Raw genomic sequence first — 113,549 nt, forward strand, 5'->3', positions numbered from 1 at the left:
GTCTCCGCCGTAAAACGATCACCCGTGAGCTGCATCCCGTCACCCGAGTCCCCCGCAAAACGGATCACGACCCGGTCCAGACGGCGAACATCCTTCGCTCCCACCGGTTTGCGCTGTTCTCCCACGACGGCTTCGTCGGCCTGCTCCGCCTGGCTACTGACCTGGCTCGTCACTGAACTGGACCTCCTTTGAGGCGGCTAGTCCGGGAGAGGTCTTCGCGCGGACCCTTCCCTTTCCAACCCTACGTCCGTAAGGGTCGCCTTCCTTCGGCCATTCGCATGATGGACCTCCATCCGAAACGGCCCGACGCCCTGACGTGCCATGATTTCCCCGCTCCGGTCCTCGTTCCGGACGACGCGCCCGGTTCGCCTCCCGGTTCCGCGTGGAAACTGACACGCGGTCGGACGGTCAGGAGTTCAGATAGGTCAGAACGGCCAGAACACGTCGGTGGTCGCCGTCGCTCGGGGAGAGGCCGAGCTTCAGGAAGATATTGCTGACGTGCTTCTCCACGGCCCCGTCGCTGACCACCAACGCGCGGGCGATGGCGGAATTCGTGCGGCCCTCGGCCATCAGCCCCAGCACCTCCCGCTCCCGCGGGGTCAGCCCGGCCAGCACGTCCTGCTTGCGGCTGCGGCCGAGCAACTGGGCCACGACCTCCGGGTCGAGGGCCGTACCGCCGCGGGCCACCCGCACCACGGCGTCCACGAACTCGCGCACCTCGGCGACCCGGTCCTTGAGCAGGTAGCCGACGCCCCGGCTGGAGCCGGCCAGCAGTTCGGTCGCGTACCGCTCCTCCACGTACTGCGACAGCACGAGCACCCCGAGCCCCGGGTGCGCCTTGCGCAGCTGCACGGCCGCCCGGACCCCCTCGTCGGTGTGGGTCGGCGGCATCCTGACGTCGGCGACCACCACGTCCGGCAGCGCGTCCTGCGCGGCGAACTCCGTCATGGTCTTGATGAGCGCCTCGCCGTCCCCGACCCCCGCCACCACCTCGTGCCCCCGGTCGGTCAGCAACCGGGTCAGGCCCTCCCGCAGCAGCACCGAATCCTCGGCGATGACCACGCGCACTCTGTCCTCCACGATTCCTCGGCCCCCCAGAGCCCGCCGCGGGCCGCCCCGGACCCGCCGGGTGCGTACCCGCTCGCACGGCAGCGGCCGTACGACGACCCCAGCATTCCAGCATTCGGATCAGGGCGCGCCCGGCTGTGCGAAGAGGCGCGGGGCCCGGGGGAGCGGGCCCGGCAACGGCGCTCCACCGGGCCGGTCGGGCCAAGCCGTTCGCTCCCGACCGGGTGCTCGGGCCGCCGTGCGGCAGCCGAGCACCCGGCTCCGTGCGGGCCGCGCCGGGCGGCCCGATCGAGCGGTTCGGCGGTTCCGTCCCGCTTCCGGCGGCGAGCCCGGCCGTCCGGGGCCGCCGCCGGGCTCAGCCGCGCCAGGGCAGCTCGGCGGTGATCCGGGTGGGGCCCGCCGCCGGGGAGTCCACCACGAGGATGCCGTCCACCGCGTCCAGCCGCTCCGCGAGGCCCGTGAGGCCCGTACCGCGGGAGGCGTCGGCGCCGCCGACCCCGTTGTCCGCCACCTGGAGCATCAGGCGGTTCTCGACCCGCCACACGTCCACGCTCGCCCGGGTCGCCCCGGAGTGCTTGCCGATGTTCTGGAGCAGCTCGGAGACGGTGAAGTAGGCGATGCCCTCGATGGCGGGCGCCGGCCGCGCCGGCAGGTCGACCTCCACCCGCACCGGCACCGTGCACCGCGACGCCACCGCCGACAGGGCCGCGTCGAGCCCCCGGTCGGTCAGCACCGCGGGGTGGATGCCCCGGGCCAGGTCCCGCAGCTCCTGGAGCGCCGTCTTCACCTCGCCGTGCGCCTCGTCCACCATCCGGGCGGCCGCCCGCGGGTCCTCGGTCAGCTTCTCCTTCGCGAGCCCCAGGTCCATCGCCAGCGCCACGAGCCGGGCCTGCGCCCCGTCGTGCAGATCGCGCTCGATGCGCCGCAGGTCCGCCGCCGCCGCGTCCACGACCGTCCCGCGGTCGGACTCCAGCTCCACCACGCGGGTCGCCAGCCGCGAGGGGCCGAGCAGCCCGCGCACCATCACCCGGTCCACCCCGGTCAGCGCCCGCACGATCCACGGGGTGGCCATCGTGAACAGCAGCCCGAGCAGCGCGGTCACCGTGATCTCGAACGGGTTGTCCAGGTACACGGAGTGCGTCCCGTCGCCGTACAGCTGGAGGCCCCCCTGGCCCGCGTAGACCGGGAAGACCCAGAACCACAGCGGATAGGTCAGCAGCGCCCACCCGTACGCCCAGAAGCTCAGGGCCACGCTGAAGGAGAAGACCGCCCACGGGAACTGGAGCACCGCGTACAGCAGGTGCCGCCACGAGACGCCGCTGCCGAGCACCGCGCCCATCCACCCCAGCGGGCCGCTCCTGCGGACCCGCAGCGGCTCCGGATCGGCCACCTCGACACCGAGCAGCCCGCGGGCCCGCGCCCGCTCCAGCGCACCGAACCCGCGGCAGCCGGCCAGCGCCGCGGCGAGCACCGGGACGCCCAGGAAGGTGATCAGCAGGCCCGCGCCCAGCGAGACCATGGTGACGGCGAACGTGAACATGAGGATGCCGAGCGGAAGGCCCATCAGCACGTAGCCGAGCTCCTGCCAGCTGCGGGCCTCCACCGGCGCCCGCAGCGGGGCCGGCAGACGGTGGCGCCACCCGGAACCCGCCCCGTCGAATCCGGGCCCGCCCCGGTGCCCGTACCCGTGTCCGTAGTCCGTGGCCATCGGTCCGTCCGTTCTCTCGTCTCGTGCGGCTCGTACCCCCACTCTGCTGGCCGGGCCGCCCGCCGACCATGGAGCGGGTCGGCGTCTCGGCCCGGGGGTTTTCCCCACCCGGCGGCCACCCGCCGGCCACCCGCCGCGGGCCGCCGGGCCGGTCGGACGGGCCGGGACGAACCGGTCGCGCCGACCGGTCGGACGGGCCCGTCCGACCGGCCCGGCGGACGCGACGAGGCGGCGCGGTGGACCACCGCGCCGCCTCGACCCCTCCCCACGCCGACGGTGCCGGCGCCCGCCCGCCGGTCAGCGGCCCCGTGCGTCCTGGCGCTCCCGCCAGGGCAGTTCGGCCGTGACGACGGTCGGGCCGCCCTCCGGCGAGTCGACGACGAACAGGCCGTCCACCGCGCCCAGCCGGTCGGCGAGCCCCGCCATCCCCGTGCCCCGGTCGAGCCCGGCCCCGCCGCGGCCGTCGTCGCGGACCTGGATGAGCAGCCGGTCCTCCGCGCGCCAGACGTCGACGGACGCGGACCGCGCGCCGCTGTGCTTGCTGACGTTCTGGAGCAGCTCGGAGACCGTGAAGTAGGCGATGCCCTCGATCGCGGCGGCCGGGCGCGTCGCCAGGTCGGCCGTCACCTTCACGGGGACCGTGCAGCGCGACGCCACCGACGACAGCGCCGCGTCCAGGCCCCGGTCCGTGAGGACCGCCGGATGGATACCGCGGGCCAGGTCGCGCAGCTCCTGAAGCGCCAGCTTCACCTCGCCGTGCGCCTCGTCCACCATCGCCGCCGCCGCGTCCGGATCCTCCAGCAGTTTCTCCTTCGCCAGACCGAGTCCCATCGCCAGCGCGACGAGCCGGGCCTGCGCCCCGTCGTGCAGATCCCGCTCGATCCGCCGCAGATCGGCCGCGGCCGTGTCGACCACCACCCCGCGGTCGGACTCCAGTTCGGCGATCCGCCGCTCCAGCGCGTCGTCGGGCGACAGCAGTCCGCGCACCAGCGCCCGGTCCACCGTCGTCAGCCCCCGCGCCAGGAACGGCAGCACCGGCCACAGCACGAACAGCGACACGAGGGTGACGGTGAAGGTGGCGATCCCCCAGGGCAGCCGCACGAGGTCGTAGAGGGCGGCCCGCCAGGCCACCGGGTCCTTCAGGCTCGACCACAGCCAGCCGAAGAAGCCGGTCCGCCGCACCGGCAGCGGGCTCGGCTCGTCGATCCGCAGCCCCAGCAAGCCGCGCGCCCGCGCCCGCTCCAGCCGGCCCAGCTGCCGCGCACCGCGCAGCCCGCCCGCCAGCAGCGGCAGCCCGACGACCGTGACCGCCAGCCCGGCCCCGACGGACAGCATCGTCACCACGTAGACGAAACCGATCAGCGAGGCCGGCAGGTTCAGCAGGAGATGCGCGATCTCCTTCCAGGTCTGCCCGTCGAAGGCGAAGCGCGGCGGAGGGAGCCGGTCGCCGTCGGACGGTCCGTCCGACGGACCGGTGGGCGTGATGCGTTCGGTCATGGCCGCCACCCTGCCCGGCGGCGCGCCGCAGCGCCATGAGGCGGACCGCCGCGGCCCGCTGGGGATAACCCCACCCTCCGGAGTGACGGCCGGACGGGACGCGACGGCGTCCGCGGCGGAGGGCGCCGGGAGCGGTCGGGCCCGTGCGGAGCCGTTCACACCGTGAGACGCGGGCGGGTGCCCGGTGCTCCGGGGACGGCCGAGGCGTGACGGGCTGCTTACGCTCGCTTTAGCAGGCCCTAGACTCCCGTCCGTACAGATCGTCGAACACGGCGCATCACCGGTGCGCGACGGCGTGCGACGGGGTGCAACGAGGTCAGGGAGCGAGGGGCTGACGTGCCGGAACCGACCGTGATCGCGGCGACCGGGACCGTCGTCGCGGCGGACTACTTCCCGTCGTACGCGGTCGTCGGGCTGCTCGCCGTCGTCGGCGTGCTGTTCGTCGCCGTCGCCTTCGGCGCCGGACGTCTGCTGCGGCCGGTGGTCCCCACGCCCGAGAAACTCCTCACCTACGAGTGCGGCGTCGACCCCGTCGGCGAGGGCTGGGCCCACACCCAGGTCCGCTACTACGTCTACGCGTTCCTCTACGTGATCTTCGCCGTCGACTCGGTCTTCCTCTTCCCCTGGGCCACGGTCTTCGCCGCTCCCGGTTACGGCGCCGCCACACTCGTCGAGATGTTCGTCTTCCTCGGCTTCCTCGCCGTGGGCCTGCTCTACGCATACAAGAAGGGCGTCCTCACATGGACGTGACCCCCTCCACCCCGGAGCCGGTGCCGCTGCCCGAGCCCCAGCGGCTCGGCGCACTCGCCCGGCTCGCCCCCGAGCCGATGAAGGTGGTCCTCAACTGGGGCCGCCGCTACTCGCTCTGGGTCTTCAACTTCGGCCTCGCCTGCTGCGCGATCGAGTTCATCGCCGCGTCGATGGCCCGCCACGACTTCATCCGGCTCGGCGTCATCCCCTTCGCGCCGGGCCCCCGCCAGGCCGACCTGATGGTGGTGTCCGGCACGGTCACCGACAAGATGGCGCCCGCCGTCAAGCGCCTGTACGAGCAGATGCCCGAGCCGAAGTACGTCATCTCCTTCGGCGCCTGCTCGAACTGCGGCGGCCCCTACTGGGACTCCTACGCGGTCACCAAGGGCGTCGACCAGATCATCCCCGTCGACGTCTACGTCCCCGGGTGCCCGCCCCGCCCGGAGGCCCTGCTCCAGGGCATCCTCAAGCTCCAGGAGAAGATCGCCCGGGAGTCGCTGGGGGAGCGGTACGGCGCCGGTGCCCACCGGCCGTCCGCCGCGGAGCTCCGCAGCGGCCTGGTGAAGCCGCCGCTTCCCGCGGCGCCCGCGCAGCCCCCGGCGACGGGCGGCGAGGCCCGGCCCGACGCCGGCGCGGCACCCGTCACCGCCGACGAGACCGCCCGCCGGGAGGACGACCGATGACCGTCGGCTGGCTCCCCGCCCCCGCCGAGGAACTCTTCGGCCCCGACGCCACGGCCGAGGAGTCCTACGAGGTCCTCACGGTCGACGTACCGCCCGCGTCCTGGATCGCGGCCCTCGAGACCGCCCGCGACACCCTCGGCTGCACCTACTTCGACTGGCTGAGCGCCGTCGACGAACCCGGCACCGGCTTCCGGGTCGCCGCTCACGTGGTCGCCCTCGCTCCGGTGCGCCGCCTCCTCGTCCGCACGACGGTCCCGCACGCGGCGCCCGTCCTCCCGTCGGCCGTCTCCGTCTACGCGGGCGCCGGCTGGCACGAGCGCGAGACCCACGAGATGTTCGGGGTGGCCTTCGAGGGCCACCCCGGCCTCGACCCGCTGCTGCTGCCGGACGGCTTCGAGGGCCACCCGCTCCGCAAGGACTTCGTCCTGGCCGCCCGCGTGGCCAAGGCGTGGCCCGGCGCCAAGGAGCCCGGCGAGTCCGAGCACGGCGGACCGAAACGCCGCCAGATGCTCCCGCCCGGCGTCCCCGACCCCAACGAGTGGGGCCCGCTCAAGGGCCAGCTGCCCCCCGCTCCGGCCCGTCCCGCCCGGGGCGCGGCCCGCGCGGCGGGCGACCGTCCGGCCCGCCGGACCCGCACGGCCGCCGAGGGCTCGGCCGGGCAGACGCCGCCGGGTGCCGGCGGGGACGCGGCCGGTACGGCTCCCCGGACCGGGGCCGCCGACGGCACCGCGGCGCCGTCCACGGAGGCCGGCGCCGACGCCGGTTCCGGAACCGGCCGTCCGGTCCGCCGCAGCCGGAGCGCGAGCCAGGGTTCGGCGAGTCAGCGTCCGGCGCCTGCGAGTCCGCCGTCGGGCCCGGAGCCGGACGCCACGGGTACGGCCGCGCCCCAGGACGCCGGTCCCGCGGACGCCACGGCACCGTCCTCCGCGCCGGGCACGCGACCCGGCCCGGAGGCCGGGGACGCCCCGGCCGGGGTCTCCGCCCCGGCCGGCCCGGACACGCCGATCGGCGGGGGAACCGATCGCTCGGCGGACACCTCCGACCCGGGGAGGACCAAGGACGCCGCCCCGGAGACCCCGGACACGTCGGACACGGCGAGCGGTTCGGGTGGCACGTCGGACGACGCTTCGGGGCCGTCGGCCACCTCGGCCGGCGGGCCGGCCGCCCCGGCGGGTGACGCGCCCTGGCACCGCCCGAGGCCCGCTTTCGACGACGCGGCCGATACGGGCTCCGGCGCGGGTGGTCACGGCGCCGACGCGGACGCGGAGGACGGCCGCTCCGGCGCGGACCCCGAAGACGGCCGCTCCGACGAGGCCGGTCACGGCGCCGACGCGGACGCCGAACACGGCGACCGCACCCGCGACGACGATCCCGACCCCACCCGCGACGGCAACCCCGACCCCGCGCGCGACGACGACCCCGCAGGAGGAACGCAGTGAACGACGCTCTCGACGTCGCCCTCCGCCTGATCGTCGTCTTCGTCGTGTTCCTGACGTTTCCGCTGATCGTCGGTCAGACCGAGCACAAGGTGATGGCCCACATGCAGGGCCGGCTCGGCCCGATGTACGCGGGCGGCTTCCACGGCTGGGCCCAACTCGTCGCGGACGGGGTGAAGTTCGCCCAGAAGGAGGACATCGTCCCGACGGGGGCGGATCGGCGGATCTTCCAGCTCGCGCCCGCCGTGGCCCTCCTCCCGTACCTCCTGGTCCTCCTGGCGATCCCCGTCGGCCCCGGGGAGGGCGCGGTGGGCGAGGTCGTCGACGCGGGCATCTTCTTCGTCCTCGCCGTCATGGGGGTGGGCGTCCTCGGCTCGCTGATGGCCGGATGGGCCTCGGCCAACAAGTTCTCCCTGCTCGGCGGTCTGCGCACCGCCGCCCAGCTCCTCGCCTACGAACTCCCCATGCTCCTGACCGCGGCCTCCGTCGCCATGGCCGCGGGCACGGTGTCGCTGCCCGGGATCGTGGACGCGTTCCACTGGTGGTGGCTGCCCTGGCAGATCGTCGGCGCGGTCGTGTTCTTCGTCGCCGGACTCGCCGAACTCCAGCGGCCCCCCTTCGACATGCCCGTCGCCGACTCCGAGATCATCTTCGGCGCGTACACCGAGTACACCGGCCTGCGCTTCGCCCTGTTCCTGCTCGCCGAGTACGCCGGGATCGTCGTCCTGTGCGGGCTGACCACCGTCCTCTTCCTGGGCGGCTGGCACGGCCCCTGGGGCGCCGACGGGCTCGGCTGGGTGTGGACCCTGCTGAAGGCGGCGGTCCTCGCCTTCCTGGTGATCTGGCTCCGCGTCACCTACCCCCGCCTGCGCGAGGACCAGCTCCAGAAGCTCTCCTGGACCCTCCTCGTCCCCCTGTCCCTCGCCCAGATCGCCCTCACCGGCATCGTCAAGGTGGTGATCGCGTAACCATGGCCGAGTCGCACCCGCCCACCCGCTCCCGCATCCCCGGCTCCGGCCTCGCCAAGGGCCTGGCCGTCACCCTCCGCACGATGACGCGGAAGACCGTCACCGCGCAGTACCCCGACACCCAGCCCGAACTGCCGCCCCGCACCCGCGGCGTCATCGGCCTCTTCGAGGAGAACTGCACGGTCTGCATGCTGTGCGCCCGCGAGTGCCCGGACTGGTGCATCTACATCGACTCCCACAAGGAGACGGTGCCGCCCGCCGCCCCCGGTGGCCGCGAGCGCAGCCGCAACGTCCTCGACCGCTTCGCCATCGACTTCTCCCTGTGCATGTACTGCGGTATCTGCATCGAGGTCTGCCCCTTCGACGCGCTCTTCTGGTCGCCGGAGTTCGAGTACGCCGAGACCGACATCCACGAACTCACCCACGAGCGCGACAAGCTCCGCGAGTGGATGTGGACCGTCCCGGCCCCGCCCGCCCTCGACCCCGGCGCCGAGGAGCCCAAGGAGATCGCCGCCGCCCGCAAGACGGCCGACAAGCTCGCCGCCGAACAGAACGCGCGGGCCGGGGACACACCTCCCTCCGGTCCCCGGGAGGACCCGTCGTGACCCTCGCAGCAGCCACCGTCGCCGGGGCCCGCGCGACCGCCGGCCTCGCCGCCGGGCAGCACGGCTTCCTCTCCCCGACCGGTGTGGAGATCGCCTTCGTCCTCGTCGGCCTGGCCACCTTCGGCGCCGCCGTCGTGACCGTCACCACCCGGCAGCTGGTGCACGCCGCCCTGTGGCTGGTCGTGGCGCTCGGCGGCCTCGCCGTCGAATACCTGCTGCTCACGGCCGAGTTCATCGCCTGGGTACAGGTCCTCATCTACGTCGGTTCCGTCGTCGTCCTCCTCCTGTTCGGCCTGATGCTGACCAAGGCCCCCATCGGGCGCTCCCCGGACGCCGACTCCGGCAACCGGTGGGCCGCCCTCACCGTGGCCGGCGCCTCGGCCGCCGCCCTGGTCTGGGTCGTCGTCGACGCCTTCCGCACGACCTGGGTCGACCTGTCCGGCGCCGCCGCCGGATCCACCGAGGTCACCGGGGCGAGCCTCTTCCAGAACTGGGTCCTCCCCTTCGAAGCGCTCTCGGTCCTCCTGCTCGCCGCCCTGGTCGGCGCGATCGTCCTCTCCCGCAAGGCGGACACGGACACCGCCGCGCCGGCCGCCCCGCGCGTCCCAGCCGGCCGCACCGGCACGGACCACGACGCCAAGCGGGAGGCCCGCTGATGCACCTCGCCTATCCCGCCGTGCTGGCGGCCCTGCTGTTCTGCACCGGGCTGTACGGAGTCCTCGCGCGCCGCAACGCGATCCTGGTCCTGATGTCCGTCGAGCTGATGCTCAACGCCGTCAACCTGAACCTCGTCGCCTTCGACGTCTGGCTCTCCAAGGCCGCCCGCGACACCCTGCACTCCGGCCAGGCACTGACCCTGTTCACCATCGCCGTCGCCGCCGCCGAGATCGGCATCGGCCTCGCCATCGTCCTCGCCGTGTACCGCAACAGCGGCACCTCGGACATCGACAGGCTCCGCGACACCGCCGAGGGCCACGGCACCGACAGCGACGGCCCCGGGAGCGACGGCACCGACAGCAACGACCCCGACGCCCCCGCGGCCGAGAAGACTGAGGCCACCGCGTGACCACGACCACCCTCGCCGTCCTCGTCCCCCTCCTGCCGTTCCTGGGCGCCGCCGCCGGGCTCCTGCTGGGCGGTACGTCCCCGGGGCTCGCCCGCCCGCTCGCCGTCCTGCCCCCGCTCGCGTCGCTCCTCCTCGCCGTGACCGTCGCGGTCCGCCAAGGCGGCGGACAGGCCGTCGACGCCCACACCGAACTCACCCCGACCGGCTCGGTCCCCATCGAACTGGCCCTGCACATCGACGGCTTCGCCGCCCTCGTCGCCGTCCTCGTCGGCGTCGTCGCCACCTGTGTGCAGATCTACTCGACGGGCTATCTGCGCGACGACGTGCGCTACCCCTCGTACGCCGCCCTCGTCTCCCTGTTCACCTCCGCGATGCTGCTGGTCGTCTACTCCGGCGACCTGATGGTGCTCCTGGTCGGCTGGGAGATCATGGGCATCTGCTCGTACTTCCTGGTCGGCCACTACTGGGAGACCCCGGAGGCCCGCGCCGCCTCCCTCAAGGCGTTCCTCGTCACCAAGCTCGGCGACGTCCCCTTCCTCATCGGCCTGTTCGCCCTGGCCACCGACGCCGGCTCCTTCCGCATCACCTCGGTCCTCGGCACCGTCGCGAGCGGCGGGCTGCACCACCCGACGCTCGTCGCCCTGCTCCTGCTCGCCGGGGTGGCGGGCAAGTCGGCCCTCTTCCCGCTGCACACCTGGCTGCCCGACGCCATGGCGGGCCCCACACCCGTCTCCGCGCTGATCCACGCCGCCACGATGGTCGCCGCCGGCATCTACTTCGTCGCCCGGCTCCTTCCCGTCTTCCAGGCGTCCTCCGCCGCGATGGTCACCCTCGCCGTCATGGCGGGCGTCACCATGGCCGGGTCCGGCCTCGCCGCGCTCGCCCAGGACGACATCAAGCGGGTCCTCGCCTACTCGACGATCGGCCAGCTCGGCTACATGGCCGGCGCCCTCGCCGTCGGCGACCGCGGTGCCGCCGTCTTCCACCTCCTCGCCCACGGCGCCTTCAAGGCGCTGCTGTTCCTCGCCGCCGGCGTCGTCATCCACGCCTCCGGCACCAACTCCCTCGCCGTCATGTCCCGGATGAAGGGACTGCGCGACCGCGTGCCCGACGCCTACTGGACGATGACCGTGGCCCTCCTCGCGCTCGCCGCGATCCCGCCGTTCAGCGGCTTCTTCTCCAAGGAAGCCGTCCTCGGAGCAGCCGAACACGTCGCCACCGGACACACCGAGCACGCGCCCGGCGCGGCCGGCTGGATCGTCCTCGTCACCGGACTGATCACCGCCGTCCTCACCGCCGCGTACGCGACCCGGCTGTGGCTGCTGGCCTTCCACGGCCGGGGTGCCGAGGCTCCCGACCACGGCAGGCAGCCGAACACCATGACCGCCGTCCTGTGGGTGCTCGCCGTGCCCTCGCTCGCCTTCGGCCTCGCCTACGGACCGCTCCCCGACTGGTTCGACGGACGCGACCTCACACCCGTCCTCACCACGTCGGTGCTCGGCACCGGTCTCGCCCTGGTCGGCGGGATCGTCACCTACGGCGCCTGGCGGCACACCACCGCGCTGGCGCGCGTACCGCTGGGCGCGGTCGCGGCCCACCCCGACGCCGACGCCGGACAGGTGGAGGCCGAGGCCATCGCCAGCCACGAACCCGCCTTCGGGGACATCGCCTACGCCCCCGACCCGGCGGACCCGGGCCGGCTGCTGCTCGGCCCGCTGCACCGCCACGCGGCCGTCGGCTTCCACCTCGACGCCGTCTACCACGCGCTGTTCGTCCGCCCGGTCCAGGCCGGCGCCCGCCTCGTGCGCTTCCTCGACCGCGAGGTCGTCGACACCTACGTACGCGGCGCCGGAGCCCTACCCCGCTGGCTCGGCACCGTCGTACGGCGGGCGCAGACCGGCAACGTGCAGACCTATGTGAGCGCGCTGCTCGCCGGCACCGTCGTCCTGGTGGTCGCCGCCGTCCTCGTCGCCACGGGAGCGTGAGCAGGCGTGATCGATATCAGTGAGTCCGTGATGCAGCTTCTTCTCGCGTTGATCGTCGTCGGCCCGCTCGTCGGGGCCGCCGCCGCGCTCCTGCCGGCACCACCCGGGCTGAAGGGCACGTCACCGGAGCAGGCGGTGCTGCGCCACGGTGTCGTCGTCACCGGCGGCATCCTCATCGCGGCGATCGTCCTCGCGCTGGGCTTCGACCACGACCATCCGTCGAGGATGCAGGCCACGACCGACATCAGCTGGATCCCCGCACTCGACGTGCGCATCCACCTCGGCATCGACGGCATCTCCCTCCCCCTTCTGGTCCTGACCGCGCTACTGACCTTCCTCTGCGCGCTCTACTCCTACTTCAAGCCGCCCGCGGGTCCGGCCCCGAAGGCGTTCGTCGCCCTGCTGCTCCTCCTCGAGACCGGCACCCTCGCGACCTTCGCCGTCCTCGATCTGCTGCTGTTCTTCCTCGCGTTCGAGACCGTGCTCATCCCGATGTACTTCCTCATCGCACGGTGGGGAGGCGCCCGACGCCAGGCCGCGGCCTGGAAGTTCATCCTCTACACCCTGCTCGGATCGGTCGTCATGCTGCTCGGCCTGCTCCTGATCGGAATCAGGGCGGGCACGTTCGACATGGTGGCACTCGCCACTGACAACGGCCGCTCGCTCAGTACATCCGTGCAGGTTGTCGCCGTGCTGGCCATCGGGATCGGGCTCGCGGTCAAGACCCCGATGTGGCCGCTGCACAGCTGGCTGCCGGACGCCCACACCGCCGCGCCCACCGTCGGCTCGGTCCTGCTCGCCGGCGTCATGCTGAAGATGGGCACGTACGGGTTCGTGCGCATCCTGCTGCCCGTCGCCCCCGACGGCTTCCGCACCTTCGCCCCCTACCTCGCCGCCCTCGCCGTGGTCGGCATCATCTACGGTTCGCTGGCCTGCCTGGCGCTCGCCGGGCGAGGAGCCAAGGGCGACCTCAAGCGGCTCATCGCCTACTCCTCCGTCGGCCACATGGGCTTCGTCCTCCTCGGCATCGCCACCATGACGCCCACCGGTGTGAACGGCGCGCTGTTCGCCAACATCGCCCACGGCCTCATCACCGGCCTGCTCTTCTTCCTCGTCGGAGCCCTGAAGGACCGCACGGGCACCACCGACCTCGACACCCTCGCCGACCGGACCGGTGCCGCGCTGTACGGCAAGGCCCCCCGGCTCGGCGGCCTGCTCGCCTTCGCCGCCGTCGCCTCGCTCGGCCTGCCCGGCCTCGCCGGATTCTGGGGCGAGATGCTCGCGCTGTTCGGCGCGTTCGACCCCGCCGAGGGCCTCAGCCGGCCCGCCTACCTGACGTTCCTGGCGATCGCCGCGTTCGGCACGCTGCTCACCGCCGCATACATGCTCGTCGTGGTCCGCCGCGTCTGCATGGGCACGACCACCCCCGAGACGCCGAAACTCGCCGACGTGCAGAGCTACGAGTTCGCCGCCTGGACGCCGCTCGTCGCCCTCACCGTCGTCGCCGGCCTGTGGCCGCGGGCCCTCCTCGGTCTCACCGACCCGGCCGTCCAGCAGCTCCTCGCAGGAGGCACCCGATGAGTTCCCTGGTCCAGTCCGTCGACTGGCTCGCCATCGCGCCGCCCACCCTCGCCGCGGTCGCCGGCCTCGTCGTGCTCGTCGCCGACCTCTTCCTCGGCGAGGAACGCAAGGCCGTCCTGGGCTGGGTCGCCGTCGCCGGCCTCGCCGCGTCGGCACTGATGCTGCTGCCCCTGCTCGACGGCGACCGGGCCACGTTCTGCCTGACGGGCCAGGCGCACGCGTGCAGCTACGTCGCCGACCGCTTCACCCTGGTCGTCCAGCTCCTGGCCCTCGGCGGCGCGCTGCTGGCCGCCCTCCTGTCGGTCACCGCCCTGAAGGACGCCGACAAACGGCTGCCCGAGGGGGAGTACTGGTTCCTGCTGCTCTCCTCCGCCGCGGGCGCCGCCCTGCTCCCCGCCGCCCGCGACCTCGCCACCCTCGTCGTCGCCCTGGAAGTCGCCTCGCTGCCCGCCTTCGCCCTCGTCGGCATCCGGCGCGGCGACCGGAAGTCCTCCGAGGCGGCCCTGAAGTTCTTCCTGTCCTCCGTCACCGCGACCGCGGTGAGCCTCATGGGCGTCAGCTTCGTGTACGCGACGACGGGCACCCTCCACCTCACCCGGATCGCGAGCCGCGTCCAGCACGTCGACGGACAGTTCCACACCCTCGCCCAGACGGGTGTCGTCCTCACCCTGGTCGGCTTCGCCTTCAAGACGGCCGCCGTGCCCTTCCACTTCTGGGTGCCCGACACCTACGTGGGCGCGCCGCTGCCGGTCGCCGCCTACCTGTCGGTCGTCGGCAAGGCGGTCGGCTTCTGCGGGCTGATCCTCGTCACCGTCATCGCCTTCCCGTCGTACGCGGACGTCTGGGGCCCGGCGCTGGCCGCGCTGGCCGCGCTCACCATGACGGTCGGCAACGTCGGAGCGCTCCGGCAACGGGCCACGCGCGCGTACAGCGCGGTGCGCCTGCTCGCCTGGTCCTCCGTCGGACAGGCCGGCTACCTCCTCGTCCCGATCGCCTCCGCCGGCTACTCCCGGGACCCCCGGCAGGCCATCGGCTCCACGGTGGCCTACGCCCTCATGTACGCCGCCGTGAACCTCGGCGCCTTCGCCGTGGCCGCCCTGGTCGCCCGCACCAGCCCCCTCAACCGGGTCGGCGACTACCGGGGCCTGTACGCGAGGAACCCGCTCTGCGCGCTGGTCCTCGCCTTCTTCCTGCTCTGCCTCGCGGGCCTGCCGCCGGGCGTCATCGGCCTCTTCGCCAAGGTCACGGTGTTCTCCGCCGCCGTCGACGCCGGACTCGGCTGGCTGGCCGTCGTCATGGCCGTCAACGTGGTGATCGCGCTGTTCTACTACCTCCAGTGGACGGCCCTCCTCTTCCGCGCCCCCGAGGACCGGCCGGCCACCCGCCGCGTGCCCGCCCCGCTGACGGCCGCGATCGCCCTGACGGCCGTACTGGGCGTCGTCCTCTCCGGGGCGCCGCAGCTGGTGCTGCGCTTCACGCAGACCGGCCTGTTCTGAGCCCGACGCTCCTGCCCGGCCCCGCCGCCCGCGGCCCCGCACGGACCGTGCCGGGCCCCGGGCGGCGGGGCCGGAACGGAAGCTCACCCGAGTGGACCCGCACCGACCCGGTGGCCCCGCGACCGCCACCCGGCCGGCGCAGCGGGCCGCGCTGGGAACGGGGCTCCACGCGCGCGTGAGGCGGCGTACCGATGGCGTACCGATCACCCGGACGGCTCACCCGCGGGCTCGCGGGCACCAGGGAACCCGAGGCTCCCGTCTGGCGTTGACCAGTGCGGGAGGTTCCACTGAAGAGTGGAAGCAGAGCATCAGCAGGCACAGGGTTCCCCTGCCGCACCGCTTGGAGGGCGTACCGTGCACCGCCGGCACAACGGGCTCAGGACCGCCGTACTCCTCGGCGGACTGTCCGCACTCATCATCGTCATCGGCAGCTTCTTCGGGCGCACCGGCCTGATCGTCGCCCTGGTCATCGCACTCGGGACGAACGCCTACGCCTACTGGAACAGCGACAAGCTGGCGCTGCGCGCGATGCGCGCCCGCCCGGTGAGCGAGTTCGAGGCCCCCGCCCTGTACCGCATGGTCCGCGACCTCTCCACGCAGGCCCGGCAGCCCATGCCGCGCCTGTACATCTCGCCGACCGAGGCGCCGAACGCGTTCGCGACGGGCCGCAACCCGCGCAACGCCGCCGTGTGCTGCACCGAGGGCATCCTGCGCATCCTGGACGAGCGAGAGCTGCGCGGTGTCATCGGCCACGAGCTCAGCCACGTCTACAACCGCGACATCCTGATCTCGTCCGTGGCCGGAGCGCTCGCCTCCGTGATCATGTTCCTGGTCAACTTCGCCTGGCTGATCCCGATCGGCCGATCCAACGACGACGACGGCCCCGGCATCCTCGGCCTGCTGCTGATCATGATCCTGGGCCCGCTCGCCGCCTCCCTCATCCAACTCGCGATCAGCCGCTCCAGGGAGTACGAGGCGGACGCGTCCGGTGCCCAGCTCACCGGTGACCCGCTCGCCCTCGCGAGCGCGCTGCGCAAGCTCGACGCGGGCACCAAGCAGCTGCCGCTGCCCCCCGAGCCGCGCATCGAGACGGCGAGCCACATGATGATCGCGAACCCATTCCGTCCGGGACAGGGAATGTCCAAGATGTTCTCCACGCATCCGCCGATGGCGGAGCGCATCGCCCGGCTCGAGCAGATGGCAGGTCGGCACCAGTGAAGACAATTCTGAACGTCATTTGGCTCATTCTGAGCGGCTTCTGGCTGTTCCTCGGATACCTGGCCGCGGGGCTCATCCTCTGCATCACCATTATCGGCATCCCGTTCGGCATCGCCGCGTTCCGGATCGGCGTCTACGCCCTGTGGCCCTTCGGCTACACCACGGTGGAGCGCCACGACGCGGGGACGCCGTCCTGCGTGGGCAACGTCCTGTGGCTGGTCCTCGCGGGCTGGTGGCTCGCCCTGACCCACATCGTGACGGGCATCGCCATGTGCCTCACGATCATCGGCATCCCGTTCGGCATCGCCAACTTCAAGCTGATCCCGGTCTCCCTGTTCCCGCTGGGTCGGGAAATCGTGCGCACGGACGAGCCCTTCGCGACGCGCTGACGGCCCGGCCGGGCGGGGGCGCCGCGTCCGGGCCGAGGGTTTTCCACAGGCCGCCCGATGGTCGGTGGCGCGCTGCATGATGAACCCATGACCGAGACCGAGCAGTTGCTGGAACGGGTCGCCACGCGGGCGCGCGCCTCCCGCCCCTGGGGGTGGCCCGCGCTCCCCGCCCCCGTGGACGCGAGCGAGATCGCCCGCGCCGAAGCCGTTCTGGGCTTTCCGCTGCCCGCACTGCTCGCCTCGCTCTATCTGCGCATAGGGGACGGCGGGTTCGGCCCGGAGTACGGCCTGCTGCCGCTCCTGGAGGGCGCGCCCTCGGGCGAGCCGGCGGTCGTCCCGCACTATCTGGCCGGTCGGGAGAGCGGTCGCAGGGACCCGGAGTGGCCGTGGCCCGAGGGCGTCCTGCCGATATCCCACTGGGGCTGCGGGATGTACGCGTGCGTGGACTGCCGGGACCCGGACGGCAGGGTTCTGCTCTACGAGCCGAACGCCGACACGGCCGAACACGCCTGGTACGTGGACGCACCCGACCTCGCGACCTGGCTGAAGACCTGGCTCGACGGAGCGGGCTGGTACGAGGAGTCCAACGACGACGCGGACCTGCCGCCCTGGCCGGACTTCGCCCGCCGTACGGAGGACCCCGGGACGCCCTGACCCGGCCGCGCCTCGCCGGACCACCGCCCCGCCCCTCGCGCGCTCCGCGGGCGGGTCAGCGTGCGGCCCTCCACCGGCGTACGCCGTAGGCGGCCGCCCCGACCGCCAGGACCCCGGCGCCCACGCCCACCGACACCGCGGGAAGGGTGAACGCCAGCGTCAGGCAGCCGAGCAGACCCAGCACCGGCACCGCTCGCGCAAGGGGAGCCGAACCGAGCGTCCACGCCGACGCGTTGGCGATCGCGTAGTAGACCAGGACGCCGAAGGAGGAGAAGCCGATCGCACCCCGGACGTCGACCGTCGCGGCGAGGGTGGCGACGACCGCCCCCACGGCCAGCTCCGCGCGGTGCGGGACCTGGAAGCGCGGGTGCACGGCGGCCAGGGCGCCGGGCAGGTGACGGTCGCGTGCCATGGCCAGGGTCGTCCGCGAGACGCCCAGGATCAGGGCCAGGAGAGAACCGAGGGCGGCCGTCGCGGCCCCGGTCCGCACGACCGGCACGAGGCCGGGCAGGCCCGCCGCCTCGACGGCGTCGACGAGCGGCGCGGACGCACGCGCGAGCCCCTCCGGCCCGAGCACGGAAAGGACGGCCACCGAGACCGCCGCGTACACCAGGAGGGTGATGCCGAGAGCCAGCGGGATCGCGCGTGGAATGGTGCGCTCCGGGGCGCGCACCTCCTCGCCGAGCGTCGCGATCCGGGCGTATCCGGCGAACGCGAAGAACAGCAGGCCGGCCGCTTGGAGGACCCCTGCCGCGCCGGACGGGGCCCCGACGCCCAGCCGTTCGGTGTCGGACGCGTCCGAGAGCAGGCAGCCGACCACCACGGAAGCGAGGACCGCCAGGACGACCGCCACGATCGCCCGGGTCAGCCAGGCGGACTTCTGCAGGCCGCCGTAGTTCAGCGCGGTCAGTGCCACCACGGCCGCGACCCCCACCGCGTGCGCCTGCGCCGGCCAGACGTAGGCACCCACCGTCAGCGCCATGGCGGCGCAGGAGGCCGTCTTGCCGACGACGAACGCCCAGCCCGCCAGATGGCCCCAGAAGGCGCCCAGCCGCTCACGGCCGTAGACGTAGGTGCCGCCCGAGGCCGGATAGCGGGCGGCGAGCCGGGCCGAGGACATGGCGTTGCAGTAGGCGACGACGGCGGCGAGCGCCAGTGCGGTCAGCAGCGCGGGGCCGGCCGCTCGTGCCGCCGGGGCGAGCGCGGCGAAGACGCCCGCGCCGATCATCGAACCGAGTCCGACGACCACGGCGTCCGGCGTGCCGAGGGTCCGGCGCAGCGCGGCTGTCGACTGAGGCATGCGCCGCACCCTACTGATCGGTGCAACCGTCCGGAGCCACGGCCACGTCTTGTTCATCGACACGGCATCGACACGGCGCCGGGCCGGTCGGGACGGCAGGCGTCCCGACGGCGCGGACGCACAGGACGGCGCGTCACGCCGGGCCGGATTCACAGGTCCGGGACAGCGTGGCCGCGGCAGGGAAGGGCAGGTTCAGAGCATGGGCATCATCAGCTGGATCATTCTGGGGCTGCTGGCAGGCGCCATCGCCAAGCTTCTGCTTCCGGGGCGGGACCCCGGAGGCTTCGTCGGCACGACCCTCATCGGGGTCGCGGGCGCGTTCATCGGAGGCTGGATATCGGCCCGCTGGCTGGACCACCCCATCAGCAAGCACTTCTACGACGGCGCCACCTGGGCCGCCGCCATCGGCGGTTCGCTCGTGCTGCTGATCATCTATCGCGTCCTGTTCGGCGACTCACGCGACTGAGCACGCGTCGCGGATCGGCGCGGGCCGCGGACCGGCATGCGAGGAGGGGGGGGCCCCCCGGGGGCCCCCCCCTCCTCGTTGTCACCTCGGCACCGACGGCCGACGCGCCCCGGTCCACCGGGCGCGTCCACCTGCCGCGCGACCGCAGGGCCCTCACGAGCCCGGCCGGTCACCGGGCCGGGGGCGGCCTTCGTCGGTCCGCCTGCCGCCCGACCGCTGGCCCTCACGGGCCCGATGGCGGTGCAACCGCAGGCCCTCTCGAGCCGTCCGGCCGTCCGACCGCCGGCCTTCGCCGGTCTGCCGGCCGGTCATCCGACCGGGGTCTTCGCCGGTCGACCGGCCGCCCGACCGCAGGTCCTCGCCGGTCTGCCGGGCGACCGGGTGGGGCCCGCCGGAGTGCGCGGGGCGGGGCCGCCGCCCCGTCCGTCCTACCGGTAGTTCACGAACTGCAGCGCGAAGTCGAAGTCCTTGCCCTTGAGGAGCGCCTGGACGGCCTGCAGGTCGTCACGGGACTTCGAGCTGACCCGCAGCTCGTCCCCCTGAACCTGGGCCTTCACGCCCTTGGGGCCCTCGTCGCGAATGATCTTCGCCACCTTCTTCGCGTTGTCCTGGGAGATGCCCTCCTCGATGGACGCGAAGATCTTGTACTCCTTGCCGGAGAGCTGCGGCTCACCGGCGTCCAGCGACTTCAGGGAGATACCGCGCTTGATCAGCTTGGTCTCGAACACGTCGAGGATCGCCTTCACGCGCTCCTCGGAGTTCGCCTCCATGAGGATCTTCTCGCCGGACCAGGAGATGGAGGCGCCGACGTTCTTGAAGTCGTAGCGCTGCGAGATCTCCTTGGCGGCCTGGTTGAGGGCGTTGTCGACCTCCTGCCGCTCGACCTTCGAGACGATGTCGAAACTGGAGTCGGCCATGTCCTGTGGCTCCTTGTATCGGGGTGCGTGGGGGCGGCCGTCGAGCCCGGCACAGGCCCCGGCCGCATCCGCATAAGCCTAGCCATCCCCCTCCCTCCCCGGCTCGATCAATCGGGTGGCGGAGCACCCCCGGGCATCAGGTATCGTTTACGTCGTTGCCACGGAGCGCCGCCGGAAGGCGGAGTTCAGGCAGCAACCCCGGCGGTGTGCCCGAGCGGCCAAAGGGAGCAGACTGTAAATCTGCCGGCTCAGCCTTCCCAGGTTCGAATCCTGGCGCCGCCACATGAAGGTGAACCCCCTCCGATCTGCGGAAACGTAGAGCGGAGGGGGTTTCTTCGTTGAGGTGGTCCGGAGTGCGCAGGCCGCGGGCGGGGGATCGCTTCGCCATCCGCGTCTGCCACCGGGGCCGGGTCGGGCCGGTCGGCGCGGCGGGTCAGAAGAGGGAGAGCTGGCCCGGGAAATCCGGGACCGCGTAGCCGTCCAGGGTCGGCTGGGCCGCGCCCAGTTGGGCGGGGCGACGCGAGCCGGGACACGAGATCATCTCCCCGCTCTCCCGGACGCCCGGAGGATCGTGCCGAGCGAAGCGGCCCGCGACGACGGCGATCTCCCGGCGGCACTCGGGGCAGTGTCTGCGACGCGATGACATGGCATCAGTGTGCCCCGACGCCGTCCGACCGTGTCGGCCCCTCGGCGTCCGACCGTGTCGACCGCGCACCGCGCCGCCGCCTCGACCGTGTACCGCCCTGCTGCGCCGGTCCCCTGCGCCCGACCCGGTGGCCGTGTCGGGCTGTCGCGCGTTGCGGCACTCCGTGGCGGTGTGGTGCCGGCCGCTTTGGGATTGCGGGGGTGCCGCCGCAGGCGCCGACGGTGCCGCCCGACCCCGGCCGGACCGCGCAGGCACGGACCGTCCGCGGCCGAGCCGCGGCGTGACCGTCTGTGGCCGGGCCAGGGCCCGACCGTGCGCGGCCGGCCCGTCCACGGCCGGCCCGCCCGGCCCGCGGACGGGCGACGGATCAGTTGCCGGCCACCGACTTCACCGCGACCGAGATCGGGGTCGAGCCGCCGATCGCCTCCAGGGTCAGACCCGACGTCGCCGTTGATTCCACCAGCTCCGCGAGGATCGCGGCCACGTCGTCGCGGGGGATCATGCCGCGCCCGGTGGACGCCTCCAGCCGCACGAGTCCGGTGCCGGCGTCGTCGATGAGGCTGCCGGGGCGCAGGATCGTCCAGTCCAAGCCCGTGAGGCCGCGGATATACGCGTCGGCCTCGCCCTTGGCGCGCAGATACGCGTCGAAGATCTCGTCGCCCGCGTGGTCCGGGTCCGCGCCCATCGACGAGACGACCACGTGACGTCGTACGCCCGCCTGCCGTGCCGCGTCGGCGAACAGGATCGCCGCGCCCTTGTCCACGGTCACCTTGCGGTCCGCGCCGCTGCCCGGGCCCGCGCCCGCGGCGAAGACCGCCGCGTCCGCCCCGCTCAGCAGGGCCGCCACTTCCTCCACCGACGCCGACTCCAGATCGCACACGGCCGGCTCGGCTCCGGCCGCGCGCAGGTCGTCGCCCTGCTCCGCGCGGCGGATGAGCCCCACGACCTGCTCTCCGCGCGCGGAGAGCAGCCGCTCCAGGCGCAGCGCGATCTGACCATGACCTCCAGCGATGACAATGCGCATGCCTTCGACCGTACGCCCGGAGGGACCCGTTCGCCGCACAACCCTGTGGACGACTCGTGCGTCACATGGGTGATCACGGTGGATGCGCTGTGCGCAGGGCGTGGGCGGGGGAGCGCCGGTGGCCGCGGCGCCCTGGGGTGCCAGGCGGCGCCCAAGGCTCCCGCGCGGCTCCGGAAGCCGCCGCGGCCGAGGCCGGACGGCCGTCGTCGGCCCGGTGCCGTCGTCGGGCCGGTTCCGTCCGCGTCGGCTCCGCCGTGGTCCGAGAACGAGTGACATGCGAGACAAGGGACGCCGGGCGGCAGCCGCGGCGTCGCGGAGGAGACCGTCATCACCGCCCTACGCACGACCCTCACCGCGGCCGGGTGCACCGTCGCCGTGCTCGCCGCGGCGTCCGCCTGTGGCACCGTCGAGAACCTCACGGCAGGTCAGAAGGTGGACCGTGCCGTCGAACGGATCGGCGAACAGAAGTCCCTCGCCTTCCGGTTGGACCTGGACGCGGACGCCCGGACGATCCGCGACCTGAGTGGCGGCGGCGATCCGGCTGAAGCCGTTCCGCCGTCGATGGCCCGGGCGTTGAGCACCCTGCACGTCGACGTGTCGATCCGCTCGCGCAAGCCGCTCGCGGATTCGCAGGAGAAGGACTTCCTCGGCTCGCGGCTCAAGATATCGGTGGCCGACGGCGTGCTGGCCGAGTACCGCGTCGTCGGCGACTTCACGTACTACCGTACGGACCCCGCGGCCCTCGGCAGCGCGATGGGTTTCCCCGTGCCCTCGCCGGACGACATCCCGCCGGGCCGGGAGGCGATGAAGGAGGTCGCCGAGGGCCACTGGGTGAAGATGAACACCAAGGCCCTGGGGAAGGCGCGGAAGTCCGCGGGAGGCGCCCCGGGGGCCGGCGGACCCGACGCCCGGACGCAGCGGAAGATCCTGGACGCGGTCGGCGCGGTCGTCGGTCGCCGGGTCACCTTCCGTACCGGGGACGGCTCCGAGGGCGTCGAGCACGTCGTGGCGACGGGCAACGTCCGTGACCTGGTCACCGGCATCGTCACTCGGCTCCGGCCGTTTCAGGACGACCTGCCGGGCGGGATGGAACTGCCCACCGCCAGGGACCTCCGCGACGCCCCGGACAAGAAGATCTCCGTCGACTTCACCCTGCGCGACGGCGATCTCCGGCGGCTGCGCGTCGACCTCGCCCCCCTCACCGGGAAGCCCGCGGCCGGTGAACTCCCGCTCGTCGTCGCGTTCACCGAGGCCCGTGACGTCCGCGCGCCGAAGGGAGCGACGGAACTCCCGCCGGGCGCGATGCTCGGCGCCGGCCCGGGAGCGCTGGGCGGCAGCCTGCTCCCCGACCGCGGTCCCACGGGCGGCATCGGGGACGACGGCGACTTCTGAGGGGCCGTACGCGAGGCACGCCCCGCGCAGCCCTCCTGACAGGCCCCTCCTGCCGGACGGCGCCTCCCACCGCGGCGCCCGCTCCGAAGACAGCTCTCCGAGGACGGCTCGTGGGAGACCCCGCCGACTCCGCCCCTCCTCGCCTCCCGGCGGCCGCTCCTTGCCGGAACCGCCCGTCGCCGAGGGCCGGTTCCGCCGAGGCCGGTCCGGCGAGGACCGCGGCGGGTCCGCGCCCTCTCGGCGACGGCTCGTCGCTACGAGGGCTCGCCCCGCCCTTGTCTCGGCAGGTCCAGGCCGGACGCGGTGGCCGAGTTGCAGTACTCGCGCACCGCGCTGGTCCGCGCCACCACACGCCCCCGGTGCACCACGATCCGGCTGTACGCGAGGGACAGCACCCCGTCGAGCCGGTCCCCGCGCACGGCCAGCAACTCGGCCGGGAATCCCGCCTCCACGCGCACCTCGGGCAGACCGAGGGCGGCTCGCGCCGCACGGCTCACCGCCGCGTAGGCGTCCTCGGGGCGCAGGCCGTAGCGGGAGGCGAGCAGGTAGGCGGCCTCCAGGGGGTCGCCGCGGCCCACCGGGTTGGACACGTCCCGCAGGGCGCCGCTGCCCGCCGCGACGCGTACTCCGGCCGACCGCAGCAGCCGCACCGGAGCGGTGTCGCGGCGGTCCGCCGAGCCGCAGCCGCCCTGCGGCAGGCACACCACCGTCACGTCGGCCGCGGCGAGTTGGTCGGCGGCGCGGGCGGCCACCTCGGCCGGCAGCCCGCCGAGCCCACCGCAGGGCCCGAGCGTCACGCCCGGCCGCAGCCCGGCCGCCATCGCCGCGAGCCGGGCGAGGCGGGCGGGGTCGGCGGCGTCCGTGTGCAGGTCGACCGGGCAGCCGTGTTCGGAGGCCAGTTCCAGGGCCGCCTCCACGAAGCCCGCGGGGTCGGGGTCGGCGTCCGGGCAGCCTCCCACCACGGAGGCGCCCATCTTCAGGGCGTCCCGCAGCATGGCCAGGCCGTCGGCCCCGGCCGCGCCGGTCAGCACCCGCGGCATCGCCACCGTCGCCAGTTCGGCCAGCCCGCGCAGCGACCGCCGTACCTGGAGCACGGCGGCCAGCGCGTCGAGTCCCTGGGCGTCTCCGACGCGCACGTGGGAGCGCAACGCCGTCGCCCCGTGGCCGAGTTGCAGCAGAGCCGCCTCGGTCGCCCGGCGCTGGATCTCCCGGTCGTCGTAGGCGAGCGGCCCGCCCCCGTCGGCGGTCAGCGCGGTGTCGCTGTGCGCGTGGGCCTCCGCGGGCGCGGGCAGCAGGAGGTAGCCCTCCAGATCCACCCTCGCCGCGCGGCCCCTGGAGGCACCCGCGAGGCTTCCGGCGGTCCCCACCGCCTCGATGCGCCCGCCGCCGAGCCGTACGTCCACGGACCGGCCGTCGGTGAGGTGCGCCCCGCACAGCAGGAGCGCGGCCGTGTCGGTCTGTCCCGACGAGGAGGGGGGCGGCTGCTGCTGTCGGTCGGGCATCGCACTCCTGGGCTCGGGGGCGGCTGCTGGAGGGACGGCTGCGGAAAGCCGGGACACAAGATCACGCAGCGTGAGTCGAGCCTAGGGCGGCGACCCGGCAACGGCCGGGAGGAGCGCAATAGTCGTACCGGTGTGGTCCGTCGGGGCAGCGTGGTGACCGGGCAGGTGAGCGGTGACCGGGCAGGTCTGCCGGACAGCGGGTGAGCAGAGCACGGCCGCGTGGTGACGCGGCGCGAGGCGACCGTTCGTCCCTGGTCGCCCGCGGCCCGCGGAGTCCCGTGCGGTGCCGTGCTGGGCGGAGTTCGCCCGCGTACCGGCCGGACGCGGGCGCTACGGCAGGGCACCGCACGGCACCGCACGGCAGGGCAGGGCACCGCACCGCACGGCACCGCACCGCACCGCGGCGAGCGTCGGGAGCCTGTGGACCGCTCCGGTCCCCGCGGACTGCTCAGGCCGCGGCGCCGGGGGCGGCCGTGCCGGACCCGGACGGAGCCGCTCTCTCCGGCGCTGTACCGGCGCGGGAGACGGGACCGGCCGGGAGGCCGGGGCGGGGCGTGACGGCGGTGGCGGGGCGTGACAGTGGGCCGCGTACCCGGCCGCCGGGCCCGGTGGGGGAGCCCCTGCGGGGCGGGCGGGTGCTGTTCACCGCCTGTGACGGAGGTGCTGTGCGGGGTGTCCGGGAAGTGGCGTGAACCACCGGGCGGGCGGGGCGGACGAGCCGGATCGGCGGCGCGGGACGGAACGGGACGGGAGGGGGGAACAGGCCGGGGCGGGTGCCGCGAAACGGATTTGGGCGATCGGCGGGCGACCGTGTAATGTCTTCATCGCTCGCCCCAATAGCTCAGTCGGCAGAGCGTCTCCATGGTAAGGAGAAGGTCAACGGTTCGATTCCGTTTTGGGGCTCTGGTGTGTGAGGTTCCCGCCGTGAGGCGGGGCCCGATCGCATCAAAGCGGTGTAGCTCAGTCGGTAGAGCAAGCGGCTCATAATCGCTGTGTCACCGGTTCAAGTCCGGTCACCGCTACTGACAGTAGCCGATTGTGGGGTCGGTCCTTCGATCGGCTACTCTTCTGTGCATTAATGTCCCATCCGTTCGTCAAGGAGCACTCCTGTGGCTGCCACCGACGTCCGCCCGAAGATCACGCTGGCCTGCGTGGAGTGCAAGGAGCGGAACTACATCACCAAGAAGAACCGGCGTAACAACCCGGACCGACTGGAGATGAAGAAGCACTGCCCGCGTTGCAACGCGCACACCGCGCACCGCGAAACGCGATAACTCAGGCTCGTACACGAGGCCGTCCCCTTCGCGGGGGGCGGCCTCGCGTCGTTGTTGCAGCCGTGTCCGGCACGGACCCGGGCGTCCGGGTCCGCGGCGGCCGGGCTTCCCGGCGTCCGCGGTGGACACCGGTGTCAGAGAGCGAAGACAACCAGGAGGTGCCGAGCCGATGGCGCTCGACCAGTCCTTCGTGGGGCGGTCCTACCCGCCCACCGACCCCTACGAGGTCGGCCGGGAGAAGATCCGCGAGTTCGCGGAGGCCGTGGGGGACGACAACCCCGCGTACACGGACCCCGAGGCCGCGCGGGCGCTCGGGCACCCCGACGTGATCGCGCCGCCGACCTTCGTGTTCGCCATCACGTTCAAGGCCGCCGGCCAGGTCGTCCAGGACCCGCAACTGGGCCTCGACTACAGCAGGGTGGTGCACGGCGACCAGAAGTTCGCCTACACCCGTCCCGTGCGCGCCGGCGACCGGCTCACGGTCACCTCGACGATCGAGTCGATCAAGTCCCTCGCGGGCAACGACATTCTGGACATTCGTGGCGAGGTTCACGACGAGGCGGGCGAGCACGTCGTGACGGCGGTCACGAAGCTCGTGGCGCGTGCGGTGGAGGAGGGCTGACATGGCGGCGAAGGTCTCTTACGCGGACGTCGAGGTCGGCACCGAGCTGCCGGCCCGCACGTTCTCCGTGACGCGTGCCACGCTCGTCCGGTACGCGGGCGCCTCCGGGGACTTCAACCCGATCCACTGGAACGAGAAGTTCGCGGTCGAGGTGGGTCTGCCCGACGTCATCGCGCACGGCATGTTCACCATGGCCGAGGCGGTCCGCGTCGTCACCGACTGGGTCGGCGACCCGGGCGCGGTCCTGGAGTACGGGGTCCGCTTCACCAAGCCGGTCGTCGTCCCGAACGACGACAAGGGCGCGACCATCGAGGTCGGCGCCAAGGTCGGCGCCAAGCTCGACGACAACACCGTGCGCGTCGACCTCACGGCGACGAGCGCGGGGCAGAAGGTGCTCGGCATGTCGCGGGCGGTCGTCCGACTCGCCTGAGCCGCGTCCGGCCCCGGGTGCCCGTCGAACCGGCGTCACGGACCCGTCCGTCGCCCCGGCCGGCCCGGGTGCCAGGGAAGGCGAGCGCGGCCGGAAGGCGGTGTGTAAGGGGCGACCGCAGTTGGCGGTCGCCCCTTACGCTTCGCCTCACCTCCGCTCTGCCGCCGCACCCCGTCGCCCGTCCCTGCTCGCGTCCCTTTCCTCGCCTCTCCCCGCCTTTCCTCGCCCTTCCGCGCCCCGCACGCGCCGCCGTCCCTCCGCCGCTCTCCCCACGCTGCGCGACGCCCGTCGCCCCTGGGGCCCCGCCGGGGCGAGGTGGGGCGGGTAGAGCGGGGCAGGGTGAGGCGCGACGCCCCTCACCCCGGGCGCCCCGCCAGGGCGAGGGGTCGGGTGGGGCGAGGCGGGACGACCAACACAGCCCCGTGCGCCCCTTGACGTAGTTAGTGATTGAGCACTAACTTACTTCCATGGTCAGGATGAGCGCAGAGGAGAGGCGCGAGAGCGTCGTCCGCGCGGCGATGAGCGAGTTCGCCCGCGGCGGCTACTTCGGGACGTCCACCGAGGCGATCGCCAAGCGGGTGGGCGTCTCGCAGCCGTATCTCTTCCGGCTCTTCCCCGGCAAGAAGGCGATCTTCCTCGCGGCCTCCGCGCACTGCATGGACCTCACGCGCAGGACCTTCGAGGAGGCGTCCGAGGGGCTGGAGGGCGAGGAGGTCCTGCACTCCATGGCGAACGCCTACGTGAAGCTCATCGCGGAGCATCCGGAACTGCTGCTCATGCAGATGCAGATGTACGTCGCCGTGGCGGCGGCCGAGGAGGCCGGCGACCCCGAGTTCGGCGAAGCGGTGCGGGCCGGCTGGATGCGGCTCTGGGACACGGTCCACGTGCCGCTCGGCGGGCAGGTCGACGGCACGGCGAACTTCATGGCGTACGGGATGCTCATCAACTGCCTGGTGTCGATGGGCTTCCCGCCCGAGCACCGGGTCTGGGAAGGGCTGTACCCCTCGGCGCGGACCACGGGCCGGCTGGAGAAGTAGGGCGGCGGAAGGGGAGTTCCGTGCTTTTCTCTGCCCTCAAAAGTTAGTCAGCAATAACTAACCATTGATCACGGCACCCTCTGGGGGAGCGATGTCACAGCGGACGGCACGGACACACCACAACGGCCCCGGCGAACCGGCCGGACCGTCGGCGCCCGGCGCGGACCAGGCACCCGGAACGCGGCCGGCCGACGCGCCGGCCGGCCGGCGCGGGGGCGCCGGCTGGGCCCTCGTCATCACCAGCGTCGCCGGATTCATGGCGGCCCTGGACAACCTCGTCGTCACCACCGCCCTGCCCTCCATCCGCGAGGACCTCGGGGGAGCGCTGGACGACCTCGAATGGACCGTGAGCGCCTACACGCTCACCTTCGCCGTCCTGCTGATGTTCGGCGCGGCCCTCGGCGACCGCTTCGGCCGCCGCCGGCTCTTCCTCGTGGGCCTGAGCGTCTTCACCGGCGCCTCCGCCGCCGCGGCCATGGCGCCGGGCATCGGCTCGCTCATCGCGGCCCGCGCCGTCCAGGGCGTCGGAGCGGCGATCATGATGCCGTTGACGCTGACCCTGCTGACCGCCGCCGTCCCGGTCGCCCGGCGCGGCATGGCGTACGGCATCTGGGGTGCCGTCAACGGCCTCGCCGTCGCCTCCGGACCCCTCATCGGCGGAAGCCTCACCGAGCACGTCTCCTGGCACTGGATCTTCTGGCTGAACGTCCCGCTGGGACTCGCCGTCCTGCCGCTCGCCCGGCTGCGCCTGGCCGAGTCGTTCGGCAACGGCAACCCGCTGGACGTCCCCGGCACCCTGCTGGCCAGCGGCGGCCTCTTCGGCATCGTCTACGGTCTGGTCCGCGGACCCGCCGAGGGTTGGACCACCCCTGTCGTGCTGACCTCGCTGTTCGCGGGCGGCGCGCTGCTCGCCGGGTTCGTGCTGCACGGGAGCCGGGCCAGGAACGCGATGCTGCCCATGCGGCTCTTCCGGTCCCGCGCCTTCGCCGGGATCAACGCGGCCAGCCTGCTGATGTTCCTCGGCATGTTCGGCTCGATCTTCCTGCTCAGCCAGTACATGCAGGGCGTGCTCGGCTACTCGCCGACCGAGGCGGGCCTGCGGATGCTGCCCTGGACCGGCATGCCGATGCTCGTCGCGCCGATCGCCGGCTACCTCTCCGACCGGATCGGCGGACGCCCCGTCGTGGCGACGGGGCTGTTCCTCCAGGCCGCCGGACTCGCCTACTACGCCGTCGTGGTCGCCGCCGACGCCTCGTACGGCACGCAGCTGCCCGCACTGATCATCAGCGGTGTCGGGATGTCCCTCTACTTCGCTCCCGCGTCCAACCTGGTCATGTCCAGCGTGCGGCCGCAGGAGCAGGGCATCGCCTCCGGCGCGAACAACGCGCTGCGCGAGGTGGGCGGAGCGCTCGGCATCGCGGTCATGTCCTCGATCTTCTCGGCGCAGGGCGGCTACGCGACGGCGCAGAGCTTCATCGACGGACTGCGGCCCGCCCTGGTGGTCGGCGCCGCGACGGTCGCTCTCGCCGGGCTCGCCACGCTGGCCATTCCGCGGGCACCGCGCGCCGAGCGCGTCGCGCCGGCCGTGGCCGGCGGGACCGACGCCGCGACCGGCCCGGTCGGGGAGACGGAAACCGGCCGCCGGGAGACCGGCCCCCTGGAGGCGGCCTCCCGCTGACCGGCCACCGCGACCGCCGGGAACCCCGGCCCGTGTCCGGGACCGCCCCGCCCGACCGGCGGGGCGGTCCCGCGCCGGTCGGGCGGGGTGCGCCCGGCACACGGCGCGGACCGGTGGCCGGGGGCCCGCGCCCCTTCTCGTAGTCTTGGCCCGTGCTGGAACTCCACGATGCCCCGCTCGCCCCGCTGACCACCTTCCGGCTCGGCGGCCCGGCCGCCCGGCTGGTCACCGCCACCACGGACGCCGAGGTCGTCGCCGCCGTGCGCGCCGCCGACGCCGCCGGTACGCCGCTGCTGCTGATCGGCGGAGGATCGAACCTGGTCATCGGTGACGGAGGCTTCGCCGGCACGGCGCTGCGCATCGCCACCCAGGGGTTCGAGCTCGACGGCACGACGCTGGAGCTGGCCGCGGGCGAGGTGTGGACCGACGCGGTCGCCCGCACCGTCGAGGCCGGGCTCGCCGGGATCGAGTGCCTCGCCGGCATCCCCGGCTCCGCGGGCGCCACGCCGATCCAGAACGTGGGCGCCTACGGGCAGGAGGTGTCGTCGACGATCAGCGAGGTGATCGCCTACGACCGGCACACGGGCGAGACGGTCACGCTGACCAACGCCGAGTGCGCCTTCTCCTACCGCCACAGCCGCTTCAAGGCCGAGCCCGACCGCCATGTGGTGCTGCGCGTCCGCTTCGAGCTGGAGGACGCCCAGGGCCTGTCGGCGCCGGTCAAGTACGCGGAGACCGCCCGCACGCTCGGCGTGGAGCCCGGCGACCGGGTCCCCCTCGCCGACGCCCGCGAGACCGTGCTGAAACTGCGCGCCGGCAAGGGCATGGTGCTCGACCCGGACGACCACGACACCTGGTCGGCGGGGTCCTTCTTCACCAACCCGATCCTCACCGACGAGGCGTTCGCCGCGTTCCACGCGCGCGTGAAGGAGCGGCTCGGCGCCGACGCCGCACCGCCCGCGTACCCCGCCGGCGCGGGCCACACCAAGACGTCGGCGGCCTGGCTGATCGACAAGTCGGGCTTCACCAAGGGCTACGGCACCGGCCCGGCCCGCATCTCCACCAAGCACACGCTGGCCCTCACCAACCGGGGCGAGGCCACCACCGAGGATCTTCTGGCGCTGGCCCGCGAGGTCGTCGCCGGGGTGCGTGACGCCTTCGGGATCACGCTGGTCAACGAGCCGGTCACGGTCGGCGTCACCCTCTGACCCACCCGCGCCGCGCCCACAGCCGTCTCATAGAGTCCTCTCGGCCCAGGGGAGGGGACACAACGATGAAGCGTGGTGGAATCCGGCGCACGGTGGTGCCGGCGGTCGTGACGGTGCTGGTGGGCGTTCTGGCGACGGGGTGCGGCAGCCGGCACGCCCCGGCGGACGCGGGGGAGCACGGGAGCGAGCCGGCCAAGGCCTTCGCGAACTCCGCGGAGCTGCCCGAGCGGCTGGCCGAGGACGGTACGACCGTGATGGTCGGCGCGGCCGACGCGGACACCGTGGTGCACGTCTACGAGGACATGCGCTGCCCGGTCTGCGAGGACTTCGAGGAGCGGGGCGGCGGCGGCGCCCTGCGCGACATGACCCTGTCGGGAGAGGTGCGCACCGAGTACACCCTCGCGTCGTTCCTGGACGACCGGCTGGGCGGCAAGGGCTCGCGGCGCGCCGCCAACGCCCTGCGGGCCGCCCTGGAGCAGGACCGGTTCGTCGAGTACCACGACGTCCTCTTCGCCCACCAGCCCGAGGAGAGCGTCGACGGGTACACCGACGCCTTCCTGCTGCGGATGGCCTCCAAGGTCCCCGGTCTGCGCGGCGAGGAGTTCGACGCGTCCGTGCGGACGATGCGGTACGGCCGCTTCGTGGCCGACTCGGAGCGGGCCTACGAGGCGGACGGCGCGGACGGCACGCCCGCGTTCGCCGTGGACGGAAAGCTCCTCGTCGAGCCGCTGCGGAGCGCGCTGTTCGACGAGTCCGCGCTCCCGATGGTGGTCCGCGCGGTCGCCGCCCGGTAGGGCCGCGGGCCCGGGCCCGCGCACCGGCTCGGGGGGTGCGCTCAGGCGGCCAGCCAGTCGTCGACGCCCGCGAGCAGCTTCGCGCGCACGTCCTCCGGCGCGGCCGAGCCGCGGATCGACTGCCGGGCGAGCTCCGCCAGCTCCGCGTCGGTGAAGGCGTGGTCGCGCCGGGCGATCTCGTACTGGGCGGCGAGCCGTGATCCGAAGAGCAGCGGGTCGTCGGCTCCGAGGGCCATCGGGACCCCGGCTTCGAACAGAGTCCTCAAGGGGACGTCGGCGGCCTTCTCGTAGACGCCCAGGGCGACGTTCGAGGCGGGGCACACCTCACAGGTGATCCCGCGGTCCGCGAGCCGCTTCAGCAGCCGCGGGTCCTCGGCGGCCCGCACGCCGTGGCCGATGCGCGAGGCGTGCAGGTCGTCCAGGCAGTCCCGGACGGAGGCGGGGCCGGTCAGTTCGCCGCCGTGCGGCGCGGACAGCAGACCGCCGTCCCGCGCGATCGCGAAGGCCCGGTCGAAGTCCCTGGCCATGCCGCGGCGTTCGTCGTTGGAGAGTCCGAATCCCACGATGCCGCGGTCGGCGTACCGCACGGCGAGGCGGGCCAGCGTCCGGGCGTCCAGCGGGTGCTTCATCCGGTTGGCGGCCACCAGGACGCGCATGCCGAGCCCGGTCTCCCGGACGGCGCAGTCCACCGCGTCCAGGATGACCTCCAGGGCGGGGATCAGACCGCCGAGCCGGGGGGCGTAGGACGTCGGGTCGACCTGGATCTCCAGCCACCCGGAGCCGTCCCTGATGTCCTCCTCGGCGGCCTCGCGGACCAGCCGCCGGATGTCCTCGGGTTCCCTGAGGCAGGACCGGGCGGCGTCGTAGAGGCGCTGGAAGCGGAACCAGCCGCGCTCGTCGGTGGCCCGCAGTTTCGGGGGCTCCCCGCTGGTCAGCGCGTCCGGCAGGCGGACGCCGTACTTGTCGGCCAGTTCCAGCAGGGTCGTGGACCGCATCGACCCGGTGAAGTGCAGGTGCAGATGGGCCTTCGGCAGTTCACTGACATCACGTACACGCTCCATCCCAGGATCTTGCCGCACCCGGGCGGCGTGCCGGTAGCGCTTTCTCTGATCGGGGGCTTGCCCGAACGAAAGAGCGGGGGCCGGCCGCATCGAGGCGGCCGGCCCCCGCTCACGCGCGTGGAGCTCGTCGTCACGGGCGCCGCGGGGGGCGTCCGGGGAGGCGGGAGGTCAGTCCCGCGCCTCGGCGAGCAGCTTCTGGACGCGGCTGACGCCCTCGACGAGGTCCTCGTCGCCCAGGGCGTAGGAGAGCCGCAGGTAGCCGGGCGTCCCGAACGCCTCGCCGGGGACGACCGCCACCTCGGCCTCCTCCAGGATCAGGGCGGCCAGCTCGACGGTGTCCGCGGGGCGCTTGCCGCGGATCTCCTTGCCGAGCAGCTCCTTCACCGAGGGGTACGCGTAGAAGGCGCCCTCGGGCTCGGGGCAGAGCACGCCGTCGATCTCGTTGAGCATCCGCACGATGGTCTTGCGGCGGCGGTCGAAGGCCTCGCGCATCGTCGCGACGGCCGCGAGGTCGCCGGAGACGGCGGCGAGCGCGGCGACCTGGGCCACGTTGGAGACGTTGGAGGTGGCGTGCGACTGGAGGTTGGTCGCGGCCTTGACGACGTCCTTGGGGCCGATGACCCAGCCCACCCGCCAGCCGGTCATCGCGTAGGTCTTGGCGACGCCGTTGACGACGATGCACTTGTCGCGCAGCTCGGGCACCACCACGGGCAGGGAGTGGAACTCCGCGTCGCCGTAGACCAGGTGCTCGTAGATCTCGTCGGTCAGGACCCACAGGCCCTTCTCGGCGGCCCAGCGGCCGATCTCCTCGATCTGCTCGCGGGAGTAGACCGCGCCCGTCGGGTTGGACGGCGAGACGAAGAGCAGCACCTTGGTGTTCTCGGTGCGCGCGGCCTCCAGCTGCTCGACCGAGACCCGGTAGCCGGTGGTCTCGTCGGCGACGACGTCCACCGGGACACCGCCGGCAAGGCGGATCGACTCCGGGTAGGTCGTCCAGTACGGCGCGGGGACGATGACCTCGTCGCCCGGGTCGAGGATCGCGGCGAACGCCTCGTAGATGGCCTGCTTGCCGCCGTTGGTGACGAGGACCTGCGCGGCCTCGACCTCGTAGCCGGAGTCGCGCAGGGTCTTGGCGGCGATGGCGGCCTTCAGCTCGGGGAGCCCGCCGGCCGGCGTGTAGCGGTGGTACTTGGGGTTCGAGCAGGCATCGACGGCCGCCTGCACGATGTAGTCGGGGGTCGGGAAGTCGGGCTCACCGGCGCCGAAGCCGATCACCGGACGTCCGGCGGCCTTGAGGGCCTTGGCCTTGGCGTCCACGGCGAGAGTGGCGGACTCGGAGATCGCGCCGACTCGGGCGGAGACCCGGCGCTCGGTGGGAGGGGTTGCAGCGCTCATGGCACCCATCGTTTCAGACCGGAAACGCCCCCGGCACGCGGGTTTCACAGAGTGAACCGCGCCAGAACATCCGTCCGCATCCACGCGCCTCACCAGTCGATCTTCAGCGGAGGAGACCTGGACGGACACTTTCTGTTCGACGCCCGGCTCGGGAGCACGTACACTCTCACCTCGTTGGCCTTCACCGGCCGCAGTCATCCGGTGCACACCGAGCACCCGGGCGGATGCGGTACGTTGGGGGAAATCAAAGGGTCGTAGCTCAATTGGTAGAGCACTGGTCTCCAAAACCAGCGGTTGGGGGTTCAAGTCCCTCCGGCCCTGCTACACACACCTTTCGCCAGGATGTGTGCGCATGTACGTACTGCAATGCACCGCCGTGCGGCTCCACCGGGCGCGGCACGGCCACGACCCGGAATCAGGTGAGGACGAGTGACGGACGCCGTGGGCTCCATCGACATGCCTGATGCCGAGGCGCCCGAGTCCAAGAAGCCGCGCAAGGGCGGTAAGCGTGCCAAGAAGGGCCCGCTGAAGCGCCTTGCCACCTTCTACCGCCAGATCGTCGCGGAGCTCCGCAAGGTCGTCTGGCCGACTCGCAACCAGCTCACGACGTACACCACCGTGGTGATTGTCTTCGTCGTCATCATGATCGGCCTGGTGACCGTGATTGACTATGGGCTCAACCACGCCGCCAAGTACGTCTTCGGCTGAGCCGAGAGCGAAGGGCGCCGTCACCGGCGCCCCTTTCGCGTGTTCCACCCCCATGTAACCAGGAAGAAGCAGCCACCGTGTCTGACCCGAACCTGAACGGCGCCTCCGAGTCGGTCGAGTCCGTTGACGACGAGCTCGAGATCGTCGAGGGAGCGGACGTCGTGGACGAGTTCGAGGCTGCCGATGCCGCCGCCGGCGAGCCCGCCGAGGACGCGGCCCTGCACGTCGAGGACGAGTCCGGTGCGGACGCCGCGGACGACGCGGACGAGGACGCGCCCGCAGCGGCCGATGCCGATGCCGATGCCGACGCCCCCGAGGCCGCCGAGGCCGAGGAAGAGGCCGAGCCCGTCGACCCCGTGACCGCCCTGCGCGAGGAGCTGCGCACGCTCCCGGGCGAGTGGTACGTCATCCACACGTACGCCGGTTACGAGAACCGCGTGAAGACCAACCTCGAACAGCGTGCCGTCTCGCTGAACGTCGAGGACTTCATCTTCCAGGCCGAGGTGCCGCAGGAAGAGGTCGCGCAGATCAAGAACGGCGAGCGCAAGACCATCAAGCAGAACAAGCTCCCGGGCTACGTCCTGGTCCGCATGGACCTGACGAACGAGTCCTGGGGCGTCGTGCGCAACACTCCCGGCGTCACCGGCTTCGTGGGCAACGCCTACGACCCGTACCCGCTGACCCTGGACGAGATCGTCAAGATGCTCGCCCCGGAGGCCGAGGAGAAGGCCGCCCGCGAGGCCGCCGAGGCCGAGGGCAAGCCGGCGCCGCAGCGCAAGGTCGAGGTCCAGGTGCTGGACTTCGAGGTCGGCGACTCCGTCACCGTCACCGACGGCCCGTTCGCCACGCTCCAGGCCACGATCAACGAGATCAACGCCGACTCGAAGAAGGTCAAGGGCCTCGTCGAGATCTTCGGCCGCGAGACCCCGGTCGAGCTCTCCTTCGACCAGATCCAGAAGAACTAGCACCTTCTGGACGTACGTCTTCCGAACAGGTCAGACGGGCTGTCGCAGCCGGTCTGACCTGCTCGGTTTTTGGCCGCGCATGGATACCCGTTATCGTTGTGCGGTATGCCTCCATCCGGATCATTGGTCCGTCTGGAGGCAGCCGTCCGGGGCGACTCGGACGTAGGAAGGCGAAAACGAAAGAGGACCCGGAATGCCTCCCAAGAAGAAGAAGGTCACGGGGCTCATCAAGCTCCAGATCCAGGCCGGTGCGGCCAACCCGGCTCCGCCGGTCGGCCCCGCGCTCGGTCAGCACGGCGTCAACATCATGGAGTTCTGCAAGGCCTACAACGCCGCGACCGAGTCGCAGCGTGGCTGGGTCATCCCGGTGGAGATCACGGTCTACGAGGACCGCTCCTTCACCTTCATCACCAAGACCCCGCCGGCCGCCAAGATGATCCTCAAGGCCGCGGGTGTCGAGAAGGGCTCCGGGGAGCCGCACAAGACCAAGGTCGCCAAGATCACCGAGGCGCAGGTCCGCGAGATCGCCACGACCAAGATGCCCGACCTCAACGCCAACGACCTGGACGCCGCGTCGAAGATCATCGCCGGCACCGCCCGTTCCATGGGCATCACGGTCGAGGGCTGACACCCACCTTCGTAGGAAATCCGCGGCTCCGGCCGCACGTGGCAGGGCCTGCTCGGCCCACACCACGACTCCTCAGAACACATCAGGAGCAGTAGTGAGCAAGCGCAGCAAGTCTCTCCGCGCTGCGGACGCCAAGGTCGACCGGGAGAAGCTGTACGCCCCGCTCGAGGCCGTCCGTCTCGCCAAGGAGACCTCCACGAGCAAGTTCGACGGCACCGTCGAGGTCGCCTTCCGCCTGGGTGTCGACCCGCGCAAGGCCGACCAGATGGTCCGTGGCACCGTGAACCTGCCGCACGGCACCGGCAAGACCGCCCGGGTCCTGGTCTTCGCGACCGGTGACCGTGCTGCGGCCGCGGAGGCCGCGGGCGCCGACATCGTCGGCTCCGACGAACTGATCGACGAGGTCGCGAAGGGCCGTCTGGACTTCGACGCCGTCGTCGCCACCCCGGACCTCATGGGCAAGGTCGGCCGCCTCGGCCGCGTGCTCGGTCCCCGTGGTCTCATGCCGAACCCCAAGACCGGCACCGTGACCCCCGACGTCGCCAAGGCCGTCACCGACATCAAGGGCGGCAAGATCGAGTTCCGCGTCGACAAGCACTCGAACCTGCACTTCATCATCGGCAAGGTGTCCTTCGACGACACCAAGCTGGTGGAGAACTACGGTGCGGCCCTCGACGAGATCCTTCGTCTGAAGCCGTCCGCCGCCAAGGGCCGCTACATCAAGAAGGCCGCGATCAGCTCGACGATCGGCCCCGGCGTCCCCGTCGACCCCAACCGCACCCGCAACCTCCTCGTCGAGGAGGACCCGGCCGCCGTCTGAGCCCTCCGCTCACCCCGGTGACCGCGTCGCGCACGCGTCTTCGAGACGGGCCCCGCATCTTTCGAGGTGCGGGGCCCGTCCTCGTGTCCGGACCCGTCCGGCCGGCCCGCGGTGGCGGACCGGCAGCGCCCTCGTGCGGGCCCGGAACGGCTCCGTCGCCGCCCGGCCTCCCGGGGCGGCGGACACGGCCGCTCCGAAGCGGTCCGGCACCGCGGTGGCCGGGCGGACGGAAAACCCCGAGGACCGCCGGCAGACCCCTCGGGTATGTTCATGGCGCATCGAATCTGTGAATCGCTCATCAGTTTCCTGGGGGGAATCCATGAGGCATGTTCCGCACACCTCGGTACGTCGGGGCGCCACCACCGCGGTCCTCGCGACGCTCGTTCTCGGCGGGGGAGCGGTGGCCTGCTCCCGGGGGGCCGACGAGTCGCCGGAGATGACGCCCGCCGCGGCGGTGGCGAAGGCCGCGAAGAACACCGACGAGATCACCTCGCTGCGCTACCGGATCACCGGCAAGGTCCCCGAGGAGGGCACGGTCGACGGCGAGGCGGCGATGACGATGAAGCCGCTGGCCATGAGCATGAAGATGACGTCGAGCGCGGCGGACTCCGACGGTCCGGTCGAGATGCGGGTGGTGGACGGCGCCCTGTACATCGGCGGCGGCGCCGCGGCGGCCGAGGAGATGGACGGCAAGAGCTGGATCAAGTTCGACATGTCGTCCGCCGGTGCCGGCAAGGGCATGGGCGCGGACCGGCTCGGTGGCCAGGCGGACAAGAACCCGGCGGCCGAGTCCACCTTGCTCACCGGGTCGAAGAACGTGCGCAAGGTCGGCACCGAGACCGTCGGGGGCGCGAAGACCACGCACTACGCGGGCTCGGTCACCCTCGACGACTTCCGCGACACGCTCAAGGGCGAGGACAAGGCCGTGCGCGAGCAGCGGGAGAAGAGTCTCGCCGCGTACGAGGAGATGGGTGTCGACACCCTCACGATGGACGCGTGGATCGACGGCGACGACCGCACCAAGCGGTTCCGCATGCGCGGCGACGCCGACAAGGGCCCGCTCGACATGACCGTCACCTTCCTCGACTACAACAAGCCGGTGACCGTGAAGGCCCCGCCCGCCGAGGACGTGACCGACCTCGCCGCGATGATGAAGGAGCTGCAGGAGGGCTGATCCGGACGGCGGTCCGCCCGCCGGGGCGGTGGACGGACCGCCGCCCCGGCGCACCGGGGGTCGACCGGTGCGCTGGGCCGTTCGGCCGGATTTGCTTGACGGAGTCGCCTTCGCGTACTCTCCTCCAGAAGCCAAAGACCGCTGGTCGTTGCCCCGCACTCGCAAGAGGGCGTGGTGGCCGAAGGATCCGCTGGAACAGTGGACGACCCGCGCAGGTGACTGTGGACATGCTCCCGGACCGTGCCGCCCAGTGTGCGGATCATCCGGTCGAGCTACGCCCCGTGCGCCTGCGCCGGGGCGTTTTGTTGTGTCGGCCCTTCTGAGCGGTCCTCATCACCCGGAAGGAGGCCACGCTTATGGCAAGGCCCGACAAGGCTGCCGCGGTAGCCGAGCTCGCGGACCAGTTCCGCAGCTCGAACGCCGCCGTGCTGACCGAGTACCGGGGTCTCACCGTGGCGCAGCTCAAGACGCTGCGTCGTTCGCTCGGTGAAGACGCCCAGTACGCCGTGGTGAAGAACACGCTGACCAAGATTGCGGCCAACGAGGCCGGGATCTCCACGCTCGACGACCTGTTCAACGGTCCGACGGCGGTCGCCTTCATTGCCGGTGACCCGGTGACGTCGGCGAAGGGTCTTCGTGACTTCGCCAAGGACAACCCGAACCTCGTCATCAAGGGCGGTGTCCTTGACGGCAAGGCGCTGTCCGCCGACGAGATCAAGAAGCTTGCGGACCTCGAGTCCCGCGAGGTTCTGCTCGCCAAGCTGGCGGGTGCCTTCAAGGGCAAGCAGACGCAGACTGCGCAGCTCTTCCAGGCGCTCCCCTCGAAGTTCGTCCGCACCGCGGAGGCGCTTCGTGCCAAGCAGGCCGAGCAGGGCGGTGCCGAGTAATTCGGCTCGCGCAGTGACCGCCGCCTGAGGCGACGGTCGTAGCGGGCCGAACGTACGCCCGCCTCACCAGTACATCCCGGCACCAGCCGAATTAGTGGAAGGATCGCCCATCATGGCGAAGCTCAGCCAGGAAGACCTGCTCGCGCAGTTCGAGGAGATGACCCTCATCGAGCTCTCCGAGTTCGTGAAGGCCTTCGAGGAGAAGTTCGACGTCACCGCCGCCGCGGCCGTCGCCGTTGCCGCCGGTCCGGCCCAGGGTGGTGGCGACGCCGCCGCCGCCGAGGAGCAGGACGAGTTCGACGTCATCCTCACGGGTGCCGGCGACAAGAAGATCCAGGTCATCAAGGTCGTGCGTGAGCTGACCTCGCTGGGTCTGAAGGAGGCCAAGGACCTCGTCGACGGCGCTCCGAAGCCGGTCCTCGAGAAGGTCGCCAAGGAGGCCGCCGAGAAGGCCGCCGAGTCCCTCAAGGGCGCCGGCGCCTCCGTCGAGGTCAAGTAACTCGACGGAGCCCCTCAAGGGCTCCTGTGAAGCCGGTACAGCCGCTCTCGTAGCGCTGTAACGCCGACGCACCGAAGAGCGATCACCCAACTGGGTGGTCGCTCTTCGGCGTTGCCGGGGGTTCTCGAAGCGGCTGCCTTGCACTGCAGGTCACGACGAGTATGGTGATCTTCGTTGTGCCTCCCGCGGCCCTCTGACAGGCAGAGGAACGGGCCGGGGGACGGGCGGGACGTGACGATCGCGGCACACGGTTCGGGCCTGGGGGGCCTTGACGAACCGCACGCAGCGCGCAATTCTCAGGACGCGTCGTCACAACGATCCGTATCCGAGGCATGGATCGGCGGCGAAGAGGGCAGTATCGAGGTGCATCGAGGGCATGGCTTGCGGCAGGTGTTGAGGACGAACAAGAGGGTCTCAAAAACCGGGACTGGACATCAGTGGGCCGAGTGGCTACACTGACCCTTTGCGCTGCCTGTTAGCTGCCTCCTGCCCGTCACCAGGGGCATACCCATGCTGGAGCATCGACGATCGGACCATCTCTGACGTGGCCTTACGTGGCCTGACAGGGAAAGGTTCGATGCTGTGTCCGACATGGGACCGGTACGCGCGTAGTGAGTCCGAGCCCTCGGAAGGACCCCCTCTTGGCCGCCTCGCGCACTGCCTCGACCGCGAATACGAACAACGGCGCCAGCACCGCCCCGCTGCGCATCTCCTTTGCAAAGATCAAGGAGCCCCTCGAGGTTCCGAACCTTCTTGCGCTGCAAACCGAGAGCTTCGACTGGCTGCTCGGCAACGACGCGTGGAAGGCTCGTGTCGAGGCGGCTCTGGACAGCGGACAGGACGTCCCCACCAAGTCCGGTCTGGAGGAGATCTTCGAGGAGATCTCCCCGATCGAGGACTTCAGCGGGTCGATGTCCCTGACGTTCCGCGACCACCGCTTCGAGCCCCCGAAGAACTCCATCGACGAGTGCAAGGACCGCGACTTCACGTACGCGGCCCCGCTCTTCGTCACCGCCGAGTTCACCAACAACGAGACCGGCGAGATCAAGTCCCAGACGGTCTTCATGGGCGACTTCCCGCTCATGACCAACAAGGGCACCTTCGTCATCAACGGCACCGAGCGTGTCGTGGTGTCGCAGCTGGTCCGCTCGCCGGGTGTCTACTTCGACTCCTCCATCGACAAGACGTCCGACAAGGACATCTTCTCCGCCAAGGTCATCCCGTCCCGGGGCGCCTGGCTGGAGATGGAGATCGACAAGCGCGACATGGTCGGTGTCCGCATCGACCGCAAGCGCAAGCAGTCCGTCACCGTTCTCCTGAAGGCTCTCGGCTGGACCACCGAGCAGATCCTGGAGGAGTTCGGCGAGTACGAGTCCATGCGCGCCACCCTGGAGAAGGACCACACCCAGGGCCAGGACGACGCGCTGCTCGACATCTACCGCAAGCTGCGTCCGGGCGAGCCGCCGACCCGCGAGGCCGCGCAGACGCTTCTGGAGAACCTCTACTTCAACCCGAAGCGCTACGACCTCGCCAAGGTCGGCCGGTACAAGGTCAACAAGAAGCTGGGCGGCGACGCCCCGCTCGACGCCGGCATCCTGACCGTCGAGGACATCATCTCGACGATCAAGTACCTGGTGAAGCTGCACGCCGGCGAGACCGAGACCGTCGGTGACAACGGCACGTCGATCGTCGTCGAGACCGACGACATCGACCACTTCGGCAACCGTCGTCTGCGCAACGTCGGCGAGCTCATCCAGAACCAGGTCCGCACGGGTCTGGCTCGTATGGAGCGCGTCGTCCGCGAGCGCATGACGACCCAGGACGTCGAGGCGATCACGCCGCAGACGCTCATCAACATCCGGCCGGTCGTCGCCTCCATCAAGGAGTTCTTCGGCACCAGCCAGCTGTCGCAGTTCATGGACCAGAACAACCCGCTGTCGGGTCTCACCCACAAGCGCCGCCTGTCGGCGCTCGGCCCGGGTGGTCTCTCCCGTGAGCGGGCGGGCTTCGAGGTCCGTGACGTGCACCCGTCGCACTACGGCCGCATGTGCCCGATCGAGACCCCCGAAGGCCCGAACATCGGCCTGATCGGCTCGCTCGCCTCCTACGGCCGGGTCAACGCGTTCGGTTTCGTCGAGACCCCGTACCGCAAGGTCACGGAGGGTGTCGTCACCGACGACGTCGACTACCTGACGGCCGACGAGGAGGACCGCTTCGTCATCGCGCAGGCCAACGCGCCGCTGACGGACGAGCTCCGCTTCGAGGAGGCCCGCGTCCTGGTCCGCCGCCGTGGCGGAGAGGTCGACTACGTCCCCGGTGACGACGTCGACTACATGGACGTCTCGCCGCGCCAGATGGTGTCGGTCGCGACCGCCATGATCCCGTTCCTGGAGCACGACGACGCCAACCGTGCCCTCATGGGCGCGAACATGATGCGCCAGGCCGTGCCGCTCATCAAGTCCGAGGCGCCGCTGGTCGGCACCGGCATGGAGTACCGCTGCGCGGTCGACGCCGGTGACGTCCTGAAGTCGGAGAAGGACGGTGTGGTCCAGGAGGTCTCCGCGGACTACATCACCACCGCCAACGACGACGGCACGTACACCACGTACCGCCTGCACAAGTTCTCCCGGTCCAACCAGGGCACCTCCGTCAACCAGAAGGTCGTGGTCGACGAGGGCGCCCGCGTGATCGAGGGCCAGGTCCTGGCCGACGGTCCCGCGACCGACAACGGCGAGATGGCGCTCGGCAAGAACCTGCTCGTGGCGTTCATGCCGTGGGAGGGCCACAACTACGAGGACGCGATCATCCTGTCGCAGCGCCTCGTACAGGACGACGTCCTCTCCTCGATCCACATCGAGGAGCACGAGGTCGACGCCCGTGACACCAAGCTGGGCCCCGAGGAGATCACCCGGGACATCCCGAACGTCTCCGAGGAGGTCCTCGCCGACCTCGACGAGCGCGGCATCATCCGTATCGGTGCCGAGGTCGTCGCCGGCGACATCCTCGTCGGCAAGGTCACGCCCAAGGGTGAGACCGAGCTGACGCCGGAGGAGCGCCTGCTGCGCGCGATCTTCGGTGAGAAGGCCCGCGAGGTCCGCGACACCTCCCTGAAGGTCCCGCACGGCGAGATCGGCAAGGTCATCGGTGTCCGCGTCTTCGACCGTGAGGAAGGCGACGAGCTGCCGCCGGGCGTGAACCAGCTGGTTCGTGTCTACGTGGCGCAGAAGCGCAAGATCACGGACGGTGACAAGCTCGCCGGCCGCCACGGCAACAAGGGTGTCATCTCGAAGATCCTGCCGATCGAGGACATGCCGTTCCTGGAGGACGGCACCCCGGTCGACATCATCCTCAACCCGCTGGGTGTCCCGTCCCGCATGAACCCGGGACAGGTCCTGGAGATCCACCTCGGCTGGCTCGCCAGCCGCGGCTGGGACGTCTCCGGGCTCGCGGACGACTGGGCGCAGCGCCTCCAGGCCATCTCGGCCGACCAGGTCCCGCCGCGCACCAACGTCGCCACCCCCGTCTTCGACGGTGCGCGTGAGGACGAGCTGGCCGGTCTCTTCGAGCACACCCTGCCCAACCGCGACGGTGACCGCCTGGTCCTCCCGTCCGGCAAGGCGCGGCTGTTCGACGGCCGCTCGGGTGAGCCGTTCCCGGACCCGATCTCGGTCGGCTACATGTACATCCTCAAGCTCCACCACCTGGTCGACGACAAGCTGCACGCCCGGTCGACCGGTCCGTACTCGATGATCACCCAGCAGCCGCTGGGTGGTAAGGCCCAGTTCGGTGGTCAGCGCTTCGGTGAGATGGAGGTGTGGGCGCTGGAGGCGTACGGCGCCGCTTACGCCCTCCAGGAGCTGCTGACGATCAAGTCCGACGACGTCACCGGCCGCGTGAAGGTCTACGAGGCCATCGTCAAGGGCGAGAACATCCCTGAGCCCGGCATCCCCGAGTCCTTCAAGGTGCTCATCAAGGAGATGCAGTCCCTCTGCCTCAACGTGGAGGTCCTGTCCAGCGACGGTATGTCCATCGAAATGCGTGACACCGACGAGGACGTCTTCCGCGCGGCGGAGGAGCTCGGCATCGACCTGTCCCGGCGCGAGCCGAGCAGCGTCGAAGAGGTCTGACGGGAGTCCGGCCGGGCCCTGGCCACCTGTGGAAACGGTGATCAGGGCCCGCCGGCCCCAGGACCCCCGTATCAGACCCCTAAGACTTACAACCCTGAGAGGGATTGACGCATAGTGCTCGACGTCAACTTCTTCGATGAGCTCCGGATCGGTCTGGCCACCGCTGACGACATCCGTCAGTGGAGCCACGGCGAGGTCAAGAAGCCCGAGACCATCAACTACCGCACCCTCAAGCCCGAGAAGGACGGACTCTTCTGCGAGAAGATCTTCGGTCCGACCCGGGACTGGGAGTGCTACTGCGGCAAGTACAAGCGCGTCCGCTTCAAGGGCATCATCTGTGAGCGCTGTGGCGTCGAGGTCACGCGCGCCAAGGTGCGCCGCGAGCGGATGGGCCACATCGAGCTGGCCGCTCCCGTCACCCACATCTGGTACTTCAAGGGCGTTCCGTCGCGGCTGGGCTACCTGCTCGACCTCGCCCCGAAGGACCTCGAGAAGGTCATCTACTTCGCCGCGTACATGATCACGTACGTGGACGAGGAGCGCCGCACCCGCGACCTGCCCTCGCTGGAGGCCCACGTCTCCGTCGAGCGTCAGCAGGTCGAGAACCGCCGCGACGCCGACCTGGAGGCCCGCGCCAAGAAGCTCGAGACCGACCTGGCCGAGCTGGAGGCCGAGGGCGCCAAGGCCGACGTGCGCCGCAAGGTGCGCGAGGGCGCCGAGCGCGAGATGAAGCAGCTGCGCGACCGCGCGCAGCGCGAGATCGACCGTCTCGACGAGGTGTGGACCCGGTTCAAGAACCTCAAGGTCCAGGACCTGGAGGGCGACGAGCTCCTCTACCGCGAGCTGCGTGACCGCTTCGGCACGTACTTCGACGGCTCGATGGGTGCCGCGGCGCTGCAGAAGCGCCTGGAGTCCTTCGACCTGGACGAGGAGGCCGAGCGCCTCCGCGAGATCATCCGCACCGGCAAGGGCCAGAAGAAGACCCGTGCGCTCAAGCGCCTCAAGGTCGTCTCCGCGTTCCTGCAGACCAGCAACAGCCCCAAGGGCATGGTGCTCGACTGCGTGCCGGTCATCCCGCCGGACCTGCGTCCGATGGTGCAGCTGGACGGTGGCCGCTTCGCGACCTCCGACCTGAACGACCTGTACCGCCGTGTGATCAACCGCAACAACCGCCTGAAGCGCCTTCTCGACCTCGGTGCCCCCGAGATCATCGTGAACAACGAGAAGCGCATGCTCCAGGAGGCCGTCGACGCGCTCTTCGACAACGGCCGCCGCGGCCGCCCGGTGACGGGCCCCGGCAACCGTCCGCTGAAGTCGCTGTCCGACATGCTCAAGGGCAAGCAGGGCCGCTTCCGCCAGAACCTGCTCGGCAAGCGTGTGGACTACTCCGCGCGTTCCGTGATCGTCGTCGGTCCGCAGCTGAAGCTGCACCAGTGCGGTCTGCCGAAGGCCATGGCGCTGGAGCTCTTCAAGCCGTTCGTGATGAAGCGCCTGGTGGACCTGAACCACGCGCAGAACATCAAGAGCGCCAAGCGGATGGTCGAGCGCGGCCGCACGGTCGTGTACGACGTCCTGGAAGAGGTCATCGCGGAGCACCCGGTTCTGCTGAACCGTGCGCCCACGCTGCACCGCCTCGGCATCCAGGCCTTCGAGCCGCAGCTGGTCGAGGGCAAGGCCATCCAGATCCACCCGCTCGTCTGCACCGCGTTCAACGCGGACTTCGACGGTGACCAGATGGCCGTGCACCTGCCGCTCTCCGCGGAGGCGCAGGCCGAGGCCCGCATCCTGATGCTGTCCTCGAACAACATCCTCAAGCCGGCCGACGGCCGCCCGGTCACGATGCCGACCCAGGACATGGTCCTCGGTCTGTTCTTCCTGACCACCGACGGCGACCTGCGGGACGTGAAGGGCGAGGACCGCTCCTTCGCCTCCGTGGCCGAGGCGATCATGGCGTTCGACGCCGGCGAACTCTCGCTGCAGTCGCGCGTGGACATCCGCTTCCCGGTGGGCACCATCCCGCCGCGCGGCTGGACCCCGCCGGCCCGCGAGGAGGGCGAGCCGGAGTGGCAGCAGGGTGACACCTTCCGCCTGCGGACGACCCTGGGCCGCGCGCTCTTCAACGAGCTGCTGCCCGAGGACTACCCGTTCGTCGACTACGAGATCGGCAAGAAGCAGCTCTCGGAGATCGTCAACGACCTCGCCGAGCGCTACCCCAAGGTCATCGTGGCGGCGACGCTCGACAACCTGAAGTCCGCGGGCTTCTACTGGGCGACCCGTTCCGGTGTCACCGTGGCCATCTCCGACATCGTCGTGCCCGAGGCCAAGCGCGGCATCGTCAAGGGCTACGAGGACCAGGACGAGAAGGTCCAGAAGCAGTACGAGCGCGGTCTGATCACCAAGGAAGAGCGCACGCAGGAGCTCATCGCGATCTGGACCAAGGCGACCAACGAGGTCGCCGAGGCGATGAACGCGAACTTCCCGAAGACCAACCCGGTCTCGATGATGGTGAACTCGGGCGCCCGAGGCAACATGATGCAGATGCGTCAGATCGCCGGTATGCGTGGTCTGGTGTCGAACGCCAAGAACGAGACCATCCCGCGTCCGATCAAGGCGTCCTTCCGTGAGGGCCTGTCCGTGCTGGAGTACTTCATCTCCACGCACGGTGCCCGTAAGGGTCTGGCGGACACCGCCCTGCGGACCGCCGACTCGGGTTACCTCACCCGTCGTCTCGTGGACGTCTCGCAGGACGTCATCATCCGCGAGGAGGACTGCGGCACCGACCGCGGTCTGCGCCTGGCCATCGCCGAGCGCGGCGAGGACGGCGTGCTGCGCAAGACGGAGAACGTCGAGACCAGCGTGTACGCACGTGCGCTGGCCGAGGACATCACCGTCGACGGCAGGGTGCTGGCCCCGGCCAACACCGACCTCGGCGACGTCCTCATCGACGAGCTCGTCAAGCACGGCATCGAGGAGGTCAAGACCCGCTCGGTCCTGACCTGCGAGTCCGCCGTCGGCACCTGCGCCATGTGCTACGGCCGTTCGCTGGCCACCGGCAAGCTGGTCGACATCGGTGAGGCGGTCGGCATCATCGCCGCCCAGTCCATCGGTGAGCCCGGCACCCAGCTGACGATGCGTACCTTCCACACCGGTGGTGTGGCCGGTGACGACATCACCCAGGGTCTGCCCCGTGTCGTCGAGCTCTTCGAGGCCCGTACCCCGAAGGGTGTCGCCCCGATCTCCGAGGCCTCCGGCCGCGTGCGGATCGAGGAGACCGAGAAGACCAAGAAGCTCGTCGTCACCCCGGACGACGGCAGCGACGAGACGGCGTTCCCGATCTCGAAGCGCGCCCGTCTGCTGGTGTCGGAGGGCGAGCACGTCGAGGTGGGCCAGAAGCTCACCGTGGGTGCCACCAACCCGCACGACGTGCTGCGCATCCTGGGTCAGCGTGCCGTCCAGGTCCACCTGGTCGGCGAGGTCCAGAAGGTCTACAACTCGCAGGGTGTGTCGATCCACGACAAGCACATCGAGATCATCATCCGGCAGATGCTGCGCCGGGTGACGATCATCGAGTCGGGCGACGCGGAGCTGCTGCCCGGCGAGCTGGTCGAGCGCTCGAAGTTCGAGACCGAGAACCGTCGTGTGGTCCAGGAAGGCGGCCACCCGGCCTCCGGCCGTCCGCAGCTGATGGGTATCACCAAGGCCTCGCTGGCGACCGAGTCGTGGCTGTCGGCGGCGTCCTTCCAGGAGACGACCAGGGTTCTGACGGACGCGGCGATCAACGCCAAGTCCGACTCCCTGATCGGCCTCAAGGAGAACGTCATCATCGGTAAGCTCATCCCGGCCGGTACGGGTCTGTCCCGCTACCGCAACATCCGGGTGGAGCCGACCGAGGAGGCCAAGGCCGCGATGTACTCGGCCGTCGGCTACGACGACATCGACTACTCGCCGTTCGGCACGGGCTCCGGCCAGGCCGTCCCGCTGGAGGACTACGACTACGGTCCGTACAACCAGTGAGCGCTAGGCGCTAGGCGGTAGGACAGGAGGGCGGTCATCCCCGGTGGGGGTGACCGCCCTTCCGCGTGCCCCGCCCCGTGACGGCGTCCCGCGGTGCCGCGGGCGCGCCGTGGCCCGGGCGCCGTCACCGGGTGCCGGGGCCGCCGCGGGAGCCGGTACAGCGGCGGCCTGCGGCGTCGCCGGCGGACGGGGCACGGGGCACGGGGCACGGGGCACGCGGGGCGCGGGCCCGTGCACGGGGCCACGCGGGGCGCGGGCCCGTGCACGGGGCGCGGGGCGCGGGGCGGACGGGGCGCCGAGGGGCGCAGCCGCCGGGTCGGCGGGGCCCGTCCGCGGCTGCGCGCGGGTGGCCCGGGGCGGTGCCGGCGGGGCGAGAAGCTGCGGCGGGGTCCGGAAACGCCCAGAATGGGGGCGGAGAAGTCCGGCGTGTCGGGCGTCACGGCATTTGTTTTGACCGAAGTCCGTGAGGTAGGTACCCTCAGACCTTGTGCCTGGGGTGTGCCCTGGCTCTGGTGCGTGCCTTCGAACCGCAGCATGAGTCGTCAGCGGCCACCGTAATCTGCGCTCCTTTCGCCTCGCGGCGAGAGTCTGCAGTATTCGACACACCCGACCGCGTGGGTCGGCGATGTTCCAGGTTAGCTTCACCATTCGGCACACAGAAACCGGAGAAGTAGTGCCTACGATCCAGCAGCTGGTCCGGAAGGGCCGGCAGGACAAGGTCGAGAAGAACAAGACGCCCGCGCTCGAGGGTTCGCCCCAGCGCCGTGGCGTCTGCACGCGTGTGTTCACGACCACCCCGAAGAAGCCGAACTCGGCCCTGCGTAAGGTCGCGCGTGTGCGTCTGACCAGCGGGATCGAGGTCACCGCTTACATTCCGGGTGAGGGACACAACCTGCAGGAGCACTCCATCGTGCTCGTGCGCGGCGGCCGTGTGAAGGACCTGCCGGGTGTTCGCTACAAGATCATCCGCGGTTCGCTGGACACCCAGGGTGTCAAGAACCGCAAGCAGGCCCGCAGCCGCTACGGCGCCAAGAAGGAGAAGTAAGAATGCCTCGTAAGGGCCCCGCCCCGAAGCGCCCGGTCATCATCGACCCGGTCTACGGTTCTCCTCTGGTGACCTCCCTCATCAACAAGGTGCTGCTCAACGGCAAGCGCTCCACCGCCGAGCGCATCGTCTACGGCGCCATGGAGGGTCTGCGTGAGAAGACGGGCAACGACCCGGTCATCACGCTGAAGCGCGCGCTGGAGAACATCAAGCCGACCCTCGAGGTCAAGTCCCGCCGCGTCGGCGGTGCGACGTACCAGGTGCCGATCGAGGTCAAGCCCGGTCGCGCCAACACGCTCGCGCTGCGCTGGCTCGTCGGTTACTCCCGCGCCCGTCGCGAGAAGACGATGACCGAGCGTCTGCTCAACGAGCTTCTCGACGCCTCCAACGGCCTCGGTGCCGCTGTGAAGAAGCGCGAGGACACCCACAAGATGGCCGAGTCCAACAAGGCCTTCGCGCACTACCGCTGGTAGTCGCTACCCACATCGAGACCGAGAGAAGACTGAAGCCTTATGGCTACCACTTCACTTGACCTGGCCAAGGTCCGCAACATCGGGATCATGGCCCACATCGACGCGGGCAAGACGACCACCACCGAGCGGATCCTCTTCTACACCGGCGTCAGCTACAAGATCGGTGAGGTCCACGACGGCGCTGCCACCATGGACTGGATGGAGCAGGAGCAGGAGCGTGGCATCACGATCACCTCTGCTGCCACCACCTGTCACTGGCCGCTCGAGGACAACGACTACACGATCAACATCATCGACACCCCCGGGCACGTCGACTTCACGGTCGAGGTGGAGCGTTCGCTCCGCGTCCTCGACGGTGCCGTCACGGTGTTCGACGGTGTCGCGGGTGTCGAGCCGCAGTCCGAGACGGTGTGGCGTCAGGCCGACCGCTACGGCGTGCCGCGCATCTGCTTCGTGAACAAGCTGGACCGCACCGGCGCCGAGTTCCACCGCTGCGTGGACATGATCTCGGACCGCCTGGGCGCTCAGCCGCTGGTCATGCAGCTCCCGATCGGCGCCGAGATGGACTTCCAGGGCGTTGTCGACCTGGTCCGCATGAAGGCGCTCGTGTGGTCCGCCGAGGCCGCCAAGGGCGAGATGTACGACGTCGTCGACATCCCGGCCACGCACGTCGAGGCTGCCGAGGAGTACCGCGGCAAGCTCATCGAGGGTGTCGCCGAGAACGACGAAGAGATCATGGAGCTGTTCCTGGAGGGCCAGGAGCCCACCGAGGAGCAGCTGTACGCCGCGATCCGTCGCATCACCATCGCGTCCGGCAAGTCCAGCGACACCACGGTGACCCCGGTGTTCTGCGGTACCGCGTTCAAGAACAAGGGCGTCCAGCCCCTGCTCGACGCGGTCGTGCGCTACCTTCCGACTCCGCTCGACGTCGAGGCCATCGAGGGCCACGACGTCAAGGACCCGGAGCTGGTCATCAAGCGCAAGCCGTCGGACGAGGAGCCGCTGTCCGCGCTCGCGTTCAAGATCATGAGCGACCCGCACCTCGGCAAGCTCACCTTCGTCCGGGTCTACTCGGGCCGCCTGGAGTCCGGCACCGCGGTGCTGAACTCCGTCAAGGGCAAGAAGGAGCGCATCGGCAAGATCTACCGCATGCACGCGAACAAGCGTGAGGAGATCGAGTCGGTGGGCGCCGGCGACATCGTCGCCGTCATGGGCCTGAAGCAGACCACCACCGGTGAGACGCTGTCCGACGACAAGAGCCCGGTGATCCTGGAGTCCATGGACTTCCCGGCGCCGGTCATCCAGGTCGCCATCGAGCCCAAGTCCAAGGGTGACCAGGAGAAGCTGGGTGTCGCCATCCAGCGTCTCGCGGAGGAGGACCCCTCCTTCCAGGTCCACTCGGACGAGGAGACCGGCCAGACCATCATCGGCGGTATGGGCGAGCTGCACCTCGAGGTGCTGGTCGACCGCATGCGCCGTGAGTTCCGGGTCGAGGCCAACGTCGGCAAGCCGCAGGTCGCGTACCGCGAGACGATCCGCAAGGCCGTCGAGCGTCACGACTACACCCACAAGAAGCAGACCGGTGGTACCGGTCAGTTCGCCAAGGTGCAGATCGCGATCGAGCCGATCGAGGGCGGCGACGCCTCGTACGAGTTCGTGAACAAGGTCACCGGTGGCCGCATCCCGAAGGAGTACATCCCTTCGGTGGACGCGGGTGCGCAGGAGGCCATGCAGTTCGGCATCCTGGCCGGCTACGAGATGACGGGCGTCCGCGTCATTCTTCTCGACGGTGGCTACCACGAGGTCGACTCCTCCGAGCTCGCGTTCAAGATCGCCGGTTCGCAGGCCTTCAAGGAGGCCGCGCGCAAGGCTTCGCCCGTGCTCCTGGAGCCGATGATGGCCGTCGAGGTCACCACGCCCGAGGACTACATGGGTGAGGTCATCGGCGACATCAACTCCCGACGTGGCCAGATCCAGGCCATGGAGGAGCGGATGGGCGCCCGGATCGTCAAGGGTCTGGTGCCCCTCTCGGAGATGTTCGGCTACGTCGGAGACCTCCGCAGCAAGACCTCGGGTCGCGCAAGCTACTCGATGCAGTTCGACTCCTACGCCGAGGTTCCCAGGAACGTCGCCGAGGAGATCATCGCGAAGGCCAAGGGCGAGTAACGCACCCCGTTTACACGCTTTAGGCTTGACACCGACCGCCGGGATTCGACCGGTGAGGGAGAATCCCGGCGGGCGGCACCCCAGCAAAGATCACCTGGCGCCGATGAGTAAGGCGTACAGAACCACTCCGTAGGAGGACCCCAGTGGCGAAGGCGAAGTTCGAGCGGACTAAGCCGCACGTCAACATCGGCACCATCGGTCACATCGACCACGGTAAGACGACCCTCACGGCCGCCATTACCAAGGTGCTGCACGACGCGTACCCGGAGCTGAACGAGGCCTCGGCCTTCGACCAGATCGACAAGGCTCCCGAGGAGCGCCAGCGCGGTATCACCATCTCGATCGCGCACGTCGAGTACCAGACGGAGGGCCGTCACTACGCCCACGTCGACTGCCCCGGTCACGCGGACTACATCAAGAACATGATCACGGGTGCGGCGCAGATGGACGGCGCCATCCTCGTGGTCGCCGCGACCGACGGCCCGATGCCGCAGACCAAGGAGCACGTGCTCCTGGCCCGCCAGGTCGGCGTTCCGTACATCGTCGTCGCCCTGAACAAGGCCGACATGGTGGACGACGAGGAGATCCTGGAGCTCGTCGAGCTCGAGGTCCGTGAGCTCCTCTCCGAGTACGAGTTCCCGGGCGACGACCTTCCGGTCGTCAAGGTCTCGGCGCTCAAGGCGCTCGAGGGCGACAAGGAGTGGGGCCAGTCGGTCCTCGACCTCATGTCCGCCGTCGACGAGTCCATCCCGACCCCGGCTCGTGACGTCGACAAGCCGTTCCTCATGCCCGTCGAGGACGTCTTCACGATCACCGGTCGCGGTACGGTCGTCACCGGCCGTATCGAGCGTGGTGTGCTGAAGGTCAACGAGACCGTTGACATCATCGGCATCAAGCAGGACAAGACCACCACCACGGTCACCGGCATCGAGATGTTCCGCAAGCTGCTCGACGAGGGCCAGGCCGGTGAGAACGTCGGTCTGCTCCTCCGTGGCATCAAGCGCGAGGACGTCGAGCGCGGCCAGGTCATCATCAAGCCCGGTTCGGTCACCCCGCACACCGAGTTCGAGGCCCAGGCCTACATCCTGTCGAAGGACGAGGGTGGCCGTCACACCCCCTTCTTCAACAACTACCGTCCGCAGTTCTACTTCCGCACCACGGACGTGACCGGCGTCGTGACCCTCCCCGAGGGCACCGAGATGGTCATGCCGGGCGACAACACTGAGATGAAGGTCGAACTCATCCAGCCCGTCGCCATGGAAGAGGGCCTGAAGTTCGCCATCCGTGAGGGTGGCCGGACCGTGGGCGCCGGCCAGGTCACCAAGATCAACAAGTAAGTTGATCGCTTGACCTGGTAGCTCTTTCACGAGCTCCGCAGAGGGCCCGTACGACGTCGGTCGTACGGGCCCTCTCGCCGTGTCCGGGGTCGTGCCGCCGTCACCAGCGCACCGGCAGGGCGCGCGGGCCGCGGACCAGGGTGCCGCGGCGGAAGGGCACCTGCTCGACGTGGACGGCCAGCCGCAGCACCGGCAGCCGGTCCAGCAGGGTGTCGATCACCAGCTCGGTCTGCATCCGGGCGAGGGCGGCGCCGGCGCAGCGGTGCGGGCCGCCGCCGAACGCCAGGTGCGCGCGGGCGTCCCGGTCCACGTCGATCCGGTCGGGGTCGGGGAAGACGTCCGGGTCGCGGTTGGCGGCGAGGTAGGAGACGTAGACCGGCTCGCCCGCCTCGATCCGCACGCCGTGCACCTCGACGTCCTCCAGCGCGATCCGCGCGAGGCCGACGGCGGCGCGGTGCGGCACGTACCGCAGCAGTTCGTCGACGGCGGCGGACCGGGACTCGGGCCGGCCGCGCAGCCGTTCGAACAGCGGCGGGTCGGTCAGCATCAGGAACAGCATCTGACCGCACGTATGGGTGATGGCCGCACCGCCGGTCTGGAGGGGCCCGGCGATGCCGACCGCCTCCGCCTCGGTGAGGTCGCCGTGGCCCACGGCCGCGCCGAGCAGGGAGAGGACGTCGGTGCCGGTGGCCGCGTGCCGCTCGCGGAGCGCGGCGCCGATCCACTCGTAGAGGGCCGACAGCGCTTCCTTCGCCGACCGGGCGCCCTCGGGGCAACCGTCCTCCGACCCGATCCGCCGGATCCAGTCGTGCACGTGGCGGCGTTCCCCGGAGGGCACGCCCATGACCTCGCAGGCGACGGCGACCGGGAAGGGCCGGAGCACGCGCTCGACGAGGTCGGCGGGCGGGCCGTCGTGCAGCAGGGCGTCCACCAACTCGTCGAGCATCTGCTGGGCGTGCGGCCTCAGGCGCTCCACGGCGGACGCCGACAGGGCCTCCTCGACGGTGCCGCGCAGCCGGGCGTGATCGGGCCCGTCGGCGAAGGCGAGGCAGCCGGGATCGGGTTCCAGTCGCGGAGCCGGACGCGTGATCGGCCGGTCCACCGCCTCGGCCCGGCCGAACCGCGGGTCGCCCGCGATCGTCGCGACGTCCTCGTACCGGGTGGCCAGCCAGGCCCAGCCCTCGCCGTGCGGCAGCCGGATGCGGGTGAGTGGCCCCTCCCGCATCAACTCCGCGAGCACCGGGTCGAACGTCGTCCCTTTCGGTTCGCTCGCGGGCCAGTCGTGGACCGGCGGCAGGCGGCGACCGGTCACCACCGTGGTCTGTTCAGCCATGGTTCCACTGTCCGGGGGTGCCGGCGGGGTGTCCTGGGGGAGTGGGCCAGGTGGCGGCCGGAATGTTGTCGCGGGCGGGTGCCGGACGGGGGCTGCGACTGGCAGACTCCTGCGGGCACGCACCTGGCCGGAACCTGTCGGATGGTGGCCGGAACGCGTCCTGATCTGCTCGTATCGGGGGGACCCGCACATGACCCAGCGCCTCAGACCCGTCCTGCTCGCCGCGGCCGGCCTCGGCCTGTTCTGCGCGACGGCGTGCACACCGGACGGGCGACCGGCGTCGGGGGCGGTCCGGGCCCCGGCGTCGGCCGAAGCCCGGTCGGACGCCCCCGCCGCGGACGGCCCGTCCGCGCGGGCCGCCGCTTCGGAGAGCGCGGACGGGCGGCCGGCGTCGGCGTCCCCGCCGGAGCCGGCGGCCACCGGTGGCGCCACCCGCTCTCCGGACGTCGCCGCCTCGACCGCCCCGCCCGCGCCGCCCGCCTGGCCCCGCGCCGGGTTCGCGGGCCTGTCGTTCGCGATACCGCCGGACTGGACGGTGGTCGGGCAGGGCGACGGCATCGGCTGCGCGGAACCCCGGCACTCCTCCGGCCGGCCCCGGATGTTCGGCTGCTCGGGCCTCCAGATCAAGGCGGGCTCCGCGATCGCGGGCTACGAGGGGGAGCCGTACGCGCCGGGCGGCGCCGGCGGCTGGTACGCGGCCACCGACGTGCAGCCCTGCCCGGTGCGCCCGGCGACGGCCGACGGCTCCTTCAACGGCGTCGCCTCCGCGCACTCCGCGCCCGTCGAGTCGGGTCTGCGTCCGGTCGGGGCGCGGCAGGCCTGGTACGACCGGTGGGGGGCGGGCTGCCGGGACGGCTCCCGCTTCTCGCCCCGGGCCTGGTACCTGCCCCTCTCCCGGGTGCTGTTCCTCGACTACACCGGGCACGCCGAGACCGGGCGCATCCTGGGGTCGGTGCGCTTTCCGGGCTGATCCCCGGTCTCGGTCGCGCAACGCTTTGCCCCCGCGGGACCGTGCCGCCCGGCGCCCGGCCCCGACCCCACCATGCCCCGCCGCGGCGCCGGGACGGTCCGGACGCCGGCGGCCTGGCGGGCCGTCAGGTCCGGCGACGCCGGTTGCCGTTGCCCGCCGGGACCGCCCCGCCGTCCCGGTGCGGGCGACGGGAGGGCCCCGCTCGCCGGGCGGCCCCTCGCCGCGCGCGCGAACACGCATCGACTGGTGCATGGCGGACGAACCGTCGCCCGGCGGCGGCGGTTGACGCCTGCCCGGCTCGCGGGTTGGCTCGTCGAGGGTCGGTGCCGGACGAGGACGAAGCGGGATGTCACGGGGTGGGAGCGAAGCCGTTGCGGCGCAGGGCGTCCGTGCGAGCGGAGGCGGGGCGGCCCGGGAAGGGCGTGCCGCGGGGGCGGTTCCGGGTCAGGGCCCGGTGGCTGCTGTCGGCGGGTGCGGCGCTGGTGATCGCGGCGACGGTGGCGGACCGCCCGGCCGGGAACGACCCGGTGGTCACGCTGGACGTCGTCCGGGAGGCGGCGGACGGGGCCTGCACCGTGCACTGGAAGGACCCCCTCGACGGCAGGATGCGCGACGAGGCGTTCACCTGCGATCCGGACCGCGATCCGATCCTCAGAGGCAGCTACGACACGGCGCGCGAGGTGGCGTCGGGCCCCTGGAAGGGCGACCTCTACCCCCTCGACGCCCGCTACGGAACGCCGGCCCTGCTCTTCGACCAGGCCGTGGGCCTCTGCGGCCTGATCGGGCTCGCCCTGCTGGGCGCCGGAGCCGTGACCGGGTCGGTGCACCTCGCCCGGCGCTGGGCGTCCCGCGGCGCCGCGTTCCCGTTCGCGGCGGGGCCCGCGCGGCGCGGTGCCCGGCCGGCCGGGCACCCCGGTCACGGCGCCGCCGGGATCTCCGCGATCGTCGGGCTGGCCGGAATGGCGCTGTCGGCGCTGGTCCTCTTCGCCGAGCTTCCGGAGGCCATGGAGCGGGCATCGGCCTTCCGCGCGGCCCTGCCCTGCGCCGGTGCCGTCGCAGACGCCCCGCAGGACTGCACCCGCCCGGTCCCGTTCACCGTCGTGAGCACGGAGATCAAGGAATCGGGCAGGAACCGCACCTACAAGGCGAATCTGTCGGGCTCGCGGTACTGGGACGGTGAGGTGTCGTTCGGCGACGACGAACCGGTGCTGGCCGGGCTGCGGCCCGGGGACCGGGTCACGGGCACGGTCTGGCGCGGGGACGTCGTCGCGGTGGCCGCCGCCGGGGAACGCCAGGCGACGGGCGCGGACCCGGCCGACGAGCCGGCCGGGAACGTGGTCCTCGGCATCGTCCTGGGGATCGTCGGCGTGCTGGGTCTGCTGTACGCGGCGTCCTGTCTCACCACCGGGGACGGCGCCGGGAGGCCGGCGTCCGTCGGCGACCTCTGGGTCAGCCGCACGGCCTGGCTGACGTCCGCCCTGGTGGCGGCCGCCTTCCTGCTGCGCTGGGGCGAGGTTCCGTTCTGGTGCTCGGCCGTCTGCGGGGGTCTCGCGGTGCTTTCGCCCGTCCACCGGGTCGCCCGGGACCGGTGGACGGCCGGGCGATGAGGGAGCGCGCCCGCGGACCGGTTCCGGACCGGGCGCCGGGTGCGCGGGGTCCGCTCAGTGGGCCAGGGCGATGCCGAAGGCGTCCCCGTCGCTGCCGGCGGAGAAGCCGAGGTCGCTCTCGGCGAGGGCGGTGGCGGACTCCAGGGTGCCGGGTTTGACCTTGAGGACGGTGACGGTGCCGGCCGCGTTGCCGGGGGCGCCGACCAGGGGCTCCACGCGGCCGTTGCCGTCGGTGTCGAGGGCGCCGACGGTCCAGCCGAAGTGGTCGGCCGTGGCGACGGTGCCGGGTACCCCGGCGGTGTCCTGGTCGATCCACAGGGCGCCCTTGGTGGTGATGCCGCCGGTGGCGTTGCCGAAGAGGACCATGGAGGCGCCGGAGCCGGTGGCGGAGCCGATCGCCTCGCTGCGCATGCCGAGTACGAGGTCGTCCGTGCCGTCGCCGTCGAAGTCGCCGGCGGCGAGGGAGGAGGAGAAGTAGTCCTCGGTCTCGGGGGCGCCGGAGATGCCGGGGGAGTCCTGGTCGAAGAGCTTCACCCGGCTGCCGGCGGACAGTCCCTGGGAGCCTCCGTAGAAGACGGCGAGGCGTCCGGCGGCGCCCTTGGTGCCGACCTCCTGGTCGGAGACACCGACGGCGACGTCCGCGTAGGCGTCGTCGTTGAAGTGGCCGACGGCCAGGGCGCTGCCGGCGAACTCGCCGATGCCGGTGACGTTGCCGGCGTCGATGTAGCCGCCGGACGCCGGGGCGCCGTTCTCGATGGGGCCGTAGAGGATGTGCAGGGAGCCGCGGTCGGAGCTGCCGGAGATCTGTTCGCCGATGGTGGCGGAGATCAGGTCGCCGACGCCGTCGCCGTTGACGTCGGCGATGGCGAGCTGTTCGCCGAAGCGGTCCTCGGCCTCCGGGGTGCCGGGGACGTGGGAGGTGTCCTGGTCGATCTGGACGGTGTCGGCGGCGTTGAGCCCGGTGGGGGTGCCGAGCATGAGCTTGACGGTGCCGGCGTTGGACTTGCCGCCCGCGTTGTCGAGGGGTTCGCCGACGGCCAGGTCGCAGTAGCCGTCGTCGTTGACGTCGCCGGTGGCCAGGGAGTAGGCGAAGATCTCGTCCTTGGCGACGGTTCCCGGATAGCCGGCGGTGTCCTCGTCGAACGATTCGGTCGTCGCGTCGTAGATGCCGCCCGACCCTCCGTAGTGGACGGTGAGCATGCCGGCGCCCTCCGTGCTGCCGATGGCCTCCAGCGGGGAGGAGACCGCGAGGTCGGCGTATCCGTCGTTGTCGAAGTCGCAGCTCGCCACGGACTGGCCGAAGCTGTCGTCGGCTTCCGGGTCGCCGGGTACGCCGGGCGATGCCTGGTCGATGCGGACGGAGGTGCTCGACGGGCCGGTCGAGGTGCCGTCGGCGATGACGATCGATCCGGCGCCCGCGTGGCCGCCGACGGTGTTGCCGGGCAGGCCGACGGTGAGGTCCGGTATGCCGTCGCCGTCGAAGTCGTACGGCTTGGCCGCGCCGCCCGAACCGGCCGTGAGGGCGACCGTGGTCACCACGCCCGCGCAGACGAGCAGCGCGACGGCCGCCTGCCACGGCTTGGGCCGGCGCCTGGTTGCCTTCTCTTCGGCCATGACTGTCCTTCACCCGTCTGTGGAGCGTGCGGAGATCGCCCGGTGGCCGGAAAGCGCCCCGAGGGTCTCGTGAGGGAGGCGCGGACCGCCTGTCATCAGGGCCGGGCCACGCGAACGACGACGCAGGTTATCCCGGTGATCATCTCGACTTGATCACGGTGCGCGACGCGTCCGGCACGGTCATCGGATGCTGGCCGAATTCGTTTGCCGCAGGTGAGAAGGGGTAGCGGGACATCTGGAGAGGTCGTGGCGGCCCTGTGTGGCCCGGACATCACGCGCTATGTCGTTATAGATCCGTTGTCATGGGCATGGCGTATCGAGCGATGATCACTTAACGTGTACGCCGCTCGGGTCCCGTTCTCCACCGAACGAGCCCGGCTCCCTGCTTCCGGCCGATCGCTCCCGCGTGTGCGGGCGATCGGCCTTTGGTTTGAAGGAGTTCCGTGCCCCGCCGCCCTCGCCTCCGCTCGCTCGCGGTCTTCCGGCGCCCCGTTTCCGGGCGCCCCGCGCGTGCCGTCGCCCTGACGTCCGGCAGCGTGCTCCTGGCGCTGGGCGCGACCCTGCTGCCCCCGCCCGCGCTGACGCCGTTCGCACTGGCCGCCGATGCCGCGGCGCCCTGGGCCGACACCGAGGCGCCGACCCAGCGGACCGGCACGGCGGCGGGACGGGACCACGAGGTCGACGCGAGCAGCACCGACGCGACCGGCCGGAACGACCTCGACCCCGGGGACCTGGCGGCGGGCAAAGGCTCGCTGCCCCTGCACGATCCCGGCACCGGCTTCACCACCGTCGAGCCGAAGACGAAGGAAACCGCGCTCGAACCGGGCACCGCCGCCGTCGGCGAGGACGGCCCGAGCGGGTACGACGCGCAGGCAAGCGTCGAACTCCCCGCCGAACGGACCGCCACGTCGAAGGAGTTCGGCAACCCCGACGGCACGCGCACCACCCGCGTCTACACCGAGCCGGTGCACTACGAGGACGCCTCCGGCACCTGGCGGGAGATCGACACCTCACTCGTTCCCGCCGACGAGGCCCAGGGCGCCCCCGACGGGGTGACGCCCGACGGCGAACGTCTCGCCGCGGCCTCCGACGACACCGGTCTCACCCTCGCCCGCCGTGGTGACGACCCGGCTCTGGCCGAACTGGCGGTCGACGAGGGCCGCCACGCGGTCGGCTTCGGTCTCGACGGGGCCTCCGAGGCCACCGCGCAGGTCCAGGGCGACACCGCGCACTACGCCGGCATCCGGCCCGGTGCGGACGTGACGTTGCAGGCGACGCACGGGGCGGTCAAGGAGACCATCGTCCTCGACTCGGCCGACGCGCCGCACGAGTGGTCCTTCCCGCTCGCCCTCGACGGGCTCACGCCTTCGCTCGACGAGCACGGCGCGGTGCTGCTGAAGGACGCCGGGGGAACGGCGCAGGCCGTCATCCCCAAGGGGTGGATGGAGGATTCCTCCCAGGACCCGACCACGGGCGGCCCGGCGCTGTCCGGCGACGTCGACTACCGCCTCGACAAGAGCGACGCGGGCTGGACGCTGACCGTCGCGCTGGACGACGCCTGGCTGGACGCGCCGCAGCGCGTGTACCCGGTCAAGGTCGACCCCAGTGTCGACGACATCGACACCAACGGCGACTCCTTCGTCCAGAACACCTGGCCGGACAGCAACTTCGCCGGCGACGACGAGCTGAAGATCGGCAGCTACGACGGCGGAACCCACCGCGCGATCAGCTACATGCGGTTCAACGACGTCACCAGCCGGCTGAAGAACCGCTACATCCTCAACGCCGACCTCGGCCTGTACAACGTCTGGTCCTCCAGCTGCAGCGCCCAGAAGATGACGGTCAACCAGGTCACCGGATCGTGGAGTTCCACGTCGGTCACGTGGAACAACCGCCCCGCCAGCTACGACCACCTGGTCGCCTCCGACTCGTTCGCGTACGGCGAGAACTGCAGCGGGTCCAAGTGGCGCACCATCGACCTGGGGAACAAGGGCGTCGACCTGGTCCAGGGCTGGGTCGACGGCTCGATCACCAACAACGGCCTCGCGATCTGGGCCGACTTCGACACCTCCGGACCCTGGAAGCGCTTCGGCAGCGCCAACTCCGCCAACAAGCCCTACATGGCGGTCACCCACAGCGCGTACGGTGCCGCGTACACCGTCGGTGCGCAGACCGCCCCGCTGACCGGCGGACAGGCCGGCGAGGTGGACGTCACCGTCAAGAACCTGGGCGACTTCACCTGGGAGCCCCTCGGCTGGAACGAGGTCCGTCTCGGCACCCGCGTCCGCGACTACAGCTCCGGCGCGCTGCTGGGCCAGGAGGCGTTCACCCGCCTCAACGAGCGCCTGACCCCGGGCGACGACGCGACCCTCGGCGCCCGCATCCCTCCGCTGCCCCCGGGCAAGTACAAGGTCAACTTCGACGTGCAGCGGCTGCGGGACCAGAAGTGGTTCTCCGGCGAGGGCGTCCCCGTCGCCACGGTCACCGTCACCTCACAGGACGTCGGCCCGCGCATCACCGACGTCTACCCGCACCCCGGCGGGCAGGTCGGCAGCCTCACCCCGGCGCTGTTCATGTCGGCCGAGTCCGTCGACCACTATCCGGCGGGCGCGGCGATCGACTCCTTCTTCGAGGTCTGCGGGGGCACGTCCGCCGCCCCGACCGGCTGCGTCGACTCCGGCTGGCTGACCAAGCGCACCTGGAACGTCCCCGCGGGCAAGCTGGCCTGGGGCAAGCAGTACATCTGGCGGGTCAAGGCCCGCGAGAACGGCCTGGCGACCCCGCTCAGCCCCTTCTACACCTTCACCACCGCCGTCGAGCAGCCCGCGATCACCTCGCACCTCGGCGGTCAGGGCCCCGGCGGCGCCGGCCGCGAGGTCGATCCCGGCATCGGCAACTACACCACCACGGACACCGACGCGACCGTCGCCACGGCGGGACCCGGTCTCACCGTCGAGCGCACGTACAACAGCCGCGACCCGCGCTCGGACAACGCCTTCGGCGCGGGCTGGTCCACCCGGTACGACATGCGGCTCACACCCGACGACGACGGCACCGGCAATGTCGTGGCGACCCTGCCGACGGGCCGTCAGGTTCGCTTCGGCAGGAACCCGGACGGCAGTTACGCGCCCCCGTACGGCAGCTTCTCCACCCTCACCGCCGTGACCGGCGGCGGCTGGAAACTCGCCGACAAGGACCAGACGACGTACGTCTTCGACGGCGACGGCCGCCTCACCCGGGTCACCGACTACCGGGGCCGTGCGCAGAGCCTCGCCTACAACACCTCCGGCGAGCCGACCACGGTCACCTCGGCCGGTGGCCGCGCCCTGCACCTCACCTGGTCCGCGGGCCACGTCAAGACGGTCACGACGGAGGCGCCGGACACCGGTACCGACCCGCTGACCTGGACGTACACCTACGACGGTGACCGGCTGACCATGGTCTGCGGCCCGGAGGACAGCCTCGGCCACTGCACCGCCTACGGCTACGGCGACGGCTCGCACCACCGCACCGTCGTCCACGACGCCGGTCCGTACTCCTACTGGCGGCTCGACGAGAAGGACGGCGCCACCGACGCCGCCAGCGACCTGCCGCTCGACCGCGACGAGCACGCCGCCGCCTACCGGGACGTCGAACTCGGCACCGCCGGCGCGCTGGAGGGCAGCACCGACACGGCCGCCACCTTCGACGGCACCACGTCCTACGTGCAACTGCCCGACCAGCTCGTCTCCGACACCCCGTACCTGACCGCCGAGCTGTGGTTCCGCACCACCGGCAGCGGCGTCCTGTTCAGCTACCAGGACCACACCCTGGAAGAGGCCACCACCGGGAAGTACACCCCGGCCCTGTACGTGGGCACGGACGGCAGGCTGCGCGGCGAGTTCTGGAACGGCACCGCCGCGCCGATCACCTCCGGCGGCACCGTCAACGACGGCACCTGGCACCACGCGGCGCTGACCGCCGCGGGCAACACCCAGACGCTCTACCTCGACGGCACCAAGGTCGGCAGCCTGGCCGGTGACATCACCCAGGACGACCAGCGCTTCGTCTACCTCGGCGCCGGCTACTGGAACAACTGGCCCGCCACCACCGGCACCACCGGTCACCTCACCGGCGACATCGACGAGGCGGCCGTGTACGACCGCCCCCTCGGCGCCCGGACCATCGCCCAGCACCACGCCGCCGCGCAGGTGGCCCAGCAGCTCACCAAGGTGACGCTGCCCAGCAGCCGCGTGCACGCGGCGGTCGCCTACGACACCGTGCACGACCGGGTGTCCTCCTACACCGACGCCGACGGAGGAACGTACGCGCTGTCCGACCTGGCCCTGACCGGCACCGAGGCCAAGCCGGCCACCGACGACAGCCCGGCCGTCGCCGGGACCACCACCCTCACCGTCACGGTCACCGACCCCGACCAGCGGAAGTCCGGCTACACCTACGACCCGCTCCAGGGCAACCGGCTGATCAGCCAGACCGACGTGGCGGGCCACACCGGCACCTTCGCCTACGACACGGGCGGCTTCCTGGCGGCCACCACGGGCCCCGACGGCACCGTCACCCGCTTCGGCAACGACGAACGCGGCAACAAGACGGCGCAGACGACGTGCCGAGACGCCTCCGACACGAGCACCTGCCACACCGCGTACTACTCCTACTACCTCGACGCCTCCGATCCGCTCGACCCGCGCAACGACCAGCTCACCGCCGTCCGCGACGCCCGCTCGGCGAGCGCGAGCGACGACACGTACAAGACGACCTACGGCTACGACAGCCACGGCGACCGGACGTCCACCACGACCCCGGCCACGCCGGACTTCCCCTCCGGCCGCACCGAGTCGTTCACCTTCACCGACGGCACGGAGACCGCCGTGGGCGGCGGCACGGTCCCGGCGGGGCTGCTCGCCGACAGCACCGACCTGCGCGGCGGCGTCACCACCCGCGCCTACACCGCGGCCGGCGACCTGGCCACGGTCACCGACCCGGCGGGTGTGGTCACCGCGTACGGCTACGACGCCCTGGGCCGGGAGACGGACAGCACGGTGATCTCGGACGCCTACCCCGACGGGGTGAGCACGACCACCGCCTACGACGGTGAGTCCCGGCCGGTCACGGTCACCGGCCCGGCCATCACCAACGCGGTCACCGGCGAGGCGCACCGGGAACGCACCACCTACACCTACGACGAGGACGGCAACGAGCTGACCGAGGCGGTGGCGGACACGGCGGGCGACGACGCCACCCGCACCACGACGCACACCTACGACACGCACGGCCGCGTCGCCGCGGCCACCGACGCCGAAGGCCGCACCGAGACCTACGGCTACGACGTCCACGGCAACCGCACCACCCGCTCCATGGCCGGTGCCTACACCTACCGGACGGCGTACACGGCGCTCGGACAGCTCGCCACGCTCACGCTGGAGGACTACACCGGCGACCCGAACAACCCGTCGGCGGCGGCCGACGTGGTGCTGGACTCCTACGCCTACGACCCGGCGGGCCGCACCGCGGAGCACACGGATGCGATGGGCCGCACCACCCGGTACACGTACTACGACGACGGGTTGCAGGCCAAGGAGATCCTGGCCGGTTTCCACGACCCGGACGGCTCCACCCGCGACCTGGTGCTGAGCGAGCGCGACTACGACGCCGCCGGTCACCTCACCGGGGAGACCGCGGGCAACGGCAAGGTCACCACGTCGTACGAGACGGACGCGGCGGGCCGCACCACGGCGACCGTCCTGGACCCCGGCGGCCTGGGGCGCCGCACTGCCTATACCTACGACGCGGGTGACGCGGTGCTGACCGAGACCCGGACCGGCGCGGGCGGCTCCCGCACCGAGAAGGTCACCTACCGGCGGGACGTCACTGGCGCCCTGACCCGGCAGACCGTCGAGAACGGCGCCGACGACCTGGTCGCCACGCGTACCGTCTCCGACCTGGGCCGGCCCCTGTCCGAGACCTCGGCACGAGGCAACGCCGACGGCGCCGACCCGGCCGCGTACACGACGAATTACACGTACGACGAGCTGGGCCGCCTGGTCGAGACCCAGGCCCCGCCGGTGACGGTGGAGGCCAACGGCCAGACGGCGGTTACGGCGCGCCCGACCACGACGGTCGGCTACGACACGTTCGGGGAGGCGGTGGACGTCCGCGACCCGAAGGGCGGCGTCACGCACACCGCGTACGACCGTCTGGGCCGCACCACCGGCATCACGCTGCCGGAGTACACCCCGCCGGGCGCCGCCACCCCGCTGACGTCGAAGGTCACCCAGACCTACGACACCGAGGGCAACCTGGCGAGCGAGACGGACGCGCTGGGCAACACGACGACGTACGCCTACGACCAGCTCGGCAATCTGGCGAAGGTCACCCAACCGGTCCCGGTGGGCGGTGCCTCGGCCCCGGTGTCGGTCTTCAGCTACGACCTGCTGGGCGAGCGGCTGTCGGGCACCGGCCCGACGGGCGCCCGCACCGAGGCGACGTACGACGACCTCGGCCGCCGGGTCACAGCGACGCAGATCGAACGTCAGCCGTCGCAGGGCGCGTTCACGACGACGCTGGCCTACGACGACGCGGGCCGGGTGCTGTCGACGAAGACGCCGACCGGTCTGGCGACGTCCAGCACGTACAACCCGGCGGGCGACCCGCTGACGGTCACCGACAGCGCGGGCGGCGCGACGACGTACGCCTACGGGCCGACGGGTCTGCCGGAGTCGGTGACGACCCCGCAGGGCCGCACCGCCCGGACGACGTTCGACCTGGCGGGCCGGGCGACGCAGGTCACGGATGAGGACGCGGCGGGCACGGTCGTGCGGACGACGCGTTCGTCCTACGACGCGGACGGCAATCCGGTCGCGGTGACGGACGCGCTGGGCCACACGGTGACGCAGTCGTTCGACGCCATGGGCCGGCTGAGGGAGCTGGTCGAGCCGGTCGACGCCTCGACGTCCATCACGACGACGTACGGCTATGACGTGGCGGGCCACCGCACGCGCCTGACGGACGGCCGGGGGAACACCACCTGGTACACGTTCACCAGCCACGGCACTGTGGAGTCGGTGGTGGAGCCGTCCACCACGGCCTACCCGAACGCCTCGGACCGCACCTGGACCTCCGTGTACGACGAAGCGGGCCGGCCGGTGCGGGAGCTGAAGCCGGGCGGGGTGAGCGTGCAGCGCACGTTCGACGCGCTGGGTCGCATCACCGAGGTGGCGGGTTCGGGTGCGGAGGCCGCGACGACGGCCGACACCTACGGCTATGACGCCGCGGGCCGGTTGACTTCGGCGAGTTCGCCGGGCGGTATGGACACGTTCACCTACGACGACCGAGGCGACCTGCTGTCGTCAGGTGGCCCGTCGGGCACGGCGAGGTTCTCCTACGACGAGGAGGGCCGTCTGGTCGGCCGTACGGACGCGGCGGGCCAGGCCGCCTTCGGCTACGACACCGCGGGCCGCCTGAAGACGGCGGTGGACCCGCTGACGGGCACGACGCAGACGTACGGCTACGACACCGCCTCGCGCTTGACGTCGGTGGCGTACGGCTCCACGGGCGCGACCCGCTCCCTGGGCTACGACGTGCTGGACCGTCTGACCTCCGACAATTTGAAGTCCTCGGGCGGCACGACGACGGCGTCGACGGCCTACGGCTACGACGCCGCCTCCCGCCTGACGTCGAAGAGCTCGACGGGCACGGCCGGCTCCGGCACCCAGTCCTATGGCTACGACCGGGCGGGCCGGCTGACCAGCTGGACGGGCGTCAACGGCAACGTCACCGACTACACCTGGGACGCGGCGGGCAACCGCACGTCGGCGGGTGGCGTGACGGCGACGCACGACGAGCGCAACCGGCTGGTGTCGGCCGACGGGACGACGTACACGTACTCGGCGCGCGGTACCCGCACGGGCGGCACGGACGCGGGCGGCACGCAGCATTCGGCGGCGTTCGACGCGCTGGGCCGCATGGTGTCGGCGGACGGTACGGCGTACGGGTACGACGCGCTGGGCCGCCTGGTGAAGCAGGGCACCGCTTCGCTGTCGTACGCGGATCAGTCGAACAATCTGGTGGCGGGCGGCGGTCAATTGATCGCCCGCGGCCCGTCCGGTGGCGCGCTGTCGACTGCGGACGCGGACGGCACGGATGCGGCGTCGGTCCTGGCGGATCTGGTGCACGGTGATGTGACGGGCTCGTTCGACCCGGCCACGGGCACGCTGGGCGCCTCGACCGGCTATGACCCGTTCGGTCAGGTCACGGCCCAGTCGGGCGCGCAGGGCGCGCTCGGCTACCAGGGCGGCTACACCGACCGGGGCACCGGCCAGGTGAACATGGCGGCCCGCTGGTACGACCCGGCCACCGGTGGCTTCTCCTCCCGCGACTCCTGGACCCTGAACCCGGTCCCGTCGATCAACGCCAACCGGTACGGATACGGCGGCGGTGACCCGTTGACCAACACCGACCCCAGCGGACACTGCTTCGGCCTGTGCGTGCTGGGCGGTATCGCACTGGGTGAAGCGCTGGTCTATCTGGGTGTGGCCACCGCGGCCGCCACCGTGGTGGGCGGGGCCACCAAGTGGGCCTCCGACAACTGGGACGACTGGACGTCCGGTTGGGGCGGCAGCACGGCGGCCGGCTCTTCCGGCTTCGACTTGTCCGGTTCCCTGTCCAATCTGGGGAAGGCAACGGCAGCCGCACTCGCGGCCCAGGCCGCGAGGCTCGCGGCGACGGCAACCGACACCGCCACCGGCTCACCCCACCGTTGCCGCTGGAACTGCGGCCATCGCGGAGACGGCAGCCCCCGTGGCCCGAAGGGCGATGACGGCCCCGGAAACGGACGGGACCCATGGGGTCCCGGTGGGCCGAAGGGGCCGCGCGGCCCGGTGAAGCCGCCGCCGCCCCCGCCTCCGCCGTGGCCCCTGATCATCAAGACCGTCCTCAAGGTGGTCCACGCCCGGCCCACGTCGCACGCGGACACCGACGCGGAGCACGACGAGTTCGTCGACGACGCGTTCACGCGGGCGCAGAAGGACCTGAAGCTCACCCCCGAGCAGCTGCGCGGGTACTTCAAGTTCTTCCCCAACGGGGACGAGGAGCCCAACCTGAGCAGCGCTCCCGAACCGCAGCCGAGTCCTTCTGCCGGCAACGGCGACGGTGGGTGGGATCCGTGCTCGCGGCCGAAGCAGGAGCGGTTCTCTTACGAGCCCTTGGCGAACGGCCGCTCGCAAGGAGCGATGGCGCTGCTCTGCCCCGGCGACCTGAAGAACGGCAAGAAGGACAAACTGGACAACGTTCCGGTGCAGGGCATGCCGTCGACCGAGGAGAACGCGATTCGCAAGGGCGTGACGCACTTCCAGAAGACTCACATCATTGGCGACAAGTTCGGCGGCGACCCCATTTCGGAGAACCTTTTCCCTGGATACAGCCGGATGAATCTGAGTGGAATGAAGAGCTGCGAGAGCAGAATGCGGCAGCAGTTGAATCTCGGTAATCCGGTGCTGTACTACGGGAAGTTGACCTACGCCAACCCGGGCGACAAGCTGCCTGACGGGATACAAATGCTGGCGTATACCGCCCAGGGGCAGTTGTTCAACAAGCGAGTAGAGAATTCCACCGAGTGGCAGGCCACCTGCTCGACGCCCCGGGCGTTGCGGTGAGACCCGGTCGGGGGGCTCCTGCGGCACGGAGCCCCCCGGCCACCGTCAGGAATCGAAGACCCTGACCTCTCTGGTCAGGTCCGTCATTTCCCAGGGTTCCAGAGTCCCGTCCATCAATTCGGCGAGGAACTGTACAGCGCCTCCCAGGTAGTGCCACCATTCGCCGCCTCGGGTGGCGACGGTGACCGGCCAGTCGTCCGGAGCGCCGGTGGTCATCCACAGGAAGAGATCGCCACCCTCTGTATCGGTCCACGGGAGCAGGCCGCCAGGGGCGGGGTGCGGTGGTATGCCGAGGGACATGTCGGCCTGCCACCAGTCCTGGACGATCTGCAGACCTTCGAAGATTCCGCTGTTATCGCGCTCGGTGCCTGATTTCGTCAGGCCGACGTGGATGAAGCCTTCACTGAGTGCGAAGGAGGGATAGAGTTCGGAAAGAAGTTTGTAATCCGAAGGCAGTGCTGTGCCCAGATCCTCCTCCATCAGCGACCAATTGATGGGGGCCGGTTCGAGCCGCCGGTGTCTGGTCAATTCGGGGACTGCCTGCTCCAGGCGATGTACAGCCTCTGCCGGGTCCGTGATGCGTGTCCTCGGCGCTTGGGTGCCAATGAGGTCGTCGGTCATGCGGTTGAGTATCTCAGAGCCCGCTTTCCCGGTTCTTCGCGGCAGTGACGCGAGGCCGACAACTCGACTGAGGTTTTCTGCAAGCATTCAGAAGGTCGTGATCCGGGTCGCTGCCTGACGATGTGACAGGTTGCGGCGTGTGCGGCAGGATCCGTGATCGCCTCCCCTGCCTTCGAGTCCGCGTCGCCACGCGGGACGCCTCTCCGCGCGGCCAGCGGACTGCGAGAGTCCGGCAAGGTCCGGGCTGACCGTCGTCCGCCGTACCGCGAGCGGCGTGCCGCCCAGGGTGCCGGGGCGCTGCCGCGGCGCCGGCAGCGGCACACGACGCCCTCCCGCCGGCCGGCCGGGGGCGTCGCCGCCGCTCCGTACCGTTTGCGTCACGGCTCCCGCACGATTCGGCGCCGGGGTCTGGGCACGTCCGGTGACGGCGGTGAGGATGATGGTCCGACGATCTTGAAAACGGGTCCACGCCCGTGTCCGTCGGCCTGCCCCTCCTCCGCGCCGCCCGACGTCGGCCAGCCGAAAGTGAGCCCGTGAGCACCGTCCCGCCTCCCGAAGATCCCGCCGAGAGAGCCGGAGGCGAATCCTCCGGTTCCGGTATCTCCGACGACCAGTGGGACAGGTTCCTGCGCGAGTCCGCCGAGGGCGGCGGGCGGGCGGCCCCGAAGGAGCCGTCGGCGCGGGCCCGGATGGTCGCGCGGCGGCTCCGGGAGCAGGACGAGCAGGCGGCGGGGGAGAAGGGCGCCGGTGCCGGACGGCGTCTCCGGCGCCGGCCCGCGAAGGAACCCGAGCCCTGGACCCCGCCGGGCTGGCGGACCGGGCCCGCCTGGCAGGAGATGAACGGGCGCAGCGCACGGCGCCGCACGCTGCGCTCGGTGTTCGGGGTGGCCCTGGCCTTGGCCGTCGCCGTCGTCGTCGTACGGCCCTCGCTGGTGACGGACCGGCTGCCGGGGCGCGAGCCGGCACCGTCCGCCGCCGGCGGCTCTCCCTCTCCGCTGCCCGCCGAGACGGCCCTGCCCTCCGGTGCCCCGGCCGCGGCCGGGGCGGACGGTGCGCAGACCGCCACGCGCGCGCACCCGTTCCGGGGGTCCCCCGCGGAGCGATGGGCCGACGGCGCCGACGGCATCGAGCTGCCGGCCGCGAAGGCCGTCGGCGGGATGAGCACGGCGGACGTCGCCCTCGCGCTGCGCCGCACCAAGGACTTCCTGGTCGGCACCGCCCTGGACCCCGCCGTCCTGCGCGGCGGCTACCCGAAGAAGGCGCTGGCCCTCCTCGAACCGCGGCAGTCCGCGCAGATGGCCGAGCTGCGGCGGTCACTGCGCTCGCCCGGCGCCGAGCACGACCCCCTCGGTCTCGTGAGCCGGTTCGACCCGTCGGAGGTGGCCGTGACGGGGAAGGTGGTCAAGGTCCGCGGCCATCTGTCGTTCGAGGCGGGCAAGCCGGGCCAGGTCCGGGTGCACGCGGACTACAGCTTCGTGTACCCGCTGGTGCGGGCCGGGGGCGAGGGCGACAGCGTCGCCCGGACCATCGTGCGCCGCGAGCTGACCCTGGTCCTCTCCGATCCGGGCAAGTGGTACGTCACCCCGGGCAAACTCACGCTCATGTCGTACGCGGGGGAGTACTTCAACAGCGAGTGCGACTCCGACGACGGTTTCTACCACCCCGTCTTCCCGCGGAGCGGGCCCACCGGCTCACCCGGCACCGGCCCGGCCAAGGACCCCTACGACCGCAGCCAGTCCGTGACCGCCGAGCAGCCGGAGCCGGGGGAGTGCGGCACCACCACGCGTACGTGAGGCCCCTCAGCCCCAGCCGTGACCGGACCCGTCCGCAGGGTGCGCGGGCCGGTCCGCGCCGCGACCGGGAGGGCCGTCCGCGGCAGCGGTCCGGCGGACGGTGGCCCGGCCCGGCCGGGGTGCCTATGTTGGTCGCAAGGACCGCCGCGATCGTGCGCCCGGTCCACGGGGACGCCCGGGGCGTCCCGGCCGCGGGCGGCCGGCCGATCCGAAGAGCCGCGAACCGGAACGGATGGGCACCGTGAACGACGAGACGCCCGCCGGCGCGGGTGTACGACAGCTGCTGCTCGCCCTCGGCGAGCCGGTCATCGACCTCGTCGCCGTGCCCACCGACGCGGACACCGCGATCGGCGACGTGGCGATCCTGGACGCCGACGAGGAGCCGGAGACCTACGACGCCGACCTGGTGCTGCTCATCGGGGCCCGCGGCCACCGCGCGCTGCGCCTGGTCCGGGCCGCGGCACGCAACGGCGCGGCGGCGGTCGCGGTCAAGGTCGACCCCGGCGACGACCGCGAGGCGCTGAAGGATCTCGCCGAGGACGCGGGTGTCGTCGTCCTCGGCATCCGGCCAGAGATCCGGTGGGCCCGGCTGGACTCCGCCGTCCGCGAGGTGATCGCGGACGCCCGGGTGGCCCGCGCGGCCCCCGACGCCGGACACCCGGACGACCTGTTCTCCCTTGCCGAGACCGTCGCGGCGCTCACCGGCGGCATCGTCAGCATCGAGGACAGCACCAACCGCGTCCTCGCCTACTCCCGTTCCGACGACGAGGGCGACGAACTGCGGCGCCGCTCCATCCTGGGCCGGGAGGGCCCCGCCCACTACCTGGCGCTGCTGCGCCAGTGGGGCGTCTACGAGCGGCTGCGGGCCGGCGACGAGGTGGTGCACGTCGAGGAGCGGCCCGAGCGGGGCATCCGGCGGCGCATCGCCATCGGCATCCGCGTGGACGAGCAGATGCTCGGCTCGATCTGGGTGCAGGAGGGCCGCGAGCCCCTGGCCGACGGCTCCGACAGCGCGCTGGTCGGCGCCGCCCGGACCGCGGCCCTGCTCCTCGTCCGGCACCGCACCGGCGCCTCCCCGCACCTGCGGCTGGAGGACGCGCTGCTCAGCAGGATGCTCGAAGGGCACATCGACCCGCGGACGCTCGCCGCCCGCATCGGCGCCGACGTCACGAAACCGGTGGCCGTGGTGGGCTTCGCACTGCTGGAGGACACCACCGGCGGCGACGCGGACCGCTCCGCCTTCGAGCTGCGCCGGGCGGCCATGACCAGCCTGGTGTCGGTGCATGCCGCCGCGTTCCGGCGCCGCGCCCTGGTCGCGGGCACCGGCACCCGGATGTACATGCTGCTGCCCGGACTGGCGGACCGGTCCGGCGAGAGCTCCGTCACCGGGCTGGCGCAGGACATCGTGCGGGCGGCGGGGCAGCGGCTGCGGCTCGACGTGTGCGCGGCCGTCGGATCGGTGACCGGGCTCGACTCGGTCGCCGACTCCAAGGCCGAGGCCGACCGGGTGCTCGACATCGTCGTCCACCGCGGGGAACGGCGGGTCGCCACCATCGACGACGTGCGCTCGGAGGTCCTGGTCGGCGACATCCTCGCCCTCCTGGAACAGCATCCCCGGCTGCGCGACCCGCGGATCACCGCGCTCCAGGAGTACGACGCCGAGCACGACACCCCGCTCGTCCCGTCGGTGCTGGCGTACTTCGCGGAGCAGTGCAACATGCGGGCGGCGGCGCGCCTGCTGCACGTGCACACCAACACCCTGCGCTACCGGCTGCGCAGGGCGGAGGCGGTCGGCGGGATCGACCTCACCGACCCGTACCAGTGCCTCTTCTCGCACCTCCAACTCCTCCTCGACACCGGGGCGATGCCCGTCCCGAACCCGGCGCCCTCGCACGGCCAGCACGTCTCCTGACCCGCGCGGAGCGTCACCGGGGACGGGCGGCGAGGGGAGGGGCCGGGGACAGGGAGCGGAGGAGAGAGCCCGGCCGCACGGGGCTCGGTGGCGCGGAGGGGCGGGCCGTCCCGCGTTCCCGCTGGAGCGGAACGGCTCGCCGTGGTCGTCGACCGGCACGGTCCCCGTGCGGGTCCCGCCGGGTGGCGCGGCGGGCCCGACGGCGGGGCGGTCCCGGAACGGCGGAGGGCCCGCGGGGTGGTGTCCCCGCGGACCCTCGATCGGACGGTGCCGGCGTGTCAGCCGATCTCGTCCGCCGTGGCGGGGGCCGGCTGCTCCCGGCGCGGCCCGAGGTCGCCGGAGCGCAGCGCCGTGTGGAAGCGGGCCAGCTCCTGCTTGACGTACGGGGCGAGGAAGTACAGGCCCACGATGTTGACCAGGGCCAGCAGGAACAGCACCGCGTCGGTGAAGTCGAGGACGCTGCCGAAGGTGAGCACCGCGCCGATCACGATGAACAGGCAGAAGACCGACTGGTAGATGCGCTCGCTGGTCCGCGTCTTGCCGAACAGGTGGGTCCACGCCTTCTGGCCGTAGTACGACCAGGTGATCATGGTCGAGACGGCGAAGAGGACGACGGCCACGGTCAGCAGCTTCGGGAACCAGGGGAGCACCGTCTCGAAGGCCGAGGAGGTGACGGTGACGCCGTCCGCGGTGGTGCCGTCGGCGGCGTACTTCGCCTTGGCGTCGTTCCAGAAACCGCTGTCGGCGATGACGATGGTGAGGGCGGTCATCGTGCAGACGACGACCGTGTCGATGAACGGTCCGACCAGGGCGACCAGGCCCTCGGTCACCGGGTAGCGGGTCTTGACGGCGGAGTGCGCGATCGGCGCCGAACCGAGGCCGGCCTCGTTGGAGAAGGCGGCGCGGGTGAAGCCGACGATCAGCGCGCCGACCACACCGCCGACCACGCCCTCGCCGGTGAACGCCTCGTGGAAGATCGACCCGAAGGCGGCCGGGACCTCGGTGACGTTGGCCAGGATGACGATGAGGCAGGCCCCGACGTAGAGGATGGCCATGCCCGGCACGAGCTTGCCGGCGACCTTGCCGATCGACTTGATGCCGCCGAGGATCACCGCGCCCACGACGACGGCCAGGATGATGCCCATGACCAGGGCGGAGCCGCTGCCCCCGAGCGCGCCGTCCTCGCCGCCCGTCACGTTGCGGATCTGGGTCACCGTCTGGTTGGCCTGGAACATGTTGCCGCCGCCGATGCCGAACAGCAGGATCATGACGGCGGCGAGGCCCGCCATGACCTTGCCGAGCATCCGGCCGCCCGAGCCGGGCAGCCGCTCGGCCAGCCCCTTGCTCAGGTACTTCATGGGACCGCCCGAGAAGGACCCGTCCTCGTGCTGGTCGCGGTAGCGGACGCCGAGCGTGCACTCCACGAACTTCGACGCCATGCCGAGCAGGCCGCACAGCATCATCCAGAACGTGGCGCCCGCCCCGCCGATGGTGATGGCCACACCGACGCCCGCGATGTTGCCGAGGCCGACCGTGCCCGACAGCGCCGAGGACAGCGCCTGGAAGTGGGTGATCTCGCCGGGGTCGTCGGGCCTGCTGTAGCGCCCGCGCAGCAGGTTCAGCGACAGCTTGATGCTGCGGAACTGGATGAACCCGAAGTAGAGCGTGAAGATCGCTCCGGCGACGACCAGCCAGGCCACGATCCAGGGGAAGGTGATCCCGAAGACGGTGACCTCGGCGAAGACGAAGTCGCCGAGCCCCTTGGCGAGTGGCTCGAACAGCGAGTTGATCTTGTCTTCCGTCTGCCCGAGAAAGCCCTCTTCCGAGCCCTGCGCCTGGAAGCGGACGCTTCCCAGCGCCTGCTGAAGCGCTTCTACCTGAGCCATCGCGATCCTTTCGCCCGCCCGTCGCCCTGCCGAGGCACAAGGGCCGACGCGTGGGCCGACCGGGCCGGAACCGGGGGATTGTTCGTCCGGAAACCCGCAGGCGGGGAGCCGCTCTCCGGGTTTCGGGAAACCGTAGGGGGCGTCGGACGCCCTGGTTCTGGTACAAGCGCACAAAGAACCGGCCGGTACGCCGTCCATGTGCAACGTGAGCAAGCGGGACGGTCCGTGACGAAGCGGCCCCCACGGTACGTGCATCGCACAGCTACCTGGCGCCGGGGGTCCGGCGGTGCCCGGCGGGCCGGGTCCGCTCACGACACGGCCCCGTCGGGCGCCGGTTCACCGGCGGGAGCCGCGTGCCGTCCCTGCCGCTTGGGGGGCCGGGGTCGGCTTCACCCGGGGCGTGAACCCGGGTCTCTCGGCGACGCCGCCCCCTCGTGGTGCTCCGGGCGGCAGACGCGGCAGCGGGTGGGGTCGGGGCCCCGGTAACCCCGGTCGCAGCCCTCGCAGTTGCGCAACGGGTGCCGGACGGCCGGTGGGGGTGCCGGGGCCCGGGAGGGGGGCGGTGGCGGGAGTTCCTCGGCCAGGCGGTGGGCCAGCAGGGCGGCCGGGCGGTGCAGCGGCTCCCGGGGCAGCCGGGCGGTCAGGGCGTCACGCACGGCGGTGGGGGTGAGGTCGCGTTCCAGCCAGGCGGCGACGCCGGGGGCGAGGTGCTCGGTGTCCGTGGTGGACAGCAGGAGGCGCGGGTCCGCCCGCCGGAGGCCGGCGAGGAGGTCCACGGCCGCCCGGAGGAGCGCGGGGGAGCGGAGCGCGGGCCGGGGGACCGGCGGGAGTTTCCTGCGGGGCGCCCGGGGCTCGGGGGCGGGGCGCCGCGCGGGGGGCCCGGGAGCGTCGGCAGTCGCCTCCCGGGGCGGTCGGCGGTCCGCCCTCGCACCGGGGTGCCCGGGCTGGTTGCAGGAGACCGTGCGCGTGACGATCCGGCCGCCGGGGGCCCGCTCGCGGGTGCGGCGGAGGTAGCCGTGGGCCTCCAACTGCCGCAGGGCGGCGGCGATGCGGGCCGCGCCCTCGGGGAAGCGGGCGGTGAGGGTCTTGATGTCGACGGGGGCGCCGGCGGGCAGCGACTGGATGTGCACGCCCAGGCCGATCGCGAGCGCCGACAGCTCGGGGTGCTGGGCGAGGTGGTTGCCGATCACCGTGAAGCGCGTGGTGTGGCGGGTGTTGTCGTGGACCACCCCGCCGGGGCGGGGACACCGCTCCCGGGAAGGGTGGTTTTTGCCCGGGATACGGGCTCCTGCGCGCGGGGGCGCGCTAAGGTTTCCGGTGTCCATCGGGAAGCTCCTACTTCCTCGGTGGTCAGGCCCTCGCACTGGGATGCCAGTCCCGGCGGGGGCCGTCGCATGTCTGGGGTTGTCCTGCGGTGGTACACGCCGTCCGTGGCGCTCGCGCCGAGCGTAGAGCAGGCAACGGGTCCCTTATCCAGCCCAGTTGGGCATATTCACTCGCGCGAGTGAGCGGTCGCCGTGCGCGGGTCCGGCCCCTCGACGGGGCTCCCGCGGCGCGCCCGCCGCGCGCCCCCTGCGAGCCGGGCCGCGGTGACGGCCGTGCTCCCGCGCCGGGCGGGAGGGGTGGGGCTTGGCGGGGTCCTTTCTCCCCTGGTGGTCCTGGGAAAGACCGCCCGCCGTACCGGAGCGCGGGTGTACGTGCTCCGGTACGGCGCCGCCCGGTCGGCCGGGCGGCACGACCGGGGTCGGGTGTCGGTCCGGCCGCGTAGCGTGCACGGTGACTCGACCGGTCCGCCCCGTGACCGTCCGGAGTCTGTCCGGTGCTGTCGGGTCTGCCGGTGCGGGGTGCACGGGTAGGGGCGCTGCGGCGCGGACGGTCGACGGAGGGGCGCGGGATGGAGCACGTGAGCGGTGACGGCAGGCGGCTCGGGGGCGAGGCGGAGGAGCCCGGCTGGGCCGTCGATCCGGACGACGAGTGGGGCGTCGCCGTCATCGCCACCGTCGGGCGGCAGCTGAGACTGCGCCGGGAGGCGGCGGGGATGCGGGCCGCCGAGTTCGGGGAGGCCGTCGGCTACGGGGAGGACCTCGTCTACAAGGTCGAGGGCGGCAAGCGGATTCCCCGGCAGGAGTACCTGGACCGGGCGGACGAGGTGCTGGAGGCGGGCGGGCTCGTCGCGGCGGCCTGGGAGGACGTGAAGCGGGTCCGGTACCCGAAGAAGGTGCGCGAGCTGGCCACGATGGAGGCCAAGGCCGCGGAGATCGCCCTCTACGAGTGCCACATCGTCCCCGGGCTGTTGCAGACGGCCGAGCACGCGCGGTCCGTGATCGGGGCGGCGCAGCCCCCTTACTCGCCCGACGACGTCGAGCGCATGGTGGCCGCCCGTCTGGCTCGCCGGTCGGTCTTCGAGCGATCCCCGGCCCCGGCGCTCAGCTTCGTCCTGGAAGAGGGGGTCCTGCGGCGCCCCATCGGGGGGAAGACGGCGTGGCACGGGCAACTGCGTCACCTGCTGGAGGCGGGGCGGCGGCACAACGTCGTGCTCCAGGTGATGCCCATGGACTGCGCCACCCACTCCGGACTGGACGGCCGCATCGAACTGCTCAAGTTCCCCGACGGGACGGCCGTGGGCCGCTCGGACGGGGCGCTCGGTGGCCGGACCACTTCCGAACTCAGGCATCTGCGCGTTCTGGAACTGCGGTATGGCACCATCCGGGCTCAGGCGCTCTCGCCCGGGGAGTCGCTGGCGTTGATCGAGCAGCTGCTGGGAGAAACATGATCCGCGAGACCGCTGCCGGGGACGTTTCCGGCCTGGTGTGGTTCAAGAGCAGTCACAGTGGCGGCAACGACGGCAACTCCTGCGTGGAGCTGGCCGTCACGTCCGGCGCCGTGCACGTCCGGGACTCCAAGGACGTCGAGGGGCCGCGCCTGGCGCTGGGCGCCGGTGCCTGGGCGGCGTTCGTGGCGTACGCGGCCACCCGCTGACCTCGTACGGCCCGCGCCGAGCCCCCGTTCCGCGCGCCCGGGTTTGACCTGCGTCACCCTCGGGGTACGATCCTCGGCTCGATTGGCCAGGCCGCTGCCCCGTATGGCAGACTAGCGGGGTTGCTCGGTCGAGTGCCGATGCTGCGCGCCTCCCGCCGGGAGGACTGGAAGCGAGTCCCACAGTACTCGTCGCTCGATCTGTCGTCAGGCAGCGCTCGGGCGGACGTACGGGAATCTTCCGGGAAGTGTCAGCGGGGTGCCGGCCAGGCGCTCGGTGGGTGTCCAGCCCCCGGTCCAGCGGTTGCTTTCGGGCGAGCCGCGTCCCTCGCAGGGAAATCCTTCCGTGGATATCCGTGCGGCAGGAGCGCGACACACCCGACCGCGTGGGTCGGAGACCAGGACGCGAACCCCCGGGTTCCAGAGCGTTTCACTAGACAAAGGACTACTGAGTAGCCATGGCGGGACAGAAGATCCGCATCCGGCTCAAGGCCTACGACCACGAGGTCATCGACTCCTCGGCGAAGAAGATCGTCGAGACGGTGACCCGCACTGGTGCGTCGGTCGCGGGCCCGGTGCCGCTGCCCACTGAGAAGAACGTGTACTGCGTCATCAAGTCGCCGCACAAGTACAAGGACTCTCGCGAGCACTTCGAGATGCGCACGCACAAGCGCCTCATCGACATCCTCGACCCCACGCCCAAGACCGTTGACTCTCTGATGCGACTCGACCTTCCGGCCGGTGTCGACATCGAGATCAAGCTCTAGGGATCGGTGATCTGAGAATGGCTAAGCAGATCAAGGGCATCCTCGGCGAGAAGCTCGGCATGACGCAGGTGTGGGACGAGAACAACCGTGTTGTTCCGGTCACCGTCGTCAAGGCCGGCCCGAACGTCGTGACCCAGGTTCGTACGAACGACGTCGACGGCTACGAGTCCGTCCAGATCGCGTTCGGCGAGATCGACCCGCGCAAGGTGAACAAGCCCCTCAAGGGCCACTTCGCGAAGGCCGACGTCACTCCCCGCCGCCACCTCGTCGAGATCCGTACCGCTGACGCCAGCGAGTACACCCTCGGCCAGGAGATCACCGCCGAGGTGTTCGAGGCCGGCCTCAAGGTGGACGTGACCGGCAAGAGCAAGGGCAAGGGCTTCGCCGGTGTCATGAAGCGTCACAACTTCAAGGGCCTCGGCGCCGGACACGGCACCCAGCGCAAGCACCGCTCTCCCGGCTCCATCGGTGGCTGCGCCACCCCGGGTCGTGTGTTCAAGGGCCTGCGCATGGCGGGTCGCATGGGCAACGAGCGGGTCACCACCCAGAACCTGACCGTTCACGCCGTTGACGCGGAGAAGGGCCTGCTCCTTATCAAGGGCGCGGTTCCTGGTCCGAACGGCGGCCTCGTCCTGGTCCGCACCGCGGCCAAGGGGGCCTGAGGACTATGAGCACCATTGACATTCTGTCGCCCTCCGGCGACAACGCCGGGACCGTAGAGCTCCCGGCCGAGATCTTCGACGTCGAGAAGATCAGCATCCCGCTGCTTCACCAGGTCGTCGTCGCGCAGCTGGCCGCCGCCCGTCAGGGCACGCACAAGGTCAAGCGTCGTGGCGAGGTCCGCGGTGGTGGTAAGAAGCCTTACCGCCAGAAGGGCACCGGCCGCGCGCGCCAGGGTTCGACCCGTGCGCCGCAGTTCGCCGGCGGTGGCGTCGTCCACGGCCCCACGCCGCGTGACTACTCGCAGCGGACCCCGAAGAAGATGAAGGCCGCGGCCCTGCGCCACGCCCTCACCGACCGGGCCCGCAACGCTCGCATCCACGTCGTCACCGGCGTGATCGAGGGCGAGACCCCCTCCACCAAGGCCGCCAAGAGCTTCCTCGGCAAGGTCAGCGAGCGCAAGAACGTGCTCCTGGTCATCGAGCGCTCCGACGAGGCCGCGCTGCTTTCCGCGCGCAACCTGCCCCAGGTCCACATCCTGGAGCCGGGCCAGCTGAACACGTACGACGTTCTCGTCTCGGACGACGTGGTCTTCACCCAGGCCGCTTTCGAGTCCTTCGTGTCTGGCCCCCAGGCCGCTGACACCGAAGGGAGCGAAGCCTGATGGCTACGCGTCACCCGAGCATTGCCTCGAAGGCCGCCAAGGCCGCCAAGGCCGCGCGCGTCGCCAAGGCGAAGCGCCACGAGGCCGAGGGCAAGAACACCGTCGAGACCCCGCTGAGCAAGAGCTTCACGGACCCCCGTGACGTCCTCCTCAAGCCGGTCGTCTCGGAGAAGAGCTACGCGCTGCTCGACGAGGGCAAGTACACCTTCGTCGTGGACCCGCGGGCCAACAAGACCCAGATCAAGCAGGCCGTCCAGGCGGTCTTCTCGGTCAAGGTCACCGGGGTCAACACGATCAACCGTCAGGGCAAGCGCAAGCGCACCAAGACGGGCTTCGGCAAGCGTGCTGACAGCAAGCGCGCGATCGTGACCCTCGCTGAGGGCGACCGTATCGACATCTTCGGCCAGGCCTCCTAACGGAGCGCCCTGGTCCGAATATCGGACGAGGACTGAGAAATGGGAATCCGCAAGTACAAGCCGACTACGCCGGGCCGTCGTGGCTCCAGCGTCGCCGACTTCGTCGAGGTCACGCGGTCCACGCCGGAGAAGTCGCTGGTCCGCCCGCTGCACAGCAAGGGCGGCCGTAACAACGCCGGTCGTGTGACCGTTCGCCACCAGGGTGGCGGACACAAGCGCGCCTACCGAGTGATCGACTTCCGTCGTCACGACAAGGACGGCGTGCCGGCGAAGGTCGCGCACATCGAGTACGACCCCAACCGCACCGCGCGCATCGCGCTGCTGCACTACGCGGACGGCGAGAAGCGCTACATCCTCGCCCCCCGCAACCTGTCGCAGGGCGACCGCGTCGAGAACGGTCCCGGGGCCGACATCAAGCCGGGCAACAACCTGGCGCTCCGCAACATCCCGGTCGGTACCACGATCCACGCGATCGAGCTCCGACCCGGTGGCGGCGCCAAGTTCGCCCGCTCCGCCGGTGCCTCCGTGCAGCTGCTCGCGAAGGAGGGCCAGATGGCCCACCTGCGCATGCCCTCCGGTGAGATCCGCCTGGTCGACCAGCGCTGCCGCGCCACGGTCGGCGAGGTCGGCAACGCCGAGCAGAGCAACATCAACTGGGGTAAGGCCGGCCGCAAGCGCTGGCTGGGCGTTCGCCCGACCGTCCGCGGTGTGGCGATGAACCCGGTCGACCACCCGCACGGTGGTGGTGAGGGCAAGACCTCCGGTGGTCGCCACCCGGTCTCCCCGTGGGGTCAGAAGGAGGGTCGTACTCGTTCGCCGAAGAAGGCTTCGAACAAGTACATCGTCCGCCGCCGCAAGACGAACAAGAAGCGCTAGGAGCGGGTTTAGATGCCGCGCAGTCTCAAGAAGGGACCCTTCGTCGACGGACACCTCGTAAAGAAGGTGGACGCTCAGAACGAAGCCGGTACCAAGAACGTCATCAAGACCTGGTCCCGTCGCTCGATGATCATCCCGGCCATGCTCGGCCACACGATCGCGGTGCACAACGGCAAGACCCACATTCCGGTGTTCGTCACCGAGTCGATGGTCGGCCACAAGCTCGGCGAGTTCTCGCCGACGCGCACCTTCCGGGGTCACGTCAAGGACGACCGGAAGTCGAAGCGCCGCTAACGCGGGGTGGAATGACCATGACAGACACTGGAAGGACAACCATGGAAGCCAGGGCCCAGGCGCGGTACATCCGCGTTACGCCCATGAAGGCCCGCCGCGTGGTGGACCTTATCCGTGGCATGGATGCCACGGAGGCTCAGGCGGTCCTGCGTTTCGCCCCGCAGGCCGCGAGCGTGCCGGTCGGCAAGGTGCTGGACAGCGCCATTGCCAACGCCGCGCACAACTACGACCACACCGACGCCGACAGCCTCTTCGTCTCCGAGGCGTACGTCGACGAGGGCCCGACCCTGAAGCGGTTCCGTCCGCGTGCCCAGGGCCGCGCCTACCGGATCCGCAAGCGGACCAGCCACATCACCGTGGTCGTCAGCAGCAAGGAAGGAACCCGGTAATGGGCCAGAAGGTAAACCCGCACGGGTTCCGGCTCGGTGTCACGACCGACTTCAAGTCGCGTTGGTACGCCGACAAGCTGTACAAGGACTACGTCAAGGAAGACGTCGCCATCCGTCGGATGATGACGTCCGGCATGGAGCGCGCCGGCATCTCGAAGGTGGAGATCGAGCGCACCCGTGACCGTGTGCGGGTGGACATCCACACCGCGCGTCCCGGCATCGTCATCGGCCGCCGTGGCGCCGAGGCCGACCGCATCCGCGGTGACCTCGAGAAGCTCACGGGCAAGCAGGTCCAGCTGAACATCCTCGAGGTCAAGAACCCCGAGACCGACGCTCAGCTGGTCGCCCAGGCCGTCGCCGAGCAGCTGTCCTCCCGCGTCTCCTTCCGCCGTGCCATGCGCAAGAGCATGCAGTCGGCGATGAAGGCGGGCGCCAAGGGCATCAAGATCCAGTGCGGTGGCCGCCTCGGCGGCGCCGAGATGTCCCGCTCGGAGTTCTACCGCGAGGGCCGTGTGCCCCTGCACACGCTCCGCGCGAACGTCGACTACGGCTTCTTCGAGGCCAAGACGACCTTCGGCCGCATCGGTGTGAAGGTCTGGATCTACAAGGGCGACGTCAAGAACATCGCCGAGGTCCGCGCCGAGAACGCCGCCGCCCGTGCCGGCAACCGCCCGGCCCGTGGTGGCAACGACCGCCCGGCCGGCCGTGGTGGCCGCGGTGGCGAGCGTGGCGGTCGCGGTCGTAAGCCGCAGCAGGCTCCCGCTGCCGAGGCCCCCAAGGCCGAGGCTCCGGCTGCCGCTCCGGCTGAGAGCACCGGAACGGAGGCCTGACCGACATGCTGATCCCCCGTAGGGTCAAGCACCGCAAGCAGCACCACCCGAAGCGCCGTGGCATGGCCAAGGGCGGTACGCAGGTTGCGTTCGGCGAGTACGGCATTCAGGCCCTCACGCCGGCGTACGTGACGAACCGCCAGATCGAGGCCGCGCGTATCGCGATGACCCGCCACATCAAGCGTGGCGGCAAGGTCTGGATCAACATCTACCCGGACCGCCCGCTCACGAAGAAGCCCGCCGAGACCCGCATGGGTTCCGGTAAGGGTTCGCCCGAGTGGTGGGTCGCGAACGTGCACCCGGGCCGGGTCATGTTCGAACTGTCCTACCCCAACGAGAAGATCGCCCGTGAGGCCCTCACTCGCGCAGCCCACAAGCTGCCGATGAAGTGCCGGATCGTCAAGCGCGAGGCAGGTGAAGCGTGATGTCGGCCGGTACCAAGGCGTCCGAGCTGCGCGAACTGGGTGACGAGGAGCTTCTCGCGAAGCTCCGCGAAGCCAAGGAAGAGCTGTTCAACCTCCGCTTCCAGGCGGCGACCGGTCAGCTCGAGAACCACGGCCGGCTCAAGGCCGTCCGTAAGGACATCGCGCGGATCTACACCCTGATGCGCGAGCGCGAGCTGGGCATCGAGACGGTGGAGAGCGCCTGATGACTGAGAGCAACGTGACCGAGCAGAAGACCGACCGCGGATTCCGCAAGACCCGTGAGGGTCTGGTCGTCAGCGACAAGATGGACAAGACCGTCGTCGTCGCCGTCGAGGACCGCGTGAAGCACGCCCTGTACGGCAAGGTCATCCGCCGTACGAGCAAGCTCAAGGCCCACGACGAGCAGAACGCCGCCGGCGTCGGCGACCGCGTCCTCCTCATGGAGACCCGGCCGCTGTCCTCGACGAAGCGCTGGCGCATCGTCGAGATCCTCGAGAAGGCCAAGTAATTACCTGAGGCCCTGGAACCGAGTTCCAGGGGCCCCTCAGGTTGGTTCCGCCAGGCTCGGGGCGGGGTCGCCGTAACGGCCGACCCCGCCCCGGGAACCGGCAGACAAACAGGAGATAGACGTGATCCAGCAGGAGTCGCGACTGCGTGTCGCCGACAACACTGGTGCGAAGGAGATCCTTTGCATCCGTGTGCTCGGTGGCTCCGGTCGCCGCTACGCGGGCATCGGTGACGTCATCGTCGCCACCGTCAAGGACGCGATCCCCGGCGGCAACGTGAAGAAGGGTGACGTCATCAAGGCGGTCATCGTTCGCACCGTCAAGGAGCGCCGCCGTCCGGACGGCTCGTACATCCGCTTCGACGAGAACGCCGCCGTCATTCTGAAGAACGACGGCGACCCTCGCGGCACCCGTATCTTCGGCCCCGTCGGCCGTGAGCTGCGCGAGAAGAAGTTCATGAAGATCATCTCGCTCGCGCCGGAGGTGCTGTAAGCATGAAGATCAAGAAGGGCGACCTGGTTCAGGTCATCACCGGCAAGGACAAGGGCAAGCAGGGCAAGGTCATTGCCGCTTACCCGCGCGACGAGCGCGTCCTGGTCGAGGGTGTCAACCGGGTCAAGAAGCACACGAAGGCCGGCCCGACCGCCAAGGGCTCGCAGGCCGGTGGCATCGTCACGACCGAGGCGCCCGTCCACGTCTCCAACGTCCAGCTGGTCGTTGAGAAGGACGGCAACAAGGTCGTCACGCGCGTCGGTTACCGCTTCGACGACGAGGGCAACAAGATCCGCGTTGCCAAGCGGACGGGTGAGGACATCTGATGGCTACCACCACCACTCCGCGTCTCAAGACGAAGTACCGCGAGGAGATCGCGGGCAAGCTGCAGGAAGAGTTCTCCTACGAGAACGTCATGCAGACCCCGGGCCTCGTCAAGATCGTGGTCAACATGGGTGTCGGCGACGCCGCCCGTGACTCCAAGCTCATGGACGGTGCCGTCCGTGACCTGACCACCATCACCGGTCAGAAGCCGGCCATCACCAAGGCCCGCAAGTCCATCGCGCAGTTCAAGCTGCGTGAGGGTCAGCCGATCGGTGCCCACGTCACCCTCCGTGGCGACCGCATGTGGGAGTTCCTGGACCGCACCCTGTCGCTCGCGCTCCCGCGCATCCGCGACTTCCGCGGCCTGTCCCCCAAGCAGTTCGACGGCCGTGGCAACTACACCTTCGGTCTCACGGAGCAGGTCATGTTCCACGAGATCGACCAGGACAAGATCGACCGCGTCCGGGGTATGGACATCACCGTGGTCACCACGGCGACCAACGACGCTGAGGGCCGTGCCCTTCTCCGTCACCTCGGCTTCCCCTTCAAGGAGGCGTAAGCGAGATGGCGAAGAAGGCTCTGATTGCCAAGGCTGCTCGTAAGCCCAAGTTCGGTGTGCGTGGCTACACGCGCTGCCAGCGCTGCGGTCGTCCGCACTCCGTGTACCGCAAGTTCGGCCTGTGCCGCGTCTGCCTTCGTGAGATGGCTCACCGTGGCGAGCTGCCGGGCGTGACCAAGAGCTCCTGGTAGTCCCCCACTTCAGGGATTCCAGGGCTCTCGGTAAGCAAAGGGCTCTGTCAGGTGCCCACCCCTCCATGGCGTACGCTGGGAGGGTTGGGCGCCTGTCGTCCGGACGCCCGTGGGCGTAGCCCACTATCAAACGCTTACTACGCCGTAGGTCCCCGTGCCGCACCCGTCCCGCCCATGAGCGGGGAGAGGGATGGCGCATACAGGAAACCCCGGCGAGAGAGGCCGAAGGCCAATTCATGACCATGACTGATCCGATCGCAGACATGCTTACGCGTCTGCGTAACGCGAACTCGGCGTACCACGACACCGTGGGTATGCCGCACAGCAAGATCAAGTCGCACATCGCGGAGATCCTCCAGCAGGAGGGCTTCATCACGGGCTGGAAGGTCGAGGACGCCGAGGTCGGCAAGAACCTCGTTCTCGAGCTGAAGTTCGGCCCGAACCGTGAGCGCTCCATCGCGGGCATCAAGCGGATCTCCAAGCCCGGTCTCCGGGTTTACGCGAAGTCCACCAACCTGCCCAAGGTGCTGGGCGGCCTCGGCGTGGCGATCATCTCCACGTCGCACGGGCTCCTCACCGACAAGCAGGCCGGCAAGAAGGGCGTAGGCGGAGAAGTCCTCGCCTACGTCTGGTAGCGGAAGGGAACGGAGGAAACAGCTATGTCGCGTATTGGCAAGCTCCCCATCACGGTTCCCGCCGGCGTGGACGTCACCATCGACGGCCGTCTGGTGCAGGTGAAGGGCCCCAAGGGCACCCTCTCCCACACCATCGCGTCGCCGATCGAGATCGCTAAGGGTGAGGACGGCGTTCTGAACGTCACCCGCCCGAACGACGAGCGTCAGAACAAGGCCCTCCACGGCCTGTCCCGCACGCTGGTGGCGAACATGATCACCGGCGTGACCACGGGTTACGTGAAGAAGCTCGAGATCAGCGGTGTCGGTTACCGCGTCCTGGCGAAGGGCTCCAACCTGGAGTTCTCGCTCGGCTACAGCCACCCGATCACCGTCGAGGCCCCCGAGGGCATCACCTTCAAGGTGGAAGCCCCCACCCGTTTCTCGGTCGAGGGCATCGACAAGCAGAAGGTCGGCGAGGTTGCGGCCAACATCCGCAAGCTGCGCAAGCCCGACCCGTACAAGGCCAAGGGCGTCAAGTACGAAGGCGAAGTCATCCGCCGCAAGGTCGGAAAGGCGGGTAAGTAAGCCATGGCATACGGTGTCAAGATTGCTAAGGGCGACGCTTACAAGCGTGCTGCCATCAAGCGTCGTCACATCCGCATCCGTAAGCACATCTCGGGTACGGCTGAGCGTCCGCGCCTGGTCGTGACGCGCTCCAACCGTCACATCGTGGCCCAGGTCATCGACGACGTGAAGGGTCACACCCTCGCGTCGGCGTCGACCCTGGACACCACGATCCGCGGTGGCGAGGCCGACAAGTCGGCTCAGGCCAAGTCGGTCGGCGCCCTGGTCGCCGAGCGCGCCAAGGCCGCCGGTGTCGAGGCTGTCGTGTTCGACCGTGGTGGTAACCAGTACGCCGGGCGCATCGCCGCCCTGGCGGACGCCGCCCGCGAAGCCGGACTCAAGTTCTGAGTCCCCGTCGCGCAGCGACCTGTGTCACTGCGTAGCTAGCGGAAAACAGAGAGAGGTAATTCCAATGGCTGGACCCCAGCGCCGCGGTGGCGGTGCCGGTGGCGGCGAGCGGCGGGACCGGAAGGGCCGTGACGGCGGCGCAGCTGCCGCCGAGAAGACCGCGTACGTTGAGCGCGTCGTCGCGATCAACCGCGTCGCCAAGGTTGTGAAGGGTGGTCGTCGCTTCAGCTTCACCGCGCTGGTCGTGGTGGGCGACGGTGACGGCACCGTGGGTGTCGGTTACGGCAAGGCCAAGGAGGTGCCGGCCGCGATCGCCAAGGGTGTGGAAGAGGCCAAGAAGCACTTCTTCAAGGTCCCCCGTATCCAGGGCACCATCCCGCACCCGATCACGGGCGAGAAGGCCGCGGGCGTCGTCCTGCTCAAGCCTGCTTCCCCCGGTACCGGTGTTATCGCCGGTGGCCCGGTGCGCGCCGTCCTGGAGTGCGCGGGCGTGCACGACATCCTGTCGAAGTCGCTCGGCTCGTCCAACGCGATCAACATCGTGCACGCGACCGTGGAGGCCCTCAAGGGCCTGCAGCGTCCCGAGGAGATCGCGGCCCGCCGCGGTCTGCCCCTTGAGGACGTCGCCCCCGCGGCTCTGCTTCGTGCGCGTGCAGGGGCGGGTGCGTAATGGCTCGCCTCAAGGTCACGCAGACGAAGTCGTACATCGGCAGCAAGCAGAACCACCGTGACACCCTGCGCTCCCTTGGTCTCAAGGGCATCAACACGCAGGTCGTCAAGGAGGACCGCCCCGAGTTCCGCGGAATGGTGCAGACCGTCCGCCACCTCGTGACGGTCGAGGAGGTCGACTGATCATGGCGGAGAACAACCCGCTCAAGATCCACAACCTCCGTCCCGCCCCGGGCGCCAAGACCGCCAAGACCCGTGTGGGTCGTGGTGAGGCGTCGAAGGGTAAGACGGCCGGTCGTGGTACCAAGGGCACGAAGGCCCGCTACCAGGTTCCGGAGCGCTTCGAGGGTGGCCAGATGCCCCTCCACATGCGTCTCCCGAAGCTGAAGGGCTTCCGCAACCCGTTCAAGACCGAGTTCCAGGTCGTGAACCTCGACAAGCTGGGCGCGCTGTACCCGGAGGGTGGCGAGGTCACCGTCGAGGGGCTCGTCGCCAAGGGTGCCGTTCGCAAGAACAGCCTCGTCAAGGTCCTCGGCCAGGGCGAGATCTCCGTGGCGCTGCAGGTGACGGTCGACGCCGTCTCCGGCTCCGCCAAGGAGAAGATCACCGCCGCCGGCGGTACCGTCACCGAGCTCGTCTGATTTCAGACGCCTCGATGACATGAGCGATCCCGACCGGGGATGCCCCACAAAAGGGGCATCCCCGGTTGGTCGTTCCTAGGGGGGCAGTGTCGCCGGTAAGGTGGCCTGCACTGTTAATTTTCGTCCGGTGTGCCTCAAGAGGAACTCCGGACGGGCTTTGACTGTTGGTTAGCTGTCAGTCATCCGTCGAACCTCAAGACCGTCACCTCTGACGCAGTAGCGCGGGGGTCGCAGGAGGCACCGTGCTCACCGCGTTCGCCCGGGCGTTCAGGACGCCCGACCTGCGCAAGAAGCTGCTCTTCACGCTCGGCATCATCGTGGTCTACCGGGTCGGTACCCACATCCCGATCCCCGGCGTGGACTACAAGAACGTCCAGTCGTGCATGAACCTGGCCGACTCGAACCGCGGGCTGTTCAGCCTGATCAACATGTTCAGCGGCGGCGCGCTGCTCCAGATCACCGTCTTCGCGCTCGGGATCATGCCGTACATCACGGCGAGCATCATCCTGCAGCTGCTGACCGTGGTGATCCCGCGCCTGGAAGCCCTCAAGAAGGAGGGCCAGGCGGGCACGGCGAAGATCACGCAGTACACCCGGTACCTGACGGTCGCGCTCGCCATCCTCCAGGGCACCGGCCTGGTGGCCACCGCCCGCAGCGGCGCGCTGTTCTCCGGCTGCCCCGTGGCGAACCAGATCGTCCCGGACCAGTCGATCTTCACCACGATCACCATGGTCGTCACGATGACCGCCGGCACCTGCGTCGTCATGTGGCTCGGTGAGCTGATCACCGACCGCGGCATCGGCAACGGCATGTCGATCCTCATGTTCATCTCGATCGCCGCGACCTTCCCGAGCGCCCTGTGGACCGTCAAGCTCCAGGGCAAGCTGGCCGACGGCTGGATCGAGTTCGGCACGGTGATCCTGGTGGGCCTGTTCATGGTCGGCCTGGTGGTCTTCGTCGAGCAGGCGCAGCGCCGCATCCCGGTGCAGTACGCGAAGCGCATGATCGGCCGCCGTTCGTACGGCGGGACCTCGACCTACATCCCGCTGAAGGTGAACCAGGCAGGTGTGATTCCTGTCATCTTCGCGTCGTCGCTGCTCTACATCCCGAGCCTCGTCGCGCAGTTCTCCAAGGGCAACTCGGGCTGGAAAACCTGGGTCACGGACAACCTGACCAAGGGTGACCACCCGATTTACATCACCTTGTACTTCCTCCTGATCGTGTTCTTCGCGTTCTTCTACGTGGCGATCTCGTTCAACCCCGAGGAAGTCGCCGACAACATGAAGAAGTATGGTGGCTTCATCCCGGGCATCCGGGCTGGCCGGCCGACCGCGGAGTACCTCAGCTACGTACTCAACCGGATCACCTGGCCGGGTTCGTTGTATCTGGGCATCATCGCCCTCGTACCGACAGTGGCGTTGGTCGGATTCAACGCGAACCAGAACTTCCCGTTCGGTGGTACCAGCATCCTGATCATCGTGGGTGTCGGCCTGGAGACTGTGAAGCAGATCGAGAGTCAGCTTCAGCAGCGCAATTACGAAGGGTTCCTCCGCTGATGCGAATCGTCCTCGTCGGGCCGCCTGGCGCCGGGAAGGGAACGCAGGCCGCGTTCCTCGCCAAGAACCTGGGGATCCCGCACATCTCCACGGGCGACCTCTTCCGCGCCAACATCAGTCGGCAGACGGAGCTGGGCAAGCTCGCGAAGTCCTACATGGACAAGGGTGACCTGGTACCGGACGAGGTCACCATCGCCATGGCCAAGGACCGCATGGAGCAGCCCGACGCGGAGAACGGCTTCCTGCTCGACGGCTTCCCGCGCAACGTCTCGCAGGCCGAGTCGCTGGACGAGATGCTGAGCACCGAGGGCATGAAGCTGGACGCGGTGCTGGACCTGGAGGTCCCCGAGGACGAGGTGGTCCGCCGCATCGCGGGCCGTCGCATCTGCCGCAACGAGTCGGCGCACGTGTTCCACGTGTCGTACAAGAAGCCGAAGCAGGACGGCGTCTGCGACATCTGCGGCGGCGAGCTGTACCAGCGCGACGACGACTCCGAGGAGACCGTCCGCAAGCGCCTGGAGGTCTACCACACGCAGACCGAGCCGATCATCGACTACTACAAGGCCCAGGGCCTGGTCGTCACGATCCCGGCGCTCGGCAAGGTCGAAGAGGTCACCGGGCGCGCGATGCAGGCGCTGTCCCGCGAGGCCGCCTGACCTCCCGCGCACGGCGCACACCGCAGGGTGTGCGCCCCGCACGTACGTCGCATCGGCCGCGGCACCTCCGGGGTGCCGCGGCCGACGTGTGCGCCGGGGCCGGTCCGTGCGGCCCCGGCGGGGAGAGACCCGTCCCGGGGCGGGCCGGGCCCCGGTCCCCGTATCGTTGAGACAGTCCGTCGTTCCGGTCCAGAAAGGCCGCAGCCACCATGGTGCAGATCAAGACCCCCGAGCAGATCGCCAAGATGCGCGAGGCGGGGCTGGTCGTCGCCGCCATCCACGCGGCCACGCGCGAGGCGGCGGTTCCCGGGGCGACGACCCGGGACCTGGACGAGGTCGCGCGCAAGGTGCTGGACGAGCACGGCGCCAAGTCGAACTTCCTCGGCTACGGCGGGTTCCCCGCGACGATCTGCACCTCGGTGAACGAGGTCGTCGTGCACGGCATCCCGGACGACAAGACCGTCCTGAAGGACGGGGACGTCATCTCCATCGACGCCGGCGCGATCGTCGACGGCTGGCACGGCGACGCCGCGTACACCGCGTTCGTCGGCACCGGCCACGCTCCGGAGCTGGTCGAGCTGTCCCGGGTGACGGAGGAGTCGATGTGGGCCGGCATCGCCGCCATGAAGGCGGGCAACCGGCTGGTGGACGTGTCCCGGGCGATCGAGACGTACATCCGCCGGCAGCCCAAGCCGGGCGGCGGCAAGTACGGCATCGTCGAGGACTACGGCGGCCACGGCATCGGCACCGAGATGCACATGGACCCGCACCTGCTGAACTACGTGGAGCGCCGGCGCGGCAAGGGCCCCAAGCTGGTGCCCGGGTTCTGCCTGGCGATCGAGCCGATGGTGTCGCTCGGCACACCGCGCACCGAGGTCCTGGAGGACGACTGGACCGTCGTCACCACCGACGGGACCTGGTCCTCGCACTGGGAGCACTCCGTGGCGCTGACCGAGGAGGGCCCGCTCGTGCTGACGGCGCCCGACTGCGGCCGGGCCAAGCTCGCCGAGTACGGCGTGACCGTGGCACCGGACCCGCTGGCCGGCTGAGATCCGCCGGACCGCCGGGCCGCCCCGCTCCTCGCGCATACCACGCCGACGGGCGGGGCATCGTCATGAGTGGCGGAGGACGCCGGAGACGAATTCGTCTTTCCGGGAGCCCTGACGTAGACTGACTCGTCGGCTCTCGTGCACCCGCATGTCTGCATGCGCCAGTGCGGAGTCGATCAAGGTAGTCGATTCGAAGGGCGAAGCGTGGCCAAGAAGCAAGGTGCCATCGAGATCGAGGGCACTGTCGTCGAGTCTCTTCCGAACGCCATGTTCAAGGTCGAGCTCCAGAACGGCCACCAGGTCCTGGCACACATCAGCGGCAAGATGCGCATGCACTACATCCGCATCCTCCCTGACGACCGGGTCGTGGTGGAGCTGTCTCCGTACGACCTGACGCGTGGCCGGATCGTCTACCGGTACAAGTAGATCTTGCCTTGCTCCGTGCTCCCGGTCCCCGGGACGCGGGGGGTGGCACTGACCCGGAGAACCTCACCTAATGAAGGTCAAGCCGAGCGTCAAGAAGATCTGCGACAAGTGCAGGGTGATCCGCCGTCACGGTCGGGTCATGGTCATCTGCGAAAACCCGCGCCACAAGCAGCGCCAGGGCTGACGTACGACCGCACCTTCTGCATCCGCAGATACTTCGCGCGACGCAAGCAGTACATGTTCATACGCGGAACCCAGGACTGACCAGGTCAGACCTGACACCCCCGGTCGGAGGCCGGGGACCCGGTTCGTACCGAATCCCCGATCTGCGGATCGGCGGAGGACGGCGGGCGGGATCCGGTTCTGTGGAAGACCTCCGAACGACAACTGGAGCCATTGAATGGCACGCGTTTCCGGTGTTGACATCCCGCGCGAAAAGCGTGTGGAGGTCGCCCTGACCTACGTGTTCGGCATCGGCCGGACCCTTTCCCAGCAGACGCTGGCCGAGACCGGCGTGAACCCCAACACGCGCGTTCGCGACCTCTCCGAGGAGGAGCTGGTCAAGATCCGCGAGTACGTGGACGCCAACATCAAGACCGAGGGTGACCTCCGTCGCGAGATCCAGGGCGACATCCGCCGCAAGATCGAGATCGGCTGCTACCAGGGCATCCGCCACCGTCGTGGCCTGCCCGTGCACGGACAGCGCACCAGCACGAACGCTCGTACCCGCAAGGGCCCGCGTCGCGCCATCGCCGGCAAGAAGAAGCCGGGCAAGAAGTAGTCCTCAGCGGACCACGCTTCACCAGCGGTCTTCGCTGTAGGACCGACCACCTCCCCGTAGGAGAAACAGATGCCCCCCAAGGGTCGTCAGGGCGCTGCCAAGAAGGTGCGCCGCAAGGAAAAGAAGAACGTCGCTCACGGCCACGCGCACATCAAGAGCACGTTCAACAACACGATCGTCTCGATCACGGACCCCTCGGGCAACGTGATCTCCTGGGCCTCCGCCGGCCACGTCGGCTTCAAGGGCTCGCGCAAGTCGACCCCCTTCGCCGCGCAGATGGCCGCCGAGTCGGCCGCCCGCCGCGCGCAGGAGCACGGCATGCGCAAGGTGGACGTGTTCGTCAAGGGTCCCGGCTCCGGCCGTGAGACCGCGATCCGCTCCCTCCAGGCCACCGGCCTCGAGGTCGGCTCGATCCAGGACGTCACCCCCACCCCGCACAACGGCTGCCGTCCGCCCAAGCGCCGCCGCGTCTGACGCACGGTCGTCTCGCGTTCGACCTGGGTCCGGGCGGTACGGCACTTCGGTGCCGTACCGCCCGTACCCTTGTAGATGAACACGCCGGGCTGCCGCCCGGTGGCAAGGGCATCAAATAGTGGGTGCCCCTGACTGAAGGACTGCTTCATGCTTATTGCTCAGCGTCCGTCGCTGACCGAAGAGGTCGTCGACGAATTCCGCTCCCGGTTCGTGATCGAGCCGCTGGAGCCGGGCTTCGGCTACACCCTCGGCAACTCCCTCCGTCGCACGCTCCTCTCCTCGATCCCCGGTGCCGCCGTCACGAGCATCCGGATCGACGGCGTCCTGCACGAGTTCACCACCGTGCCGGGTGTCAAGGAGGACGTCACCGACCTGATCCTCAACATCAAGCAGCTGGTCGTCTCCTCGGAGCACGACGAGCCGGTCGTGATGTACCTGCGCAAGCAGGGCCCGGGTCTGGTCACCGCCGCCGACATCGCGCCCCCGGCCGGTGTCGAGGTGCACAACCCCGACCTCGTCCTCGCCACGCTCAACGGCAAGGGCAAGCTGGAGATGGAGCTGACCGTCGAGCGCGGTCGCGGCTACGTCTCCGCCGTTCAGAACAAGCAGGTCGGTCAGGAGATCGGGCGCATCCCGGTCGACTCGATCTACTCGCCGGTGCTGAAGGTCACGTACAAGGTCGAGGCGACCCGTGTCGAGCAGCGCACCGACTTCGACAAGCTGATCGTCGACGTCGAGACCAAGCAGGCCATGCGTCCCCGTGACGCCATGGCGTCGGCCGGCAAGACGCTGGTCGAGCTGTTCGGTCTGGCGCGCGAGCTCAACATCGACGCCGAGGGCATCGACATGGGCCCGTCCCCCACGGACGCCGCCCTGGCCGCCGACCTCGCGCTGCCGATCGAGGAGCTGGAGCTCACGGTCCGCTCCTACAACTGCCTCAAGCGTGAGGGCATCCACTCCGTGGGTGAGCTCGTCGCCCGCTCCGAGGCCGACCTCCTGGACATCCGCAACTTCGGTGCGAAGTCCATCGACGAGGTCAAGGCGAAGCTGGCCGGCATGGGCCTGGCCCTCAAGGACAGCCCGCCCGGATTCGACCCGACGGCCGCCGCCGACGCCTTCGGCGCCGACGACGACGCGGACGCCGGTTTCGTGGAGACCGAGCAGTACTGATCCCGGTACCGCTCCGTCGCACGTCCTCCGGGGCCCTTCGGGGCCCCGGATCTCCGACGGGCAATCGCCCGCTCGGACACTGACCCCGGTACCTGATACGGCCGGGGCAGACACCTAGGAGAAACACCATGCCGAAGCCCACCAAGGGTGCCCGTATGGGCGGCAGCGCCGCGCACGAGAAGCTGCTCCTCGCGAACCTCGCGAAGTCGCTCTTCGAGCACGGCCGCATCACCACCACCGAGGCCAAGGCCCGTCGTCTGCGTCCCTACGCGGAGCGTCTGGTCACCAAGGCGAAGAAGGGCGACCTTCACAACCGCCGGCAGGTGCTCTCGGTGATCACGGACAAGAGCATCGTGCACACGCTCTTCACCGAGATCGGCCCGCGCTACGAGAACCGCCCGGGTGGCTACACCCGTATCACCAAGATCGGTAACCGCCGTGGCGACAACGCGCCCATGGCCGTCATCGAGCTGGTGGAGGCCCTGACCGTGGCCCAGCAGGCCACCGGTGAGGCCGAGGCGGCGACCAAGCGTGCCGCCAAGGACGCCGAGGCTCCGGCCAAGGTCGAGGAGACCAAGGCCGACGACGCCACCGAGGCTCCGGCCGAGGAGTCGAAGGACGCCTGAGGCACTGCCTTGCCGTGAGCGGGTCCGTCCCTTCGGGGCGGGCCCGCTCTCGCGTTCCGGCGAGGGACGCCGGGCTTGAGAGGATCCACGAGTGAGTGACGAAGCACAGCCCGGATGCGTCCGGGTGCGGATGGACCTGTCCTACGACGGGAGCGCGTTCTCCGGATGGGCGAAGCAGGCCAGTGGCCGCAGGACCGTCCAGGGCGACATCGAGGACGCGCTGCGGACGGTGACCCGCAGCGGGGACACCACCTACGAGCTGACCGTGGCCGGGCGCACCGACGCCGGGGTGCACGCGCGCGGCCAGGTGGCCCACGTCGACCTGCCCGAGGAGGTGTGGGCCGAACACCGGGAGAAGCTGCTGAAGCGGCTCGCCGGGCGGCTCGCGCGGGACGTCCGGGTGTGGTCGCTCACCGAGGCGCCCGCGGGGTTCAACGCCCGGTTCTCGGCGGTGTGGCGACGCTACGCCTACCGGGTCACCGACCGGCCCGGCGGCGTCGACCCGCTGCTGCGCAGTCATGTCCTGTGGCACGACTGGCCGTTGGACGTCGACGCGATGAACGAGGCCGCCCGCGGGCTGCTGGGGGAGCACGACTTCGCCGCGTACTGCAAGAAGCGGGAGGGCGCGACGACCATCCGCACGCTTCAGGAACTCGGCCTGGAACGCGGGCCGGACGGTGTCGTCACCGCCACCGTGCGCGCCGACGCCTTTTGCCACAACATGGTGCGCTCGCTGATCGGCGCCCTGCTGTTCGTGGGCGACGGGCACCGCGGCCCGGACTGGCCGGCGAAGGTGCTGGCCGCCGGCGTGCGGGACTCGGCCGTCCACGTGGTGCGCCCGCACGGGCTGACGCTGGAGGAGGTCGGCTACCCCGCGGACGCGTTGCTCGCCGCCCGCAACAAGGAGGCGCGCAACCGGCGCACGTTGCCCGGCGCGGACGGCTGCGCGGGCTGCTGACCGCCGGCGGGCGGCCGGGACCGGACCGGCCGCCCGCCGGGGGTGCTCAACTCCGGGCGGCGGCCGACGCCTGGGCCTCGCCGCGGCGGCGGATCTGCCGGAAGGCGAACTCGGCGATGTCGTTGCCGGTCGTGAAGACGGCGGTGTCCTTGGTCGTCACGTCCTTGCCGTCGGTGAAGCCGGCGAGGGTGAAGTAGGCGTACCGGCCGAGGGAGTTGGTGGTGGAGCGGCAGACGGCCGCGTCGCAGAACGCCTTCACGCCGTTGCCGGACAGCGAGGCGATGATGCTCTTCTTGTCCGCGTCGCTCTTGGCCTTGGCCGCCGCGGCCCGGGAGTCGAAGACCGCGACGCCGACGGTGACCGCGACACCGTCCTTGCTGTAGGTGACCCGCAGCATGCGGGTGCAGCCGTTCTTGGTGAGGGCCGGCGCGAGGGTGCCCTTCGCGGCCGAGGCACAGTCCTTGGTGTCGGCCGTGGGGCCCTTGCGGTAGACGCGGTCGCCCATGGTGAGCTGGGTGCCGGGGAAGAGGATGTCCGGGCTCAGCGGCGCCTTGTCCTTGCCCGCGCTGGATATGAACTCCTCGGGGTCGAGCGGCGGCGGAGCCGAGGTCGGCTCGAACGACGGCGCCGGCTCCGTGGAGCTCGGGATGTCCGCGGTGGCGGGCAGGTTGGACGGCTGGTTGGACGCCTGATTGCCGCCGCCCGCGTTCACGACGGCCATCGCGACCGCCGCGCCGATCGCCACCGTGGCCACCGCGCCGCCCACGATGAACAGCAGCCTGCGCCGCTTGTTGCGCGTCTCGGAAGCCTCGGCGAGCGCGGCCCAGTCGGGGCTCGCGTCGCCCTGCCGGCCGCCCCACTGCGACGGTTGCTGTGAACCCGGCTTCCAGGGGTCCCACGGGGCCTGCCCCTGCCCACCCTGCCCATAACTCATGCGCCGCATCTTAGACGGGCGTTGGGCGCTGTCGACGCGGTCCGGCGAGCAGGAGGGCCCCGGCGGGGCTCCGGTGTCGCCCGGCGGGCGGGCGGCACGGGCCCCGGCGCCGCGCGGCGGTGCCGGAACGCCCCGGATCGGCCCTGTATGGCAGTGGCCCGCACCGTCCGGGGTACCGCGTCCGGCCCCGCGCGCTGGTCCGCCGGGAAGCGGGGGGCGGCCCGTGGCGTGAGCCGGATGCGGATGGACGAAAGGGACATCTCGCGCTGGTGTCGCAGGTGCCCGGAGCCGGCCGGCCCTGGCTGGAGCCGGTGACCCGGCGGGCGTTCCCGGACTGCCTTACCCTGGTGCTGACGACCGCGGCCCCGGCCCTCCGGCACCGCCGGGACCCCGCGCCCGGCGGTCCCGGCCCCCTCGTCGCCCAGCGGCGGTGGCACGGGACCACACGGGTGTGATCACGCGCGTTTTGACCCGTCCGGGGCGCCCCGGTAAGCTAGCGGTTCGTTATGTGTATTGGCTTGCTCATTCTCACGTGAGGGGCCCTTACACCGGTCCACCGGGGCCGATGACCAGCGACCAGCACGCGGTATGCGTCACCGCAGTGCGGTCAGGGCTGTCGTGATCGTCCGTGGTGGCCATGTCAGGACCCACTCACTGAAGAAGCGAAGGCTACGACCGTGCGTACGTACAGCCCCAAGCCCGGCGACATCACTCGCCAGTGGTACGTCATCGACGCCCAGGATGTCGTCCTGGGTCGTCTGGCGACCACTGCTGCGAACATCCTGCGGGGCAAGCACAAGCCGATCTACGCCCCCCACGTCGACGCTGGTGACTTCGTCATCATCATCAACGCGGACAAGGTGCACCTCTCCGGCAACAAGAAGACCCAGAAGCTGGCGTACCGCCACTCCGGCTACCCGGGTGGTCTGCGCTCCGTCCGTTACGACGAGCTGCTGGAGAAGAACCCCGAGAAGGCCGTCGAGAAGGCCATCAAGGGCATGGTTCCCAAGAACTCCCTCGGCCGTCAGGTGCTCTCGAAGCTGAAGGTCTACGCGGGCGAGAACCACCCGCACGCTGCGCAGCAGCCGGTCCCGTTCGAGATCACCCAGGTCGCGCAGTAGTTCCGGCCACCCCCTAAGACGTAAAGAAATCTGAGGAGAATCGTGGCCGAGACCACTGTTGAGCAGCCGGTCGAAGAGACTGAGCTCGTCGACGTCGAGAACTACACCACCGAGTCCGAGGTGCCCGTCGAGGGCGAGTACACCTCGGAGTCGCTCGCCGGCCGCTTCGGCGACCCGCAGCCGGCCGCCGGCCTGGGCCGTCGCAAGAACGCCATCGCCCGCGTCCGGATCGTCCCGGGCTCCGGCAAGTGGAAGGTCAACGGGCGCACGCTCGAGGACTACTTCCCGAACAAGGTCCACCAGCAGGAAGTCAACGAGCCCTTCAAGGTGCTCGAGCTGGACGGCCGCTACGACGTCATCGCCCGCATCTCGGGTGGCGGCGTCTCCGGTCAGGCCGGTGCCCTGCGCCTCGGCGTGGCCCGCGCGCTGAACGAGGCCGACGTGGACAACAACCGCGGCGCCCTCAAGAAGGCCGGCTACCTCAAGCGCGACGACCGTGCGGTCGAGCGCAAGAAGGCCGGTCTCAAGAAGGCCCGCAAGGCTCCGCAGTACAGCAAGCGCTAAGCTTCGCTGCCTGCTCGTACGCGTCCTACGCGTAGCTTCGAACGCCCCGGCGGCACGCCACAGTGCCGCCGGGGCGTTCGTTTATCACAGGGCCGGGCGTATAACGGCACCAGGTGCTCAAAGGCTCGTGTGATCGGATGACCTCCGTATTCTTCGGGGGGACTTTCGCACTCTGAAGCTTCCTCAGGAGGACAAGTGGGACGACTCTTCGGCACGGACGGCGTGCGCGGTGTCGCCAACGCGGATCTGACGGCCGAGCTGGCGCTCGGGCTCTCGGTCGCGGCGGCGCACGTGCTCGCCGAGGCGGGAACCTTCGAGGGGCACCGGCCGGTGGCGGTGGTCGGGCGGGACCCGCGCGCGTCCGGGGAGTTCCTGGAGGCCGCCGTGGTCGCCGGCCTGGCCAGCGCGGGCGTGGACGTCCTGCGGGTCGGTGTGCTGCCCACCCCGGCGGTGGCGTACCTCACCGGCGCGCTCGGCGCCGACCTCGGCGTGATGCTCTCCGCCAGCCACAACGCCATGCCCGACAACGGCATCAAGTTCTTCGCCCGCGGCGGGCACAAGCTCGCCGACGAGCTGGAGGACCGCATCGAGGGCGTCTACGAGGAGCACCGCACCGGCGCTCCCTGGGACCGCCCCACCGGCGCGGGCGTCGGCCGGGTGAAGAGCTACGACCAGGGCTTCGACCAGTACGTCGCCCACCTCATCGGGGTGCTGCCGAACCGGCTCGACGGTCTGAAGGTCGTCCTGGACGAGGCGCACGGCGCCGCGTCCCGGGTCTCGCCCGAGGCGTTCGCGCGGGCCGGCGCCGAGATCGTCACGATCGGTGCGGCCCCCGACGGGCTGAACATCAACGACGGCTGCGGCTCCACCCACCTGGACCTGCTCAAGGCCGCCGTCGTGGAGAACGGCGCGGACCTCGGCATCGCGCACGACGGCGACGCCGACCGCTGCCTCGCCGTGGACCACACGGGCGAGGAGATCGACGGCGACCAGATCCTGGCGGTCCTCGCGCTGGCGATGCGAGAGCGTTCCGCACTGCGCTCCGGCACCGTCGTCGCGACGGTCATGTCCAACCTGGGCTTCAAGCTGGCCATGGAGCGCGAAGGTCTCTCCCTCGTCCAGACGGCGGTCGGGGACCGCTACGTGCTGGAGGAGATGAAGCGGCACGGCTACGCCCTCGGCGGCGAGCAGTCCGGGCACGTCATCGTCCTGGACCACGCCACCACCGGCGACGGCACGCTGACCGGTCTGCTGCTGGCCGCCCGGGTCGCGCAGAGCGGCCGGACGCTGCGCGACCTCGCCGCGGTCATGGAGCGGCTGCCGCAGGTCCTCGTCAACGTTCCCGACGTCGACCGGACGCGGGTGGCGACCTCCGCCGAGCTGGCCGCGGCCGTCGCGGACGCCGAGCGGGAACTCGGCACCACCGGCCGGGTGCTGCTGCGCCCCTCCGGCACCGAGCCGCTGGTCCGCGTCATGGTCGAGGCCGCCGACATCGAGCACGCCCGCTCGGTGGCCGCGCGGCTGGCCGACGCGGTGAAGTCGGCGCTGGGCTGAGGCTCCCGCGCCGCATTGTCCGCGAGGTGAGGCTCGGCACCCCGACCCGGGGCGCCGGGCCTCGTTGCCGAGCGGGCCCCACCGCCGGGCGGGTCTCACCGTGGGGCGGGCGCGGCCCGGGGGAGGCCGCCCGGACGGTGGGCGGCGGCCGACCGGTGGGCCCCTGCGGTGCGGGCTCAGGCAGGAGCGGGCTCGCGCCGGCGCTGGAGGGCCCAGAACCCCTTCTGGGCGAGCAGGGTGAGGGTGCCCGCGAGGAGGATGCCGAGCAGGTTGAACAGCAACTGCTTGGAGGAGCCCCAGGTCTGGCCGGCGTCGCCGTAGCTCAGCGCGACCGCGGCGTTCGCGGCGGCGGGCACGGTCGTCACGGAGATGGCGACCCCCACCAGGGCCCCGGACTTGGCGGAGGTCAGCGACAGCATGCCGGCGGCGCCCGCCAGCATCGCGACGACGAACGAGAACCAGTCCGGCGCGTAGACGAACGCCGTGCTCGGACGGTCCCCCTCCAGCTTCGCCTCGCTGAACAGGTCGACCCCGTCCATGAACAGGCTGAACAGCACGGTCACCGCCATGGCGATCGCGAAGCCGGCCAGCAGGGCCGTCAACGAGCGCAGGGCCAGGCGCGGTTCGCGCTGCACGATGGCCGTGCACACGCCGGCCAGCGGGCCGAACTCCGGGCCGACGGCCATCGCGCCCACGATCAGCACCGCGTTGTCGAGCACGACACCGCAGGCCGCGATCATCGTCGCGAGGGTGATGAACGCGACGTAGGTGACCGAGATGGTCGACTCCTCGTGGGTGGCGTCCTCCAACTGCTCCCACAGCACCGCGTCGGCGGCCTCGCCCGGGGCCTCCTCCTCCGCGTCGTCGGCGGACCGCGAGAGCGACAGCTCGATGTCCTCCACCGCGATCGAGCCCGTACGGTCGATGCCCATCTTCCGCAGCCCGCCGATGAGTTCGTCGGCCGCCTCGCGGGCCACGTCGCACAGCACCACGTCGCCGGCCGGGTCGCGGGCGGCGCCGGCGAGGACGACGAGGTGCGTGGTCCCCACCGTCCGCCCGATCAGACCCACCACGTCGTCGGTCCGGTCGGCGGGCGTGATGAGACGCAGATGCAGCATGGCGGCAGCGTACTGGTCAGAGCTTGCGCAGGCTCAGGCGCTGCACCTTGTGATCCGCGCCCTTGCGCACCACCAGGGTCGCCCGGCCGCGGGTGGGGGCCACGTTCTCCAGCAGGTTGGGCTTGTTGATGGTGCGCCAGGTGGTGCGCGCGTAGTCGAGGGCCTCCTCCTCGGAGACCTGGGTGTACTTGCGGAAGTAGGAGTCGGGGTTCTGGAAGGCGGTCGCGCGCAGCTTGCGGAAGCGGTTGAGGTACCAGCGTTCGATGTCCTCGGCGCGGGCGTCGACGTACACGCTGAAGTCGAAGTAGTCCGCGAGGCCGACGCGGGTGCGGCCGTCCTTGCCGGGCAGGGCGGGCTGGAGCACGTTCAGGCCCTCGACGATGAGGATGTCGGGGCGGCGGACGGTGAGCCGCCGGCCGGGCACGATGTCGTAGATGAGGTGCGAGTACACGGGTGCGGACACCTCGTCCTTGCCCGCCTTGATGTCGGCGACGAAGCGGGTCAGGGCCCGCCGGTCGTAGGACTCGGGGAACCCCTTGCGGGACATCAGGCCGCGCGCCTCCAGTTCCCGGGTCGGGAGCAGGAAGCCGTCGGTGGTGACCAGTTCGACCCGGGGGTGCTCGGGCCAGCGGGAGAGCAGCGCCTGGAGCAGCCGGGCCACGGTGGACTTGCCGACCGCGACCGAACCGGCGACCCCTATGACGAACGGGGTGCCCGCCTGGGAGCCCTTCTCGCCGAGGAAGGTGTTCAGGGCGCCGCGGAGCCCGTCGGTGGCGCCGACGTAGAGGTTCAGGAGCCGGGACAGCGGCAGGTAGATGTCCCGCACCTCGTCGAGGTCGATGACATCGCCCAGGCCGCGCAGCTTCTCGACCTCCTCGGCGTTCAGCGGGAGCGGCGTCTTCTCGCGCAGCACGCTCCACTCGGCACGGGTGAGGTCGACGTAGGGAGTCGCCTCCGGCTTGGACCGGTGGGCGCTCCGCGGCGACGAGGAGACCGGAGAGATCACGTTCCATTGTTACCGGCATTCGCGGAGCCGGGCGGGTGGGGTGCGTCACGCGGGGCGGAGCCGGGTCGCCCCGCGGGCGCCGGCGACCTCGTTGCCCGCCGTGCCGCCGGTCGCCGCGGACCGCCTGCCGGTGCGGTGGTCCGAGGGCCGGCAGGACGTCTTCCGGGTCGCGTCGTGCCTGGTCACGGCGGTGTCACGATCAGGCACCGGGCGAAAAACCATGATCGTCGCTGGGTCAGTTTCACGTAAAGTCCGAGGAAAGAGATGGTGCTCCGCGGAGCGCCGCAGGGGTGGGGGGACGTGTGGGCGCCGGTGTGACGGCGCGCGCCGCCGCGCCCGGTGCCGGCCGCGGAGCGGCGTCCGTCGTCCTCCTCGAAGAGAGTTCCCGTCATGCGAACCACCGCCGTCCGCCGTACCGCCCTCGCCGCCTCCGCCGCCGCGCTCGCGCTGCTCGCCACCGCCTGCGGCGGTTCCTCCGACGACGCGGACGGCGCCGGCGACGGCAAGGCCACCCCGGCCGGCACGGCGTCCTCCGCCGCCCCGGCCCCCGCCAAGGCGCTCAGTGCCGCCGAGTTGGAGAAGGCCGCACTCACGCAGGCCGACGTCGAGAGCGGCAAGGTCGTCACCAAGGTCCCGGCGCAGGACGACATCGCACAGGACAAGGCGAAGACGGACGACGCGGCCTGCGCGCCGCTCGCGTACCTCCAGGTGGGCTCCTACGTCGGCAAGCCCGCGGCCACCGTGAAGCGCTCGTGGACGGGCGACGCCGAGAAGCCCGCCGAGGGAGCGAGCGCCGAGGAGGCGATGCTCGCCGCCGTGGACCGGGCCAAGGTCGTGGTGACGCTCGCCTCCTACGACGACGGGGGCGCCGAGCAGGCGATGAAGGACCTCGCCGAGGCCGCCAAGAAGTGCGCCGGCGGGTACGGGTTCGCCGTGGGCGGCGACAAGACCCGTATCGTCAAGGTCGCCACGACCGACGCCCCCCAGGGCGCCGACGAGGCGCTCGCGCTGACCTCCACCGTGGACGCGGAGGAGGGCGTCAAGGCGCCGGTCAAGGGTGTCGTCGTCCGCAAGGGCGCCACCGTCGCGTACCTCCCGGCCGTCAACATCGCCTCGGCCGCCAGCGGCAAGGACTTCGACTTCCCCGAGGAGATCGTCCAGGCGCAGCTCGCCAAGCTCGGCTGATCCCGTCCGCCGGGCGCCCCGCGCGCCCGGCGGAATTTCCGATATCGGGCACGGAATGACGGTATCGGAGCGGTACCGGCCCGTACGCTGCCGCCATGTGCGGAATCGTGGGATATGTGGGGTCGCAGTCGGCGCTCGACGTGGTGATGGCCGGACTGAAGCGGCTGGAGTACCGGGGATACGACTCGGCGGGCGTCGCCGTCCTGGCGGACGGGGGCCTCGCCGCCGCCAAGCGGGCCGGGAAGCTCGTCAACCTGGAGAAGGAACTGGCCGACCGGCCGCTGCCGGCCGGGACGACGGCGATCGGGCACACCCGCTGGGCCACCCACGGAGGGCCGACGGACGCCAACGCGCATCCGCACCTCGACAACGCGGGCCGGGTCGCCGTCGTGCACAACGGCATCATCGAGAACTTCGCGCCGCTCCGCGCCGAACTGGCCGAGCGGGGCCACGACCTGGCCTCCGAGACGGACACCGAGGTCGTCGCCCACCTGCTCGCCGAGGCGTTCTCCTCGTGCGCGGACCTCGCCGAGGCGATGCGGCTGGTGTGCCGGCGCCTGGAGGGCGCGTTCACCCTGGTCGCGGTCGACGCGGACGCCCCGGACGTCGTCGTGGGCGCCCGCCGCAACTCGCCGCTGGTGGTCGGGGTCGGCGACGGCGAGGCGTTCCTGGCCTCCGACGTCGCCGCGTTCATCGCCCACACCCGCTCGGCGATCGAACTGGGACAGGACCAGGTCGTCGAGCTGCGCCGGGAGGGTGTCACCGTCACCGGGTTCGACGGCAGCCCCGCCGAGGTGCGCTCGTACCACGTGGACTGGGACGCGTCGGCGGCGGAGAAGGGCGGCTACGACTACTTCATGCTCAAGGAGATCGCCGAGCAGCCCAAGGCGGTCGCCGACACCCTCCTCGGCCGGATCGACGCCGCCGGGTCGCTGTCCCTGGACGAGGTGCGCATCCCGGCCCGCACCCTCCGTGAGATCGACAAGGTCGTCATCGTCGCCTGCGGCACCGCCTTCCACGCCGGGCTGATCGCCAAGTACGCCATCGAGCACTGGACGCGGATGCCCTGCGAGGTGGAACTGGCCAGCGAGTTCCGCTACCGGGACCCGATCCTGGACCGGCAGACGCTGGTCGTCGCGATCTCGCAGTCCGGCGAGACGATGGACACGCTGATGGCGCTGCGGCACGCCCGCGAGCAGGGCGCCAAGGTGCTGGCGATCTGCAACACGAACGGCTCGACCATCCCGCGCGAGTCCGACGCGGTGCTCTACACGCACGCCGGTCCGGAGGTCGCGGTGGCCTCCACCAAGGCCTTCCTCACCCAGCTCGTGGCCTGCTACCTCGTCGCGCTGTACCTGGGCCAGGTGCGCGGCACCAAGTGGGGCGACGAGATCCGGGCGGTGGTCCGGGAGCTGTCCCGCGTCTCCCGGGAGGTCGAGCGGGTGCTGGAGACCATGGAGCCGGTGCGGGAGCTGGCGCGCTCCCTCGCACACAAGGACACGGTGCTGTTCCTCGGGCGGCACGTGGGCTATCCGGTCGCACTCGAAGGGGCCCTGAAGCTCAAGGAGCTGGCGTACATGCACGCCGAGGGCTTCGCGGCGGGCGAGCTGAAGCACGGGCCGATCGCGCTGATCGAGGAGGACCTGCCCGTCGTGGTCGTCGCGCCCTCGCCGCGCGGGCGCTCGGTCCTGCACGACAAGGTCGTCTCCAACATCCAGGAGATCCGGGCCCGGGGCGCCCGCACGATCGTCATCGCGGAGGAGGGCGACGAGGAGGTCGTCCCGTACGCCGACCACCTGATCCGCATCCCGGCCACCCCGACCCTGCTCCAGCCGCTGGTGGCGACGGTCCCGCTCCAGGTGTTCGCCTGCGAGCTGGCGACGGCCCGCGGCAACGAGGTCGACCAGCCGCGGAACCTCGCGAAGTCCGTGACGGTGGAGTGAGCACCGGCCGGGGGCCGCACCCACCGGGGTGCGGCCCCCGGCAGGCGGGGGTGCGGCCTTCGACACGGGGATGTGCGGCCCCCGGGCACGCGGGGGCGCGGCCTTCAGGAGAAGGGGGTACGGCCCTGCGCAGGGGACGTGCGGCCCCCGGCACGGGGAGGTGCGGCCCCCGGCACGGGGAGGTGCCGCCCCGGGAGGGCCGGGCACGGCCCCGGAGGTCAGCCGTTTCGGTGCCGGTGCCGGGCGTACACCCGGCGGGTCGCGTACACGAGCGCGATGGTGGGCAGGACGGCGCGCCCGAGGGTGAGGGGGTGGTGGACGACGGAGATCAGCATCCCCACGCCGAAGACCACGTCCAGGGCGATGATCAGGATCAGCGGAACGGGCCAGCTCCGCACCGTCGCCGCCCAGGCGTTGCCGCGCCCGTTCAGCCGCGCGGCGGCCTTCGCGGGAGACGGCTTGCGCGCGGGTGGTCCGGGAATGTGTTCCGGGTCCCTGGCCGGCAGGCCCACCCGTGCGGCGGCCGGCACGGCCGCGTCCATCACGGCGATCCGTTCGGGAGTCACCCCCTGGTACAGGGTCGGTTCGACGGTGACGGAGAAACCGTCGAGTCCGGTCAGGACGCGGGCGCCGTCGGGGCGCGTGGTCATCGCGGCGCAGGCGTCGTATCGCACCGTCACGGGGCCGCCCGGCGCCGTCAGCGAGACGCCCTCCTCGCCGATGACCAGGGTGACGTCGGCGTCTTCGAGCGACCGGTGCCGCGTGCCGTTCAGCGCGTGCTCCGCGTAGTGCGGGGCGAGGGTGAAGCCGGCCCAGTCCGCGCCGCGCCGGGGCACTTGGAGCAGACCGGTCGACCACACCTCCCGGGCGACCTCGCGCAGGTCGTCGACGGTCACCGCGGTCAGCTCCCTGCGGAGGTCCGCCGGGCTCTCCGGTTCCCGCCCCTGGAGCAGTCCCAGGGCGTACGAGGGGAGCAGCGCGGCGCCGAGTTCCGGGGTGTCGTACGCCTTCAGGGCCCTGGCGCGCGCGGAGTCGAGCTCGGCCTGCTCGATCCGGCCGGCCCGCATCCGCGCGAGGACGTCGATGAAACCGCCGACCACCGCGTCCTGCTTGTGTTCCAGCGCGTCGGCGTACGCGGTGAGCGTGGCGTACCCGGCGTCGCGGGGCGCGTAGTGGCACTCCGCGGTGTAGGAGTAACCTCCTGGCGCAGGTCCTGGAACAGGGCGCGGCCGAGGACGTCGGCGAAGACGGACGCCGCGGTGGTGCGGGGGACGACGGCGTCGAACACGACGTGGCCGTCCTCGCCGCGGATGTAGGCCGGAGTGACCGGCAGCGCGCTCGTCGGGGCGGGGGTGGGCCGCAGGGTTCCCGCGGGCAGCGTCAGGTCCAGGCCCTCCGGCACGTGGTCGCTGGTGATCCACAGTGCGGCGTTGTCCCGGGTGAAGTGGGCGCGTGCCCAGTCCCGCACCTCGTCGGCGGTCAGCCGCCAGGTGCCCATTTCCCGATAGGACGACAGGCCGAATCCCTGCGCCCCGTACCGCCACAGCGGCATGCCGTGGTGCGGGCCCGTGCCGCGGCTCGCCGACTCCGTCCGCAGGATCTCCTTCTCGGTCTCCAGCCGGTGCAGCGGCAGGTCGCCCAGGGCGGCGCAGACACCGTTGAGGTGGTCGACCACCTCCTCCTCGCTGCCGGTGACATGGAAGAGGGTGTAGGTGTCCGCGGTCGCGCCGTTGTGGTGGACGTCGCTCAGGTTCGCCCGGTGCAGGGCGAGGTGCTCGACGAGATGGGTGATGCCGGTCGTCGCGAGCGTCTCGTCGGCGCGTCCCACCCGGAAGAACAGTCCCGCGGTGATCTCGCCGCGGCGGGCCGCGTGGAACGTGGGGATGCCCTGGGTGGTGGTGCGGTGGACGAGGGCGGACTGCTCCGGTGCGGGGCCGGAGGGGCCGTCGGACGCGGTGTCGGCGATCTCGGTCGTCATCGGGACTCCCCCCGGGCGGCGGACAGGGCGGCGTGGCGGTACTTGGCGAAGACGGCCGGTGGATCGGAGAAGTAGTGCCAAGGGGAATCCGGGGGCGGGGCGTCGAGTTCGCGGAAGTGGGGCAGGGCGTCGGCGTGGTGACCGCCGAGCGCGAAGGCGAGGGCGAACACGCCGTGCGCGCCGGTTCCGTGGAAGCGCGGCCGGTACGCGGGGTGCAGCACCGACACCCGGGCGGCGAACCGGAGGTCGTCGCGGATCGCCACGTCTCGCAGGTACGTCGCGCGCCGGGCGCCTTCCAGCTCGGCCCAGTGCTCCACGTGGGCGGTGGCCACCAGGGCGCCCGCGTGGGAGCCGTCGGGAGCCTCGGTCGCGCACTCGCGTGCGAAACCGTGGGCCGCCTCCCAGGATCCGCCCCACTTCGGGTAGACGTTCTGGAGGAGCTGGGTCTGCGCCGGGTAGTGGTGCGGATGATGGGCGGACAGCCGGTCGTAGCGCCGTCGGGCCTCCGCGGCCCCGAGCTCCAGCCCGCGTGCCGTGGTCACGCGCACCGTCCAGGCGTGAGCGGACGCGGGATGTTCCGCGCACACCTCGATCAGCACCTGTTCGGCGCGCCGCAGCCAGGAGTGGAACGACGTGAACTGCTCCCGCGAGACGTGCTCGGCCATGGCGCGGCTGCGGATGGCCCAGCCGATGTGGACATAGCGCTCCGCGAGGAGGGTGCGCGGCAGCGGGTCGCCGGGGTGATCCGCGGAGGCCGCCTCCAGGTAGCCCTCCACGCCGTCGACCTCCGCCAGCAGGCCCGAGGCGAACGATCGCTCTTCCTCGGTGTCCAGCCGGGCGAAGAACGCCGCCGTGGCGGGCCAGTCGCCGCGCGCCGCCGCCTCGCGCAGCGGGACGAGGTCGGGATGCGTGTCGGACGGGTGGGAACGGGATGGTGCGGAGCGGTCCGGTGCCCCGCTGATGCCGCCGGCCGTAGTGGTCACGCGTGCGCCCCCCAGGCGTACTCGGTCGAGCGGCGCAGCCGCAGGCCCCCCTGCACGCGCGCTCGGATGGAAGTCGCCGCAGGCTAGCAGGGGGGTGGACACGATCGTCGACACGGGCTCCCGCGGTGCCGCCGGCCCGTAGGCTGCCGTCATGAGCATCATCGGGGTCGGTATCGACGTGGCGGAGATCGACCGGTTCCGGGCGTCGCTGGAGAGGACGCCGGGTCTGGCCGAACGCCTGTTCGTGGAGCGGGAGTTGCTGCTGCCGAGCGGGGAGCGGCGGGGCGTCGCCTCGCTGGCGGCGCGGTTCGCGGCGAAGGAGGCGCTGGCCAAGGCGCTGGGCGCGCCCGCCGGGCTGCACTGGACGGACGCGGAGGTGTGCGTCGAGCCCAGCGGGCAGCCCCGCCTGCGGGTGAAGGGCACCGTCGCCGCCTGCGCGGCCGAACTGGGCGTGCGGGCCTGGCATGTGTCGCTCAGTCACGACGCCGGGGTGGCCTCGGCGGTGGTGGTGGCGGAGGGGTAGAGCAGGGCGCCGGGCGCCGGATCGGGGTCCCTCGGTGCCCGCGGGGGTGGGCGGCCGTTCCGCCCCCCGAGGCGAGGATCACCGTGGACGGGCCCGTTCGGCGCCCCGCGCTGACCCGTTCGACCGTCGCGCCCGCGCGGGCGACACGCCGTGCCGGGTACGGGAGACTCGTGACCATGCGAACTGCGTACAGCGTGGAGACGGTGAGGGCCGCCGAACGGGAGCTGATGGCCCGGCTCCCCGAGGGGGCGTTGATGCAGCGGGCCGCCGCCGGACTGGCCGCCGCCTGCGCGGACCTGCTCGGCCGGGTGTACGGCAGCCGGGTGGTGCTGCTGGTGGGCAGCGGCGACAACGGAGGGGACGCCCTCCACGCCGGAGCGCGCCTCGCCCGGCGCGGAGCGGGCGTCACCGCGGTGCTGCTCGCCCCCGGCCGGGCGCACCCGTCGGGGCTCGCCGCCCTGCTGCGCGCCGGGGGCCGGGCGACGGGGCCCGACGCCGCCGAACCGCTGCTGCGCCGGGCCGACCTCGTCGTGGACGGGATCGTCGGGATCGGCGGCAAGGGCGGACTGCGGCCGGACGCCGCACGGCTCGCGGAACTCGCCGACGCCTCGCGCGCCGCGGTGGTCGCCGTCGATCTGCCGAGCGGGGTCGAGGCCGACACCGCGGAGGTGCACGGCGACGCCGTCCGCGCCGACCTGACCGTCACCTTCGGCACCCACAAGCCGGCGCTGCTGGTCGATCCGGCGCGCGGCTTCGCCGGCGCCGTCCACCTCGTCGACATCGGGCTCGACCTCCCGGAACAGGCCGACCTGGAGGCCCTCCAGCACGCGGACGTCGCCGCCCGGCTGCCCCGGCCCGGCGCGGCCAGCGACAAGTACCGGCGCGGGGTCGTCGGGATCGCCGCCGGGTCGGCCCGCTATCCCGGTGCCGCGGTGCTCGCCGTGTCCGGCGCGCTGCGCGGCGGAGCCGGAGCGGTGCGCTACGTCGGCCCCGCCGCGGACGCCGTCATCGCGCGCTTCCCCGAGACGCTGGTCTCCGGCCAGGGGCCCGCGAAGGCGGGCCGCGTGCAGGCGTGGGTGGTGGGCCCCGGCATCGGCGAGGACGCCTCGGCGGTGGCGGAGGTGCTCGCCGCGGACGTCCCGGTCCTGATCGACGCCGACGGGCTCCGGCTCGCCGACCGGGAGGCGGTGCGGGCCCGCACCGCGCCCACGCTGATGACCCCGCACGCGGGTGAGGCCGCCGCGCTGCTCGGGGTGGCGCGCGAGGCGGTGGAGGAGGCGCGGCTGGCGTCCGTGCGGGAGCTGGCGGGGCTCTACGGTGCGACGGTGCTGCTCAAGGGCGCCACCACCCTGGTCTGCGGTCCGGTCGGCGGCCCGGTGCGGGCGAACGCGACCGGCACGGCGTGGCTGGCCACCGCCGGCAGCGGGGACGTCCTGTCGGGGCTCGCCGGATCGCTGCTGGCGTCGGGGCTGTCCGCGCTGGACGCGGGCAGTGTGGCCGCCTACCTGCACGGTCTCGCGGGCCGGTTCGCGGCGGACGGCGCCCCCGCCGGCGCCCACGACGTGGCCGCCGCCGTCCCGGCCGCCTGGCGCGACGTGACGGGCTGAACGAACGGGTCCCGCGCGGGGCGGCCCCGTCCGGGGCCGCTGCCGGAGCGCTGCCGGGGCCCTCTGAGAGACTGGGCGCGATGACAGAGACAGCACACCCGGGGACCGCGCCGCTGCGCGCCCGCGCCGAGATCGATCTGGCCGCCCTGCGCGCCAACGTGCGGGCCTTGCGCGCCCACGCGCCGACCGCGGCGCTGATGGCCGTGGTCAAGTCCGACGCGTACGGCCACGGCGCGGTCCCGTGCGCCCGCGCGGCCCGTGCGGCGGGCGCCACCTGGCTCGGCACGGCCACCCCGGAGGAGGCGCTCGCGCTGCGCGCCGCCGGCATCCCGGGTCGCATCATGTGCTGGCTGTGGACCCCGGGCGGCCCCTGGGCGGAGGCGATCGAGGCCGACCTCGACGTGTCGGTCGGCGGTCTGTGGGCGCTGCGCGAGGTCACCGCCGCCGCCGAGGCGGTCGGCACGCCCGCCCGGGTGCAGCTGAAGGCCGACACCGGGCTGGGCCGCGGCGGCTGCCAGCCCGACGACTGGGCGGAGCTGGTCACCGCGGCCCGTGCCGCCGAGGCCCGCGGGCTCGTCACCGTCACCGGCCTGTGGTCGCACCTCGCCTGCGCCGACGAACCGGGACACCCCTCGATCCAGGCGCAGCTCGCCCTGTTCCGCGAGATGGTGGCCCACGCCGAGCGGCAGGGCGTGCGGCCCGAGGTGCGGCACATCGCCAACTCGCCGGCGACGCTGACGCTCCCGGAGAGCCACTTCGACCTGGTGCGGACCGGCATCGCGGTCTACGGGATCTCGCCGAGCCCCGAGGTCGGCACCCCGGGCGACTTCGGGCTGCGGCCGGTGATGACGCTGAGCGCCTCGCTGGCCCTCGTCAAGCACGCCCCGGCCGGGCACGGCGTGAGCTACGGCCACCACTACCTCACCCCCGGTGCCACGACCCTCGGCCTGGTCCCCGTCGGCTACGCGGACGGCATCCCGCGGCACGCCTCCGGCACCGGCCCGGTGCTGGTCGCGGGCAAGTGGCGGACGGTCGCGGGCCGGGTGGCCATGGACCAGTTCGTCGTCGACCTCGGCGGTGACGAGCCGGAGCCGGGCGCGCGGGCGGTCCTGTTCGGCCCGGGCGACCAGGGGGAACCGACGGTGGAGGACTGGGCCCGGGCCGCGGGCACGATCGGGTACGAGATCGTCACGCGCATCGGAACCCGCGTTCCCCGTGTCCACGTGAAGGTGAACGAGGAACAAGTGGGGTAGCACCCCGGGGGACCGCACGGTGTGCGGGCGCGCGGCGGGCGGAAACCCTCGCCGCGCGGGCCGCGTGCGCGCGACGGGGAGCCGGGCCGGAGGGCTCGCGGACGCGTGCCGACGGCCGGAACGGGCCGACAGCCGGAACGAGGAGGAGCGGGACGTGAGCGAGAGCAGCGCGGAGGCCGTCGTGAGCGCGGTCTCGGCCGCCGCCTCCGCCGGTACCTGGCGGAGGGCCGGGGTGGCGGGCGCCGCGATAGGCGTGGTCGCGGCGGGGGCCGCGGCCGGGGTCGCGATAGAGCGGCTGACGGTCGGCCGCGGCATGCGCAGGAAGGCCCGCCTCGCCCTCGACTCGGCCGGCCCGTACGGAACGCTGCGCGGCACTCCGGGCAAGGCGTTCGCGGAGGACGGCACCGAGCTGTACTACGAGGTCGACGAGGCCGAGCCGGAGGCGCCCCTCGGGTCGCGCCGGCGCCGGCTCTTCGGCCGGAAGGCGCCCGCCCCCGTCACCGTCGTCTTCAGCCACGGCTACTGCCTGAACCAGGACTCCTGGCACTTCCAGCGCGCCGCGCTGCGCGGGGTGGTCCGCACGGTGCACTGGGACCAGCGCAGCCACGGGCGCTCCGGGCGGGGCGCCGCGCAGCTGGGGGACGGCGCGCCGGTCACCATCGACCAGCTCGGCGGCGACCTGAAGGCCGTGATCGACGCGGCCGTGCCCGAGGGCCCGGTCGTGCTCGTCGGGCACTCCATGGGCGGGATGACGGTGATGGCGCTGGCCGACCGCTTCCCCGAGCTGGTCCGGGACCGGGTGGTCGGCGTCGCCCTGGTCGGCACGTCGTCGGGACGGCTCGGCGAGGTCAACTTCGGCCTGCCCGTCGCGGGCGTCAACGCGGTCCGGCGGGTGCTCCCCGGCGTGCTGAAGGCGCTCGGGCAGCAGGCCGACCTGGTGGAGCGCGGACGGCGGGCCACCGCCGACCTGTTCGCCGGGGTCATCAAGCGCTACTCGTTCGCCGGCCGGGACGTCGACCCGGCCATCGAGCGATTCGCCGAACGGATGATCGAGAGCACCCCGATCGACGTGGTCGCGGAGTTCTACCCGGCGTTCACCGACCACGACAAGACGGCCGCGCTCGCCCACTTCGGCGGTCTGCCCGTCCTGGTGCTCGCGGGGGTGAAGGACCTGGTGACGCCGAGCGAGCACAGCGAGGCCATCGCCGACCTGCTGCCCGACGCGGAACTGGTCCTCGTCCCGGACGCGGGCCACCTCGTCATGCTGGAGCATCCCGAGGTCGTCACGGACCGCCTCGCGGACCTCCTGATGCGCGCGGGAGCCGTTCCGGCAGGAGCTACGGTGGGTGGCTATGGAAGCACCAGCAGCAGCGCACGACCCGGCTGAGCCCACGCCGGCCGCGGCCGGCGCGCGGATCACCGTCACCTCCCCCGAGCAGATGCAGGATCTGGGCCGCTCGCTGGCCGCGCTGCTGCGCGCCGGCGACCTCGTGATGCTGAACGGCGAACTGGGCGCGGGCAAGACTACGCTGACCCGTGGCCTCGGCGAGGGGCTCGGGGTACGCGGCGCGGTCACCTCCCCGACGTTCGTCATCGCCCGGGTGCACCCCTCCCTGGTGGACGGGCCGCCCCTGGTGCACGTGGACGCCTACCGCCTCGGCGGCGGTCTCGACGAGATGGAGGACCTCGATCTCGACGTCTCGCTCTCCGACTCCGTGATCGTCGTGGAGTGGGGCGAGGGCAAGGTCGAGGAGCTGACCGACGACCGGCTGCACGTGGTCGTCCACCGGGCCGTCGGCGACACCACCGACGAGGTGCGGCACGTGACGCTGACCGGCCTCGGCGCCCGCTGGACCGGTGTGCGCCTGGACGCTCTCGCGGGCTGACCGGTCTGAACGGGCCGATCCGGCCGAGCGTGCCTACCGGGCCGATCCGGCCGATCCGGCCGACCGGGCTCACGGGCGGGCCGGGTGCGGGGTGAGGGCCCACCGGGCGTCCCGGCCGGCCCACCCGTCCCGCGCGCACCGGCCGGGCGGCCGCCGTACCGTCCGACGGGTGGGTCGTTCGGCCGACTGTCCGACAGCGTGTCGGCAAGATATTGCGTTCCGCGTCCCGGCCGTGGTCACATGGACTCCCGTGCGTGGTTAGGTCTACCTAACCACGTTGCCCCCGAAGCCCCAGGAGGCGTCCATGTCGGCTTCAGAGTCGGCCGCAGTGCCGGCCCCGGACCCCGACGTTCCGGTGGCGCCGCGCGAGGCGGCCGGGGTGTCGATGCGGGACCTGCTGGCGTCCTGCGCCGCGGCGGAGGCCGTCTCCCGGCCGCCCCGCGCCCCGCTGGCCGATCCGCGCGCGGACGGCCGGACGCGCCGCGCGGCCTGAGGCCGCCGTGCCCTTCGCTCGCCCGCCGGGGCGGGACCGGGAGCCGCCGGCGGGCCGGGTCGTCACCCGGCCGGCGGGCCGGGCCCCTACTTGACGACGACGACCTTCTCGCCCACGGTCGCGAACTCCCACATCGCGTCCGCGTCGGCGCGCGAGGTCCGGATGCCGCCCAGCTTCTTGCCCGGGTCGGGTGAGCCGGTCGAGCCGTCGACCGCGGCGCTGAACCCGACCGCCACGCCGTCGACGAGCGTGAACCGCACGAGGTGCTCGATCCGCACGCCGTCGGAGCCGGTGATGGCTCCCGCCCGGGTCGTCACGGCGTAGGTGTCCGGGGCCGGGTCGACCGTGCCGGGGGTGACCT

Annotated in this window: 108 protein-coding genes and 4 tRNA genes (1 of these 112 running past the window's edge); 88 read left to right on the plus strand and 24 right to left on the minus strand. The window is 71.3% G+C overall.

The annotated features are described in order from the left end of the window. Positions 1-408: 408 nt before the first annotated feature. The 3 genes from ACGFS9_RS16385 to ACGFS9_RS16395 all read right to left on the minus strand — a co-directional run bounded on the left by ACGFS9_RS16385 (position 409) and on the right by ACGFS9_RS16395 (position 4,273). Complete coding sequence (locus ACGFS9_RS16385; RefSeq protein ID WP_393253797.1) at positions 409-1,080, minus strand: LuxR C-terminal-related transcriptional regulator; 672 nt, start codon at positions 1,078-1,080, stop codon at positions 409-411. Positions 1,081-1,423: 343 nt separating this feature from the next. Continuing rightward, positions 1,424-2,776, minus strand: coding sequence for a sensor histidine kinase (locus ACGFS9_RS16390; RefSeq protein WP_393253798.1), 1,353 nt, complete (start codon positions 2,774-2,776; stop codon positions 1,424-1,426). Positions 2,777-3,073: 297 nt separating this feature from the next. Then, positions 3,074-4,273, minus strand: a complete 1,200-nt coding sequence (locus ACGFS9_RS16395; protein WP_393253799.1) for a sensor histidine kinase — start codon at positions 4,271-4,273, stop codon at positions 3,074-3,076. 336 nt (positions 4,274-4,609) lie between these two features. On the opposite strand from ACGFS9_RS16395, the gene ACGFS9_RS16400 reads away from it, so the two are divergent. The 13 genes from ACGFS9_RS16400 (at position 4,610) to ACGFS9_RS16460 (ending at position 17,104) form a co-directional block, all read left to right on the plus strand. Beyond that, entirely contained in the window at positions 4,610-5,023 is a 414-nt protein-coding gene (locus ACGFS9_RS16400) for an NADH-quinone oxidoreductase subunit A (protein WP_393253801.1), read from the plus strand. After that, positions 5,014-5,706, plus strand: a complete 693-nt coding sequence (locus tag ACGFS9_RS16405) for an NADH-quinone oxidoreductase subunit B (RefSeq protein WP_393253802.1) — start codon at positions 5,014-5,016, stop codon at positions 5,704-5,706. The genes ACGFS9_RS16400 and ACGFS9_RS16405 overlap by 10 nt, the downstream gene beginning before the upstream one ends. Then, entirely contained in the window at positions 5,703-7,145 is a 1,443-nt protein-coding gene (locus ACGFS9_RS16410) for an NADH-quinone oxidoreductase subunit C (RefSeq protein ID WP_393253803.1), read from the plus strand. The genes ACGFS9_RS16405 and ACGFS9_RS16410 overlap by 4 nt, the downstream gene beginning before the upstream one ends. Then, positions 7,142-8,110 (plus strand): NADH-quinone oxidoreductase subunit H, encoded by a 969-nt coding sequence (locus ACGFS9_RS16415; RefSeq protein ID WP_393253804.1) that lies wholly within the window; start codon positions 7,142-7,144, stop codon positions 8,108-8,110. The genes ACGFS9_RS16410 and ACGFS9_RS16415 overlap by 4 nt, the downstream gene beginning before the upstream one ends. Positions 8,111-8,112: 2 nt before the next feature. Next, positions 8,113-8,715: a NuoI/complex I 23 kDa subunit family protein gene (locus ACGFS9_RS16420; protein ID WP_393253806.1), complete on the plus strand. Its 603-nt coding sequence runs from the start codon at positions 8,113-8,115 to the stop codon at positions 8,713-8,715. Further along, positions 8,712-9,371 carry an NADH-quinone oxidoreductase subunit J gene (locus ACGFS9_RS16425; RefSeq protein ID WP_393253807.1) on the plus strand — a complete coding sequence of 220 codons (660 nt, stop codon included), beginning with the start codon at positions 8,712-8,714 and terminating at the stop codon, positions 9,369-9,371. Before ACGFS9_RS16420 ends, ACGFS9_RS16425 begins: the two co-directional genes overlap by 4 nt. Further along, positions 9,371-9,781, plus strand: a complete 411-nt coding sequence (gene nuoK, locus ACGFS9_RS16430) for an NADH-quinone oxidoreductase subunit NuoK (RefSeq protein WP_393253809.1) — start codon at positions 9,371-9,373, stop codon at positions 9,779-9,781. Before ACGFS9_RS16425 ends, nuoK begins: the two co-directional genes overlap by 1 nt. After that, a complete protein-coding gene (locus tag ACGFS9_RS16435; RefSeq protein ID WP_393253810.1) occupies positions 9,778-11,766 on the plus strand; it encodes an NADH-quinone oxidoreductase subunit L in 1,989 nt (662 codons plus the stop codon). Before nuoK ends, ACGFS9_RS16435 begins: the two co-directional genes overlap by 4 nt. A 6-nt stretch (positions 11,767-11,772) precedes the next feature. Next, positions 11,773-13,347, plus strand: a complete 1,575-nt coding sequence (locus ACGFS9_RS16440) for a NuoM family protein (protein ID WP_393253812.1) — start codon at positions 11,773-11,775, stop codon at positions 13,345-13,347. Then, positions 13,344-14,843, plus strand: coding sequence for an NADH-quinone oxidoreductase subunit N (locus ACGFS9_RS16445; RefSeq protein WP_393253813.1), 1,500 nt, complete (start codon positions 13,344-13,346; stop codon positions 14,841-14,843). The genes ACGFS9_RS16440 and ACGFS9_RS16445 overlap by 4 nt, the downstream gene beginning before the upstream one ends. 354 nt (positions 14,844-15,197) lie before the next feature. Beyond that, on the plus strand, positions 15,198-16,061 hold the full coding sequence (gene htpX / locus ACGFS9_RS16450) for a zinc metalloprotease HtpX (protein ID WP_393253815.1): 864 nt from the start codon (positions 15,198-15,200) through the stop codon (positions 16,059-16,061). After that, positions 16,058-16,450 carry a YccF domain-containing protein gene (locus ACGFS9_RS16455; RefSeq protein WP_393253816.1) on the plus strand — a complete coding sequence of 131 codons (393 nt, stop codon included), beginning with the start codon at positions 16,058-16,060 and terminating at the stop codon, positions 16,448-16,450. Before htpX ends, ACGFS9_RS16455 begins: the two co-directional genes overlap by 4 nt. An 87-nt stretch (positions 16,451-16,537) precedes the next feature. Then, on the plus strand, positions 16,538-17,104 hold the full coding sequence (locus tag ACGFS9_RS16460) for an SMI1/KNR4 family protein (protein ID WP_393253817.1): 567 nt from the start codon (positions 16,538-16,540) through the stop codon (positions 17,102-17,104). A 55-nt stretch (positions 17,105-17,159) separates the two neighbouring features. Here the strand turns inward: ACGFS9_RS16460 and ACGFS9_RS16465 are convergent, their stop codons facing one another. Next, a complete protein-coding gene (locus ACGFS9_RS16465) occupies positions 17,160-18,404 on the minus strand; it encodes an APC family permease (protein WP_393253818.1) in 1,245 nt (414 codons plus the stop codon). A 199-nt stretch (positions 18,405-18,603) separates the two neighbouring features. Here ACGFS9_RS16465 and ACGFS9_RS16470 point away from each other — a divergent pair, with 199 nt between their 5' ends. Then, a complete protein-coding gene (locus ACGFS9_RS16470; RefSeq protein ID WP_366697160.1) occupies positions 18,604-18,870 on the plus strand; it encodes a GlsB/YeaQ/YmgE family stress response membrane protein in 267 nt (88 codons plus the stop codon). A gap of 428 nt (positions 18,871-19,298) precedes the next feature. On the opposite strand, the gene ACGFS9_RS16475 is transcribed toward ACGFS9_RS16470, so the two are convergent. Beyond that, positions 19,299-19,787 carry a YajQ family cyclic di-GMP-binding protein gene (locus tag ACGFS9_RS16475; protein WP_366697161.1) on the minus strand — a complete coding sequence of 163 codons (489 nt, stop codon included), beginning with the start codon at positions 19,785-19,787 and terminating at the stop codon, positions 19,299-19,301. A 200-nt stretch (positions 19,788-19,987) separates the two neighbouring features. On the opposite strand from ACGFS9_RS16475, the gene ACGFS9_RS16480 reads away from it, so the two are divergent. Continuing rightward, positions 19,988-20,069 (plus strand) — tRNA-Tyr (locus ACGFS9_RS16480). A 151-nt stretch (positions 20,070-20,220) separates the two neighbouring features. On the opposite strand, the gene ACGFS9_RS16485 is transcribed toward ACGFS9_RS16480, so the two are convergent. Together ACGFS9_RS16485 and ACGFS9_RS16490 are read right to left on the minus strand one after the other, a co-directional pair. After that, entirely contained in the window at positions 20,221-20,433 is a 213-nt protein-coding gene (locus ACGFS9_RS16485; protein ID WP_393253819.1) for a hypothetical protein, read from the minus strand. 367 nt (positions 20,434-20,800) lie between these two features. After that, positions 20,801-21,457, minus strand: coding sequence for an SDR family oxidoreductase (locus ACGFS9_RS16490; protein WP_393253821.1), 657 nt, complete (start codon positions 21,455-21,457; stop codon positions 20,801-20,803). Between the two features lie 375 nt (positions 21,458-21,832). Between ACGFS9_RS16490 and ACGFS9_RS16495 the strand changes: the two genes are divergently transcribed. Then, positions 21,833-22,849: a hypothetical protein gene (locus tag ACGFS9_RS16495; RefSeq protein WP_393253823.1), complete on the plus strand. Its 1,017-nt coding sequence runs from the start codon at positions 21,833-21,835 to the stop codon at positions 22,847-22,849. Between the two features lie 254 nt (positions 22,850-23,103). Here the strand turns inward: ACGFS9_RS16495 and ACGFS9_RS16500 are convergent, their stop codons facing one another. Beyond that, on the minus strand, positions 23,104-24,351 hold the full coding sequence (locus ACGFS9_RS16500) for an amidohydrolase family protein (protein ID WP_393253824.1): 1,248 nt from the start codon (positions 24,349-24,351) through the stop codon (positions 23,104-23,106). 830 nt (positions 24,352-25,181) lie between these two features. Between ACGFS9_RS16500 and ACGFS9_RS16505 the strand changes: the two genes are divergently transcribed. From ACGFS9_RS16505 to ACGFS9_RS16545, 9 genes are all read left to right on the plus strand, one after another. Continuing rightward, positions 25,182-25,254, plus strand: a tRNA-Thr gene (locus ACGFS9_RS16505). 46 nt (positions 25,255-25,300) lie between these two features. After that, positions 25,301-25,373 (plus strand) — tRNA-Met (locus ACGFS9_RS16510). Between the two features lie 87 nt (positions 25,374-25,460). After that, positions 25,461-25,625 carry a 50S ribosomal protein L33 gene (rpmG, locus tag ACGFS9_RS16515; RefSeq protein WP_003948671.1) on the plus strand — a complete coding sequence of 55 codons (165 nt, stop codon included), beginning with the start codon at positions 25,461-25,463 and terminating at the stop codon, positions 25,623-25,625. Positions 25,626-25,794: 169 nt separating this feature from the next. Next, positions 25,795-26,247 carry a MaoC family dehydratase N-terminal domain-containing protein gene (locus tag ACGFS9_RS16520; RefSeq protein ID WP_393253826.1) on the plus strand — a complete coding sequence of 151 codons (453 nt, stop codon included), beginning with the start codon at positions 25,795-25,797 and terminating at the stop codon, positions 26,245-26,247. 1 nt (position 26,248) lies between these two features. After that, complete coding sequence (locus ACGFS9_RS16525) at positions 26,249-26,677, plus strand: MaoC family dehydratase (RefSeq protein ID WP_393253828.1); 429 nt, start codon at positions 26,249-26,251, stop codon at positions 26,675-26,677. A 467-nt stretch (positions 26,678-27,144) separates the two neighbouring features. Further along, positions 27,145-27,714 carry a TetR/AcrR family transcriptional regulator gene (locus ACGFS9_RS16530; RefSeq protein WP_393253830.1) on the plus strand — a complete coding sequence of 190 codons (570 nt, stop codon included), beginning with the start codon at positions 27,145-27,147 and terminating at the stop codon, positions 27,712-27,714. Between the two features lie 91 nt (positions 27,715-27,805). Then, a complete protein-coding gene (locus tag ACGFS9_RS16535) occupies positions 27,806-29,392 on the plus strand; it encodes a DHA2 family efflux MFS transporter permease subunit (protein WP_393253831.1) in 1,587 nt (528 codons plus the stop codon). Between the two features lie 152 nt (positions 29,393-29,544). Beyond that, positions 29,545-30,600 (plus strand): UDP-N-acetylmuramate dehydrogenase, encoded by a 1,056-nt coding sequence (locus tag ACGFS9_RS16540; RefSeq protein WP_393253832.1) that lies wholly within the window; start codon positions 29,545-29,547, stop codon positions 30,598-30,600. 65 nt (positions 30,601-30,665) lie between these two features. Beyond that, positions 30,666-31,394 carry a DsbA family protein gene (locus ACGFS9_RS16545; RefSeq protein ID WP_393253833.1) on the plus strand — a complete coding sequence of 243 codons (729 nt, stop codon included), beginning with the start codon at positions 30,666-30,668 and terminating at the stop codon, positions 31,392-31,394. A gap of 41 nt (positions 31,395-31,435) precedes the next feature. On the opposite strand, the gene ACGFS9_RS16550 is transcribed toward ACGFS9_RS16545, so the two are convergent. Together ACGFS9_RS16550 and ACGFS9_RS16555 are read right to left on the minus strand one after the other, a co-directional pair. Beyond that, positions 31,436-32,455: an adenosine deaminase gene (locus ACGFS9_RS16550; RefSeq protein ID WP_393253835.1), complete on the minus strand. Its 1,020-nt coding sequence runs from the start codon at positions 32,453-32,455 to the stop codon at positions 31,436-31,438. Between the two features lie 168 nt (positions 32,456-32,623). Continuing rightward, on the minus strand, positions 32,624-33,850 hold the full coding sequence (locus ACGFS9_RS16555; protein WP_393253837.1) for a pyridoxal phosphate-dependent aminotransferase: 1,227 nt from the start codon (positions 33,848-33,850) through the stop codon (positions 32,624-32,626). Between the two features lie 248 nt (positions 33,851-34,098). Between ACGFS9_RS16555 and ACGFS9_RS16560 the strand changes: the two genes are divergently transcribed. From ACGFS9_RS16560 to tuf, 14 genes are all read left to right on the plus strand, one after another. After that, positions 34,099-34,171: transfer RNA gene (locus tag ACGFS9_RS16560), tRNA-Trp, on the plus strand. A 108-nt stretch (positions 34,172-34,279) separates the two neighbouring features. Continuing rightward, positions 34,280-34,558: a preprotein translocase subunit SecE gene (gene secE / locus ACGFS9_RS16565; RefSeq protein WP_081218863.1), complete on the plus strand. Its 279-nt coding sequence runs from the start codon at positions 34,280-34,282 to the stop codon at positions 34,556-34,558. A 77-nt stretch (positions 34,559-34,635) separates the two neighbouring features. Beyond that, a complete protein-coding gene (gene nusG / locus ACGFS9_RS16570; protein ID WP_393253838.1) occupies positions 34,636-35,523 on the plus strand; it encodes a transcription termination/antitermination protein NusG in 888 nt (295 codons plus the stop codon). Positions 35,524-35,716: 193 nt separating this feature from the next. Then, positions 35,717-36,151 (plus strand): 50S ribosomal protein L11, encoded by a 435-nt coding sequence (gene rplK / locus ACGFS9_RS16575; protein ID WP_016645192.1) that lies wholly within the window; start codon positions 35,717-35,719, stop codon positions 36,149-36,151. 94 nt (positions 36,152-36,245) lie between these two features. Then, positions 36,246-36,971: a 50S ribosomal protein L1 gene (gene rplA, locus ACGFS9_RS16580; RefSeq protein WP_393253840.1), complete on the plus strand. Its 726-nt coding sequence runs from the start codon at positions 36,246-36,248 to the stop codon at positions 36,969-36,971. A 319-nt stretch (positions 36,972-37,290) separates the two neighbouring features. After that, positions 37,291-38,145: a DUF1396 domain-containing protein gene (locus ACGFS9_RS16585; RefSeq protein WP_393253842.1), complete on the plus strand. Its 855-nt coding sequence runs from the start codon at positions 37,291-37,293 to the stop codon at positions 38,143-38,145. Positions 38,146-38,501: 356 nt separating this feature from the next. Beyond that, positions 38,502-39,032, plus strand: coding sequence for a 50S ribosomal protein L10 (gene rplJ, locus ACGFS9_RS16590; RefSeq protein ID WP_393253844.1), 531 nt, complete (start codon positions 38,502-38,504; stop codon positions 39,030-39,032). Between the two features lie 112 nt (positions 39,033-39,144). After that, positions 39,145-39,531 carry a 50S ribosomal protein L7/L12 gene (gene rplL / locus ACGFS9_RS16595; RefSeq protein WP_393253845.1) on the plus strand — a complete coding sequence of 129 codons (387 nt, stop codon included), beginning with the start codon at positions 39,145-39,147 and terminating at the stop codon, positions 39,529-39,531. Between the two features lie 641 nt (positions 39,532-40,172). Continuing rightward, entirely contained in the window at positions 40,173-43,658 is a 3,486-nt protein-coding gene (rpoB, locus tag ACGFS9_RS16600; RefSeq protein ID WP_393253846.1) for a DNA-directed RNA polymerase subunit beta, read from the plus strand. 114 nt (positions 43,659-43,772) lie between these two features. After that, positions 43,773-47,672 (plus strand): DNA-directed RNA polymerase subunit beta', encoded by a 3,900-nt coding sequence (locus ACGFS9_RS16605; RefSeq protein WP_393253848.1) that lies wholly within the window; start codon positions 43,773-43,775, stop codon positions 47,670-47,672. Between the two features lie 673 nt (positions 47,673-48,345). Further along, positions 48,346-48,717, plus strand: a complete 372-nt coding sequence (gene rpsL / locus ACGFS9_RS16610) for a 30S ribosomal protein S12 (RefSeq protein WP_003948652.1) — start codon at positions 48,346-48,348, stop codon at positions 48,715-48,717. A 2-nt stretch (positions 48,718-48,719) separates the two neighbouring features. Further along, on the plus strand, positions 48,720-49,190 hold the full coding sequence (gene rpsG, locus ACGFS9_RS16615) for a 30S ribosomal protein S7 (RefSeq protein ID WP_003974303.1): 471 nt from the start codon (positions 48,720-48,722) through the stop codon (positions 49,188-49,190). A gap of 39 nt (positions 49,191-49,229) precedes the next feature. Then, a complete protein-coding gene (fusA, locus tag ACGFS9_RS16620; protein ID WP_393253850.1) occupies positions 49,230-51,356 on the plus strand; it encodes an elongation factor G in 2,127 nt (708 codons plus the stop codon). Between the two features lie 143 nt (positions 51,357-51,499). Continuing rightward, positions 51,500-52,693: an elongation factor Tu gene (tuf, locus tag ACGFS9_RS16625; protein WP_393253851.1), complete on the plus strand. Its 1,194-nt coding sequence runs from the start codon at positions 51,500-51,502 to the stop codon at positions 52,691-52,693. Positions 52,694-52,793: 100 nt separating this feature from the next. On the opposite strand, the gene ACGFS9_RS16630 is transcribed toward tuf, so the two are convergent. Next, positions 52,794-54,026, minus strand: a complete 1,233-nt coding sequence (locus ACGFS9_RS16630) for a cytochrome P450 (protein WP_393253853.1) — start codon at positions 54,024-54,026, stop codon at positions 52,794-52,796. A 190-nt stretch (positions 54,027-54,216) separates the two neighbouring features. On the opposite strand from ACGFS9_RS16630, the gene ACGFS9_RS16635 reads away from it, so the two are divergent. Then, positions 54,217-54,996, plus strand: coding sequence for a hypothetical protein (locus ACGFS9_RS16635; RefSeq protein WP_393253855.1), 780 nt, complete (start codon positions 54,217-54,219; stop codon positions 54,994-54,996). 349 nt (positions 54,997-55,345) lie between these two features. Here the strand turns inward: ACGFS9_RS16635 and ACGFS9_RS16640 are convergent, their stop codons facing one another. Further along, positions 55,346-55,531, minus strand: coding sequence for a hypothetical protein (locus tag ACGFS9_RS16640; protein WP_393253857.1), 186 nt, complete (start codon positions 55,529-55,531; stop codon positions 55,346-55,348). Between ACGFS9_RS16640 and ACGFS9_RS16645 the strand changes: the two genes are divergently transcribed. Next, positions 55,524-56,603 carry a hypothetical protein gene (locus tag ACGFS9_RS16645; RefSeq protein ID WP_393253859.1) on the plus strand — a complete coding sequence of 360 codons (1,080 nt, stop codon included), beginning with the start codon at positions 55,524-55,526 and terminating at the stop codon, positions 56,601-56,603. The two genes, ACGFS9_RS16640 and ACGFS9_RS16645, sit on opposite strands and share 8 nt — an antisense overlap. A 54-nt stretch (positions 56,604-56,657) precedes the next feature. On the opposite strand, the gene ACGFS9_RS16650 is transcribed toward ACGFS9_RS16645, so the two are convergent. Next, positions 56,658-58,217, minus strand: coding sequence for an FG-GAP repeat protein (locus tag ACGFS9_RS16650; protein ID WP_393253861.1), 1,560 nt, complete (start codon positions 58,215-58,217; stop codon positions 56,658-56,660). A gap of 443 nt (positions 58,218-58,660) precedes the next feature. Here ACGFS9_RS16650 and ACGFS9_RS16655 point away from each other — a divergent pair, with 443 nt between their 5' ends. Next, positions 58,661-67,867 (plus strand): DNRLRE domain-containing protein, encoded by a 9,207-nt coding sequence (locus tag ACGFS9_RS16655; protein WP_393253862.1) that lies wholly within the window; start codon positions 58,661-58,663, stop codon positions 67,865-67,867. A 45-nt stretch (positions 67,868-67,912) separates the two neighbouring features. Here the strand turns inward: ACGFS9_RS16655 and ACGFS9_RS16660 are convergent, their stop codons facing one another. Next, a complete protein-coding gene (locus ACGFS9_RS16660) occupies positions 67,913-68,488 on the minus strand; it encodes an SMI1/KNR4 family protein (RefSeq protein ID WP_393253864.1) in 576 nt (191 codons plus the stop codon). A gap of 533 nt (positions 68,489-69,021) precedes the next feature. Between ACGFS9_RS16660 and ACGFS9_RS16665 the strand changes: the two genes are divergently transcribed. Both ACGFS9_RS16665 and ACGFS9_RS16670 read left to right on the plus strand, forming a co-directional pair. Continuing rightward, positions 69,022-70,281, plus strand: coding sequence for a hypothetical protein (locus ACGFS9_RS16665; RefSeq protein ID WP_393253866.1), 1,260 nt, complete (start codon positions 69,022-69,024; stop codon positions 70,279-70,281). Between the two features lie 241 nt (positions 70,282-70,522). Then, a complete protein-coding gene (locus ACGFS9_RS16670; RefSeq protein WP_393253867.1) occupies positions 70,523-72,193 on the plus strand; it encodes a PucR family transcriptional regulator in 1,671 nt (556 codons plus the stop codon). A gap of 278 nt (positions 72,194-72,471) precedes the next feature. On the opposite strand, the gene ACGFS9_RS16675 is transcribed toward ACGFS9_RS16670, so the two are convergent. Both ACGFS9_RS16675 and ACGFS9_RS16680 read right to left on the minus strand, forming a co-directional pair. Continuing rightward, on the minus strand, positions 72,472-74,079 hold the full coding sequence (locus ACGFS9_RS16675) for an alanine/glycine:cation symporter family protein (protein ID WP_393253869.1): 1,608 nt from the start codon (positions 74,077-74,079) through the stop codon (positions 72,472-72,474). Positions 74,080-74,468: 389 nt separating this feature from the next. Continuing rightward, complete coding sequence (locus ACGFS9_RS16680) at positions 74,469-75,404, minus strand: helix-turn-helix domain-containing protein (RefSeq protein ID WP_393253871.1); 936 nt, start codon at positions 75,402-75,404, stop codon at positions 74,469-74,471. Positions 75,405-75,973: 569 nt separating this feature from the next. Between ACGFS9_RS16680 and ACGFS9_RS16685 the strand changes: the two genes are divergently transcribed. The 33 genes from ACGFS9_RS16685 to truA all read left to right on the plus strand — a co-directional run bounded on the left by ACGFS9_RS16685 (position 75,974) and on the right by truA (position 95,040). Then, positions 75,974-76,852: a helix-turn-helix domain-containing protein gene (locus tag ACGFS9_RS16685; protein ID WP_393253873.1), complete on the plus strand. Its 879-nt coding sequence runs from the start codon at positions 75,974-75,976 to the stop codon at positions 76,850-76,852. Continuing rightward, positions 76,849-77,058: a DUF397 domain-containing protein gene (locus tag ACGFS9_RS16690; protein WP_393253875.1), complete on the plus strand. Its 210-nt coding sequence runs from the start codon at positions 76,849-76,851 to the stop codon at positions 77,056-77,058. Before ACGFS9_RS16685 ends, ACGFS9_RS16690 begins: the two co-directional genes overlap by 4 nt. Positions 77,059-77,513: 455 nt before the next feature. Then, complete coding sequence (rpsJ, locus tag ACGFS9_RS16695) at positions 77,514-77,822, plus strand: 30S ribosomal protein S10 (protein ID WP_003948644.1); 309 nt, start codon at positions 77,514-77,516, stop codon at positions 77,820-77,822. Positions 77,823-77,839: 17 nt separating this feature from the next. Then, a complete protein-coding gene (gene rplC / locus ACGFS9_RS16700) occupies positions 77,840-78,484 on the plus strand; it encodes a 50S ribosomal protein L3 (protein ID WP_393253876.1) in 645 nt (214 codons plus the stop codon). Positions 78,485-78,489: 5 nt separating this feature from the next. Further along, positions 78,490-79,146: a 50S ribosomal protein L4 gene (gene rplD / locus ACGFS9_RS16705; RefSeq protein ID WP_266769360.1), complete on the plus strand. Its 657-nt coding sequence runs from the start codon at positions 78,490-78,492 to the stop codon at positions 79,144-79,146. After that, on the plus strand, positions 79,146-79,562 hold the full coding sequence (gene rplW / locus ACGFS9_RS16710) for a 50S ribosomal protein L23 (RefSeq protein ID WP_037626998.1): 417 nt from the start codon (positions 79,146-79,148) through the stop codon (positions 79,560-79,562). The genes rplD and rplW overlap by 1 nt, the downstream gene beginning before the upstream one ends. Before the next feature lie 39 nt (positions 79,563-79,601). Continuing rightward, positions 79,602-80,438 (plus strand): 50S ribosomal protein L2, encoded by an 837-nt coding sequence (gene rplB / locus ACGFS9_RS16715; RefSeq protein WP_393253877.1) that lies wholly within the window; start codon positions 79,602-79,604, stop codon positions 80,436-80,438. A 12-nt stretch (positions 80,439-80,450) separates the two neighbouring features. After that, a complete protein-coding gene (rpsS, locus tag ACGFS9_RS16720) occupies positions 80,451-80,732 on the plus strand; it encodes a 30S ribosomal protein S19 (protein ID WP_015035577.1) in 282 nt (93 codons plus the stop codon). A 41-nt stretch (positions 80,733-80,773) separates the two neighbouring features. Next, complete coding sequence (gene rplV, locus ACGFS9_RS16725) at positions 80,774-81,121, plus strand: 50S ribosomal protein L22 (protein WP_023547379.1); 348 nt, start codon at positions 80,774-80,776, stop codon at positions 81,119-81,121. After that, the gene (gene rpsC, locus ACGFS9_RS16730; RefSeq protein WP_351947971.1) at positions 81,121-81,951 is read left to right on the plus strand and encodes a 30S ribosomal protein S3; all 831 of its coding nucleotides are present in this window, start codon (positions 81,121-81,123) and stop codon (positions 81,949-81,951) included. Before rplV ends, rpsC begins: the two co-directional genes overlap by 1 nt. Before the next feature lie 5 nt (positions 81,952-81,956). Further along, entirely contained in the window at positions 81,957-82,376 is a 420-nt protein-coding gene (gene rplP, locus ACGFS9_RS16735; protein ID WP_190189403.1) for a 50S ribosomal protein L16, read from the plus strand. Next, positions 82,376-82,600, plus strand: a complete 225-nt coding sequence (rpmC, locus tag ACGFS9_RS16740) for a 50S ribosomal protein L29 (RefSeq protein WP_003998824.1) — start codon at positions 82,376-82,378, stop codon at positions 82,598-82,600. The genes rplP and rpmC overlap by 1 nt, the downstream gene beginning before the upstream one ends. Then, positions 82,600-82,884 carry a 30S ribosomal protein S17 gene (rpsQ, locus tag ACGFS9_RS16745; RefSeq protein ID WP_081218891.1) on the plus strand — a complete coding sequence of 95 codons (285 nt, stop codon included), beginning with the start codon at positions 82,600-82,602 and terminating at the stop codon, positions 82,882-82,884. The genes rpmC and rpsQ overlap by 1 nt, the downstream gene beginning before the upstream one ends. A gap of 121 nt (positions 82,885-83,005) precedes the next feature. After that, entirely contained in the window at positions 83,006-83,374 is a 369-nt protein-coding gene (rplN, locus tag ACGFS9_RS16750; protein WP_003992364.1) for a 50S ribosomal protein L14, read from the plus strand. A gap of 2 nt (positions 83,375-83,376) precedes the next feature. Beyond that, entirely contained in the window at positions 83,377-83,700 is a 324-nt protein-coding gene (rplX, locus tag ACGFS9_RS16755; RefSeq protein ID WP_007494760.1) for a 50S ribosomal protein L24, read from the plus strand. Continuing rightward, positions 83,700-84,257: a 50S ribosomal protein L5 gene (rplE, locus tag ACGFS9_RS16760; protein WP_100594878.1), complete on the plus strand. Its 558-nt coding sequence runs from the start codon at positions 83,700-83,702 to the stop codon at positions 84,255-84,257. Before rplX ends, rplE begins: the two co-directional genes overlap by 1 nt. 5 nt (positions 84,258-84,262) lie before the next feature. Continuing rightward, a complete protein-coding gene (locus tag ACGFS9_RS16765; protein WP_003948630.1) occupies positions 84,263-84,448 on the plus strand; it encodes a type Z 30S ribosomal protein S14 in 186 nt (61 codons plus the stop codon). A gap of 236 nt (positions 84,449-84,684) precedes the next feature. Then, positions 84,685-85,083 (plus strand): 30S ribosomal protein S8, encoded by a 399-nt coding sequence (gene rpsH, locus ACGFS9_RS16770; RefSeq protein ID WP_010986352.1) that lies wholly within the window; start codon positions 84,685-84,687, stop codon positions 85,081-85,083. A 24-nt stretch (positions 85,084-85,107) separates the two neighbouring features. After that, positions 85,108-85,647: a 50S ribosomal protein L6 gene (gene rplF, locus ACGFS9_RS16775; protein WP_393253880.1), complete on the plus strand. Its 540-nt coding sequence runs from the start codon at positions 85,108-85,110 to the stop codon at positions 85,645-85,647. Between the two features lie 3 nt (positions 85,648-85,650). After that, positions 85,651-86,034: a 50S ribosomal protein L18 gene (gene rplR / locus ACGFS9_RS16780; protein ID WP_060901491.1), complete on the plus strand. Its 384-nt coding sequence runs from the start codon at positions 85,651-85,653 to the stop codon at positions 86,032-86,034. Between the two features lie 64 nt (positions 86,035-86,098). Beyond that, the gene (gene rpsE / locus ACGFS9_RS16785; protein ID WP_046704422.1) at positions 86,099-86,704 is read left to right on the plus strand and encodes a 30S ribosomal protein S5; all 606 of its coding nucleotides are present in this window, start codon (positions 86,099-86,101) and stop codon (positions 86,702-86,704) included. Beyond that, positions 86,704-86,886 (plus strand): 50S ribosomal protein L30, encoded by a 183-nt coding sequence (rpmD, locus tag ACGFS9_RS16790; protein WP_356251632.1) that lies wholly within the window; start codon positions 86,704-86,706, stop codon positions 86,884-86,886. Before rpsE ends, rpmD begins: the two co-directional genes overlap by 1 nt. Before the next feature lie 2 nt (positions 86,887-86,888). Continuing rightward, positions 86,889-87,344 (plus strand): 50S ribosomal protein L15, encoded by a 456-nt coding sequence (gene rplO, locus ACGFS9_RS16795; RefSeq protein ID WP_189190330.1) that lies wholly within the window; start codon positions 86,889-86,891, stop codon positions 87,342-87,344. A 242-nt stretch (positions 87,345-87,586) separates the two neighbouring features. After that, positions 87,587-88,900, plus strand: coding sequence for a preprotein translocase subunit SecY (gene secY, locus ACGFS9_RS16800; RefSeq protein WP_393253882.1), 1,314 nt, complete (start codon positions 87,587-87,589; stop codon positions 88,898-88,900). Continuing rightward, positions 88,900-89,556 carry an adenylate kinase gene (locus tag ACGFS9_RS16805; RefSeq protein ID WP_393253884.1) on the plus strand — a complete coding sequence of 219 codons (657 nt, stop codon included), beginning with the start codon at positions 88,900-88,902 and terminating at the stop codon, positions 89,554-89,556. Before secY ends, ACGFS9_RS16805 begins: the two co-directional genes overlap by 1 nt. Positions 89,557-89,765: 209 nt before the next feature. Next, positions 89,766-90,605: a type I methionyl aminopeptidase gene (map, locus tag ACGFS9_RS16810; RefSeq protein ID WP_393253886.1), complete on the plus strand. Its 840-nt coding sequence runs from the start codon at positions 89,766-89,768 to the stop codon at positions 90,603-90,605. A gap of 204 nt (positions 90,606-90,809) precedes the next feature. Then, positions 90,810-91,031 carry a translation initiation factor IF-1 gene (gene infA / locus ACGFS9_RS16815; protein WP_003948620.1) on the plus strand — a complete coding sequence of 74 codons (222 nt, stop codon included), beginning with the start codon at positions 90,810-90,812 and terminating at the stop codon, positions 91,029-91,031. A gap of 70 nt (positions 91,032-91,101) precedes the next feature. Continuing rightward, on the plus strand, positions 91,102-91,215 hold the full coding sequence (gene rpmJ, locus ACGFS9_RS16820) for a 50S ribosomal protein L36 (protein WP_003998809.1): 114 nt from the start codon (positions 91,102-91,104) through the stop codon (positions 91,213-91,215). Positions 91,216-91,431: 216 nt separating this feature from the next. Then, positions 91,432-91,812, plus strand: a complete 381-nt coding sequence (gene rpsM, locus ACGFS9_RS16825) for a 30S ribosomal protein S13 (RefSeq protein ID WP_037626962.1) — start codon at positions 91,432-91,434, stop codon at positions 91,810-91,812. 69 nt (positions 91,813-91,881) lie between these two features. Further along, entirely contained in the window at positions 91,882-92,286 is a 405-nt protein-coding gene (gene rpsK / locus ACGFS9_RS16830; RefSeq protein ID WP_003956432.1) for a 30S ribosomal protein S11, read from the plus strand. A 147-nt stretch (positions 92,287-92,433) separates the two neighbouring features. Continuing rightward, positions 92,434-93,456 carry a DNA-directed RNA polymerase subunit alpha gene (locus ACGFS9_RS16835; protein WP_003966937.1) on the plus strand — a complete coding sequence of 341 codons (1,023 nt, stop codon included), beginning with the start codon at positions 92,434-92,436 and terminating at the stop codon, positions 93,454-93,456. Positions 93,457-93,584: 128 nt separating this feature from the next. After that, positions 93,585-94,082, plus strand: a complete 498-nt coding sequence (gene rplQ, locus ACGFS9_RS16840) for a 50S ribosomal protein L17 (RefSeq protein WP_393253888.1) — start codon at positions 93,585-93,587, stop codon at positions 94,080-94,082. A 91-nt stretch (positions 94,083-94,173) separates the two neighbouring features. After that, a complete protein-coding gene (gene truA, locus ACGFS9_RS16845; RefSeq protein WP_393253889.1) occupies positions 94,174-95,040 on the plus strand; it encodes a tRNA pseudouridine(38-40) synthase TruA in 867 nt (288 codons plus the stop codon). A gap of 46 nt (positions 95,041-95,086) precedes the next feature. On the opposite strand, the gene ACGFS9_RS16850 is transcribed toward truA, so the two are convergent. Then, entirely contained in the window at positions 95,087-95,974 is an 888-nt protein-coding gene (locus tag ACGFS9_RS16850; RefSeq protein ID WP_393253890.1) for a hypothetical protein, read from the minus strand. 677 nt (positions 95,975-96,651) lie between these two features. Here ACGFS9_RS16850 and rplM point away from each other — a divergent pair. The 3 genes from rplM (at position 96,652) to glmM (ending at position 99,213) form a co-directional block, all read left to right on the plus strand. After that, entirely contained in the window at positions 96,652-97,095 is a 444-nt protein-coding gene (gene rplM / locus ACGFS9_RS16855) for a 50S ribosomal protein L13 (RefSeq protein ID WP_393253892.1), read from the plus strand. A gap of 42 nt (positions 97,096-97,137) precedes the next feature. Next, the gene (rpsI, locus tag ACGFS9_RS16860; RefSeq protein ID WP_393253894.1) at positions 97,138-97,659 is read left to right on the plus strand and encodes a 30S ribosomal protein S9; all 522 of its coding nucleotides are present in this window, start codon (positions 97,138-97,140) and stop codon (positions 97,657-97,659) included. 195 nt (positions 97,660-97,854) lie between these two features. Continuing rightward, on the plus strand, positions 97,855-99,213 hold the full coding sequence (gene glmM / locus ACGFS9_RS16865; RefSeq protein ID WP_393253896.1) for a phosphoglucosamine mutase: 1,359 nt from the start codon (positions 97,855-97,857) through the stop codon (positions 99,211-99,213). A 176-nt stretch (positions 99,214-99,389) separates the two neighbouring features. On the opposite strand, the gene ACGFS9_RS16870 is transcribed toward glmM, so the two are convergent. The 3 genes from ACGFS9_RS16870 to ACGFS9_RS16880 are packed head-to-tail and all read right to left on the minus strand — an operon-like array spanning position 99,390 to position 101,523. Next, entirely contained in the window at positions 99,390-100,331 is a 942-nt protein-coding gene (locus ACGFS9_RS16870) for a DUF389 domain-containing protein (RefSeq protein WP_393253898.1), read from the minus strand. Between the two features lie 16 nt (positions 100,332-100,347). Beyond that, positions 100,348-101,337 carry a type I pantothenate kinase gene (gene coaA / locus ACGFS9_RS16875; RefSeq protein WP_393253900.1) on the minus strand — a complete coding sequence of 330 codons (990 nt, stop codon included), beginning with the start codon at positions 101,335-101,337 and terminating at the stop codon, positions 100,348-100,350. 45 nt (positions 101,338-101,382) lie between these two features. Then, complete coding sequence (locus ACGFS9_RS16880) at positions 101,383-101,523, minus strand: hypothetical protein (protein WP_393253901.1); 141 nt, start codon at positions 101,521-101,523, stop codon at positions 101,383-101,385. 204 nt (positions 101,524-101,727) lie between these two features. Between ACGFS9_RS16880 and ACGFS9_RS16885 the strand changes: the two genes are divergently transcribed. Together ACGFS9_RS16885 and glmS are read left to right on the plus strand one after the other, a co-directional pair. Next, entirely contained in the window at positions 101,728-102,522 is a 795-nt protein-coding gene (locus ACGFS9_RS16885; protein WP_393253903.1) for a hypothetical protein, read from the plus strand. 95 nt (positions 102,523-102,617) lie between these two features. Beyond that, entirely contained in the window at positions 102,618-104,465 is a 1,848-nt protein-coding gene (gene glmS, locus ACGFS9_RS16890; RefSeq protein ID WP_393253905.1) for a glutamine--fructose-6-phosphate transaminase (isomerizing), read from the plus strand. A gap of 218 nt (positions 104,466-104,683) precedes the next feature. Here the strand turns inward: glmS and ACGFS9_RS16895 are convergent, their stop codons facing one another. Genes ACGFS9_RS16895 through ACGFS9_RS16905 form a run of 3 tightly spaced genes read right to left on the minus strand, consistent with a single transcriptional unit; the run spans position 104,684 to position 107,426 of the window. Beyond that, positions 104,684-105,565, minus strand: coding sequence for a hypothetical protein (locus ACGFS9_RS16895; protein WP_393253907.1), 882 nt, complete (start codon positions 105,563-105,565; stop codon positions 104,684-104,686). Continuing rightward, entirely contained in the window at positions 105,475-106,443 is a 969-nt protein-coding gene (locus tag ACGFS9_RS16900; protein WP_393253909.1) for a hypothetical protein, read from the minus strand. Before ACGFS9_RS16900 ends, ACGFS9_RS16895 begins: the two co-directional genes overlap by 91 nt. Next, positions 106,440-107,426 (minus strand): hypothetical protein, encoded by a 987-nt coding sequence (locus ACGFS9_RS16905; protein ID WP_393253911.1) that lies wholly within the window; start codon positions 107,424-107,426, stop codon positions 106,440-106,442. The genes ACGFS9_RS16900 and ACGFS9_RS16905 overlap by 4 nt, the downstream gene beginning before the upstream one ends. Before the next feature lie 151 nt (positions 107,427-107,577). Between ACGFS9_RS16905 and ACGFS9_RS16910 the strand changes: the two genes are divergently transcribed. The 6 genes from ACGFS9_RS16910 (at position 107,578) to ACGFS9_RS16935 (ending at position 113,188) form a co-directional block, all read left to right on the plus strand. Continuing rightward, positions 107,578-107,949, plus strand: coding sequence for a holo-ACP synthase (locus tag ACGFS9_RS16910; protein WP_393253912.1), 372 nt, complete (start codon positions 107,578-107,580; stop codon positions 107,947-107,949). Positions 107,950-108,125: 176 nt separating this feature from the next. Beyond that, complete coding sequence (locus ACGFS9_RS16915) at positions 108,126-109,556, plus strand: NAD(P)H-hydrate dehydratase (protein WP_393253914.1); 1,431 nt, start codon at positions 108,126-108,128, stop codon at positions 109,554-109,556. Between the two features lie 80 nt (positions 109,557-109,636). Beyond that, complete coding sequence (gene alr, locus ACGFS9_RS16920; RefSeq protein ID WP_393253916.1) at positions 109,637-110,809, plus strand: alanine racemase; 1,173 nt, start codon at positions 109,637-109,639, stop codon at positions 110,807-110,809. 154 nt (positions 110,810-110,963) lie between these two features. Continuing rightward, a complete protein-coding gene (locus ACGFS9_RS16925; RefSeq protein WP_393253918.1) occupies positions 110,964-112,196 on the plus strand; it encodes an alpha/beta fold hydrolase in 1,233 nt (410 codons plus the stop codon). Further along, positions 112,162-112,695 carry a tRNA (adenosine(37)-N6)-threonylcarbamoyltransferase complex ATPase subunit type 1 TsaE gene (tsaE, locus tag ACGFS9_RS16930; protein ID WP_393253919.1) on the plus strand — a complete coding sequence of 178 codons (534 nt, stop codon included), beginning with the start codon at positions 112,162-112,164 and terminating at the stop codon, positions 112,693-112,695. Before ACGFS9_RS16925 ends, tsaE begins: the two co-directional genes overlap by 35 nt. Positions 112,696-112,999: 304 nt before the next feature. Beyond that, positions 113,000-113,188 (plus strand): hypothetical protein, encoded by a 189-nt coding sequence (locus ACGFS9_RS16935; RefSeq protein WP_393253921.1) that lies wholly within the window; start codon positions 113,000-113,002, stop codon positions 113,186-113,188. A gap of 86 nt (positions 113,189-113,274) precedes the next feature. Here the strand turns inward: ACGFS9_RS16935 and ACGFS9_RS16940 are convergent, their stop codons facing one another. Further along, positions 113,275-113,549 carry the 3' end of a hypothetical protein gene (locus tag ACGFS9_RS16940; protein ID WP_393253923.1) on the minus strand. It continues 280 nt past the right edge of the window, so only the last 275 of its 555 coding nucleotides appear in the window; its start codon lies off the right edge, out of view; its stop codon occupies positions 113,275-113,277.

It is taken from the genome of Streptomyces sp. NPDC048566, assembly GCF_043199735.1.
Taxonomy (GTDB): Bacteria; Actinomycetota; Actinomycetes; order Streptomycetales; family Streptomycetaceae; genus Streptomyces.

Coding starts and splice junctions, on each gene's coding strand:
- rpsC (WP_351947971.1), top strand. CDS start 81,121: ATGGGCCAGAAGGTAAACCCGCACGGGTTCCGGCTCGGTGTCACGACC.
- ACGFS9_RS16910 (WP_393253912.1), top strand. CDS start 107,578: ATGAGCATCATCGGGGTCGGTATCGACGTGGCGGAGATCGACCGGTTC.
- ACGFS9_RS16680 (WP_393253871.1), bottom strand. CDS start 75,404: ATGGACACCGGAAACCTTAGCGCGCCCCCGCGCGCAGGAGCCCGTATC.
- ACGFS9_RS16900 (WP_393253909.1), bottom strand. CDS start 106,443: ATGACGACCGAGATCGCCGACACCGCGTCCGACGGCCCCTCCGGCCCC.
- ACGFS9_RS16485 (WP_393253819.1), bottom strand. CDS start 20,433: ATGTCATCGCGTCGCAGACACTGCCCCGAGTGCCGCCGGGAGATCGCC.
- rplX (WP_007494760.1), top strand. CDS start 83,377: ATGAAGATCAAGAAGGGCGACCTGGTTCAGGTCATCACCGGCAAGGAC.
- ACGFS9_RS16470 (WP_366697160.1), top strand. CDS start 18,604: ATGGGCATCATCAGCTGGATCATTCTGGGGCTGCTGGCAGGCGCCATC.
- rplF (WP_393253880.1), top strand. CDS start 85,108: ATGTCGCGTATTGGCAAGCTCCCCATCACGGTTCCCGCCGGCGTGGAC.
- map (WP_393253886.1), top strand. CDS start 89,766: ATGGTGCAGATCAAGACCCCCGAGCAGATCGCCAAGATGCGCGAGGCG.
- rpsJ (WP_003948644.1), top strand. CDS start 77,514: ATGGCGGGACAGAAGATCCGCATCCGGCTCAAGGCCTACGACCACGAG.
- rplO (WP_189190330.1), top strand. CDS start 86,889: ATGGCGGAGAACAACCCGCTCAAGATCCACAACCTCCGTCCCGCCCCG.
- ACGFS9_RS16635 (WP_393253855.1), top strand. CDS start 54,217: ATGACCCAGCGCCTCAGACCCGTCCTGCTCGCCGCGGCCGGCCTCGGC.
- ACGFS9_RS16805 (WP_393253884.1), top strand. CDS start 88,900: ATGCGAATCGTCCTCGTCGGGCCGCCTGGCGCCGGGAAGGGAACGCAG.
- ACGFS9_RS16835 (WP_003966937.1), top strand. CDS start 92,434: ATGCTTATTGCTCAGCGTCCGTCGCTGACCGAAGAGGTCGTCGACGAA.
- rpsM (WP_037626962.1), top strand. CDS start 91,432: ATGGCACGCGTTTCCGGTGTTGACATCCCGCGCGAAAAGCGTGTGGAG.
- ACGFS9_RS16585 (WP_393253842.1), top strand. CDS start 37,291: ATGAGGCATGTTCCGCACACCTCGGTACGTCGGGGCGCCACCACCGCG.
- ACGFS9_RS16870 (WP_393253898.1), bottom strand. CDS start 100,331: ATGCTGCATCTGCGTCTCATCACGCCCGCCGACCGGACCGACGACGTG.
- rpsH (WP_010986352.1), top strand. CDS start 84,685: ATGACCATGACTGATCCGATCGCAGACATGCTTACGCGTCTGCGTAAC.
- rpsQ (WP_081218891.1), top strand. CDS start 82,600: ATGACTGAGAGCAACGTGACCGAGCAGAAGACCGACCGCGGATTCCGC.
- ACGFS9_RS16500 (WP_393253824.1), bottom strand. CDS start 24,351: ATGCCCGACCGACAGCAGCAGCCGCCCCCCTCCTCGTCGGGACAGACC.
- ACGFS9_RS16660 (WP_393253864.1), bottom strand. CDS start 68,488: ATGACCGACGACCTCATTGGCACCCAAGCGCCGAGGACACGCATCACG.
- rpsG (WP_003974303.1), top strand. CDS start 48,720: ATGCCTCGTAAGGGCCCCGCCCCGAAGCGCCCGGTCATCATCGACCCG.
- alr (WP_393253916.1), top strand. CDS start 109,637: ATGACAGAGACAGCACACCCGGGGACCGCGCCGCTGCGCGCCCGCGCC.
- ACGFS9_RS16935 (WP_393253921.1), top strand. CDS start 113,000: ATGTCGGCTTCAGAGTCGGCCGCAGTGCCGGCCCCGGACCCCGACGTT.
- ACGFS9_RS16390 (WP_393253798.1), bottom strand. CDS start 2,776: ATGGCCACGGACTACGGACACGGGTACGGGCACCGGGGCGGGCCCGGA.
- ACGFS9_RS16765 (WP_003948630.1), top strand. CDS start 84,263: ATGGCGAAGAAGGCTCTGATTGCCAAGGCTGCTCGTAAGCCCAAGTTC.
- ACGFS9_RS16555 (WP_393253837.1), bottom strand. CDS start 33,850: ATGAGCGCTGCAACCCCTCCCACCGAGCGCCGGGTCTCCGCCCGAGTC.
- ACGFS9_RS16420 (WP_393253806.1), top strand. CDS start 8,113: ATGGCCGAGTCGCACCCGCCCACCCGCTCCCGCATCCCCGGCTCCGGC.
- ACGFS9_RS16535 (WP_393253831.1), top strand. CDS start 27,806: ATGTCACAGCGGACGGCACGGACACACCACAACGGCCCCGGCGAACCG.
- ACGFS9_RS16525 (WP_393253828.1), top strand. CDS start 26,249: ATGGCGGCGAAGGTCTCTTACGCGGACGTCGAGGTCGGCACCGAGCTG.
- rplV (WP_023547379.1), top strand. CDS start 80,774: ATGGAAGCCAGGGCCCAGGCGCGGTACATCCGCGTTACGCCCATGAAG.
- ACGFS9_RS16850 (WP_393253890.1), bottom strand. CDS start 95,974: ATGAGTTATGGGCAGGGTGGGCAGGGGCAGGCCCCGTGGGACCCCTGG.
- ACGFS9_RS16630 (WP_393253853.1), bottom strand. CDS start 54,026: ATGGCTGAACAGACCACGGTGGTGACCGGTCGCCGCCTGCCGCCGGTC.
- ACGFS9_RS16550 (WP_393253835.1), bottom strand. CDS start 32,455: ATGGAGCGTGTACGTGATGTCAGTGAACTGCCGAAGGCCCATCTGCAC.
- rpsK (WP_003956432.1), top strand. CDS start 91,882: ATGCCCCCCAAGGGTCGTCAGGGCGCTGCCAAGAAGGTGCGCCGCAAG.
- rplW (WP_037626998.1), top strand. CDS start 79,146: ATGGCTACGCGTCACCCGAGCATTGCCTCGAAGGCCGCCAAGGCCGCC.
- ACGFS9_RS16490 (WP_393253821.1), bottom strand. CDS start 21,457: ATGCGCATTGTCATCGCTGGAGGTCATGGTCAGATCGCGCTGCGCCTG.
- rplJ (WP_393253844.1), top strand. CDS start 38,502: ATGGCAAGGCCCGACAAGGCTGCCGCGGTAGCCGAGCTCGCGGACCAG.
- ACGFS9_RS16475 (WP_366697161.1), bottom strand. CDS start 19,787: ATGGCCGACTCCAGTTTCGACATCGTCTCGAAGGTCGAGCGGCAGGAG.
- ACGFS9_RS16445 (WP_393253813.1), top strand. CDS start 13,344: ATGAGTTCCCTGGTCCAGTCCGTCGACTGGCTCGCCATCGCGCCGCCC.
- ACGFS9_RS16650 (WP_393253861.1), bottom strand. CDS start 58,217: ATGGCCGAAGAGAAGGCAACCAGGCGCCGGCCCAAGCCGTGGCAGGCG.
- rplQ (WP_393253888.1), top strand. CDS start 93,585: ATGCCGAAGCCCACCAAGGGTGCCCGTATGGGCGGCAGCGCCGCGCAC.
- rpmC (WP_003998824.1), top strand. CDS start 82,376: ATGTCGGCCGGTACCAAGGCGTCCGAGCTGCGCGAACTGGGTGACGAG.
- ACGFS9_RS16530 (WP_393253830.1), top strand. CDS start 27,145: ATGGTCAGGATGAGCGCAGAGGAGAGGCGCGAGAGCGTCGTCCGCGCG.
- ACGFS9_RS16465 (WP_393253818.1), bottom strand. CDS start 18,404: ATGCCTCAGTCGACAGCCGCGCTGCGCCGGACCCTCGGCACGCCGGAC.
- rpmD (WP_356251632.1), top strand. CDS start 86,704: ATGGCTCGCCTCAAGGTCACGCAGACGAAGTCGTACATCGGCAGCAAG.
- ACGFS9_RS16410 (WP_393253803.1), top strand. CDS start 5,703: ATGACCGTCGGCTGGCTCCCCGCCCCCGCCGAGGAACTCTTCGGCCCC.
- ACGFS9_RS16885 (WP_393253903.1), top strand. CDS start 101,728: ATGCGAACCACCGCCGTCCGCCGTACCGCCCTCGCCGCCTCCGCCGCC.
- ACGFS9_RS16405 (WP_393253802.1), top strand. CDS start 5,014: ATGGACGTGACCCCCTCCACCCCGGAGCCGGTGCCGCTGCCCGAGCCC.
- rplP (WP_190189403.1), top strand. CDS start 81,957: ATGCTGATCCCCCGTAGGGTCAAGCACCGCAAGCAGCACCACCCGAAG.
- ACGFS9_RS16395 (WP_393253799.1), bottom strand. CDS start 4,273: ATGACCGAACGCATCACGCCCACCGGTCCGTCGGACGGACCGTCCGAC.
- rpmJ (WP_003998809.1), top strand. CDS start 91,102: ATGAAGGTCAAGCCGAGCGTCAAGAAGATCTGCGACAAGTGCAGGGTG.
- rplB (WP_393253877.1), top strand. CDS start 79,602: ATGGGAATCCGCAAGTACAAGCCGACTACGCCGGGCCGTCGTGGCTCC.
- tsaE (WP_393253919.1), top strand. CDS start 112,162: ATGGAAGCACCAGCAGCAGCGCACGACCCGGCTGAGCCCACGCCGGCC.
- ACGFS9_RS16675 (WP_393253869.1), bottom strand. CDS start 74,079: ATGGCTCAGGTAGAAGCGCTTCAGCAGGCGCTGGGAAGCGTCCGCTTC.
- ACGFS9_RS16520 (WP_393253826.1), top strand. CDS start 25,795: ATGGCGCTCGACCAGTCCTTCGTGGGGCGGTCCTACCCGCCCACCGAC.
- rpsE (WP_046704422.1), top strand. CDS start 86,099: ATGGCTGGACCCCAGCGCCGCGGTGGCGGTGCCGGTGGCGGCGAGCGG.
- rplD (WP_266769360.1), top strand. CDS start 78,490: ATGAGCACCATTGACATTCTGTCGCCCTCCGGCGACAACGCCGGGACC.
- rplC (WP_393253876.1), top strand. CDS start 77,840: ATGGCTAAGCAGATCAAGGGCATCCTCGGCGAGAAGCTCGGCATGACG.
- ACGFS9_RS16915 (WP_393253914.1), top strand. CDS start 108,126: ATGCGAACTGCGTACAGCGTGGAGACGGTGAGGGCCGCCGAACGGGAG.
- ACGFS9_RS16545 (WP_393253833.1), top strand. CDS start 30,666: ATGAAGCGTGGTGGAATCCGGCGCACGGTGGTGCCGGCGGTCGTGACG.
- rplL (WP_393253845.1), top strand. CDS start 39,145: ATGGCGAAGCTCAGCCAGGAAGACCTGCTCGCGCAGTTCGAGGAGATG.
- ACGFS9_RS16690 (WP_393253875.1), top strand. CDS start 76,849: ATGATCCGCGAGACCGCTGCCGGGGACGTTTCCGGCCTGGTGTGGTTC.
- glmS (WP_393253905.1), top strand. CDS start 102,618: ATGTGCGGAATCGTGGGATATGTGGGGTCGCAGTCGGCGCTCGACGTG.
- ACGFS9_RS16685 (WP_393253873.1), top strand. CDS start 75,974: ATGGAGCACGTGAGCGGTGACGGCAGGCGGCTCGGGGGCGAGGCGGAG.
- nuoK (WP_393253809.1), top strand. CDS start 9,371: ATGCACCTCGCCTATCCCGCCGTGCTGGCGGCCCTGCTGTTCTGCACC.
- rpsS (WP_015035577.1), top strand. CDS start 80,451: ATGCCGCGCAGTCTCAAGAAGGGACCCTTCGTCGACGGACACCTCGTA.
- rplE (WP_100594878.1), top strand. CDS start 83,700: ATGGCTACCACCACCACTCCGCGTCTCAAGACGAAGTACCGCGAGGAG.
- fusA (WP_393253850.1), top strand. CDS start 49,230: ATGGCTACCACTTCACTTGACCTGGCCAAGGTCCGCAACATCGGGATC.
- ACGFS9_RS16460 (WP_393253817.1), top strand. CDS start 16,538: ATGACCGAGACCGAGCAGTTGCTGGAACGGGTCGCCACGCGGGCGCGC.
- rplR (WP_060901491.1), top strand. CDS start 85,651: ATGGCATACGGTGTCAAGATTGCTAAGGGCGACGCTTACAAGCGTGCT.
- rplK (WP_016645192.1), top strand. CDS start 35,717: ATGCCTCCCAAGAAGAAGAAGGTCACGGGGCTCATCAAGCTCCAGATC.